Source organism: Bradyrhizobium sp. LB11.1 (assembly GCF_040549385.1).
Taxonomy (GTDB): domain Bacteria; phylum Pseudomonadota; class Alphaproteobacteria; order Rhizobiales; family Xanthobacteraceae; genus Bradyrhizobium.
In genome coordinates, this window is sequence record NZ_JBEPTH010000003.1 from 565,707 (window position 1) to 678,390 (window position 112,684).

Genomic DNA, 112,684 nt, shown 5'->3' on the forward strand with positions numbered 1-112,684 from the left:
TGCCTGGCGACGAGAGGATGGCATGCCAGCGGAGCACCGGCAAGGTGAAAGGGATTGCGACGATGCTGCACAAGGTAGCAGCGATTACGCAGCGTCCGGGCGGCGCGCGTTCTATCTGGCGTCGTTTATGTCACGCGAGACAACTGCTGCTGCGGCGACCTCTTGGCTCAGGCAAGCCCGGCCTCCTTCAAGCTCTTCTTCAGATGGGCGATCCCCTTCCTGGCATAGGTCAGCGGATGCGCCTTCTGCGGATCCTGCTCCGCCTCGACGACAACCCAACCGGAATAGTCCGGCAGCTCGCGGAAGACCGCCGGGTAATCGACCATGCCGTCGCCGGGCACGGTGTAGACACCGAGATCGCTGCCCTGCCCCAGCACCGCATCGAGGAAGCTCCAATCCTCGCGGCGCGCCTGCTCCATCACCGCCAAGCGCACATCCTTGGCGTGGAAATGGCTGATCCGGGTGCGATAACGCCGAGCCAGCGCGGCGGGATCGGCACCGCCCCAAGTGGCGTGACCGGTGTCGAGCAGCAGATGAGAGGCCTCGCCGGTCGCCGCCATGAAGGCGTCGATATCATCAGCGCTTTCCACGATGGTGCCGATGTGATGATGGTAGACCAGCCTGACGCCCTCGGCGAGCGTACGTTCCGCCACCTCTGTGATCCGGCGGCCGAACTCCGCCCAGTCGCTCGCCTTCATCACCGGCCGCTGCGATAGCGGCTTGCTGCGATCGCCATGGATTGCATTCGAAGTCTCGGCGAAGACCAGCACGGTAGATCCCATCGCCTTCAGCAGATCGAGATGCGGGCGCAGATACCGCATCTCCTCGTCGGCATCGCGCCTCAGAAGCTCCGCCGAATACCAGCCGGAGATGCAGGCCATGCCGAACGGCGCGAGCGCGGCCTTTAGCGCCTGCGGCTCGCGCGGAAATTTGTGGCCCAGCTCCATGCCCTCGAAGCCCACCTCGCGCGCTTCGGCCAGGCAGGTCTCGAGCGGCGTCTCGCCGCCAATCTCCTGCAGATCGTCGTTCGACCAGCCGATAGGGTTGGCGCCGATACGGATAAGCATGTCGTCCTCGTTCGATCAGTTATTGCGGCGCGCGAGCGCCTCGACATAATTGTGCCTTGCGGCCTCGACCTCGGCACGATCCGAGACCTCCGGTACCGCCACATCCCACCAATGGCCGCCGGCATCGGTCGAGAGCAGCGGGTCGGTGTCGATTACGACGACGCTGGTCCGATCGTGGCGTCGCGCCTCGTCGAACGCCGCTTCGAGCTCTGTGATGCTTGCAACCTTGCGCGCGATCGCGCCCATCGCGGCGGCGTGGGCTGCGAAGTCGATCGCGGGCAGCGTCTCGTGACGGGCGTCGCGCAGGAGGTTGTTGAAGGAGGCGCCGCCGGTCGCGTTCTGGAGCCGATTGATGCAGCCGAAGCCGCGGTTGTCGAGCACGACGATGACGAGCTTGGCGCCGAGCATCACCGACGTTGCGATCTCGGAATTCATCATCAGGTAGGAACCGTCGCCGACCATCACGACGACCTCGCGCAAGGGATCGGCGAGCTTGACGCCCAGCCCGCCGGCGATCTCGTAGCCCATGCAGGAATAGCCGTATTCCATGTGGTAGCCGCCGGGCGAACCGGGCTGCCAGAGCTTGTGCAATTCGCCGGGCAAGCCGCCGGCGGCGCAGAGCACGACGTCGCTCGGCCGGCTGCGGCGTTGAACCGCGCCGATGACCTGCGCGTCGCTCGGCAAGGTCTCGTTGCCGGCCGCGGTGTAGCGTGTTGCCGTTTCGAGCCAGGCCGTGCGGCCGCTCCTGGCCTGGCCGGTCCAACTGGCAGGCGCGGCCCAGCCCTGAAGTATGGCGCCGAGTTCCGCCAGCCCGACCTTGGCATCGGCGACGAGTGGTTGCGCACGGTGTTTTCCGGCATCGAAGCTCTGGGTATTGAGGCCGACGATCCGGCAAGCGGGATCGGCGAAGAGTGAGCGCGAACCGGTGGTGAAATCTTGCAGCCGGGTGCCGATCGCAAGAACGAGATCGGCCTGCCGTGCCGCATCGTTGGCGGCGCCCGTGCCGGTCACGCCGATCGCCCCGAGATTGAGTGGATGGTCGTGAGGCAGCGCGCTCTTGCCGGCTTGCGTTTCCGCGGCTGGGATACCGTGCGCTGTGCAGAAGGCCGCGAGATCGCCTTCCGCCTCACTGTAGAGGACGCCACCGCCTGCGACGACGAGCGGGCGCCTGGCCGTCTTGATAAGAGCGACGGCTTGCGCCAACTGCGTCTCGTCGGCCCGCGGCCGGCGCGGCTGCCAGACGCGCTCGGCGAAGAACCAGTCGGGATAGTCGAAGGCTTCCGTCTGCACGTCCTGGCAGAGCGCGAGCGTCACGGGGCCGCATTCGGCCGTATCCGTCAGCACCTGCATCGCGCGCTCGAAGGCGGGCATGATTTGCTCGGGCCGGGTGATGCGGTCGAAATAACGCGAGATGGGCCGGAAGCAGTCATTGGCGGAGACGGTCCCGTCGCCGAAATCCTCGACTTGCTGCAGCACCGGGTCAGGACGGCGCCCGGCAAAGACGTCGCCCGGCAGCAGCAACACCGGCAGGCGATTGACGTGGGCGACGGCAGCAGCCGTCACCATATTGGTCGCGCCTGGCCCGATCGAACTCGTCACCGCCATCATGCGCCGGCGGCGCGAGGCCTTGGCGAAGGCGATCGCGGCATGTGCCATCGCCTGCTCATTATGGGCGCGCAAGGTCGGTAGACGGTCGCGCGCGGCATACAGCGCCTCGCCGAGGCCCGCCACATTGCCATGCCCGAAGATCGCCCAGACCCCGGCGAAGAGCGGCAGCTCCTGCCCATCGACCACCGTCTTCTGCGCAGCCATCGCGGCGACGAGCGCCTGCGCCATGGTGAGCCTGATCGTCGCCATCATTTGCTCCCGTTCAACCGCGCCGCCCGGCTTGGACCAGCCCGCCGAAATGTTCCATCATCGCGCTGACCGAGCGCGCGCTCGCGCAACTGAGTCGCGAATGCGTCGTCGTCCGATCTGCCACGATGCTGTGACGCGCTGGGGGACATCGAGAAGGGCACGCTCCGACCTTGACTAGGCGGCGCAGAGAATGGAATGCTTATTCCAATAGTCAAGCAATGATGATGACAATGCGGTTTGGACTTCTTGGCGCCGGAAGGATCGGGTGCATTCACGGGCTCAATGTCGCGGCGCGCGGCGATGCACGGCTCATCGCAGTGGCCGACGCCTCGGCCGAGGCGGCGTCCTCGCTGGCGCAGACTGCAGGCGCGAAAGTGGCCGATGCGAATGCGATCATGGGCGATGCCGGCATCGATGCCATCCTGATCTGCACGCCGACCGACACGCATGCCGACCTGATCGAGGCCGCCGTCTCGGCCGGCAAGGCCGTGTTCTGCGAGAAGCCGGTCGATCTCGATTCAGACCGGATCCGCCGCTGCCTGGCCACGGTCGAGAAGATGGGCAAGCCCCTGATGATCGGCTTCAACCGCCGCTTCGATCCTAACTTTGCGGCGTTGGAGAAGCGGCTGCGCCAGGGCGAGGCCGGCGAGATAGAGATCATCAACATCATCTCGCGTGATCCTGGACCGCCGCCGCTTGACTATGTGAAACGCTCGGGCGGACTCTTCCGCGACATGATGATCCATGATTTCGACATGGCGCGCTTCCTGCTGGCGGAGGAGCCGGTCGAGGTCTTCGCGCTCGGCTCTGCACTGGTGGACAAGGCCATCGGTGAAGCCGGCGACGTCGATACCGCCGCGGTGCTGATGAAGACGGCGAGCGGACGCATCGCGCAGATCTCGAATTCGCGCCGCGCCACTTACGGCTACGACCAGCGCGTGGAAGTGCATGGCTCAAAGGGAATGCTGAGAGCCGGCAACATCCACGAGACAACCGTCGAGATCGCCACCGGCGCGGGCTTCCGCGCCGATCCGGTGCAGAACTTCTTCCTCGAACGCTATGCCGCCGCTTATCGCGCCGAGCTTGCTGCCTTCATCACCGCCTGCGCCGGCAAGGCTGCCCCCTCTCCTACCGGTCTCGACGGGCTGCGCGCCCAGATGCTCGCTGACGCCGCCACCGAATCCGCCCGTACCGGTCGCCCTGTCGCCATCAAGGCCGTCTGACCATGACGCCTGCCGAACTCAGGCTGCGGCGCTACGCGGCCCAGGGCCTCGTCGCCGAGGCGGGGCGCATGGCGCTGGACTATTTCGGCCGCAAGGAAAGCCTCGGCGTCACGATGAAGGGGGCGCAGGATTGGCTCACCGTCGCCGACGGCGCCATCGAGGATTTTTTGCGTGCGCGGCTGGCAGAGCTCTTCCCCGGCGACACGGTGATCGGTGAGGAAGGCGGCGGCGAGGCCAGCGATGCGGTCTGGATCCTCGATCCGATCGACGGCACGTCGAACTTCGCGCGTGGTGATCGCAACTGGTGCACCTCCGTCGGCTTCCTGCTGAACCGCGAGCCGACGATCGGCATCGTCGCCGCACCGGCGCTGGACGAGCTCTATGTCGCGCAACGCGGCCAGGGCGCGACGCTGAACGGGCAGCCGATCGCCGTCTCAGGCGCCGATGACATCCGCCGCGCTTATGTCGAACTGGGTTGGTCGGCCCGTTTACCCTCGCAGCGCTATCTCGATGTGATCGGCCGCGGATATTCTGCCGGCTGCTCGATCAAGCGCTCGGGCTCGGGCACGCTGGGCCTCTGTCATGTCGCGAACGGGCGCACCGACGGCTATGCCGAGCTGCATATCAACGCCTGGGACGTCGCCGCCGGCATTGTGATCGTCGGCGAGGCTGGTGGCTGGGTCAACGACTTCTTCGCCGGTGACGGTATCAGCAAAGGCAATCCGATTCTGTGCTGCACGCCGGCGCTGGCGTCGCAGCTCCGCGTAATCACGGAGATTTCGTAGCCGGCTGGGGAACCTGGATTCGAACCTGCAGTGGATTGGCCCCGCAGCGCTTCGTACAATCGCGGGGCCAACTCATCTACGAAGCGCGCTCATCACTTGCCTGAAACAGCATCGTGAAGCCGCCATAGATCATGCGCTTGCCGTCGAACGGCATGTCGGAGCCCTTGAGACGCGGATCGGCCATCACCTTGGCGTTGACGGCATCGCGGCTCGCTCGATCGCGGTAGACGATCCAGGAGAACACCACGACCTCGTTCTCCGTCGCCATCACCGCACGCGGAAAGGATGTGAGCTCGCCGTAGGGCACGTCATCGCCGATGCACTCGACATAGTCGAGCGCACCATGCTCCATCCACACCGCGCAAGCCGTTCGGGCCAGCGCCTTGTAGGCCTCGATCTTGTCCCTCGCCACTGCCAGCACGAAACCATCGATATAGGGCATCACGGATCTCCTTGGGTTGCACGTCCCAAGGACGATCGGACCCGCGCCGATCCGACCGGCGATGGAGATATGTGGATGAGGCAAACCGCCGCGAACGGCGGCGCGGCAGACGGAAGGGCAGAGGCAATTCAGACCTGTGGGAGGCGCCTTGAATTGGCTGGGGAACTAGGATTCGAACCTAGACAAACAGAGTCAGAGTCTGTTGTGCTACCGTTACACCATTCCCCAACGGAATAGCCGAACAAATTCAATATCTTACTGATCTGTCCGACTGTGGCCGGAAGCGCGGTCTGCGCAAATCACGGCTCAGGCGTGAAGCCTTCTACCTGCTCGGCTATGGGCTGGCAAGCGTTGCGGTGGACGGATCAAGGTGCGCCGGCGAAGGGCACGATCACCGTCACCTACTTCGACGGACTGCCATCCTGCGCGTTCGTCGGCGACATCGCCAGCAGGATTGCCGACGCAACGCCAGGCCACATCGATCTCATCTCGACGCGGCGCGCGTTGAACGGATCCGAGACCACCAGCGGCCGCTTGGCGCCGATCCGCTCGGCGAAGCGCGCTGCGGCGTTGATGGTGCCGTTGCCGAACTCCAGGATGGTGGGACGGAGGATTTCGATGGGCGTGAAGGCGTTGGTCATCGTGGGCTCGATCTCAAGACTTGGATGCGGTGCTGCCTGCGGCCAACCGCTCGGCATAGTCGATGGCCTCGATCAGGCTGTGCTCGTTGGCAATCCCCTTGCCGGCAATGTCGAAGGCAGTGCCGTGATCGACGGAGGTGCGGATGATCGGCAGACCCAGCGTGATGTTGACGCCGGAGAGCTCCTGCCAGCGGCCGGTGGCGGGATCGACCTGGAAGCCGAGCAGCTTGACGGGGATGTGCCCCTGGTCGTGATACATCGCGACCGCGGCATCATACTGGCCGGCGCGTAGCTTGACGAAGATGGTGTCGCCGGGCACGGGACCGACGACGTCGAGGCCGTCGGCGACCGCCTTGGCGATCGTGGGCGCGGACACATCGATATCCTGCCGGCCGAACAAGCCGCCCTCGCCGGCATGCGGGTTGAGTGCGGCGATCGCGATTCTGGGCTTGGCGATCCCGAGCCGCAGCAGCGCATCGTTGGTGAGATCAATCACCATGCGCAATCGCTCCGGCGTCAGACGCTTCGGCACGTCCTCCAGCGCCACATGGGTCGAAACATGGCTGACGCGCATGTTGCCGTGGGCCAGCAGCATCACCGAGCCGCGCACGCCGGTCAGGTGCGCGAGCATTTCGGTATGGCCGGGGAAATGATACCCGGCCTTGTTGAGCGCTTCCTTGTTGAGCGGCGCCGTGACGATCGCGCCGGTCCGGCCCGCCTGCGTCAAGCGCACGCCCTGCTCGATCGCCTTGTAGGCAAAGCGGCCGCCGTCGGCGCTGAGCACGCCGGGCTTGATCGGGTCGCCTTCGACGTCAGCCTGCAGGTAGCAGAGGTTCGGCCATTCGCGATCATCGGCCTTGACTAGCGGGATCGCAACGTCGCTGCCGAGCGCGGCCTTCGCGCCGTCCAGCGCAGCGCCGCTGCCAATGATCAGGAGGCGCAGATCGCCAGTCGCGATCCGCTCCTTCAATCCGACGCAGGCCTTGACGATGATCTCCGGCCCGATCCCGGCGGGATCGCCCATGGTGATGGCAAGATGACGAGAGGTCATGATGGGCTCTCCATGTTGAGCAGATGATTGTCCCGGAGCAGATCGCGCCACAGCTCGCGCGCGCCGAAGGCTCCGGATTTCGAGATGATATCGACGCCGGCCCAGCGGCCGCCTTCGAGCGTCGAGCGCGGCAAGCCGGGCACGATGCATCCCGTGACCTGGAGCGCATGCGCGCCGAGTGCAAGGCATACGGCCTTCAGCGTTTCGCCGCCAGCGACGATCAGGGTTCCGGGCGGATCGAGCGCCGCAGTCAGCGCCGTCAATTCGCGTGCGATGCGTTGTGCCGCCTCGGAACGCGGAAGGCCATCAGGAAGCGCGAACTTCACCAGGGCCACGCCGGCGTCTGCCAGCTTCCGCTGAACACGGCCGCCGCCCTCTCCTTCAGCCAACGTGAGCGTTGCCTCGCCGCAGGCCGCAAGTTGGGAGGCGGTCGTCGCCTGATCGGAGCCGAACAGCCCCAGCACCGGCCGCTTCAATTTCGAAAGCGAGTCTGCGCGGTGGCCACGCGCAAGCGCGCCGGCCAAACCGCCGCTGCCGCACCACAGCACGGGTCCGGGCATCCGCCGCGCCATCTCGACGACGCGATCAAGATCGAGGTCGCTCTCGGCATCGAATATCTGAACGCCGCCTTGCGCCAGCGTGCCGGCGCAGCCACGCTGCGCCTCGATGCCGTCCTGTCTCAACTGATCCAGCAGATTGTCCCCGACGCGATGCCAGTCGCCCTCCACGTTGCGCGCATATTGCTGAGCATCGACAGTGCGGCGTCCCTGATAGTCGAAGGCAGGCGCGACCACGCATGACGCCCAGTGGCCGGTGCTCATGCAGGCGCCGAGCTCGGCCGCCCAAGTGCCACGGAGCAGGCTATCGACCTTCTTGTAGGCGATCGTCCCATCACGCAGCAGCGGCGCCAGCCGTCCGACGATCGCGACGCTTTCGACCTTCGAACGCTCGCGGGTGCCGCTGTCGATCGCCAGACTTGGGAGGCCTGCCCCCGCGGGCGTGTCCGCCCAGATGACGTCGAACGGTCCGCACAGGCCGACAAACTCCGCCGCGGTGTCGAGTGCACCGGTAAGATCGTCAGCAAGCAGGCGAACGCGCGTCATCGTGATGCGGCTCCCGCATCTGCCCTAAGCGGCGGCCGCGAATGCCTCGGCATTCGCGAGCAGCTCCTTCAACTGAGCCACCGGCAAGGTCTCCAGCGGCGGCCGCAGGCGCTGCCAGCCGGCGTGACCGGTTCGCTCAGCCATCAGCGCCTTCAGGGAGGGCATTTGCGCGAAGCGCGAGACCAGCCCGCGCGCCTTGACGATGCGTGCTTGCGCAGCGGCGAGCTTTGCATCGTCGTCGCCGTCGCGGAAATGCTTGAAGACGTAAGCGAGATCGCGCGCGACGAGATTAGAGGTCGCAGTGATGCAGCCCGCGCCGCCCTTGCGCAGCAGCGGCAGCAGCAGCGGATCGGCGCCGGTCAGCACCGAGAAGCCCGGGAAGCGCTCGACCATCGCGGTCATGTTGGCGAAGTCGCCCGAAGAATCCTTGATGCCAACGACGGTCGACGGATAGGCTGTGCGCAACCGCTCGATCAGCGCGTGCGAGATCGGCTGCATCGACATTTGCGGGATGTGATAGAGCACGATCTTGAGGCGCTTGTCGCCGATGCGCTGGATGATCTCGCTATAGGCGGCATAGACGCCGTCATCGCTGACGTTCTTGTAGTAGAACGGCGGCAGCATCACCACGGTATCGACGCCGACCGACAGCGCATGGCGCGTCAACGCGATGGTGTCGGTGAACGCCGCAACGCCGGTGCCCGGCAGCAACTGGTTCGGCTTGATGCCGCCGGCGATCACGGCCTCCAGCAGCGCGGTGCGCTCGGCGACCGAGAACGAGTTCGCCTCGCCCGTGGTGCCAAGCATCGCAATGGCATCACAGCCTTCGTTCAGCAAATAGCGGCAATGCGCGACAAAGCGCGCATGATCGGGCGCGAGCTCGGCGTCGAGCGGCGTCAACGCGGCGGAGAACACGCCATGTGGGTGCAGCGATGGTGTCGACAAAGCTTCCTCCGATCGTCAGATCGATGTAGTTCGGAATGCGGACATTTTAATCTGCCCCGTTGGTAGGATCAGGCCGCCACCCGCGTCAAGAGCTGTGGCTGTCATGGCAGGGCATGCCGCATCCGCAGATCTCGATCGTGGCACGGCGTTCCGGCTGATCCAGGCACTGATCGAACTTGGCTACCTCCAGGCGCTGCCGAAGCTGATACGGCTGACGACCACGGTGCAGGAGATCACCATCAAGTCTGGCCTGTTGAGCTGAGCGCGCCGCCGGCCGAAGCGCGATTCCCTAAGATCGGCTATTCCGGGACGAGTGTCGCGAGTCCGGCTTCGACAATGGTGATTTCCTCGCTCAGCTGCGCGATGGAGTGCTGCGGGTCGACGCCGGTCACGGCCACCAGCTGCCGCAGCAGGTCCTGGCGATGCGCCAAGATATCTTCCAGGGCATCGCGGTCGTTCAGCCTCACATAGCCCTCAACGATCAATTCAACGGAACGAGACATGCTACTCTCAATACAAATCTGATTTCTGATCTCGCGAAATTATCGTGCTGGCGCGCGGCTGCGGGAATGAAGTCGCGTAAACCTTGACAGGTAAGATTAATGGCGGTGCAACGCATGCCTAAACAGAGATACGATCGAAGTCTGCGGCGATCCGAACGCCCGGGAAGATCTTTGCCGCCTCAGTCAGTATCTCGTCGTCCTCATAGCGGCCCGATAAATGCGTGAGCACGAGCTGCCGGACGTTGTTCGTGGCCGCGAACTGAGCCGCCTCCGCCGCGGTGAGATGGCCGTAATCCCGCGCCGTCGGCGCATCCCGATCCAGGAACGTCGCCTCGATCACCAGCAGGTCCGCATCCGCGGCATGTTTCGATAGCCCCTCGGTGGTCTCGGTGTCGCCGATCACGACCAGTTTCTTAGCCCCACTCGGCGGACCCAGGACATCCTCCGGATCGATCGTCCGGCCACCTTCAATCGTGACCTGTCGACCTGCGGCCAATTCGCCGCGCATGGGACCATCGGGCACACCAAGCGCAGCGAGGCGATCAGACAAGAGATGGCGGCGCGCAGGACTTTGGAAAACGAATCCAAAACTATCGGTGTCGCGATGGCGGACCGGAAAGCAGCGGATGGTAAAGACGCCGGCGTCGACGACCTGCCCTTCAGAGAGCGGCGCGAACTGCACGGGAATCGGCGTTCGGCCCTCGCCCCACAGGCCTGCGAGCATGCGGATGACGATATCGAGTGTAGCAGGCCCGCCATGGATGGTCATCACATCGGAGGTCCGCCGCAGCCCCAATGTCGAGAACAGACCGGGGATGCCGAGTACGTGGTCGAGATGCCCGTGCGTCAGCAGAATACGATCGAGCCGCCGAAAGCCAGCGCCGCTTCGCAGCAACTGTCGCTGCGTGCCCTCGCCGCAGTCGATCAGCATGCGCTGGCCCGCGGCCTCCAGGAGAAGCGCCGGATGGTTGCGCTCTGCGGATGGAACGCTGGCCGAGGTCCCAAGAAATGTCAGGGCGAACATTGCTGACTCTTGTGCGAGGTCGCAGGGCTGATCCGCCCTTATAGCTGCTATTGGCTCGCGCACACTCCAGCCGGAAGGTCGAACGTACGATTCTATTGCTTTAGCTGAGCGCCGACCCGTTCTGGCCCCCGTACGCAGGCAGATCTGGTTCCCGTTGCGCCGCCTCCTCATCTCGCTTTCAAAATTGCACGTTCGGTACCCGGATCGGTTTGCCGCCGGAATGGTCCCGACACGGCGACCAGATATAATGGAGTTGATGATGCAACGAGATGCCGCTGACCTGACCTACGGCTCGATCGGCGCGCTGCTGAGCGCCTTGTACGCGCGCAAGATATCTGCGTCGGAATTGCTCGCGCTTACGATCGCGCGGATCGAGGCTCTGGACGGGCCCATCAACGCGATCATCGTCCGGGATTTCGATCGCGCCAGAGAAGCCGCGCGCGCCGCCGACGCCGCGCTTGGCCGCGGCGAGCGGCTGCCATTACTGGGCATCCCGGTGACTCTGAAGGAGCCGTTCAACGTTGCCGGCCTGCCGACGACATGGGGCTTTCCGCATTTCCGGGATTTTCAACCGGCGGACGACGCCGTCGTCGTCCGCCGGTTGAAGGCCGCGGGCGCCATCATCATCGGCAAGACCAACATCCCGATCGGCTTGCGGGACTTCCAGAGCTACAACGAGATCTACGGGACGACGAACAACCCGTGGGACCTCGGCCGGTCACCCGGCGGCTCCTCGGGCGGATGCGGTGCGGCGCTGGCCGCAGGGTTCGGTCCGCTCTCGATCGGCTCGGATATCGGCGGCTCGATTCGAGTACCTGCGCATTTTTGCGGTGTGTTCGGACACAAGCCGAGCCTCGGCCTGGTCCCGCTGCGCGGATACAGCCTGCCGCCGGCACGCCCCGTTCCCGGCCAGGGTGATCTGGCTGTCGTCGGACCGATGGCGCGCACCGCCTCGGACCTCGGATTGTCGCTCGACGTGATTGCCGGCCCCGACGAGACGCGCGACGGCATCGGCTATCGCCTTGCGCTGCCCGCCCCGCGCCATGACCAGCTCAAAAAATTCAATATCCTTGTAATCGACACGCATCCGTTGATGCCGACGGGTGACGCCGTGCGCTCCGCCATCGGGCGCTTGGCCGACCGGCTCGGCAAATCGGACGCGCGGGTCGCACGCTCGAGCGCATCCCTGCCCGATCTCGCCGATTCCGCACGCCTCTATATGAAGCTGCTGAACGGCGCGCGAAGTCCGCGCCTGACAGCGGCCGCCCTCGCGGAAGCGCAAGGACTTGCCGCAGCACTCGCGCCCGACGACCGCAGCCTGCAGGCCGAGCGCGCGCGTGGCTGGGGCATGATTCATCGTGAATGGCTGGCGGCCGACGCGGCCCGCTTGCAGCTGCAACAAAAATGGCAGGAGCTGTTCCGCGAGTTCGACGCGGTGATCTACCCGGCCGCCGCCGTGCCGGCCTTCCCGCATGATCATTCCGAGCCGTTCGACGCGCGGCACCTCGATATCGATGGCAAGCTCACCCCTTACGCCGATGCGTGCTTCATCTGGGCCGACCCTGCCTCGACTTGCGGACTGCCGGCAACCGCCGTTCCGATCGAGCGCACGCCTTCGGGGCTGCCGATCGGCGTCCAGATCATCGGGCCGTATCTGGAGGACCGAACAACGATTGCTCTGGCCGGGCTGATCGAACGCGAGTTCGGCGGCTTCGTGCCGCCGCCGGCGCTGTCCGCAAGGTAGTCCGCGGGCTAACGAAAGCCGACGGCCCGACTACGTTCTGTCGGCCGACTGCGCCTCGACCGCCTGCACCGCCACGATCGCGACCTGCCGCAGCGCTTCGCGATCGGAGCCCGAAGATGCCATCACGCCCATACCGACCGAGACGGCGGACACATAACGCGCGAGCGCGGCAGGATCTGACGTCGGCTTGAGATCGCCTTCCGCCTTGGCGCGAACAAAACGGTCGCGGAGCTGGTCTTCGTTCTGGGAACGACGGGCGGCGAGTTCGAAGGGGACGCTTTCTGAGCCGGTGCCGCAGGCGATGCCGCCTTGCACGAGCAGGCAGCCGGGCGGATTGGCGGGATCGGTCTGCTTTTCGGCGATGCCCATCAGCATCCGCTCGGCGACATCGCGGGCGGTGGGTGCGCAGACCACCTCATTCATCCAGGCGACGCGCAATTTGGTGTAGCGGTCCAGCGCCGCCTTCAGCAGGCCTTCCTTGTTGCCGAAGCAGGCATAAAGGCTGGGCGGGTTGATGCCCATGGCCTCCGTCAGCTGGGCAATCGTGGCGCCCTCATAGCCATGGCGCCAAAACACTTCCATCGCCTGATCCAACGCCACTTCAGCGTCGAATTCGCGGGGGCGTCCCATGCCCATGTGCCTGTCTCCTTGAAATCGGCGTCGTTCCTCAACCTAACGCCTGATCCTATCTATTTGTTCTAGCTTTCTTTTCTCTTCCGCCTTCCAATTCTTGCGGTAAGCAGCTACAATTTTCTTAGTGAACGGTACATAAGTATCTTGCGCTGCGATATCCATCTCCACATCTGTAGTGAACACTACATTTCTGGAGCGCGCAAATGCCCCCGTCCCAAAGTACCTCTCGTCCCGGCCGTATCCGCCGCCTCCTTGGCGGCGCCGCGATCGTAGGCGCCCTCGCCGTAGCCGGCTCGATCGCGACCGGCCACTATTTTCGTGCCGCGCAAGCGACCGCTACGGCATCCGTGGCTGAGCAGGCCGTCTCCGTGACGGTCGCGATGATCGAACCACGACAGACCGTGCTGTGGGACGATTTCTCCGGCCGGCTCGAAGCCATCCAGCGCGTCGAACTGCGGCCGCGCGTTGCCGGCGCGATCCTCTCGACCAAGTTTACCGAAGGCGCGCTGGTGAAGGCCGGTGACGTCCTGTTTAAGATCGATCCCGCTCCTTACGAGGCAGAGGTCGACAAGGCCAACGCGCAGCTCGAGGCCGCGAAGGCGCGCGTGGTCTTCACCCAAAGCGAGCTCGAACGCGGCGCGCAGCTGGTCGGCAATGCCGTCGTCACCCGCCGTGACTACGACCAGCGCGACAACGCCAATCGCGAAGCCATCGCCAACGTGAAGGCAGCCGAAGCGACGCTGCAGACCGCAAAACTCAATCTCGACTACACCCAGGTGCGCGCGCCCGTCGACGGCCGCGTCGGCAAGATCGAGATCACGGTCGGCAATCTCGTTGCGGCAGGCACCGCCTCCCCGGTGCTGACCTCGCTGGTCTCGGTCAATCCGATCTATGCGTCCTTCGATGCCGACGAAGAGGTCGTGCTGCGCGCACTGAACTCGATCGCGGATGCCGCGGGCAAACGCGGCAACCTGGACCAGATCCCGGTCGAGATGGCGACCTCCGGCGGCCTCTCCGCAAAGGGTCACATCCAGCTCATCGACAACCAGGTCAACGGCCAGAGCGGCACCATTCGTGTCCGCGCGGTGTTCCCGAACGAGGACGGGCGTCTCATTCCCGGCCAGTTCGCCCGCGTGCGGATGGGCCAGCCGAAGGAGCAGACGCTGGTCATGATCGACGAGCGCGCGATCGGCACCGACCAGGACAAGAAGTTCGTGATGGCGGTCGGCGACGACAGCCGTGCGGTCTATCGGCCGATCACGCTCGGTGGCTCCGTTGATGGCCTGCGCATCGTCACCGCGGGCCTGAAGCCCGGCGACCGCATCGTCGTCAACGGGCTGCAGCGCGTGCGTCCGGGCGCCCTCCTCAAGACCGAGGTGGCAGCGATGGGTGCGCGCGGGCAGCAGGCCTCCAACCATAGCAACCAGGACGTGGTGCAACGCTAGTTACGATTCCGGGACGCTTCGCGCGGCCCCGGAGTTCAAACTTTTAGACTCCGAAGACATCACTTCCGGATTCCAGGTTAGCGGGCTTCGTCCCGCCCCGGGATAACGGGGAAGCTGTCTCTCGCGCAGGGGCAAAGACCATGAATCTCTCAAAGTTCTTCATCGATCGTCCGATTTTTGCCGGCGTGCTATCGGTCCTGATCTTTCTCGCCGGCCTGATCTCGCTATTTGCGATGCCGATCTCGGAATATCCCGATGTCGTGCCGCCATCGGTGCTGGTGCGCGCGACCTATCCCGGCGCCAATCCGAAGGTGATCGCAGAGACGGTGGCCACGCCAATCGAGGAGCAGATCAACGGCGTCGAAGGCATGCTGTACATGTCGAGCCAGGCCACTACCGACGGCGCCATGACGCTGACGGTGACGTTCCGGCTCGGCACCGACCCTGATAAGGCGACGCAGCTGGTGCAGAACCGTGTCCAGCAGGCCGAGCCGCGCCTGCCGGCCGTGGTGCGCCAGCTCGGCATCATCACCAAGAAGTCGTCGCCCGACCTCACCATGGTCGTGCATCTGTTGTCGCCGAACAACCGCTACGACATGACGTATTTGCGCAACTACGCGGTGCTCAACGTCAAGGACCGGCTGGCGCGGATCGACGGCGTTGGCGACGTCCAGCTCTACGGCGCCGGCGACTACTCGATGCGGGTCTGGGTCGATCCGCAGAAGGCGGCCGAGCATGGCTTGACCGCGAGCGACATCGTCAAGGCGATCCAGGCGCAGAACGTCGAGGCTGCCGCCGGCGTGGTCGGCTCCTCACCGAACGTCAAGGGCATCGACCTGCAAATGTCCGTCAATGCGGAAGGGCGGCTCGCGAACGAGGATCAGTTCGGCGATATCGTGGTCAAGACCGGTACGCATGGCGAGGTGGTGCGGTTGCGCGACGTCGCGCGTATCGAGCTTGGCGCGTCGGAATACGGCCTGCGCTCGCTGCTCGACAACAAGCAGGCGGTGGCGATCCCGATCTTCCAGGCGCCTGGCTCGAATGCACTGGAGATTTCCGACCACGTCCGCGCCACCATGGCCGAGATCAAGAAGAACATGCCGGAGGGCGTGTCCTACCAGATCGTCTATGACCCCACGCAGTTCGTGCGCTCCTCGATCGAAGCCGTCATCCACACCTTGCTCGAGGCGATCGCGCTGGTGGTGCTGGTGGTGATCCTGTTCCTCCAGACCTGGCGCGCCTCGATTATCCCGCTGCTGGCGGTGCCGGTGTCGATCGTCGGCACCTTCGCGGTGATGCACCTGTTCGGCTTCTCCATCAACGCGCTCAGCCTGTTCGGGCTGGTGCTCGCGATCGGCATCGTCGTCGACGACGCCATCGTCGTGGTCGAGAATGTCGAGCGCAACATCGAGGGCGGGCTGTCGCCACGCGACGCCACCTATCAGGCGATGCGCGAGGTGTCCGGCCCGATCATTGCGATCGCCATGGTGCTGATCGCGGTGTTCGTGCCGCTGGCCTTCATCTCCGGCCTCACCGGACAGTTCTACAAGCAGTTCGCGCTGACGATCGCGATCTCGACCGTGATCTCGGCGGTGAATTCGCTGACGCTGTCGCCGGCGCTATCGGCCCTGCTGCTCAAGGGCCATGACGAGCCGAAGGACCGGCTGACGCTGATCCTTGAAAAGGGCCTCGGCTGGTTCTTCCGCGGCTTCAACAAGGCTTTTACGCGCTCCTCGGAGAACTACAGCGGCACCGTCACCAAGGTGATCTCCGGCAAGGCCGCGGTAATGGGACTCTATGTGGTGCTGGTCGGCCTCACCGCCTTCCTGTTCCAGCAGGTGCCGAGCGGCTTTGTGCCGGGCCAGGACAAGCAATATCTGGTCGGCTTCTCTCGGCTGCCTGATGGTGCAGCGCTCGACCGCACCGAAGAGGTTATCCGCAAGATGAGCGACATCGCGCTGACCCAGCCCGGTGTCGAGAGCTCGGTCGCCTTTCCGGGCCTGTCGATCGCCGGTTTCACCAACTCATCCAACGCCGGCATCGTGTTTTCGACGCTGAAACCGTTCGACGAGCGCAAGGGGCCGGCACTGAGCGGGAATGCCATCGCGGCTGATCTCAACAAGAAGTACGCCGGGATTCAGGAAGCCTTCATCGCGATGTTCCCGCCACCGCCGGTCAACGGTCTAGGCACCATCGGCGGCTTCAAGCTCCAGATCGAGGACCGTGCCGGCCTCGGCTACGAAGCGCTGAACGAAGCGACGAAAGCATTCACGGCGGCGATGCAGAAGGCGCCGGAGATTGCCGGCGTGTTCTCGAGCTTCCAGGTCAACGTGCCACAGCTGTTCGCCGACATCGACCGCACCAAGGCGCTTCAGCTTGGCGTGCCCGTGACGGAGGTGTTCAACACACTGCAGATCTACCTGGGCTCCTACTACGTCAACGACTTCAACAAATTTGGCCGCACCTACTCCGTCTACGTCCAGGCCGATGCGCCATTCCGCGCCCGCGCCGACGACATCAGGCAGTTGAAGGTACGCTCATCCTCGGGCGACATGGTGCCGTTGTCGGCGCTGATGACGATCCGCCAGAGCGCGGGCCCGGAACGTGCGATCCGCTACAACGGCTTCCTGTCGTCCGACATCAACGCGGCTGCTGCGCCCGGCTTCTCGTCGGGACAGGCGCAGGAGGTTGCAACGCGGATCGCAGCGGAGACGTTGCCGCCCGGCTTTGCCTTCGAATGGACCGACCTGACCTATCAGGAATTCATCGCCGGAAATTCCGGTCTCTGGGTGTTCCCACTGGCAATCCTGCTGGTGTTCCTGGTGCTGGCCGCGCTCTATGAGAGCCTGACGCTGCCACTCTCGATCATCATGATCGTGCCGATGGGCTTGCTCGCCGCCATGTTCGGCGTCTGGCTCTCCAAGGGCGACAACAACGTCTTCACCCAGATCGGCTTGATTGTGCTGGTCGGCCTGTCCGCCAAGAACGCGATCCTGATCGTCGAATTCGCGCGCGAGCTCGAATTCGCCGGACGCACGCCAATCCGGGCCGCGATCGAGGCGAGCCGGCTGCGGCTACGCCCGATCCTGATGACGTCGATGGCTTTCATCATGGGGGTACTGCCGCTGGTGCTCTCGACCGGCGCCGGCTCGGAGATGCGGCGAGCCATGGGCGTCGCCGTGTTCTCCGGCATGATCGGCGTCACCGTGTTCGGCCTGTTCCTGACGCCGGTGTTCTATGTGCTGCTCCGGACCGTCACCGGCATGAAGCCGCTGGTGCATCACACCAGCGACACCAGCGCGGCGCCCGTGCAAGGCCTCGGGCACTAGATCAGGGAAACCCCTGAGATCAACAACAGAACGAGCACGGTCTTGCGAAAGACCGTCTCGTTGACCCGGTGAAATGCGATGACGCCGAGCGCGGACCCCGCGAACAACGCCGGCAGGCTGACCGCGAGGTCGACGAAGACCTTTGACGACAGATCTTGATGTCCGACCAGCAGGACGATCGCAAAGACCTGCATCGCCGCGATGAACGGCTGCACCAGGCCGCGTTGCTCGCTCTTGGGCATGCCGCGCATGTCGCACCAGATCGTGGGGATCGTGCCGGGCATGGCGGTGAGCCCGCCGACGAGCCCTCCTCCGAATCCGATCAGCGCAACCCAGTGCCTGCCGACGGCCTCGCTCGCCGTCACCAGCGTCGGCCGCAGCAGCATATAGGCGGCATAGAGCGCAACGACGGCGCCAAAGCCGCGCCGGAGCAGATGTGTATCGGTGCTCTGCAACAGCGAGACCGCGATAGGAACGCCGGTCAACCCGCCCATGATCAGGAACAGGCTTCCCTCCCATCGGATGTTGCGCCGGAGTGCCCACAGATTGCTCGCCTGCACGCCGATGCTGCACGCCATCATCAGGGGCACCGCCTCCAGCGGCGGGAATACGCGCAGCAGGATCGCGCCCGCCACGGCAGAGAACGCAAAGCCCGAGAGCCCCGAGACGAAGGCGCCGGCGAATACGGCAACGCTGAGCAGCATCAGGGTCCTGATGTCAGGCATAATCCACCCTCCGCTCAGTCAAAAAGAATCTGCGATACCGGCGCAGCCGCACTTTCCGCGCAAGCCTTGGGCTCGTCCGGAAACTGCACCTGCATCGCATGCGCGTGCGACCGTTCCAGCATGGCGAGGCCCGCCATCTGCAAGGTGACAAGTGCGGCGGTGAGCGCTATCGCGACGATGTCGACGTTACGCGCGCGCGAGGCCGGGGTGTCTGGGCGCGCGCTCGCGCGCATCAGATTGATGGGCATTCTCTGAAAATTCCTCTTCATTGCAGACAGAAATGATCTCATTCAAAAGCAAAATGTCATGCTGCTCTTCCAGCAGGTCGCGATAGCGCTGCAAGACGCGCCGCGCCTCGATGGCACGATGCTGATGCAGCGTCGCGACCACGCGATCGACGACGTCGTGGAACTTCCCAACCAGGCTCCGTGCCGTTGTTCGCATATCGATCTCCTCTCAACCTGAAAGCGAGATTGATGGAATTCACTTCCAGCCACTGTGAGTTGCTTCACACAAGAATCGAACGCGACGAACAACAAGCCGTGTGGGCTCTCGTAGGAGAGAACGCAGCAGATCGCGTCACCCAAACGAATGACGCGCGATAACATTCTGATGATGAAATTGAGAGCGCTGTGCTTCTTCGGCGCTGACGATGCGTCAGTGAACCAGCGGGTTGGAAAATCCTGCCGCGAGCTTGACGAGGTCGGCCTGCCGGCTCGTACCGGTCTTGGCGAAGACACGATGCAGATGCGTCTTCACGGTCGTCTCTGCGATACCGAGCGCGGCGGCCGTCTCAGGCACGCCGCCGATTTCGACGATGGACTGCAGAACCCTAAGCTCGGCAGGCGTCAACTCGAACGCGCGATCGATCAGGCCGGCGCAAGAACGGGCATCAAGTTGCGCCTTCCAGACAAACAGTGCCCCGGTGGCACCACCGGATCCGCCTGCGCTCTCCTCCCGCAGCAGCGACGGCAGCGCGATGACGTGGGCGATATGATGGGATCCGTCATCTGCAGTCAGCTGAATTTTTCGGCCCGTCGCCGCTGCGGTCGCCACCTCCGCTTCATCCCGGAAGATGTTCCGCAAGGCTGCATTTGCGTCAGGTGTTCTTGCCAGCAACCGGCCGCCGACGGACCGCAGGACATCGTCTGCATCCAGGATGCCATCTGCTGCAGGATTGCTATGGACTATATTGCAGGCGGCATCGAGCAGGATCACACCCGCATTGAGGCGATCCACGACATCGGCCAGCGCCATCGACTTCTGTTGCTTCCGTTCGATCGCCCGGTTGATCATCAAGGCGCGGCTCGCATGCGGTGCGATCAGCTGCATCCGTGCACGCATCTTCGCGTCCAGCATCTCCCTGCCCGGGATGACCGTCATCAACATCGGAGGCGACGAGTTGGACTGCTCCAGCACCACATTCGCGACGTCAGCACATCCCTGGGGACGCAGCCATTCCTGATAGAAGCGGCCGCGGCGGTACTCGTCGAAATTGACGAGATCCGGGATGTTGCGTACCTCGCCGTAGCGCGGCAGCCTGGCGAGCGGGTCATGCTGTGCGTATTCATCGGCATAGAGCTGGATGAAATGCGGGTCGACCCCGCAATAATAGTGCGTCGATCCGGACCTGCTGATCTTATCTTTTGAAATCAGCCCGCAGGCCCGGCTGCCGAAGAATCCATTGAGCATGACGACGACACCGGACCACAACTCAGGATTGAGTCCGGCGTCATAGATGCTCTCGATCAACTCGGAGTCTTTTGCGGTCAGCTGCATTGAAATTGCCAATAGTCCGGCGCGCGGATTTGAGACGTTGATGCCCTGCGGCTTTTCTAGGGAGTCGGCCGAGCGACCAAAAAGTTCAACGGTTCCGACGCCAATTGACCAATCAGTTGACAAGCGGATTGGAGAATCCGGCTGCGAGCTTGACGAGGTCAGCCTGACGCGAGACGCCCGTCTTGGCGAACACGCGATGCAGATGGGTCTTCACCGTCGTCTCCGCGATTCCGAGCGCGATGGACGTCTCCGGAACGCCGCCGACCTCGACGATCGACAGGAACACGCGCAGCTCCGCCGGCGTCAGGTCGAAGGTCCGCGCGATCAGCTCGCCGTAGGACTGCCCACCGAGCGTGACCTTGCGCAGCAACAGTGCGCCGACGGCATCGGACGTCCGCTCGCTGCCGTTGCGCAGCACTGAGGACAGCGGCAGGATATGCGCGACGTAGCGTTCGCCCTTGGACGAAAGCAGCGGAATCGCATGCCCGCCAGCGGCAAGCCGTATTACGTCGCCACGGGTCGCGAAGGCCTCGCGCAGCGTCTGATTGGCCGCCGCGCCGCTGGTCACGAGCTGGCCGGCAACGATGCGGACCACGTCGTCAGCTTCGAGCATGGCGGAGCCGCTCGCATTAGCGTGCACCACGTGGCAGCAGGAATCGAGCAGGAAAATACCGGATGACAGATTATCCAGGACGTCAGCGAGCGCCGTGGCCAGCGTCAGCTTCGATCTGATCGCACGGTTGACAAGCAGCGCGCGGCTGGCGTGCGGCACGATCAGCGACATCCGGTGCTTCATCCTCGCGTCGACCATGCGGCGGCCGGAGAGCACTGTCATCATCACCGGGCAGTTCGCGTTCGACTTCTCGAGCACGACGTTGGCCGCGTCGCTGCTGCCCTGCGGCCGCATCCATTCCTGATAGAAGCGCCCGCGGCGATACTCGTCGAAATTGACGAGATCGGGGATGCTCACGATCTGGCCGTGTGGCGGCAGGATCGTCAGCGGATCGAACCTGGAATGGGTCTCCGAATAGAGCTGGATGTAGCGCGGATCGGCCCCGCAGTAATAATGCGTGACGCCGAACTTGCTGATCGAGTCCTTGGAAAACAGCCCGCAGGCCTGGCCGCCGACGAAATCGCGGATGCCCACGACGACGTCGTTCCACAAGGCGGGATCGAGACCGGCGTCGTAGATCCGGTCGACCAAATCGGGCAGCTTCGGCGGTCTGTGCATGGCGACAAAATGGATTTGGATGAACAGTGCCGGGCACCCTAGCACATCGGGAGCGTGCCCCCATCCTCCGATCGGAGGATGGGCGCCGGCCGGGCGGATGGAGCCCGGCCGGCAGGCATCGCGTTCGGACCGCCAGGGCTGATGCCGGCTCAGAACGCGACGCGGAGGCTTCCTTTTGCGGTTCCGCTCAAGTCTCCCAACCTACCCTCTCGACACTCTCAGCCCAGACCGCCGTGCGATAGATTTCACGCCCACCATCGTCCCTGACACGGATCCAGGCATCGCGATCGCGCAGATCATCGCGCCAGACGAAGAGGTGTTTGGCCATCTCGTCGGCGACCACGAACGTCGCCTTCGCGTGCTCGAAGACCATGCCCCCCGGATCAATCTTCACGACATTGCCGACCAGGAGGTCGAAGAAGAATCGATGCATTCAACACTCCGGTCACACACTTACGATCAAGGCTCGCGTGAAAAATTCCCTGCGCCAGATCGAAATCGGCGGGCCGCTCAAATTTTCCGGGATGAGATCACCCCGCCGCGCCGCTCCTGACGTCGCTCGGCGTGGCGCCATAGGCACGCCGGAAAGAGCGGTTGAAATAGGAGAGATCGCCGAAGCCGACGTCATAGGCGATCGAGGAAACCGGACGTTCGGCAAATTCCGGTTCCCGCAACATACGATGGGCGCGCTTCAGACGCTGCTCGATCAGGAAAGAGGAAAACGTCTTGCCGTCGGCCTCAAACAGACGCTGGAGATGGCGCGGCGTGACGCCGAGCTCCTGCGCGACGCCGGCGACCGAGAGGTCCTGCCGCCAGCAATTGTTGGCGATCAGGAATTTGGCCTTGCGCAAGCGGGCGGCTTTCGCGCCACGCCGGCCGGCGCTTTCCCGGACGTCATCGGTGGGACCGAGCACGAGCGCCAGGAGATCGTGCAGATGCCCGACACCCAGGTCACGCAAAGCGGGCGTTGCCAGCGCATTCTCCCGCACCAGCGACGTGGCGTAGTCGACGAGCACCCTGATCTCGGTCTGGCGATCCCGGATGACACGCATCACCGCATCGTCGACGTCCATGATGATCGGTGCGAGAACCTGCCGCGGCACGCGCAGCGAGAAGCAATCTCCAGCCACAAACCGTTCGAAGGTCGTGGCATCATCAGCACTGGTTAGCACGGCCTCTCCGGGACCGAGCAGCAGGTCTCGTCCCCGCCCCGTAACTCCGACGGTTCCGGACCGGTTGAAGACCAGAGCCAGACTGTCGTCGCCGTCGGCGACGAGCTGCCGGGAGCGAACGACCCTGGCGCCGAACAGCGTACCGAGCAGCAGTTGCGCATCCGGCAGCGAATGCGCCGTAAGGCTCGCCACGATAGGCTCGCCATCGCGAATTTCGAGCTCGGCCTTGAGCACGCCGCGGCAGTAGAAATCGCGCAGCATCGTAACGCGCTCGCTGTCCGGAATATCACTCGACGAGATCTTGAGAATGGAAACATCGTCCTTGCCGCTCACCGCAATCCCTCCAACCGACGAGCAGGCTTGACCACGCGCTGTTGTTTCCCCGCACTCGTATCCGGTGCCGCGCATTTGTGGTGGCGCGCATTGCCCTTCTCATTCCTGAAACCGCCTATACGAAAGTGTCAGATGACAAGCGTCATACGTTCGGAGGACAAATGCAGCTTGGACTTCACAATGGATTGAGACCGCGCAATCTCGCAGCGCACGAATTGAATTGGATCACACGGCGTCGTCTGGGCCGGTCGCCTGCACGAACGGCGCGGCAAAGCCCGCCGCAATCTTCACGAGGTCGGCCTGCCTGCCGGCGCCGGTCTTCTCGAACAGGCGACCAAGATGCGTTTTCACTGTCGTCCCGGCAATTCCGAGCTTTGCCGCGATGTCGGGAACTCCACCGAGCTCGACGATGGCCATCAGCACGCGCATTTCAGACGGCGTCAGCCTGAATGCCGCAGCGATCGCGTTCGTTGCGAGTCGAGGCATCATTGAGGCCTTTTGCAGGAACATCACCGTGGCGGCGGCATCGCGTTGCAGGCCATGTTGGCGCGTCAGCGAAAACGCGTGAGCCAGATAGTGCTGGCCGTCGGCCGACGTCATGAGCTCGATCCTGCGGCAGTCGGCCGAGCTGGTTCCGCCTTCGGCGACGATATCGAAGAGGCTGCGGAATATTTTGTCGGCCTGGGTGTTGCGCGCCACGATGCGATCGCCGACGATCGCGAGCAGATCGCCGTCGGCCAGCATTCGCCGACACGATGCGTTGGCGTGAACGACCCGTCCGTCCGCATCGAACAGGCAGATCGCCGTGCTCAAGGCGTCGAGGACTTCCGCAAGGTCAGCCACGGTGTGGGAGCGCGCCCTGATCTGCCGACCCATGACGCGCGAGCGCTGGATGTGCGGTGCGAGTAACCGCATGCGCTCGCGCATAGCGTCATCGACGGTTCCGCGTGACCGGCCGCGCATGACCTGCAAAATCGTGGTGCGCGCATTCGATCGCTCGAGCGTGACGGTCGCGAGGTCGACGGCGCCCTGCGGTTCCACCCACTCGCGATAGAAGCTCGTGGCCACGAAGTCCGAATAGGGCATGACATCGGCCACACCGATTGTCTGTTCAACGGGCAGATCGAGGTGGCGATCGAGCAATGGATCCAGCTCGACATATCGATCCCGATAGAGCTCGCGAAAGCGGGAGTCCGTGCCATAGTGCTGGTGGATTTCGATCGAGAGCCTGGCGGCGTCCCGCGAGAGAATGGTCACGGCCGAGCCGCCGACGAAACCCGCGACCTGCTCCAGGGCAGCGCTTCGTTGTGCCGGATCGACCGCCGCATCGTAGATCTCGCCGACGAGCGAGGAGAATCTGTTCGCCTCGAGGATCGTCATCGGCGAAGCAATGTGATCTGGAGGCTGACGATGAAGAAGGGCCGGCCGATCGTCGTCATTGACGACGAGAAAACGTCGGAGAAGAATGCTGGAATCTCGAACATCGCCCTTGCGTAACGTCAACCGCAGGGGTGCGGCTTGGACGTTTTCGCCAAAGACTAGGATAAATGCGAACAGCGAGGTGGCTGTGTGCCGTGCATCACGCGCCCTCTCGCTGCTTTTTCAATCAATCGCGCCCGAGTGCGGAATCTTATTTCCGGTTCTCCTCGCAGAACTTCAGCGCGGCTAGCGCCTCTCCGGCGCGGGGAATCTGCATCTCGATGCTGTCGTCATCATCGTCCTCGAAATCCAGCGTGAGGCGCTTGGCTTTCGACAGGCGGTCCATCATGGACTGATCGTACTCGAAGATGCCGCGCACTGTGGTCTTGTCCATGACCTCCCACTTCGCCTTGGACATGATGTCGGCGTCGTCGGTGCCGACGTCGGCCTTCAGGATCTCGCCGACCTTGTCCCACTCCCAGCCGTCATAGATCATCACGATCACAATGGCCTTGTCCGAATGGGTGATGACGATGACGTAGTCGCGGTTCTCGTCATCCTTGTCCTTGTAGCCGCGGCTCGCGTTGCAATGGGTGTCCTGGGTGCGCTTCTCGATGGTCCAGTCACCGACCTTGGACTGTTGCGCAACCGCAGGCCCGGCACTTAAGGCGCCCGCGAGCAGGGCGGCGGCAAGAAGAATTCGCTTCATGTCAGCCTCCAGCGTTTTCCCCGGATCAAGCTGACCACCTCTCCCGACGAGCCGCAAGGGCGTCAGCCGCTCCGACTCGCCGATGGTGAAGGGCACCAACGCTTTAGGCGCGCCGCGGCACGATCGCGATCGGGGTGAAGGTGTAAACCTCCTCACCGTTCTGGTTGAACATCGTCCATTTCACGAGAGCGATGCCCTGCGGCTTCGACTTCGACGGCGTCAGGCTCATGACCTCGCCGACCAGATGCAGCCGGTCATTCGGCCGCACCGGGATGGTCCAGCGCAGACCGTCGACGCCGGCGCCGATCAGCGGGTGCGGGCCGAATGGACGGGTCTGGATCGCGAGATTCATGGCGATCGCCGCGGTGTGCCATCCCGACGCAGCCAGGCCATTAAACATGGTCGCCTTGGCGGCCTCGTGATCGAGATGCATCGGCTGCGGATCGAACTCGGCGGCGAACCGCTTGATGTCGGCCTCGGTGACCTCGACCTCCGGGGATTTGAAACGCATACCGACGGTGAGATCATCGAACCAGGCGACCTGTGCCATGATTTTGCCTCGAAATGTGATGCGACGCGCGCGATACGCACGACCAAAGCAGTCGTTTGGTGGCCGGATGTAAAGGTTTGACCGCTCACAGGCCAGCCCCGGTTCCCCGCGAAACCCCTTTCCCAAATCGACGAAACACGCCTGAAACAGATGTCCGGTTATCTGGTTATCAAAATCATACAGGGACGTGCGTCATGCAATTCTTCCTCGACCTGATCAGCGAATATGCCTGCTGCCAGCATCTCGTCGCCCAGCCGCTTGGGGAGGATGAGCTATGATCGAGCTGATCTCTGCCCTCCTCATCCTCTGCAGCGTCGGCGTCTTCGCGGCCCATGCGCTGGATGCCTATCGCACCACGCACTTCTGACCAGCGGTGCCGGCGTACGCCTCGCTAGAACGGCCGCCGGTAAAAGTGCTCCGAATGCGTTGCCGGCGGAAACCGGTTTGCGAGCGCCAGCGCGCCTCTCTCGTCCGTCTCAAGTGCGATCTTCTGCGCCAGCATGACGTCGCCCGGCACGAGGAATCCTGACGGGACGAAGCACCACCCCATGGTCGCATTTCCTGCGTCGTCGACCTCGTGGACATTGGCGGCAGTGCCGTAATGAATGCGATAGCGCTTGCCGCTGTCGCAACCGATGACGTCAAAATGCCGGTGCTGCTCGAATTGTGCGCGCTGCTCCACAGACAGCCATTCGGACAACAGCCGGTTGCCGCGCGCCTCGGGCGTGTTCTCGCCGAAGAAGCGACGGTAGAGTTCGCGGAGCGCGTGCAGGCGCGCTCGCGCGGGCGCGCGGAGCCTGAAGACCGCAATCATGACCCGTTCAGATCAACCGCCAACCAGGCGGGGATAGAACAACGTTTCCCGCGCGGTCGGGTCGAACGATCTGATACGAGTGACTTCGCCGGGCCCGGTCCGGTACGCGGCGGTAAAGCCCGCGCCTGTCAGCTCCCGAAAGCGTTGTTCGGCCCGCGCCAACGCTTCGGCATTTTCGGGATCAAACTCGTGGCGTGTGTCGCCAGTCTGGTCCATCACGATCTGGGAAGCCATGTTGAGTCTCCTCATGCCCAGCCCTGAACTTGATCTAAGCAAACGTCGTGCCGTCGGTTCCTGAAAGCAACAACTTTCTCTGACCCGTGGGGTCACGCCTTGCGGAGCACCTCAGCGCGCGGCGGCCGCCCCACCGCCCTGATCGATCTGCCGGCCCATCAGCGCGATGGCCTTCTGGTAGACGCCGGCCGCATTCCAGGCCTGGATGGCGGCGAAATTCGGCTCACCCGGCTGGTAACCGGCTCCCGCGCGCCAGCCATTGGCTTTCAGGAAGTTCGCAGTCGAGCTCAGCGCGTTGGCGGCGACATCTAAATTGCCGGTGCCATAGGCCAGGATGTTCTTGGGCATAAACTGGGTCTGCCCGACCTCGCCATGCATCGAGCCGCGGGTTGCCCCCGACAGCGTACCGCGGTCGACCAGCTTCAGCGCCGCATAGAGCTGCTCGGTGAAGAATTCGGGGCGACGGCAGTCATAGGCGAGCGTCGCGATCGACGAGAGCATGTTCTGGTTGCCACGCTGGCTGCCGAAACCGGTCTCCATGCCCCAGATCGCGATCAACGGCCCCGGCGGCACGCCGTAGCGCTGCTCGATCGAGGCGAACATCGCCGCTTGCGACCGCTTCAGCGACCGCCCGCGCGCCACAATGGTGGTAGCGCCGCGCTTGGCCAGGAACTGGTCGAGCGACAGTGAAAAACTGTGCTGGCTGCGATCGGCGCCAATGGTCGCGCTGGCATAATTGGTCTGCATCAGCGCCGAGATCGCGGCCTGGCCGATGCCCTTGCCCTGCGCCTCCGCGCTGAACTCGCGTTTCCAGGCCTCGAAGCCGCCCGGCCCGTTGCCGCATTGCGCGGCTTTCGCTGAGGGGGCGAGGGACAACAGCAGCGCAGTCGCGCCGATCATCGCCGTCGCAACGGTTCTGCCCTTGATCATTCCGCGTTCCTTCTCTTGATTGCGCGACCGGCTCGCGCGCGCATAATCCTACGCCGGCCGCGCTCGCTCAAGCCCTGACCGATGCAATCAATGCAGGCAATGCGCTTGACATCAATCAAACACTCACCGTCCGCCATCCGTCCCGAGCAGGAAATCCACCATGATGCCCTGGTGCTGCTGGTACATGTCGGTGCCGGTCGCGGTGATGCACCCGATCTGGCGGGCGGTTGCGATGAACGGCGAAACTTCCGGCTTGGTGATGACGCAGCCGCAATAAGCCGACGGCGCGAGCCTCTTGACGTCGACCGGCAGCGGATCGCCGTCCTTCATCCCGGCAGGGGTGGCATTGGCGACGAAATCGAAGCCGGAGGGATCGGCAGTTCCGACCCGCGCGCGTCCTTTGCCGAGCCTGTTGAGCTGCCCAATCAGCACGTCGCGGCGCTCCTGGGCGCTGTCGTGAACGGCGATCTCGATGACGCCTGCCTCAATCAGGGCAAGCGCGATGGCCGAGCCCGCCCCACCGGCGCCGACGAGAAGCGCCCGCAGGCCTTGGGGGTCGATCCCCTTCGCCCGCGCCGCGCCGACGAAGCCGAGGCCGTCCACCATGTCACCGTGCCACGAACCATCGGCCCGCCGGCGCATCAGGTTCACCGTGCGCAGGAAGTGCGCGCGTTCCGTCGCGCTGGTGCAGGCCTGGTAGCAGGCGAATTTGTGCGGGATGGTCACCACGATCCCGTCGAGGTTCTTCAGCCGGCTCGCCACCGAGAGAAACTCCGGCAGATCGGCGGTCGAGACCTGAACCGGAACGAGAATGCCATCGTGGCCGCGGGCTGCGAACTCGGCCGATACGCCCGCGGGCGAACGCACCTGCGCGATGGGATCGCCGACGATGACGTAAAGCCGCGTTGCGCCTGATGGCGCCGGGATCATGCCGCTCATCTCGGGACCGGGGCGCCGTCGGTCTTCGCGTCCGCTCCATAGGTCAAGTCCAATCCGTCCAGGCTGCCCTCTTTCCGCCACTTGGCAAGCAGCCGGAGGAACGCCATCGGCCCCCGCCAATACTGGCTGTTGCGCGCTGCGATCGGATCGAACACACCTTCATTGTTGTAGTAACCGGGCGTACATTCGGCGAGATAGTTCTGACGGCCGAGCGCGGCTTTCACGACCTCGTCGACCCAGGCGTTCTCGGCGGGAAGCGTCGGCTCCAATGTCCTTGCACCGCGTTTGCGCACCTCCGCAATCACATAGGCGATGTGCTGCGACTGCTCGTCGATGATGTGCGGGAAGTTGGCGCTCTGGCCTGCCTGCACCGTCACGATCAGGAAGCAGTTCGGGAAGCCGCGGCTGTAGAAGCCGTGCATGGTCTTGACGCCATCGCGCCAGCGCTCGGACAGGCTCATGCCGCCGCGGCCATAGACCTCAAATCCCATGCGCCGTGCATAGTCGGTGCCGACCTCGAAACCGCTGGCATAGATCAGACAGTCAAGCTCGTGGGCCTTGCCGTCGACGACGACCGCATTCTCCGTGATGCGCTCGACGCCCCTGCCCCCGGTGTCGACGAGATGCACGTTGGGGCGATTGAACGTGTCCAGATATTCGTCGTGAAAGCACGGTCGCTTGCAGAACGCCTTGTACCAGGGTTTTAGCGCGGCTGCGGCTGCTTCGTCCTTCACCACCGCGTCGACGCGGGCCCGGATCTCCTCCATCTTGCGATAGTCGGCCTGCTCGATCACCTTCAGCGCATCTTCCATCGAGGTCACCGGCTGTGGCTGGCGGCGCGGCGCCAGCAGGATCTCGCCGAGCAGGCCGGTCCAGCCGTCCTGCACCAGATCCCGCTCGAACGGCTCGCCGGAAATCACGGCGGTGAAATTGTCCATGCGCTCGCGCTGCCAGCCAGGCTTCAGGCTTTCCGCCCAGGCATGATCCGTCGGCCGGTCGTCGCGCACGCCGATCGCCGACGGCGTGCGCTGGAACACGTAGAGCTCCTTCGCCGAGCGGCCGAGATGCGGCACGCATTGCACGGCGGTCGCGCCGGTGCCGATGATGCCGACCCGCTTGTCGGCGAGACCGTCGAGACCGCCCTCGGCGCTGCCGCCGGTGTAAGCGTAGTCCCAGCGGCTGGTATGGAAGCTGTGCCCCCTGAAGCTTTCGATGCCGGGAATGCCCGGCAGCTTCGGCCGACTGAGCGGACCTCCGGCCAGAATGACGAAGCGTGCACGGATGCTGTCGCCACGATCAGTCTCAACCAGCCAGCGCCCATCCTGTTCCTGCCACGTCATCCGCGAGATGACGGTCTGAAACAGCGCGCGGTCGTAGAGATCGAAGTGGCGGCCGATGCGGCGCGAATGTTCGTAGATCTCCGGCGCTCGCGCATATTTGCGCACCGGCATGTAGCCGGTCTCTTCCAGCAGCGGCAGATAGATATAGCTCTCGGTATCGCAGGCCGCGCCGGGATAGCGATTCCAGTACCAGGTGCCGCCGAAATCGGCAGCCTTTTCCACGATGCGGAAATCGGTGATGCCGGCCTCGCGCAGACGGGCGCCACAAAGCAAGCCACCGAACCCGCCGCCGACGATCAGCACCTCTGTCTCTTCGTTGATCGGCGCGCGTGTAAAACCGGGAGCGGCCCAGGGATCGTCCAGGTAGCGGGCAAAGCCGCCCGTCGCCTCCACATACTGCGCCTTGCCTTCGGAGCGAAGACGCAGGTCGCGCTCGTCGCGATAGCGCGCGCGCAGGGCTTGAATATCGATGCTAGGCGCGCCGGCTGCACCGGTCTTGTGTCTTTCCGCTGACATCGATCTCCTCCACGACGGCCGCTGCTTCGGCCCGCAGCGTGCGCCAGTTAGCCCTGAAAAAGGGACGCATGCAATCGTATCAGCCGCTTTTTGCGTGTACGCCGCGCGACGTTCCGCTACCTTGCACGCAAGCGCGAATGCGACATGCAACGACATGACTTCAAGAACGACATCGCTATCCGGAGGGGACAATGCAGGGATTGATGATGGACATGCCGCTGCTGATCAGCGGCTTGATCCAGTATGCCGCCGATTATCACGGCGAGGCGGAGATCGTCGCGCGTGAGATCGAAGGCGACATTCATCGCTACACCTATGCCGAGGCCCATCCGCGCATCAAGCGCACGGCGTTGGCCTTGCAACGGCTCGGCATGAAGCGCGGCGACCGCGTCGGCACGCTGGCCTGGAATACGCATCGTCATTTCGAGATGTTTTATGCAGCGCCGGGCATGGGCTACGTGCTGCATACTGTCAATCCGCGGCTATTCCCCGAACAGCTCGTCTACATCATCAACCACGCCGAAGACCGCATCCTGTTCGTCGACCGCGCGACGCTGCCGATTGTCGAGGCGATCGCGCCGCAGCTGAAGACGGTTGAAGCCTATGTGATCATGTCGTCGCGCGAACGCATGCCAGAGACGAAGCTTGCGAACGTGCATTGCTACGAGGAACTCCTGGACAAGGAGAGTGACGCTGATTTCGCCTGGCCGGAGTTCGACGAAAAATCCGCCTCCACCATCTGCTATACTTCGGGCACGACAGGCAATCCGAAGGGCGTGATTTATTCGCACCGCGCCGCGATCCTCCAGACCATGACCTGCTGCAATTTCGATTTCATTCCCGGGCATCGCGAGGGCGTGCGCGAGGTGATGATGCCGATGGCGCCGCTGTTCCACGGTAATGGCTGGAATATGCCGTTCACCGTCCCCTATACCGGCTCGAAGCTGGTGCTGCCCGGCCGCAATTACGAGCCCGACAAGCTCTACGAGCTGCTGGAAGGCGAGAAGGTGACGCTGTCAGCGGGCGTGCCGAGCTTCTGGCTGATCCTGCTCGACTGGCTCGGCCGCACCGGCAACACGTTCACGACGCTGCGCGCAACGCTGTCGTCGGGTTCGGCTCCGCCCCGCGCGATGGTCGAGAAGCTCAAGCGCGACTACGACGTCGACTACATCCAGGCCTGGGGCATGACGGAGGCGCTGGGCTGCTCGATGCCGGGGTTGAGGCCTGGCTCGGAGCATCTCAGCGAAACGGAGATATTCGACCGGCGCCAGGTATCGGGCCGTGCCTGCTTCGGCACCACCTTGCGCATCGTCGACGACGGCGGCACCGAGCTGCCGCGCGACGGCAAGACCGTCGGCCATCTGCGCGCCCGCGGCCCCTGGGTCGCCTCCGGCTACATGAAGTTAGAGGAAGGCCTCGACCGCGACGGCTGGCTCATCACCGGCGACATGGCCGTGATCGACGCCCACGGCCACGTGACGCTGACCGACCGCTCCAAGGACGTGATCAAGTCGGGCGGCGAATGGATCTCCTCCATCCAACTCGAGGACATCGCGCTGTCCCATCCCGACGTGCTGCAGGCGGCCGTCGTCGCGATCGCCCATGAAAAGTGGCAGGAACGTCCCCTGCTCCTTGTCGTCCGCAAGAAGGGAGCGACCGTCGACGGCAAGACCCTGCTCGACCACATGCGGCCGAAAATCGCGAGCTGGTGGATGCCGGACGCGGTCGAATTCCTGGATGAATTCCCGATGACCGGCACCGGCAAGGTGCTCAAATCCGCGCTGCGCGAGAAATTCAGGACGTATCGCGTCGGGTAGTCTCCGCCCTCTCGGTACGCGATCGTCTTCATCTTTTGGTAGATTCGGGGGCGATATATCCGAGGCATCGCTAACCCCTTATCGAGGACATCATGGCGTTTTCCGGATTGGGCCTGCATCTCGGCAATCTGTCGCGCCTGTCGAACGCGCAGACGCGTTCGGTCAGCCCTGAAAATTTCACCGGCGAAAAGGGCAAGGGCGGCATGTCCGTCGACGGGCCTGCGGCGCCCCAGGCCCGCGATCTCGGGCAAGGCTGGAAGATTTCGCCCTATGTCGTGATCGAGCCCGGCGCGACATTCACGCTTGCCGACATCGAGGGACAGGGCGCCATCCAGCAGATCTGGATGACGCTGGCGCGCGGGGGTCTGCGCCATTCAATCCTGCGGGTCTACTGGGACGACCAGGAGCATCCGAGCGTGGAATGCCCAGCCGGCGACTTCTTCGCCTGCGGATGGGAGGAGTTTGCACAGGTGTCGTCGCTGGCGGTCTGCGTCAATCCCGGACGCGCGTTCAACTGCTATTGGGAGATGCCGTTCCGCAAGCGCGCGCGCTTCACGATGGAAAACCGCAGCGAGGAAGCGCTGACGGTGTACTACCAGATCAACTACACCCTGACCGGGGTGCCCGAGGATTGCGCCTATTTCCATGCGCAGTTCCGCCGCACCAATCCGCTTCCTTACAGGGACGTCTACACCATCCTCGATGGCGTCAGCGGGCGCGGCCAATATGTCGGTACCTACATGGCCTGGGGTGTCAACAACAACGGCTGGTGGGGTGAAGGCGAAATCAAGTTCTTCATCGATGGTGACGGCGAATTCCCGACCATCTGCGGCACCGGCACCGAGGATTATTTCTGCGGCGCGTATAATTTCGATCCCTATGTGGCGCATTCCGGCCGAGGCGCCGCGCAGCAATCGCGCTATCAGGAATTCACCACGCCCTATGCCGGCCTGCCGCAGGTGATCCGTCCCGACGGCGTCTACAAATCGCAGCAGCGCTTCGGCATGTATCGCTGGCACATCCCCGATCCCATCCGCTTCCAGAGCGACCTTCGCGTCACCATCCAGGCGCTGGGCTGGCGAACCGGCCTCAAGGAGGCAAAATATCTTCCGCTGCAGGACGACATCGCTTCCGTGGCGTTCTGGTACCAGACGCTGCCGGCCGCGCCGTTCCCCAAGCTGGCCGAGCCGGAATATCTCGAGATCGACTAGCCCGACGCCCGAGGAGGTCCAGCATGCTCTACCCGATGTCGCCAAAAGTCGTCGAGCTCAAGCGCAAGCTCGAAAGTTTCATGGACCGGCACATTTACCCGAACGAGGAGCGATTCTATCGCGAGGCGGAAGAGCTTGGGCCGTGGAAAGTCTATCCAATCGTCGAGGAATTGAAGCCGCTCGCGCGCGCCGAGGGCCTGTGGAATCTGTTCCTGCCGCAGTCCAGCCATGGCGCGGGCCTGACCAATCTCGAATACGCCCCGCTCTGCGAAGTCATGGGCCGCTCGCACTTAGCGCCGGAAGTGTTCAACTGCTCGGCGCCTGATACCGGCAACATGGAGGTGCTGGAGCGCTACGGCACGAAAGAGGACAAGGAGCGCTGGCTGAAGCCGCTGCTCGCGGGCGAAATCCGGTCCTGCTTTGCCATGACCGAGCCTGCGGTCGCCTCATCCGATGCAACCAACATCGAAAGCTCGATCGTGCGTGACGGCGACCATTACGTCATCAACGGGCGCAAATGGTACACGACCAACGCGACCGACCCGCGCTGCAAGATCTGCATCTTCATGGGCAAGACCGATCCTGACAACGCAGATCGCCACAAGCAGCAATCCATGATCCTGGTGCCGATGGACAGGCCAGGCATCGAGGTGAAACGCCCTCTCCCCGTCTTCGGCTTCTACGGCGTGCCCGATCGCGCCTCGGAGGTCATCTTCACCAACGTACGCGTGCCCCGGGAAAGCATCTTGCTCGGCGAAGGCCGCGGTTTTGAGATCGCGCAGGGCCGCCTCGGCCCCGGTCGCATCCATCATTGCATGCGGCTGATTGGCTTGTCCGAACGCACACTGGAAAGGATGTGCCGGCGCGTGCGCAGCCGCGTCGCCTTCGGCAAGCCGGTCTCGGAGCAGACGGTGACCCAGGAGCGCATCGCCGAGGCGCGCATCATGATCGAGCAGGCTCGCCTGCTGACGCTGAATGCCGCCTACGCGATGGACACCGTCGGCAACAAAGTCGCGAGGGCCGAGATCGCGATGATTAAGGTCGCCGTTCCCAACATGGCCTGCCAGGTCATCGACTGGGCCATCCAGGCCCATGGCGGCGGCGGCACCTCAAACGATTTTCGTCTGACGCAGGCCTACGCCACCGCGCGCCTGCTGCGTCTCGCCGACGGGCCGGACGAGGTGCACAGGAACCAGATCGCGCGGTTCGAGCTGAAGAAATATTCGAACGCCTGAAACGCGCCTTTCTTCCTTCTCCCCCTGTGGGAGAAGGTGGCGCGAAGCGCCGGATGAGGGGTCTCTATCCGCGGAGACAGACCCCTCACCCTGGTGAGTATGCATCGACAACCGGCGATGCCCTCTCCCACAAGGGGAGAGGGCGCAACAATGCACAGCGCAAGCCGCGCAACTAGTTCAACACTTCCACCGTCGCCGAGCGGCCCGCAACCAGCGACATTCCGTCGGGCACCGGATCCAGTGCGATGCGCACCGGCACGCGCTGGGCGAGCCGCACCCAGCTGAAGGTCGGGTTGACGTTGGCGAGCAGGCTCGCGCCCTCGGCACGGTCGCGATCCTCGATGCCGGCGGCGATACTCTCGACATGGCCGGTCAGCTTGCCCTTCTCGCCCATCAGGCGAACCTGCACCCTGTCACCGATACGGATGCGCCCGAGTTTCGTCTCTTCAAAATAGCCTTCCACATGCAGCGTATCGCTGTCGACCAGCGCCATCACGCCCTTCCCGGCCGTGACGTAGGCGCCGGGCCGCAGGTCCATATTGGTGATCACGCCGTTCACGGAGGCATGGACCTCGCTGCGGTCGAGATTGAGCTGGGCGACCGCACGGTCGGCAACTGCCGCATCAAAGGCCGCCTTGGCCTGGAGCTGGGTCGCGAGCACTTGCTCCTGCCTCTGTTGCGAGACGGCGTCGGTTGTCAGCGTGCTGTAGCGTTTCAGATCGGCATTTGCCTGATCGAGCGTCGCCTGATGCCCGGCGACCGACGCATCCGCCTGCCGCAGCGCCAGCGCGAACCGCTCGCGATCGATCTTGAACAGCACGTCGCCGCGACGGACCTTCTGGTTGTCCTTGACCAGCACGTCGGTGACGAATCCGGAGACGTCGGGCGCGACCTGCACGACGTCGGCGCGCACACGACCGTCACGAGTCCAAGGGGACTCCATGTAATACACCCACAGCTCGCGGCCGACGCCAATCGCGGCAACGACAGCAAGGACAGTGAGCGCAAGCCGGGCCAGCCACGCGAAATTCCCCTTCATGAGAGATACTCCGAGAGATAGACGACGCCGCCGAGAAGGCAGACGAAAATCGCGAAATCAAACAGCGCACGATGCCAGACCAGGCGATAGAGGTCGAAGCGCTGCATCAGCCGGCGCAGAAGCGCGCTCAGCACATAAGCGACGATGATCCAGAGCAGCAGCGCCGGCACGAGCACGCCGTAGATGTCGATCACGTATCTCATGCCGCGGCACTCTCTGCGCGCGGCCGATAGGCCGGCGCGTCCGGGAACAGGCCGCGACGGATGCCGACGAGGCCGATCAGAGCGTCTTCGCGCGCGCTGTCATTGGGATCCTTCACCGCCTGTGCCAGCGCCCGATCGACGCTGGTCAGGAGCTCGCGCGGCATTCCGCCACCGGCATAGTTCCGGCAGGCGATGGCAAGCTGGTCGAGCATGTCGTCGATAACGGAGATGGTCGATACTGCAAGCCCGTAACGCGCGCGGCGCAAATCGATGATGTTGATCCCGATGCGGAGCTGAACCAGGCTATCGGCATCGCGCCGATCGCTCTTCGACAGGAAGGCGATGCGCTGCACCAGGAGCCCGAGACGGTGCAGCATGAGGCCGGCGAACTCCGCACGGTCGCGCTTCCCCCGCCGCTCAGCCGCGACCGCGATCGTGATCCAGCTCGACAGCACCAGACGATTGGCGATCCACTCCGCGCCCACCCCGCGCGCGATCCGCGTCACCAGCTCGGCGATCAGGACGCCGACGAAGAAGGCGACGGCGGAGTTGGCGTAGGACGCGAAATCCGCAATGTAGGTCGATTGCAGCGCGAGCAGGGTCGCCGTGTTGGCCGCGAGCGCCATGCCGGTGCCCGCCGTTGCCGGCCGCGCGATCAGGAAGCCGTAGAGCAGGAATGTGGGTGCCAGCGCGACGACGAGAACCTCGATATGGGAGATCGCAGGCACCAGCGCGAACAGATAGATCGCGACCACCACGATGGCGACCAGCGACCACATGCCGAAACTGCGGATAAAGCGTGCAGGCTCATCCTGGGCTGCGAAGAACGAGCAGGCCACCGCCGCCATCATCGGCGCCGAGGCGCCGTCGGGCCAGCCCGTGCCGATCCAGAACGCGCAACAGATCAGGATCGCCACGGCCGCGCCGGCTGCCGACCAGAGGGCCATGCCGCGATCGCGGTGGCGCACGGGCGCAGCGCCCGCCTCGGAATGGAAGGCCAGATCGGGGGGCGAGACGTTGCGGCCCTCGGCGATGGCCTCGGTCAGCACGCGGCAATCGCGCGAGAGATCGACGAGCTCGCGCAATCGCGACAGCAGGCTCGTGATAATGATCCGCTCCCAGGACGCGCTGTCATCGAGCACCGCCTGCCGCTCCGCGATCATCGCGCGAATCCGCTCGGCCGGTTGACGCGCGCTGACGTCGCTGACGATCCATTGCGCGATATCATCGAGCAATCGCTTCAGCCCCGGTTGCCGGCGCAGAGCCTCCTCCCCTAACGCAGCCAGCCGGTCCTCCAGCGAGGCGATCACCGGCAGCAACATCAGCATGCGCAGCCGGATTTCACCGAGGCCGCTCACCGCATTGCGATCGGTCAGCCGGTCATAGGCCAGATGGGAGGAGAGCGTGTCGATCTCGACGATGTCGGTCGCGAGCTTGAGGCGCTTGCCGCGGCGGGTTTCGTTGGTGCCCTCACGCAAAAGCACGAGTTGGCTGAGGCGGCGCGCATCCAGGAGCCAGCTGTCGACGCGGCTGGCGACCGCCGGCGCAACGCTGCGGGGAAACACGATAGTGGAGACCAGGCTGGCGCAGATGATGCCAAGCGATATCTCCTCCAGCCGTGCAACCGCAGTGTCGAAGATAGCACCGGGCTCGGACACCGACGGAAAGCCGATCAGCGCGACGGTGTACCCCGCCAGCATGAAGACGTAGCTGCGCGGCGTGCCGTCGAGCAGCGAGAGATACAGGCACAGCCCGACCCAGAGCGCGATGGCGAGGCACAACAGCTCAGGCGCGTTGATGAGGTTCGGCACCAGCGCCACCGTCATGATCGCGCCGACCAGCGTCCCCATGACGCGGAAGAAGGCCTTCGAGCTGGTTGCGCCTGCGAGCGGCTGCGAGGTGATGTAGACGGTCGCCATGGCCCAATAGGGCCGAGGCAGGTCCATGGCGAGCGCAATGACCAGCGCCAGCATCGACGCGGCAAAGGTCTTCAAAGCGAAGATCAGGTCCGCGTGGCGGACCAGGAACGGTTCATCTGCACGCATGGCTACTTCGCCTCTGGACCGATCTTGCCGTGTTGCAGACGACTGGCCCGCTGTTCGATGCGCTGAAGCGTCTCAAAGGTTATCGCAAGTTCGTCCGCGCCGATATCCTTCAGCAGGCTCGCCCGCACCCGCCGGAGCACGCGATTGGTCTCCTCGACCTTGGCGTCGCCCGCTTTCGTCAGATGGAGCGTTTTGGCACGCCGGTCGGTCGGGTCCTCGCGGCGCTCCACCAGGCCCTCGGCCTGCAGCAGGTCGATCAGCCGCACCAGCGACGGCCCTTCGATGCCGAGCTCGTCGGCAAGCACGCCCTGCCGCACGTTGTCGCCTTGGCGCGACAGCACCAGCAGCGGGATCGCGGTCGCATAGGACAGGCCATGATCGGACAGCGCCTGATCCGACTCGCGCCGCCAGATGCGGGCCAAAAGCGTGATGAGCCGGCCGATTTCGCCGTGGATAAAGCCTTGCGAGGGAGCCATGCAAATTAGATAGGACACGAACTATTAGTCTGCAACTATATAATCCCGCATATTCGGATCGATCACGCAAAAGCGAACGAGGACAACGCAATATGGGCCCGGGTTCCGCGGCAGAGGCACCGCAGGCGATCGCGACCGAGAGCGCGCTCTCGCTCGTCCCGACCTTTGTCGTCGTGGCCGTGGATGCCACGGGTATGGGCATCATCCTGCCCCTGCTGCCGTTCTATTCGCAGCGGCTCGGCGCGACGCCATTCCTGATCGGTGCCTTGATCTCGGTCTATGCTGCCTGCCAGCTCATCGCCGGTCCCGTGGTCGGTATCCTCTCCGACCGCTACGGAAGGCGCAAAGTGCTGGTCGTCAGCCAGATCGGAACCCTGATTGGATTTGTTCTGCTCGCGCTGGCCAGCAATCTGACGCTGGTGTTTCTCGCCCGCATCATCGATGGCCTGACGTCAGGCAACATCTCGGTCGCGCATGCCTATGCAGCCGAGCACAGCGCGCCGGCGACGCGCAAGCAGGCGCTAGGCATGACCAGCGGCGCGATTGGAACCGGGCTGTTGCTGGGACCTGCGCTGTCGAGCTTCCTCGTTCATTACGGCCAGACCGCACCGGTATGGGCCGCGGCCGCTCTCTCGCTGGTCAGCATTCTGGCGACCATCGCCCTGCTTCCGCCGGACCATCCAGCGTCCGAGCCGCTCTACCAGCATCGCGTGCCGGAGCCGACGCTGCTGCGCAGCCTGTTCGGCATGCGCTACGCCTGGCGACTGCTCGGTCTGCTGATCGTGTTCTTCTTCGTCAACTCGATGTTCCTGTCGCAGATCGGCCTGTTCCTTTCGGCCCGGTTCTCCTGGGACGGGCATCCCTTCGGCGCGCGTGAGCTCGGCTGGATGTTTGCCTATGCCGGCTTCATCAACATGGTGGTCCAGGGCCTGTTGATCACGCGGGCGAACCTCGTCGCCTCCGACCGCAGCATCGTCATGGCGGCGTTCGCCTGTATGGGCCTTGGATTTGCCGGCCTCGCGGCCGGCAGCAATATCAGCCTGCTCGCGCTCTACCTGACGCTGATCATCGTCGGCACGATGTTCGCCCGCAGCACCCTGACCGCGGAGCTGTCAAGATCGACCGCCATCAACCGCCAGGGCATGATCATGGGGCTCAATCAGTCACTGATGTCGGGTGCGAATATCAGCGCACCGCTGCTGAGCGGCGCGCTGATTGGTCATCGGCTGTTCGTCCCGTGGGCGCTTGCGATGGCAGCTGTTGCGGCTATCGGCGCGGCGCTGGCGGGCCAGTTGCTCGACGCGCCGCGGACGCGCTAGCGCCCTCGCCTCACTTCACCAGATACACGTCGGGATCAGCGCTCGAACTCGGGTTCTTGAAGGCGTTGCGCAAGGCTGTCGACATCGGAACATTGTAGTTGATGCCGTTTGGCGGGGTCGGCGCTTCCAGCCACTTCCTGTAGAGCACCTCGATCTCCGGGCTCGCATAGAGCTCTGCGGTGGCACGATCGGCCAGTGCCTTGAACGGCGCGTCCTCCCGTCGCAGCATGATCCCGAAGGGCTCTGGTTTCGAGAAGGCCTCCTCGCTGATCATGAACAGCGCCGGCTCTTTCGAACGCGCGATGGCGACCGCGAGCTGGACGTCGTCGAGCGCGTAGGCCTGCGCGCGATCGGTCTCGAGCAGCAGGAACGCTTCGGCCTGATCCACGGCCGGCATGATCTTGATGCCGAGATTGCGTTCGGTATTGACCTTGGCGAGCTGGTTCAGATTGACCGAGCCTGCGACCGCGGTGACCGCCTTACCCTTGAGATCGTCGATGGTGTTGATCTTCGCGGCCTTCTTGGCCGCGAACCGCGTCGCGCTGAGGAAGTGCGTGTTGGTAAAGGCGACCTGCTTCTGCCGGTCGGCATTATTGGTGGTCGCCGAGCAATGCAGGTCGAGCGTGCCGTTCACCATCAGCGGAATGCGGTTCGACGAGGTCACGGCGAGATAGTCGACGGCAATGTCGGGCATGCCGAGCTGCTTCTTCACGGCGTCGACGATCTTGAGGCAGATATCCATGGCGAAGCCGACCGGCTTCTGGTTGCCGTCGAGATAGCTGAAGGGCACGGAGGCTTCCTGATAGCCCAGCGTGATCTTCTTGGTCTCCTTGATCTTCTGAAGCGTGCCCGACAGATTATCAGCGGACGCTGCGCCGACAAAACAGGTGACGGCCAAGAGAACGGCGGGTAGACGCATCGGGAGCTCCTGAAAGCGGGCTGCGCCTCCATGCCGGGCGCAATCGAGCGGTTAGTAGCGCAGGCGCGGGCCTGCCGCCAGACCAGCCTGCGTCTATCAGCTATCCCGGCTTTCGATATGGCGGGGGGCCCTTCGTCTCCGCTACATTGCCACGCACCCAAGACCTCGCCGCCTGCCATGAGCTCACGAGCCAGATTCCTGCCATGACCTCCCAGACCGCCTTCGACCTGATCTTCCGCAACGCCCTATTGCGGTCGTCCCCTACGCCCGTCGATATCGGCGTGAAGAGCGGACGGATCGCCGCAATCGAACCCAGGCTGGCCTGCGAGGCGGTCGAGGTCGATCTCGGCGGGCAGCTGGCTCTGCCCGGCTTCGTCGACACCCACATCCATCTCGACAAGGCCTGCCTGCTCGAACGCTGCGGGCACATCCACGGCACGCTGGGTGATGCCATCCGTGCCGTCTCGGTGATGAAGCGGGATTTTCGCGTTGACGACGTCTATGCACGCGGCTCAAAAGTGCTCGAGCGCGCGATCGTCCACGGCACGACGCGGATGCGCACCCATGTCGAGATCGACCCGCGCGTCGGCTTGCGCAGCTTCGAGGCGATCAAGCGGCTCAAGCGCGATTACGCCTGGGCGATCGATCTGTCGATTTGCGTCTTCCCGCAGGAGGGCCTGACCAACGATCCCGGCAGCGAAGAACTGCTGGTCCAGGCCTTGCGCGACGGCGCCGACGCGATCGGCGGCTGCCCCTATACCGACACCGACCCAAACGCGCATCTCGCGCGTATCTTCGACCTCGCACAGCAATTCGACCTCGACGTCGATCTCCATCTCGACTTCGATCTCGATCCCTCCTGGTCGCATCTCGACGAGGTCTGCCGACAGACCGAACAGCGCAACTACGGTGGTCGCGTCGCGATCGGACATGCCACAAAACTCTCGGCCTTGCCGCCGGAACGGCTGAAAGCGGCGACCACGCAACTGGCGAAGGCCGGAATCGCCGTCACCGTGCTACCCGCGACCGATCTCTATTTGATGGGACGCGAGGCCACCCACAACGCTCCACGCGGCCTGACGCTCGCGCACAAACTCGCCGGCGACGGCATCGTCTGCTCGGTCGCGACCAACAATGTGCTCAATCCCTTCACGCCGTTCGGCGATGCCTCGCTGCTGCGGATGGCGAACTTTTACGCCAATGTCGCCCATGCCGCCGTCGGCGACTTCGACACCTGCCTCGATCTCGTCACCGAACTGCCCGCGCGACTGATGAACCTCAGGGATTACGGCATCGCGGTCGGCAAGTCCGCCGATCTCGTCGTGCTCGACACGCAGGACAGCCGCTTCGCCATCGCCGAGCTGCCGGATATCCTGATGGGCTTCAAGAGTGGCCGACAGACCTTTGAGCGGAAGCGAGCGACGCTGCTGAAGCCGTGGAACTGAACCGCTCGCACAACTCCAAATCGACCAACGGAGCAACCGGATGGCCTTCGACAAGATCTTCCTGAACGCCCGCTTCGACGGCGGGGCGTGCCATCACATCGCGGTCAAGGACGGCCGCATCGCCGCACTGCTGCCGGTTGACGCGCCCGAAGGCGGTGCCGAGACGGTCGATCTCGGCAACGCCCTCGTCGTCCCCGGCTTCGTCGAAGGCCACATCCATCTCGACACCAGCTTCTATGGTGACGCCTGGCGTCCCCACAAGCCCTGCACTGACGGATTCAACGTGCATGAGCGGGTGGCCTTCCAGGCCCAGAACATGGCCGCGGCTGCGCCGATGGACGAGCGGGCGCGCAACCAGCTCGATCTCTGCATTGGCCACGGCAGCACGCAGATGCGCAGCCACGTCATGGTCGACGGCTCGGTCGGCCTGAAGTCGCTGGAGACGATTTTGCGCGTGCGCGAGGAATATCGCGGCCTGATCGACATCCAGCTCGTCGCTTTTCCCCAGAGCGGCATTTTGGCGAGCCCGGGCACACCGCAATTGCTCGACGAAGCCATCGGGCTCGGCGCGAACCTCGTCGGCGGACTCGATCCCGCAAGTTTCGACCGCGATGTCGAGAAGCACCTCGATGTGGTGTTTGGCGTCGCCACCAAGCACGGCGTCGACGTCGACATTCATCTGCACGACATGGGCACGCTCGGCGCTTTCGAGATCGAGCAGATCGCAGCGCGCACGCGCGCGCTCGGCATGGAGGGCCATGTCGCCATCAGCCACGCTTACGGGCTTGGCGATATATCCGCAGATCAGCTCAGGACAGCCGCCGACACCCTCGCCCGCTCCGGCGTCGCGATCATGACGAATGCGCCCGGCGCTCGCGCCTTCCCACCGATCCTGGCGCTACGCAATGCCGGCGTCACCGTATTCAGCGGCAACGACAACATCCGCGATTCCTGGTGGCCCTATGGCGACGGCGACATGCTGCGCAGGGCAACGACCCTCGGCTATCGTTCGGGCTTCAACGTCGACGAGGAATTGCGCGTCGCATTCGACGTCGTCACCGAGGCCGGCGCCAAGGCGCTACGGCTCGACGGCTATGGCCTGCGCGTCGGCGCCAAGGCTGATTTCGTGACGTTGAATGCGGAACACGTTCCGGAGGCTGTGGTCGCAGCGCCGCAGGGGCGGGCTGTGTACAAGGCAGGTATGCTCGTCGCGTCTAACGGTACGGTTGTCGGGAAAAATCGCTGATCATCGTACCTTTCCGACCCGATTTTACCGCCAGTCCGAGCCCGGTAGAATCCCGGACCGTAGCCCAACGCATTGCGAGAAAGGCAGCACCAATCATACTGCGACGTGCGCACTGACCGTCTGCGTTCGTTGGGGAAGTTATGGATATGTTCAGCGCATTCAGCAGCATTGATTATCAATCCATCCGGGCCAGCACGCCCGCCGAGACCGCCGTCAAGCGATTGAACGGCATCGGTGAAGTCCTGTCGGGCCTCGATATCTCGGCGATCCATTCGCAGGACGACATGGCCCACGCGCTGTGGACGCTCGATACCGCCGACAAGTGCATTCGCATGATCCTGACCGAGTTTCGCACCGCGCGGACCAAGGACGTCGTCCGCGAGGCCAATAGCCTGATCGTTTTGATCGAGGCCGCCCGCGACGAAATCTCCGGCTATCGCGGCGATGTTAGGATCCTGAGTTGAGCGGACGCGTTCAGCTCTGACGCTTGATCTTCGCCAGAATGCGATCCGCCTCGGTGCGCCAATCCGCGCTGCGGGCGAATTCCTTGGTACCCTTCACCCCGAACAGGCCTTGGTCAGCGAGATCGGCAACCCAGGCCTGACGCTCGGCCGTGCCTTGCGCGGACCACGGCGTCAGCCCGGCCTCACGCACGGTCTCGGCGACCTCGCGCACCTCCTCGGCACGGCGCCGGCCATGCTCGATCACGCGCTGGAAAAAATAGGCGCCCTGCTTCTCCCAATTGATGGATGGAAAGGTCTCAGTGAGCGAGGCCAGCACCGCGTCCTCGACACCATAGGCGCGCGCGGTCGTAAAACTCTCGATGACCATGGCCTCGAGGCCCTTGATCATGATGCTCCTGCACATCTTCACGGCCGAGGACACACCGAGCTTGTCGCTCGCAACCTTCGCCGCAAAGCCGATCACATTCAGCATCGGCTCGAGCTCCTTCGCACCGGGACCGCCGAGCAGTAGCGGCACCTTGATCCGATAAGGCGGCACCGACGTCATCACGGCGCCCTCGACATAGCGCCCCGCCGCCCCGTCGATCAACGCCGCCGCGCGCTGCTTGGCGCCCGGCGAGGCCGAGTTGAAGTCGAGAAACCAGGTGCCCTGGTTGATCGCCGCCGCGCAGGTCTTTGCGACCGAAACGGCCTGGCTCGCGGTGACGGCTGAGATAATAAGATCGGATTTCGCGGTCAGCTCAGAGTGAGACGCCGCGAGCTTCACGCCGAACTTCGTCGCATGCTCCGTCAGCGACGCGCCCTGCTCGCTGCCGAGCTTGATGTCGTAGGCTGCGACCTTGATGTCCTGACGCCGAAGGTCCTCGGCCAGGATCCTGCCGACCTCACCATAGCCAACCAGCCCGATCTGCCAGCGCTTTGGATCTGACATCAATTCAGTCCTCGTGTCGTCGCATCGAAAAGCTCCTCGACCGCATAGCGACGCGGGATCAGCGCCTGCTGGAATGCGTAGTCGACGATCAGCTCCAGCGGTTTTCTGTTCGCCTCAATCCCGAACGGCACGAAGTCGGGCGTTGCCGCCGGTCCTACCTGCGCCTTGTTCCGCTTGAGCAGATCATAAACGCCAGCGACCACATCGGGGCGCGATTTTGCGAGCCGTTCGGTCACGACCACGAGATGATTGACCGGCACGACGCCGCGGCGCGCGTACCATCTGGCGGCCTCCGCAGCCGGATCGGGAAACAGCGATTTCAGCTTGGGATTATCAGAGGTCTCGCCGAGGACGGCATCCACCTCGCCGCCGAGCAGCATCTGCAGGACCTTCTTGTCCTTCGGCGCGCGCTCGGTGGTGTCGACATATTCGGCGACATGCGGATCCTCGAACGTCACCCATCGGATCTTGTCGAGATTGACGCTGTAGTCGTTGGCGAGGATGCCCCTGATCCATGCGCCAGTCGTGGTGGTGAAGGAACGGATGCCGACGCGCTTGCCTTCGAGATCGGAAGGTCCCAGCGTTCCCTTTTCAGGATTGTACAGCGCATAGGAATGCTGGAAGCGGCCCATCATGGTCGCCGGCAGCAGGACCAGCGGCTTGCCGTGCGCCTTCGCCATCAGATAGGTGACGATCGCCATCTCGCAGACGTCAAACGCCTGCTCGCGCACCATCGGCTTGAACGCCGCGTTGGTCGGCGCGTACTCGATGAAGTCGAGATCGAAGAGGTCGGAGCGGAGCTCGCCGCTCTTCACCGCCTTAACGTGCGGGTGACTGCCGAGCACGGCCTTCAGCTTGAGACGATCCATCCGCCCGCTCCGCTTTGCTTTAGACGTCCTCGGGAGTGTCGACGTAGACAAGCCCGGCCTTCGCCAGCGCCTCGCGCATGCTGTACATGTCGAGACCGAGCTCGCCCGAGGCCAGGCGCTTGCGCTTGCCGCCCTCGTCGGCGTTGCGCTTCTTCGCCTTCTCGGCGACCTCGGCGGCGTAACGCTTCGGCACCACCACGACGCCGTCGTCATCGGCGACGACGATGTCACCGGGATCGACGTTGACGCCGGCGCAGACCACGGGAACGTTGACCGAGCCGAGCGTGGCCTTGACCGTGCCCTTGGCCGAGACCGCGCGCGACCACACCGGAAAGTTCATTCCGTGCAGCGCTTTGACGTCGCGGCAGCCGGCATCGATGATCAGCCCCTGCACGCCGCGCGCCTGCAGCGACGTCGCCAGCAGCTCGCCAAACATGCCATCGGTATTGTCGGTGGTGCAGCCGACGACGAGGATGTCGCCCTTCCTGCACTGTTCGACCGCAACATGGATCATCCAGTTGTCGCCGGGCTGCGCCAGCACGGTGACGGCGGGACCGGCAATCGCCGCGCCCGCCCAGACGGGCCGCAGATAAGGCTTCATCAGGCCGACACGGCCATAGGCCTCGTGTACGGTCGAGACGCCGTACTCCGCCATCCCTGCTGGATCAGCACGCTTGATGTTGCGAACGACGACCGGCTTCATGCCAGCACCTCCGCGACCGTCGGGAACAGGCGCTGATAGGCCTCGCCATAGGTCATGGGCACGCCGGTGTTGCGGCTGCCCTGGATGCCGCGGTTGAGCGCGACGCGTTCGTAATAGCCCCAGAGATGCTTTTGCGCAGCGAGGATCTGGAACGCCTCGTACTTTTCCTTCCAGACCTCGTCGATCTTCAGAAGCACGTCCGGCTTGTAATTGCACTGCTCCGGCTGGTGCGGCTCGAACAGGAACACCGGCGGCGCCGAATATTGGTATTGCGCACCGGGCTTGTGGCCCATCGCCTGCGCGACCACGCGGGTCTCCTGCGCGAAATGCGCGGCGTTGGGATGATCGAAATTATAGGGGTCTTCCAGTGCATGCGTCAGCACGAAGCTCGGATTGAGCTCGCGATAGATATCGACCATGCGGTCGAAATGCGCTTCGGTGAGTTTCAGCGGATAGTCGCCGCAATCGAAGAACTCGATCTCGGCGCCGAGCAGCTTTGCTGCCCGCTCCGCCTCGTCCTTGCGGCCGGCCTTGACCGATTCCAGCGTCGCGCCTTTTTCCTTCCAGGCGAACTGGCTCTCACCGCGCTCACCAAAGGACATGCATACGATCTTCATGCGATAGCCCTTCTTCGCATGCAGCGCGATAGCACCACCGGCGCGCCAGACGAAGTCGCCGGGATGGGCGGTGACCACGAGACCTGTTTTCATGGGAGAACTCTCCTCCTTCGTTCGTCAACATCATAGGCTGCCTGCGTCATGCAGGAAGGCACTTCATCAAGCCGCGGTGACCGCAGGTTCCTCGCCGTCGAGCACGCGCCTCAAGCGCTCGTGATCGAGCGCACCTTCCCATTTGGCAATCGCAATGGTCGCTACCGCGTTCCCGATCAGATTGGTCGGCGTCAACCCCTGCGACATCAGGCGATGGATGCCGAGCACCAGCGCGACGCTCGTCACCGGAATCGTGCCAGTGGCCGACAGCGTCGCCGCCAGCACGACGAAGGCGGCACCCGCGATGCCCGCCGCGCCCTTTGACGTCACGAGCAGGATCAGCAGCAGTTCAATCTGCTCGCCGAGCCCGAGCGGCGTGTTGGTCGCCTGCGCCAGGAACACCGAAGCAGCGGCAAGATAAAGACAGGTGCCATCGAGATTGAAGGAATAGCCGGTCGGGATCACGAGTCCGACGACGCTGCGCTCGCAGCCGGCCTTCTCCAGCTTGGTCAGCATCCGCGGCAGCACCGTCTCGGACGATGTCGTGGCGATGCAGATCAGCAGCTCTTCCCAGATGTAGCGGATCAGCTTGAGCAGCGAGAAGCCGCAGAGCCGCGCCACCGGGCCGAGCGCCACGATGATGAAGATGACGCAGGTGAGATAGAACCCGCCGAGCAATTTGCCGAGCGAGGCCAGCGATCCCACGCCGAACTTGCCGACCGTGAAGGCGATGGCGCCGAACGCGCCGATCGGCGCCGCCCACATCACGAAGCCGACCACGGCGAACACCATCTTCGCGGCGATGTCGATCAGATTGACCAGCGGCGCGGCACGCTCGCCGAGCTGCACCAGCGCAAAGCCGCACAGCACCGAAATGAACAGTACCTGGAGGATGTTACCCTCGGCGAAGGCGCCGATGAATGTCGCGGGCACGATGTTCATCAGGAACGGCACGAAGCCGATCACGGCGGTCTGCTTGACGTAAGGCTCGACCGCGCTGGCATTGATGCTGGCGGGGTCGATATTCATGCCGGCGCCGGGCTTGAGCACATTCACCGCGATCAGACCAATGATCAGCGCGATCGTGGTCATGATCTCGAAATAGACGATGGCCTTGACGGCGACGCGCCCGACCCGCGCCATGTCGGCCATGTGCGCGATGCCGTGCACGACGGTGCAGAAGATGATCGGCGCGATCAGCATCCGGATCGCCTTGATGAAGGCATCGCCGAGCGGCTGCATCTTGGCACCCGCCTCGGGATTGATAATGCCAAGCGCAATACCGGCCACCATGGCGATGAGCACCTGGATCCAGAGCTCCTTCCACCAGGCGCGCCCGCGCGGCTTGTCGATCGCCATCGCGGTCATTCGTCGAATCCAAACAGGCGCGCGGGGTTGCGGACCAGGATCTGCTGCTGGAACTCCGGCTCCGGCGCGAACAGCGGGATCAGATCGACGAGATCGCCGTCATTCGGCATGGCCTTGACGTTGGGATGTGGCCAGTCGGTGCCCCAGATGACGCGGTCGGGCGCGGTTTCGATGATTTTTCGCGCGAACGGCACGGCGTCGGTGAAGGGCGGACCAGCGGAGGACACGCGCTCCGAGCCGCAGATCTTGACCCAGCACTTCTCGTCGCGCTGCATCAGCTCGATCAAGATCTTGAAGGGAAGCTGGTCGAGCCCCTCGGAGGCCTTCACCCGTCCCATGTGGTCGATGGTGTAGCTCAGCGGCAGTTTTGCCAGCATGTCGGCATATTCGGGCAGATCGATCGCATCGAAATGCAGATCGATATGCCAGCCGAGCGGCGCCACCATGGCGATGACGCGACTGAACACGCTCTTGTCGGGAACGCCGCCGAGATGGCGGACGAAATTGAAGCGGCAGCCACGGAAGCCGCCATTGTGCAGCACCTGGAGCCCGCGCTCCGTGATGGTGTCGTCGATATTGGCGACCGCGCGATAGGCACCGTTACTCTGCGCGATGGCATCGAGCGCCACCGTGTTGTCGATGCCGTGCACGCTGGCATTGACGATGACGGCGCGCTCGACGCCGAGCTTGGCGTGCAAGACCTTGAAGTCTTCCAGCGGCGCATCCGGCGGCGTGTAGGAGCGGTCCGGCGTATAAGGGTATTTCGCGCCGGGCCCGAAGATGTGGCAATGCGCATCGCAGGACAGTTTTGGCAGCTTGAATTTCGGCGTGCGCGTGTTCGGATCGGGCGGCGGAATGGTCGGCGTGTATATCATATTCATCAGCCGAACTTGAACAGGCGCGCGGGATTATCGACCAACAGCTTCTGCTGGATCGCCTTGTCGGGCGCGTAGAGGGGGATCAGATCGACGAGATCGCCGTCATTCGGCATGATCCTGACGTTGGGATGCGGCCAGTCGGTGCCCCAGATGACACGTTCCGGCGCATTGTCGATCAGCGCCATGGCGAACGGCACGGCATCGTGGAACGGCTTGCCGGCGGCGGAGGCACGTTCGAGGCCGGTAATCTTGATCCAGCACTTCTCATCCTTCTTCTGGAGGTCGAGCAGCGCAGTGAAGCCGGGATCTTCGAGCCCCTTCCCCGCCTGAACCGTCCCCATGTGATCAATCACGTAAGGCGTCGGCAGCGCGGTGAGGATCGGCGCGAATTCGGCGATCGTGCCCGGCTCGAAATAGACGTCGATGTGCCAGCCGAGCTCGGCGACGCGGTGAACGATGCGCTGGAACTTGTTCATGTCGCCGACGCCGCCGAGGCGCTTCAGGAAGGCGAAGCGGCGGCCGCAGATGCCACCCTTGTCGAGCGCCGCCAGCTCCTTCTCGGTCATCTCATCGCTGACATTGGCGATGCCCTTGTAGGCCCCCTCGCTCTGCGCGATCGCATCGGTGACGACGCGATTGTCAGTGCCGTGCACGGTGGCATTGACGATCACACAGCGCTCGACGCCGATCTTCTCATGGACGCTGCGGAACGTCTCCAGCGGCGCATCGGCGGTGTTGTAGGGCCGCTTTTCCGAGAAAGGATAGCGCGACGCCGGCCCAAAAATGTGGGTGTGGCTATCACAGGATTTCGGCGGCAGCTTGAACGATGGGGTCTTGGGCTTTGGATCCGGCGGCGCGATTGTCGGCATAGCCTTCGGTTCGGCCCCTTGCGCGCATGCTTCGCTCGCGAGCGCGGCGCCGGCCAGTCCGGTCAAGAGATGCAAGCACTCTCGCCTGTTCATATCCTCAAGCACCCCGTCACATGTCCGCTTGCGAGCGGAAGCGCTGTTACGCGCCTCCCCTCGGGCGATCTCTTTCAAGTCTTGCTGCTTGCAGCAGTCCGTCGCCGCACCGGCGCCGCCTGATCCAGAGCCGGCGCCTGGAACGCGGCGACGGTGGCCTGCACCAATTGCTCGATCGCACTGGCGGCATCGCTGCCATCCGCCTCGCCGCGCGACAGTCGCGAGACGCGGTCCGGCGTCACCAGCGAATAATAGAGCGCGCCGAGCAGGAAGTGGCTGCGCCAGACGATGTCGGTGCGCGGAACATGCGGCAGGCTGTCGTGGATCGCGTCGATGAAGGCGTGGCTGGTATCGTCAAACGTCTGCGCGATGATCTTTCGCGCGACCTCGTTGCCCTCGGCCGACATGACGGCGCGGAGCCGCGTGAAGCGCGCGCCGCCGCCGGCGAGATCGCTGCCCGAGGTGAAGGCCGGCAGCACATAGGCCCGCACCACCGCTTCCAGCCGGTCCTGGAGATCGCGCACGCGCCTGGCGGCGGCGAGCAACTCCGAGCGGCGGAGGTTCATCGGCCCGCAATGGCGCCGGTAGATCTCCAGCAGCAGACCGTCCTTGGTCTTGAAATGATAGGTGACGCTGCCCGGATTGGCGCCGGCGGCCTGTGCGATATCACGCACCGAGACGGCGTTGAAGCCGTTGGTGGCGAACAGCTCCTCTGCCGCGGCGAGGATCGCCTCGCGCATGTTCGGCTTGCGTGCCGTTTCCTTGCTGGTGGGCTTGCGTACCATGTGATTTGTACTATCGTACAAAAGATCAGGTCTCGTCAACAAAAACCACGGGCAGCGTCCCGAAGCGGCTCGGAAGACCACCGTGCGGACGCGAATGCCCCAGGGAGTGCTGAATAATGCTGGGTTTGAACACGAAGATCGGCGCTTTGATGCTCGGCGCCGGCCTGCTGCTCGCAGGCAGCGTCGGGCAGGCCGCCGACAACTATCCGAGCAAGCCGGTCCACATTCTCGTCCCCTACGCGGCCGGCGGTGCGGTTGACGTACTGGCGCGAACGCTCGGCCAGGCGCTGGCGAAGACCTGGGGCCACCAGCCCGTGGTCGACAACCGGCCCGGCGCGGGCGGCATCGTCGCCTCGCAGGCGCTGACGCAGGCTGCGCCCGACGGCTACACATTGATCCTGGTCGCGAGCGGCCATCCGCTGAACCAGTTCATCTATCCAAGCGTGCCCTATGACACGTTCAAGGACTTTACCGCAATCAGCGAAGTCGCCTCCTCGCCGCTCGCGATCGTGGTGGCGAAAGACAGTCCCTACAAGACGCTCGGCGATCTTCTGGCTGAGGCCAAAAAAGACCCTGACAAACTGTCCTACGGCATGTCCGGCAACGGCACCTCGGCGCATCTCGCCGGCGAGTTGCTCAAGCACATGTCCGGCACCAAGATCGTCCCGATCCCCTACAAGGGCGGCGCGCCGGCGCTGACCGCGGTGATCGCCGGCGAGATTCCGCTCAGCATCAACCCGCTCGCGGAAGCCATCGGCCAGCTCGAAGGCGGCCCGGTGCGCGCACTCGCGGTGACTTCGGCCGAACGCTCCAAGGCGCTGCCCAATGTTCCGACCGTCGCCGAATCCGGGGTATCAGGCTATGACGTCTCGGTCTGGTGGGGCGTGCTCGGGCCGGCAAAAATGCCGCCGGAGATCGTGGCGAAGCTCGAGACTGATCTGAAGGCGGCGCTAAGGGATCCGAACGTAATTTCCACGCTCGGCAAGATCGGCGCGGCCCCCGTCGGCTCCTCCGCCAAGGACTTTGACGCCTACATGCACGCCGAGGCGGCCAAATGGGAGCCGGTGCTGAAGGCTGCCGACATCCGCGCGCAGTGAGGTTTTTCACATGAGGACCTCTTCCGGGTTTCTCTCGCGCACCGCGCTTCCCGCCGTCGCGATCATCGGCCTGCTCAGCGCGCCCGCGCGCGCCGACGGCGAGGCAAAGCTGCTGGCGCCGAGCGGCACGTTGCGCGTCGGCATCTATCCGGGCAGCCCGACCTCGATGGTGACGGATCAGGCCGGCAAGCCGCACGGCCTCGCTTACGATCTCGGCGGCGAGTTGGCAAAACGGCTCGGCGTCGGCATCGACTATGTCAGGTTTCAGCGTGTCGCCGACATCGTCACCGCGATCCACGACGGCCGCGTCGACTTCACCGTGACCAACGCCACACCGGCCCGCGCCAACGACGTCAGCTTCAGCCGGCCCGTGCTGGCGATCGAACTCGGCTATCTCGTTCCCGCGAACTCGCCAATCGGCAAGATCGAGGATATCGACAAACCCGGCGTGAAGATCGGCGTCACCAAAGGCTCGACCTCCGAGCGCACCCTGCCCGCAAAGTTCAAGAACGCCACCATCGTTCCCGCCGAGAGCGTCAAGGTCGCCATCGCCATGTTCGGGAGCAGTGAGATCGATCTCTACGCCACCAACAAGCCGACACTGTTCGAGATGTCCGACCAGATGCCGGACGCAAAAATCCTAGACGGCAATTGGGGCGCGGAGCACATGGCCATCGCGATTCCGAAGGGGCGCGAAGACGCCATTCCCTTACTCAACCGCTTCGTCGCAGAAGAGCAGTCATCCGGTGCGCTGGACACGATCCAGCAGCAGGCGGGCTTGCGCGGCGCGACCAAGGCGACGCGGGAGTAGATCCTCCGCGCCGCGCTTCGCGCAGCGCAATTCGACGGATGGCGATGTAATCGAAGCCGAGTTCGGCTATCATTCATCATGACTCGTCGTACCGGCAGCGCCGATCTTCCACTCCATACCGGGCGGGTTCCGCCGTGGCTGGCGAGCCGCATGGCCTCGCTCGGCGCCATCGTCACGCAGGCGATCGTGCATCATTACGGCCGCGATGCGTTCATGCAGCGGTTGTCGCACCCGTTCTGGTTCCAGTCGTTCGGCGCTGTGATGGGGATGGACTGGCACTCCTCTGGCATCACGACCTCCGTGATCGGCGCGCTAAAGCACGGGCTCGGCCCGCTGCAGGACGAGCTCGGCATCTATGTCTGCGGCGGCCGCGGCCAGCATTCGCGCAAGACACCGGACGAGTTGATGCAGCTCGGCGACCGCGTCGGCTTCGACGGCGTGAGCCTCACGCGCGCCAGCCGTCTGGTGGCGAAGGTCGACAGCGCCGCCGTGCAGGACGGTTTTGACCTCTATCTGCACGGCTTCTTCGTCACCGCCGATGCGAAGTGGACGGTGGTGCAGCAGGGCATGAACGGCGACAAGCGCCAGGCCCGCCGCTATCACTGGCATTCCGAGGCGCTGAAGAGTTTTGTCGATACGCCGCACAGCGCGATCGACGGCCCGCAGCAGGGCGAGATCGTCAATCTCACCGACCATCGCGCCGATGTCTCTCGCAACGTCCAGTTGGAGCTCCTTAGCGATCTCGGCCCCGATCGGATCCTGACCGAATTCGAGCGGCTCACCGGGACTGCGCTCGAACCGGCGCAAGGCATGCTGCCGCATCTGATCATGCCCGCGCATCACGACGTTCGGCCGAAGGACGTGTTCGCGCGCCGCCTGCATGGCACGCTGGCCGCGGCCGCCGAGCGCGGCCCGGTCGACTTCCCCGAGTTGCTGCTGACACCCGGCGTCGGCGCGCGCACCGTGCGTTCGCTCGCGATGGTCGCCGAGGTCGTGCACGGTGCGCCCTATCGTTTCAACGACCCCGCGCGCTTCTCGCTCGCCCATGGCGGCAAGGATCGGCATCCCTACCCCGTTCCGATCAAGGTCTACGACGAGACCATCCGCGTGCTGAAGAGCGCGATCCAAAGCGCCAAGCTCGGACGCGAGGAGGAGATGCAGGCGATCAAGCGGCTCGACGACCAGGCGCGGCGGCTGGAGCGCACCGCAAGCGGGCCGTCGGTCGAGACCTACATCGCGCGCGAACGTGCAGCCTCTCCCGATCTCGACGGCCGCTCCGTGTTCGGCTGGGAGCGCGATATCGTCGCATCGCGCAAATCGACGGGCTGACGTTCGGACGCGATCACCGGCAGTTTCGCAATCGCGCGGATGCCCGGCCGCTTGCGCCAATGGATCTGTGACGGATCGACGGCGAGACTGAGCCGCGGCCAGCGGGTAAACAGCGCCTGGAGCGCGCACGCGCCTTCGATCCGCGCCAGCTGATGGCCGAGACAGAAATGGATTCCCGTGCCGAAGGACATGTGGCGGTTGGGCTTGCGTTCGAGATCGAGCCGCGCCGGTTGCTCGTGCACCGCCGGGTCCATGTTCGCCGCCGCGAGCATGACCATGACGCGATCGCCCTTCTTGAGGCGCACGCCTTCGAGATCGACATCGCGCCGCAAGTAACGCGGCTTGGAGAACTGCACCGGAGAGACGAAGCGCAAAAACTCTTCCACCGCCAGCCCGGCACGGCTCCAATCCTCCTCCAGCCAGTCCCGGAGGCCGGGATTGGCGAGGAGTTCGTAAACCGAGCCGCTGATGAGATGCGTGGTGGTCTCCGAGCCCGCCGCGAGCAGCAGGAACACCATCGAGACCATTTCGTCCGGCGTGATCTCGCCGCCCTCGCGCTCGACCTGGACCAGCTCGGCAATCAGGCCCTCGCCGCCCCGCTCGCGCGCGACCTGCAATTGCTTTTCGAGATAGGCTCGCATCTTGCGGAACGCGAGCAGCAGGCGAAAGAAACTGACGACGTTCGTCAGCGAGGACATCGCATTGGCCCAGGCGATGAAGCGCGGGCGATCGGCCAAGGGCAGACCGAGCAGCTCGGAGATTACCGAGAGCGGCAGGATGCGCGCATAGCTCTCAACGAGATCGGCCGGGCTGCCCTTCGCAAACAGCTCACCGGCCAGACCATCCGCAATGGCACGGATGCGCGGCTCCATCGCAACGATGGCGCGGCGGCGAAAGGCTTCGTCCACGATGCTGCGCAGCCTGGTGTGATCCGGCTCGTCCATCGTCAGCATGTTGTTGGCGATAGTTCTGACCAGCCCCGGCATCCACCAGCGCAGGCCAGCCACGTCGCCATCTTCCTTGCGCAGCGTGAAGGTCGTGCTGTCCTTCAGCACCTGCGCGGTCGCATCGTGGGTTGTGGTGATCCAGACGTCGCCGACAAGCGGAAAGCGCGTCGCGACCACAGGGCCGGCTGCCCGCAGGGCCGCGATAGCCCTGGGCGGATCGCGAAAGAAGGCCTCGCTGGTGAAATCGAGCCGCGGTGCCATGGGATCACCGAACCGGTTGATGGCGCCTCAACGAGATGGTGAGCGACGCCGCCGGCGCAAGGACCGGAACCGGCCCTTCTTGGGCAGCGGGATTAGCCGCGCCCCGGCGAGCGCGGACCGGTCTTGCGTTGCTGCTGGTTGGTATAGGCATCCCAGTGGCCCCAGCTGCCGTTGCTCAGACTTTGCATGTCGGTGCCGAGCGGACGGCGTGTGCGCTTGTCGTGGTCAGCAATCGCACGCTCGGACTGCGCAATCTTGCGCTTGAGGTCCGCGACCGCCTTCTGGGTCTGGCCGTCGCGCTTCGCGGACGCAATCTCGCCCATCGTGAAGCGCGCGGTCTCCAGCGCCTTCAACTCGGCGCGGTTCTTCTTCAACTGGACCCGGTGCCAGGCGATGTTGCTGTCGCTGTCCGCAACCATGTGGGAACTCCGCTGATTCGCTCCCACAGTGTATCGCGCGCCGAATCGGCGCGGCAACGCCCCCGCGGTGGCGAAAATACGGTCTTATGACGCAGAAATTCCGGGCCTAGCGCTCGGCAAAAGCCTTTTCGACCACGAACTGGGCCGGCTCGCCGTGATTGCCTTCCACGAAACCGCGCTCGGCCAGGAGCACGCGGGTGTCGGCGACCAGCGCCGGGCTGCCGCAGATCATGACGCGGTCGTGGGCTGCTTCCAGCCCCGGCAGGCCGATGTCGTCGAACAACTTGCCGGAGGTGATGAGGTCGGTGATGCGGCCGCGGTTGCGGAAGGGATCGCGGGTCACGGTCGGGTAGTAGATCAACTGGTTGCTGATGTACTCGCCGAGCATCTCGTCCTTCGGCAGGTGCTCGTTGATCATCTCGCCATAGGCGAGCTCCTTCACGTGCCGGCAGCCGTGCAGCAGCACCACCTTCTCGAACCGCTCATAGGTCTCGGGGTCCTTGATCACGCTCAGGAACGGCGCGAGGCCGGTACCGGTGCCGATGAGATAGAGGTTGCGCCCCTCCTCCAGATTGTCGATCACCAGCGTGCCGGTGGCCTTGCGGCTGACGATGATCTCGTCGCCTTGCTTCAGATGCTGGAGCCGCGAGGTCAGCGGACCGTCCGGCACCTTGATCGAGAAGAATTCGAGGGTGTCCTCGTAATTGGCGCTGGCGACGCTGTACGCCCGCAGCAGCGGCTTCTCGCCGACCTTGAGCCCGATCATGGTGAATTCGCCGTTGCGGAAACGGAAGGTCGGGCTGCGGGTGGTCTTGAAGGAGAACAGCGTGTCGGTCCAGTGGTGGACGCTCAAAACGCTTTCCTGATTGAAATTGCTCATCTCACCTTCCCTGTCGCTTCCAATGCGGTTCCGAGGCGGGCAGCTATGCGTCGTTTGTATACGATCATTCGTATACTAATGAATAATCCTGCTTGCTCCCGGGGTCAAGGCTGCCCAAGATCGAAAGCGTTGCAGTTAGGAATAAGGAGCCCCTTCCATGGCGCATGACGCACCCCAGGCCACCGGACCCTCGAAGCTCGTGATCCGCAATATCGGCCTGATCCTGTCCGGCGCGATGGAAAAGCCGATCTTGGACGGCGACACCATCGTCGCCGAGAACGGCAAGATCACCGGGATCGGCCGCTTCAAGGACCTCAACACGGACGACGCGACCACGATCGTCGAGGCCAACGGCACCACGGTCGCGCCAGGCCTGATCGACAGCCACGTCCACCCCGTTGCGGGCGACTGGACGCCGCGTCAGAACCAGATCGGCTGGATCGACAGTAATTTGCATGGCGGCGTCACCACGATGATTTCCGCAGGCGAAGTTCACATGCCCGGGCGTCCGCGCGACGTCGTCGGGCTGAAAGCCATGGCGATCTTCGCCCAGCGCGCCTTCTGGAATTTGCGGCCCGGCGGCGTGAAGGTTCACGCCGGTGCGCCCGTGATCGAATGCGAGATGGTCGAGGAGGATTTCAAGGAGCTGGCCGCGGCCGGCGTCAAGCTGCTCGGCGAAGTCGGCCTCGGCGGCGTCAAGGACGGCCCGACCGCGCGCAAGATGGTCGGCTGGGCCCGCAAATACGGCATCCAGAGCACCATCCACACCGGCGGCCCCTCCATCCCCGGCTCCGGGTTGATCGACAAGGACGTGGTGCTGGAGGCCGACACCGACGTGGTCGGCCACATCAACGGCGGCCACACCGCCCTGCCTGACGATCAGATCCGCTGCATCTGCGAGGGCTGCAAGCGCGGCCTCGAGCTCGTGCACAACGGCAATGAGCGCTCGGCCCTGTTCACGCTGCGTATTGCGCGCGAGATGGGCGATCTGCATCGCGTCATCCTCGGCACCGACGCGCCCGCCGGCTCCGGCGTGCAGCCGCTCGGCATTTTGCGCATGGTCTCGATGCTGTCATCGCTCGGCGATTTGCCGGCGGAAATCGCGTTCTGTCTCGCCACCGGCAACACCGCGCGGATGCGCGAGCTCGATTGCGGCCTGATCGAGGTCGGCCGCTCCGCCGATTTCGTCATCATGGACAAGGCGCAGCACTCGCCCGGCAAGACCATTCTGGAGAGCGTGCAGCTCGGCGACCTCCCCGGCATCGGCATGACCATCATCGACGGCATCGTGCGCACCCAACGCAGCCGCAACACGCCGCCGGCCGGCAGGGTGCCGGACGTGGTGACGAAGTAGATCAGGAAAACAGTGCCGTAGGGTGGGCAAAGCGAAGCGTGCCCACCATTCTCCTTGAGCCGCAAAGATCGTGGGCACGGCGCGTTGCGCCTTTGCCCACCCTACGGCACCGATTTTCACCGCATGGACGAGACCGTCGTCACCGCAGCTTGTTCAACAGCGCCATCAGCAGTTCGCGCTCCTTGGCATCAAGCGGCGCCAGCGTCTCGCGGGTGATCGCGATCGCGTTCGGCGCCAGCTTTTCCGACAGCTGCTGACCGGCGCGCGTCAGGCTCACCAGCAGGCGCCGTCCATCCTCGGGATCCTGGCTCGTCTCGGTCAGGCCACGCGCCGTGAGGCGGTCGATCACGCCCTTGATGGTCGCGACATCCATCGACGTCAGCCGCCCAAGCTGGTTCTGCGAGCACGGCCCGGTCTCGACGAGCTTTGACAGCGCAGCCCACTGCGTCGGCGTCAGATTGGTGCCGATGTCGCGCGAGAAGATCGAGCTGTGGCGCTGCCAGACCTGTCGCAGGATGAAGCCGACCTGCTCGTCGAGCACATAAGACGGCTTGTGTAATGATTTGGCCGGCTTCACGCTCTTCTTCGCCGCGACGCTTCTCGCCATTCGCTCGCTGCCCTTCTCTTTGCTCTCACAACGACAAATGTGCGTCGCGGATATCCGGACGCGCGTCGAGCTCGGCCATGGTCCCGCCGAAGCAGATGCGACCACGCTCGATGATATAGGCACGATCGGAAATCAATCGCGCAAAGTGCAAATTCTGCTCGGAGACGACGATACTGACGCCCTCCTTCTTCATGGTCAGGATGGCATCGACCATCTGCTCCACGATTTTTGGCGACAGGCCCTCCGAGGGCTCGTCCAGCAGGACCAGCGACGGATTGCCCATCAGCGTGCGAGCGATGGTGAGCATCTGCTGCTCGCCACCGCTCATGCGGCCGCCGGGACGGTTTTTCATCTCGCCCAGATTGGGAAACAGCGCGAACAGCTTTTCACGATTCCAGTGCGGCGCGTTGGGACGCTTCGGCTGCCGGCCGACTTCGAGATTCTCTTCCACCGTCAAATCGGTGAAGATGCGCCGCTCCTCCGGCACATAGCCGAGCCCCTCGCGCACGATCTCGTGCGTCGGCTTCGCCGAGACATCCTTGCCCTCGAACATGATGCGGCCGGTTCGCTGCGCGACGAGGCCAACGATCGAGCGGAACGTGGTCGACTTGCCGGCACCGTTACGCCCGAGCAGCGCCACCACCTCGCCCTCGCCGACTTCGAAACCGATGTCGAACAGGATATGCGCCGGACCGTAATGGCTGTTGAGGTCTTGCACCGTGAGCTTCATGCTGAGGCTCCCCCGCGATGCCCGGCATCATAGAGCAGGCCCTCGCCGAGGTAGATCGCCTGGACCTGTGGATTGCCGCGTACCTCGGCCGGCGATCCCTCGGCGATCAGCGTTCCCCGATTCAGCACGATGATACGGTCGGCATGCTCGAATACCACGTCCATGTCATGCTCGGTGAAGAGCACGCCGATTGATTTTTCCCTCGCGATTTGAGCCGTGAGCCGCATCAGCTCGACGCGCTCGCGCGGCGCCATGCCGGCAGTCGGCTCGTCCATCAGCAACAGCTTCGGCTCATTGGCCAGCGCCACCGCGAGTTCGAGCCGCTTGAGGTCGCCATAGGCAAGCTCGCCGCAGGGCCGATCGGCGTAGCCGCCCATGCCGACGAGTTCGAGCAGCCGGCCGGCCTCGCCGCGGTCGACATTCGGCGCCGAGCCCCAGAGATTGAACAGCTGCTTGCCATGCGAGATCAACGCGACCTGCACGTTCTCGCGCACGGTCATGGTGGCGAATGTCGCCGTGATCTGGAAGGTGCGCCCGACGCCGAGCCGCCAGATCTCGCGCGGCTTCTTGCCCGTTGTCTCTTCGCCAAGCAGGCGCACGCATCCTGAGTCTGGCCGGTTCTGGCCGTTGAGCATGTCGAAGCAGGTGCTCTTGCCGGCCCCGTTCGGCCCGATCAGCGCCAGAATCTCGCCGGCGCGCAGCGAGAACGAGACGCCGCGCACTGCATGGATGCCACCATAGGATTTGGTCAGGCCTTCGACGGTGAGAAGTGGGGGTGCGACGCTCATTCGGCGGACTCGATCGGCTTGGCCAGCAAGGAGGAGCCCGGTGGCGAGGACTTCCTGCGGCGCTGCGCCAGAATCTCAAGCATGCCGACGATGCCCTTCGGGAAGACGACGACGATCAGTACGATGAAGCCGCCGAGCACGAGCTTCGACAGATCGGTCTGGCTGACCAGCCAGATATTCAAGGCCTTGTAGACGATGGCGCCGATCACTCCGCCCGACACCGTCTCGACGCCGCCAAGCAGCACCATGACCAGCGCATCGACTGAGAGCGAGATGCCGAGATTGTCCGGGAAGACGCTGCCCTTGAGGTAGGCGAACAACGCGCCGCCGATGCCAGCAGTGGTTCCCGCGATCACGAAGGCGGTCCACTGGATGCGCTTGGCATTGATGCCGACCGCCTCGCTGCGCAACAGCGAGTCACGTGTGGCGCGGAGCGCGTAGCCGAACGGCGAGAACACCATGACCCGCAGTGCAATCGTCACGAGCGCTGCGACGCCGAGCGCGAGCCAATAGAAATGCGACGGGCTCGCCGCCCATTTTTCCGGCCAGACGCCCAAAATGCCGTTGTCGCCGCCGGTGACGCTCACCCACTGGAACGCGATCGACCACACGATCTGCGCGAAGGCGAGCGTCAGCATCGCGAAGTAGACGCCGGAAAGCTGCACGGCGAAGAAGCCGAACACGGCAGCGCCCATGCAGCCGAGCAGCGGGCCGAGCAAGAGGCAGACGATCATCGGCAATCCCGCCATTTTGGCGAGAAACGCGACGCCGTAAGCGCCGAGACCAAAATAGGCGGCATGGCCGAAGGATGCGAGCCCACCGACCGACATCAGGAAGTGCAGGCTGACGGCGAAGATCACGAAGATCGCGATCTCCGAGCCGACGGTCAGTGCGTAGTTGCCGGCGAACAGCGGCAGCATCGCCGCGATGACGAGTGCCGCAAGTGCCGCCAGCCGCTCGTTCGACGTCAGCGGCCGCCAGGGATTGACGGTGAGGCCCGGCGTCTTGCGCGCGGCCGCCTCCGGCTTGCCGAACAGGCCCCAGGGCCGCACGATCAGCACCGCGGCCATCACCAGGAAGACCAGGATGATGGAAATCTTTGGGAAGATCAGGATGCCGAAGGCGTTGAGCTCGGAGACCAGCACCGCCGCGACGAAGGCGCCGACGATGCTGCCGAGACCGCCGATCACGACGACGACGAAGACCTCGACGATGATGCGCAAGTCCATGGCGTGATGCACGGCATCGCGCGGGATCTGCAGCGCGCCGCCGAGAGCGGCAAGGAAGACGCCGACCGCGAACACCGACGTGAACAGCCATTTCTGATTGACGCCGAGCGCTGCGACCATATCGCGGTCCTGCGTCGCTGCGCGCACCAGCACGCCCCAGCGCGTGCGCTGGAACAGCAGCCAGAGGATGCCGAGCACGACGGGACTGAGCACGATCAGGAACAGATCATAGCTCGGAATGTTCTGGCCGAAGAAATCGACCGCGCCCTTGAAGCCAGGCGCGCGACGGCCGACGAGATCGTCGGGGCCCCAGATCACCACCACGAGATCCTCGACCATCAAGGTGAGGCCAAACGTGCCGAGCAGCTGGAACAGTTCCGGCACGTGATAGATGCTGCGGAGCAGCACCATCTCGACGAGGACGCCGATCAGCGCGACGGCAAGCGCCGCCATGACCACCCCGCCCCAGAAGCCGAACGCACCGGAGAAGCGCTCGGTCAGCGTGAAGGCGATATAGGCGCCGATCATGTAGAAGGCGCCATGCGCGAAATTCACGATCCGCGTCACGCCAAAGATGATCGACAGGCCCGAGGCCACCAGAAACAGCGACGCTGCGCTGGCGAGACCGGTCAGAAACTGTGCGACGTAAAAGGCCATCGGCGGTCCGGGTTAGGCGTTAGTCTCAGTACGTGGCTTCATCCTTCGAGACGGCGCTACGCGCCTCCTCAGGATGAGGTCCGGGACCCTCATGGTGAGGAGCGCGGCAACGCCGCGCGTCTCGAACCACAAGGCCCCCGGTCTCTCCTTGCATCAATCCTTCGGGCGCAGCTTCTCGACTTCGGCGTCACTCGGCAGATAGTCCGAGCCCTTCTTGTAGGAGAAGTCCACCATCACGCCGTTGCCGTCCTTCTGCGCAGTCTTGCCGACGAAGGCGCCGAGGGTCGACTGGTGATCGATCTTGCGGAACGTGATTTCTCCGAACGGAGACGGCATCGAAAGACCTTCGGCCGCTGCGATCATCTTGTCGGTGTCGGTCGAGCCGGCCTTGGCCAGGATGGCGGCAGCCGCCTTGATGGTCTGGTAGCCGACGATCGAGCCGAGGCGCGGATAGTCGTTGTACTTGGCCTGGTAGGCCTTCAGGAACGCATCGTGCTCGGGCGTCTTGATCGAGTACCAGGGATAGCCGGTGACGATCCAGCCTTCGGGCGTCTCCTCCTTGAGCGGATCGAGATACTCAGGCTCGCCGGTCAGGAACGACACGACCTCGCGTCCCTTGAACAGCCCGCGGGTGTTGCCCTCACGCACGAGCTTGACGAGATCGGGACCGAAGGTGACGTTGAGGATCGCCTCCGGATTGGCCTGCGCCACCGCCTGCACCACCGGACCCGCATCGATCTTACCCTGCGGCGGCCACTGCTCGTCGACCCACTGGATGTCGGGACGCTTCTCCGACATCAGCTTCTTGAACACTGCGACCGCGGACTGGCCGTATTCATAGTTCGGCGCGATCGTCGCCCAGCGCTTGGCCGGCAGCTTGCTGGCGGCTTCCACCAGCATTGCGGCCTGCATGTAGTTGGAGGGCCGCAGGCGGAAGGTGTATTTGTTGCCCTTCGACCAGGTCACGGCGTCAGTCAGCGGCTCGGCCGCGAGGAAGAAAACCTTCTTCTGATTGGCGAAGTCGCTGACCGCGAGTCCGATGTTGGACAGGAACGTGCCCGTCAGCATGGCGACGCCTTCGCTGGAGACGAGCTCGTTGGCCGCGGTCTGTGCATCCGCCGGCTTGCCGCCGTCGTCCTTGGAGATGACGACGAGCTTCTTGCCGTTGATGCCGCCGGCGGCGTTGATCTCCTCGACCGCGAGCTGCCAGCCCTTGCGATAGGGCTCGGTGAAGGACGGCAGCAGCGAATAGCTGTTGATCTCGCCAATCTTGATGTCGTCCGCCAGGGCCGAATGGCCCATGCCGCCGGCCAGAAGCGCAAAGGCCGCGCCGACGAAGTAATTTCTTGCTCGCATCCCAACCTCCAGTTTTGAACTCTTATATCCCACCACAATCTTGCCGGAGAAGCTGTGCCCGCCCCTCCGAACCGTCCCTTATTTCAAACCGTCTTCGCCCTTGATCTCCGCAACCGTCAGCCCACCAACGCGCGGCAGCGGGCGACCGCTGTCGGTGACGGCGACCGCGACCATGATCTCGTTGGCGCGCGGCGCGTCGTTGATCTGCACTTCCATGCCGTCGAAATGACTGCGCACGAAGGCCGCATCCTTGTGGCCCAGCGGAATGTCCAGCGTCGTGCCGGGACCGCTGCGCTTCTTCGACGACGGAATCAGCGCCGCGCCCTTGCTCAGCACCTTGCGCACCGGCGCACCCATCTTGGGATGGAGGATGGCGGCGGCGTGCTCCAGCTCGCCATTCTCACCGACCGCCGCGGCCTTGCCGTAGCTCTGAGCCTTCGCACCGTCGATGCCGAGTGCGGCGACCGCACGCTTCGACAGCAGATCGCCGAGCTCCTCGCCGATCGCGATCAGCGCCGACAGATCCTCGACATATTTTCCGGCGAAGGGATTTTCGATCACGGCGATTGCAGCGGCCCGCCGGGTCGGCGGCGAGACCTGGCGGCCCATCTCCATTTGCGTCTCTTCGACGACGGTGACGATCTTGCGGATGATCGCGCTCATGTTTCGCTTCCCCGTTCAGGCACAAACCGCGTTCTCCAACACAAGCGGGCGCGGTCGTTGCTCTTCTATATCCTTGGTTCCGATGACAAGCATATCACCACAAAGCCGCAGCACGGCACCCTCGATCAGTCCGCGATCGAATAATTGCCGTGCACATTCCGCGCCAGATTCCAGCGCCGTGGCGATCTCGTTCTGCGACAATTCACCGACTTCGCGGGTGACGAGACGCGAGCCGAGATCGCTGTCGGGCTGAAGCTCGTTTGCGGGTTGCCGGACGATGGCGGGATGTCCGGGCAAATCGACGGCATTGGCGATAACAGTCGCAGCCGCGTCGGCTTGCGACGCTGTCGTCGCCAGCACCGTCACTGCATCGGCAATTCCGAGTGAAAAACTGCGGCCGTGGCGACCGCTAGTGGCAATGCCGCGCACAGGATCGTCCGCATAGACCCGCATGGTGCGCATCACCCCCTCGCGGTCCGGCCGATCCATCAGCCCCACCGAAAAATGCTCGTCCCGCCCGAGATGCAGCGCAATGTCGCCGCCATTGTTGATGTAGACCCGGTCGAGCGATGCAGCGTCCAGCATAGCCCCGAGAATCTCTTCCGCCACGCTGCCGGCAACCGCGGCCATTGGCGTGATGAAGCCCTCAGCAGCATAAGGCGCAACAGCCGCGTGCATCCGACGTGCCACCACGCCTTTCAGAGAAGTCAGCTTCTCGGCAGCCGCCCGCAATTCCCTGAGTTCCGCGCAAAGCTCATCGAGAAGCCCGGTGAACCGGCGCGCTGCGGCCTCATAGGCGGCGCGCACCTCGTCCGTGCGCCCCCTCGCCTCCACGATCAGATCAATCGGTCCATCCTGCAAATGCAGCCGCCGGCCATCAGACAGCAATGCGATTTGCGGGACCCGTGTCATGCCCGCCGTCCTGGAAGCGGGTCCTGCCAGGGCAACTGGCGGACATCGTCGCCGCGCCGCACCTCGGACAGCGGCTTCACATGATCCATGTGCCCGCCGAGCGCGGCATAGTCGGTCAATTTCATCGTGAATTCGATCGGCGCCACCAGCGCCGGCGTCGGCACATAGCCGAACGCACCTGCAGGCATCTGGGTCACGTCCACCATGTAGGTGATGCCGCCGCCCGGCCAGACATAGACCGCCGCGCCGCCGCTGGTGACGCGCGTCAGCGCATCCTTGACGGAACGCGTCAGCCGCACCGGATTGTCGGTGACGCCGGCCCGCAGCGAGCCGCCGGCGCCGGCCATGAACAGCACCGTGCACAGCGCGGGCTCGCAGTTTTCCTGGATGCGTTCGACCGAGAATTTCAGGTCGGCCGGCATCTCCGTTTCGATCGGCTTCAAGGCTTCGTCGAGCACGTAGTACGACGAGTGCTCACCGGTCGTGGAGACCATCAGCATCGAGAGGCCCGGCTTGGCTTCCTTGGTATCGAACGGCCCGAGGATTGCCAGCGGATCGGAAATGTTGGTTCCGCCCCAGCCTGTGCCGGGATCGGCGACCTGGAAATAGCGGCCGGGCGTCGAGCGCCGGCCCTTCATCTTGATGCCGGTGTCGGCGATGTCGAGCAGCTTGCCGGCCTGGTGCTCGCTGAGCACGCCGGTGATGTGGTCGTCGACGACCACGACTTCATCGACCTTGCCGTGCCATTGCTTGGCGAACATGCCGATCGTCGCCGAGCCGCAGCCGACACGCATGCGCTCTTCCTTCACGCCGTTAACGATCGGCGGCTGGCCGGCCTGCACCATCACGCTCGCGCCGCCGTCGATGGTGAGCTCCACCGCCTTGCAATTGGCGAGGTCCATCAGCGTGTCGCAGGTAACGCGACCCTCCTTCTTGGAGCCGCCGGTGAGATGATGCACGCCGCCGAGCGACAGCATCTGCGAGCCATATTCACTGGTCGTGACATGGCCGACCGCCTCGCCTTGCGCGCGCACGGTCGCGGTTTCCGGACCGAGATAGCGGTCGGTGTCGATCTTCACCTTGATGCCGCAATAGGAGAAGATGCCCTCGGTGACGACGGTCACCATGTCGACGCCGTCGACCTCGGAGGAGACGATGAAGGGCGCCGGCTTGTAATCCGGATAGGTCGTACCCGCGCCGATCGCGGTCACGAAAGTCGAGGCCTCATGGACGATCTTGCCATCCCAATCTTCGGTTCGGCTGAACGGCACCAGCTTGCCGCCCTGCGACACCGTGCGTTCGAGAATGATGTGCGGATCGACGCGGACGAGCTTGCCGTCGTGGTTGGCATAGCGATCGCAGGCGCCCGCCGCGCCCGGCTTGATGTAGCACATCACCGGACAGGCATCGCAGCGGATCTTGTCGATGGCAGCGCTCGTTGTTTCCATCACCCTGTCAAAGCCAGCAGACACCGTGGTTATCATTCGTATACGAACGATGTTGCGCGCGGTCCCGATAGCTGTCAAGCGGCGCCGCGCGCAAAAACATGGACCTGCCGAATAAAACCTCATTTGCCTGCCCGCTTTGTCCACAAAGCGAGCAATTGCGCTGCACTGCGGCATGGCCGCTTGCACGTTTGTGTACAAACGGTATCGTCGCGACGTAGATTTCAAGCGATCTGGAATTTTTGCGATCGCAGGGTTTGGGAACGAGGATGACGCAGGCACCGATCCGCCTCTCCGTGAACGGTGGGATCCACGACGTCACGGCAGAGCGCCAAACGCCGCTGCTCTATGTGCTGCGCAATGATCTCGGACTCAACGGTCCGAAATATGGTTGCGGCTTAGGGGAATGCGGCACCTGCACTGTCCTGATCGACGGCACGGCTGCGCGCTCTTGCGTGATTCCGATCAGCGGCTGTGCCGGACGCGACATCGTGACGCTCGAAGGCATCGGCACAAGCGACAAGCCGGATGTGGTGCAGCAGGCCTTCATCGACGAGCAGGCCGCACAGTGCGGCTATTGCCTCAACGGCATGATCATGACCACCAAGGCGTTGCTTGCGATCAACCCGGAGCCAACCGAACAGGAAGCGCTCGCGGCGCTGCGCTACAATCTTTGCCGCTGCGGCACGCATGTGGAAATCCTGCGCGCCGTGATGCGTGCGTCGGGCCAGCCTGCCGAGGCCCGTGATTGATGGCGTCCCCTCTCTCGAACGGAGTTGAGCGAGGTTCGCTCGTCGTCGTCCGCACGGTGGACGAGGTCACGTCCGAAACCTTCGTGCGGATCACCGCGGATGGGTCGGTGAGCGCCTATAACGGCCATGTCGATCTCGGCACCGGCATTCGCACCGCGCTCGGCCAGATCGTCGCCGAGGAGTTGGATGTCTCCTTTGCCCGCGTCGTCGTCGTGCTCGGCGACACCGCCATCGTGCCGAACCAGGGCGCAACGATTGCCAGCGAAACCATCCAGATCACCGCTGTGCCCCTGCGCAAGGCCGCAGCCCAGGCGCGCGACTTCCTGATCGCGCGCGCGGCGGAGCGGCTGGAACTGCCGGCCTCTGAGTTGACGATCGAAGACGGCCTCGTCCGCGGTCACGACAATCGCAGTGTCAGCTATGGCGAATTGATCGGCGGCGAGACCATTCGCCTCGAGCTTGCCGATGACGTCGCCGTCAAGGCTGTCGGCGATTACGCCATTGTCGGCCAGTCAATGCCGCGCGTCGATCTTCCGGCCAAGGCCACGGGCGAGCTGACCTTCGTCCACGACGTCCGGCTATCAGGCATGCTGCACGGACGCGTGGTGCGTCCACCCTATTCCGGCGTCGATGCCGGCCCGTTTGTCGGCACCAGCCTGATCGCGATCGATGAATCATCCGTCCGCGACATCCCCGGCCTCGTGGCCGTCGTGCATATCGGTGATTTCGTCGGCGTGGTCGCAGAGCGTGAGGAGAATGCGGTCCGCGCCGCGGAACAACTCGCGGTCCGCTGGAAGCCGACGCCGGCGCTAACCGACCTTTCCGATGTCGAAACCGCGCTGCGCGCCCATCCGTCGACGCCGCGCACGCTGATCGACAAGGGCGATGTCGATGCGGCGATCGCCGGCTCGGCGAAGCCGATGCAGCGCACCTACGTCTGGCCCTATCAGATGCACGCCTCGATCGGCCCGTCCTGTGCGGTTGCGGACTTCCAGGCCGGCAATGTCCGCGTCTGGTCCGGCACGCAAAATCCGCACATGCTGCGCAGCGATCTCGCTCTGCTGATCGAGCGGCCCGAGAGCGAGGTCGAGGTCATCCGGCTCGAGGCCGCCGGCTGCTACGGCCGCAACTGCGCCGATGACGTCACCGCCGACGCGCTGCTGCTCTCGCGCGCGGTCGGCCGGCCCGTACGCGTGCAGTTGACGCGCGAGCAGGAGCACGCCTGGGAGCCGAAGGGCACCGCGCAGCTCATCGACGTCAATGGCGGCCTCGATGCCGAGGGCGGCATCGCTGCTTACGATCTCGCCACGCGCTATCCGTCGAACGCGTCACCGACGCTGGCGCTGCTTCTGACCGGCCGTATCTCGCCTGAACCTGCCGTACTGCAGATGGGCGACCGCACCGCGATCCCGCCCTATGACTACGACAACATGCGCGTCGTCGCGCATGACATGGCGCCGATCGTACGCGCGTCCTGGTTTCGCGGCGTCTCGGCGTTGCCTAACACCTTTGCGCATGAATCCTATATCGACGAGGCCGCGACTGAGGCTGGCGTTGACCCGATCGAATATCGGCTGCGCTATCTGAAAGATCAGCGCGCCGCCGATCTCGTCAATGCGGTGGCCGAGCGCGCGGGCTGGACGCCACGGCCGGTCCGTGAGGAGAAAGACGGCGAGGTCGTGCACGGGCGCGGCTTTGCCTATGCGCTCTATGTCCACAGCAAATTTCCGGGTTATGGCGCGGCGTGGTCGGCCTGGGTTGCCGACGTCGCGGTGAACAAGTCCACCGGCGACGTCAGCGTCACGCGCGTCGTCGCCGGACAGGACTCCGGCCTGATGATCAATCCGGACGGCGTCCGCCACCAGATCCATGGCAACGTCATCCAATCCACCAGCCGCGCGCTGATGGAAGAGGTCTCGTTCGAGCGCGGCGCGGTGGCGGCGCGCGAATGGGGCGCCTATCCGATCATTCCTTTTCCCGACGTGCCGAAAATCGACGTGTTGATGTTGCCGCGGTCGGACCAGCCGCCGCTCGGCGTCGGCGAGTCCGCCTCGGTCCCGAGCGCGGCGGCGATTGCGAATGCGATCTTCGATGCCACCGGCGTGCGCTTCCGCGAGCCGCCGTTCACGCCGGAGCGCATCCTGAGGGGATTGCACGGTGATGCATCGGCGATGCCGCAAGCCCTGCCCGCGCCCGCCGCGACGCCGCCATCTCACATCTGGGAACATCCATTCGCCAGGCGCGCCGGCGTCTTTGCGACGATCGCAGCAGTCTGCACGGCCGCAATCGGGATCGGTGCGGCGCTGCTGCCGGGCCGCGCTATTGCGCCAATCGCGCGGCCCGATGCTTCGGTCTATTCAGCTGCAACGATCGCGCGCGGCGAGCAGCTTGCAGCACTCGGCAATTGCGCGGAGTGCCACACCAGCCTCACGGGCATGCTCAATGCCGGCGGCCGTGCGCTGGAGACACCGTTTGGAACGATCTACGCTACCAACATCACGCCTGACATCGAAACCGGAATTGGCGCCTGGTCCTACCCCGCCTTCGAGCGCGCGATGCGCGACGGCTTGCATCGCGACGGACGGCAACTCTATCCCGCCTTCCCCTATACGCACTTTTCCAAGACCAGCGATGCCGACATGCAGGCGCTCTACGCCTATCTGATGGCGCAGCCTTCGGTGCGCGCGACCGCGCCCGCGAACGCACTCGCTTTCCCCTTCAATCTCCGTCCGCTGCTCGCGGGATGGAATGCGCTATTTCACCGGACGAAAGAGTTCAAGCCCGATCCTGCGAAGTCGGAAGCCTGGAATCGCGGCGCCTATCTCGTCGAGGGCCTCGGCCATTGCAGCGCCTGCCATTCGCCGCGCAACGCGCTCGGCGCCGAGCAGCGCCAGGCCTATCTCGCCGGCGGCTTTGCCGAGGGCTGGGAAGCGCCGCCGCTGACCTCGCTCTCGCACGCGCCGATCCCGTGGAGCGAGGACGAACTTTTTGCTTACTTGCGCATCGGCCATTCGCGCCATCATGGCGTCGCCGCCGGCCCGATGGCGCCTGTTGTCAGAGACCTCAAAGCCCTGCCCGATCCGGACATCCGCGCGATGGCGGTCTATCTCAGCTCGTTCAACGACACCGCCGCTGACGCGCCCGCGCTGGCAGCGAGGCTGGAGAGCGCAACGCAAGTTAACCTCGCTTCGTCCAGCGGCGCGCGGCTCTACCAAGGCGCCTGTGCCGTCTGTCACGAGGTCGGCGGCCTGCCGCTGTTCGGCAGCCGTCCCTCGCTCGCGCTCAACAGCAATCTGCACAGCGCGAATTCGGACAATCTCGTGCAGGTGATTCTGCACGGCATCACCGAGCCCGCATCGAGCGATCTCGGCTACATGCCCGCGTTCAAGAGCAGCATGAGCGACACCCAAGTCGAGGAGCTCGTCAGCTTCCTGCGCACACAGTTCGCGCCGGACAAGCCGGCATGGACCGGCGTGCACGAGACGATCGCACGCGTGCGATCATCCGCCCGGTAAATCAGCCGTGCTTCTTCGCTTCCACCGGCGGCGTGCCGTGGGTGTGGAAGGACTCGATCGTCTTCAATCCCCAGGCCTGGCCCTTCTTGCGCTCTTCTTCCGTCCACACGATCGGCTTCCAGTCCGGCGCGAGGATGAGGCGAGCGCCGGCATTGGCGACTTCGACGCGGTTGCCGCCGGGCTCGTAGACATAGAGGAAGAAAGTCTGCTGGATCGCGTGCTTGTGCGGGCCGGTCTCGATGTGAATGCCGTTTTCCAGGAAAATGTCGGCAGCGCGAAGAATCTCCTCGCGGCTGTCGAGCGCGTAGGTGACGTGGTGGAAGCGGCCGGGCGTGCCGGAATGGTCGAGCGAATAGGCGAAGTCGTAGCTCTTGTTCGACATCGTCAGCCACATCGCGGCTTCCCGGCCGTCATTGAGCACGATCTGCTCGGTGAGCCGGCAGCCGAGATAGGTCTCGAAGAACTCGCGGTTGGCCTTGATGTCGACGGCGAGACAGTTGAGATGGTCGAGGCGGCGGACATTGACGCCGCGCGCGGGAAAGCGCTGCGCCTGGTTCTTCAGCGCGGGCTTCAGGTCCGGTGGCGCCTGATACCATTCGGTCTCGTAATAGAGCTCGACGATGTGACCATCAGGATCGCGACAGCGGAACGTCGGCCCCTGCCCCATGTCGCCGTCGATCCAGCCGATGTCGAAGCCGGAGCCCTTCAGCGCGGCGACGCGCCGCTCCAGCGCCTGCTGACTGCGCGCACGCAGCGCCATGTGTTCCATGCCCGAGGTCTTCGACGCCGTCAGCTTGAGCGAGTAGCGCTCGTAATCGTCCCAGCCGCGCAGATAAACCGACTCGCCCTTCTGCCCGCTCACCGTCATGCCCATGACGTCGACAAAGAATTTCAGGCTCTCGTCGGGCTTGGGCGTCAGCAGTTCCATGTGGCCGAGATGGGCAAGGTCGAGGATCGGTTCGGGCTGCATGGGTTTCCTCCAAAACTTGGCTAGCGAGGCGGGTCGATCCGGTGAGTGGATCGCTCGCGGGGGCGCAATATTGATCGGCGCCACAGGGCGGCGCCGACGGCCACCGGGTTCATTTGTACTAATGTACAAATGATTAGGTCTCGTCAACAAACCAAAGCGTGCCCGTCCGCGATCCACCGCCCTCCCCGCTGCGAACAGCCTGCCCCCGAACGGTGGACGGACTGCCCGAATGGTAAAATCTTCTTTAATTCGTTCTGGACCTCAAGGCCTGGAAAAGCAGCAATTTCCGGCTGATTCCGCCCGCAAGTATGCATTAGGAACAAACCTCTCGACCGAATTGTCGCAGATTTAACAAAGCTCGCGCCCCTGCCGCTTAACCGTTTGTGCAGCCCCGGCTCGCATAGTCAGGGTTAAACTCCTCAGTCTTGCCAGGTTCAATCAGTGACATCCTTTGGACGCGTGATTTCGGTACGCGGATCGCTCGCCCGGGTCGGGCTTCTGGCGGCAAGCCAGATGCCGGTCTCGGAGGTTCGGGCCACCGTCGGCCGCTTCGTCAGCATCCGCTGCGCCAGTTCGGTCATCGTCGCCATGATCACCGAGGTGTCCTGCGAGAATTTGTCGAGCCCCGACTACATTGCCATCGCCTCGGTCGACCTGCTCGGCGAGATCCTCAACGCCGCCGACAAAGCCAAATTCCAGCGCGGCGTCACCAATTATCCGACCATCGGCGATGCGGTCGACCTGATCACCAGCCAGGAGCTGCGCACGATCTACGCACCGACCGGGTCGGACCAGATCAATGTCGGCTTCCTCCAGCAGGACCGTTCCGTCGTCGCCTATGTCGATATCGAGGAAATGCTCTCCAAGCATTTCGCGGTGCTGGGGTCGACCGGCGTCGGCAAATCCACCGGCGTGTCGCTGTTGCTCAACGAGATTCTGAAGGCGCGGCCGAACCTGCGCATCTTCCTGCTCGACGTGCACAACGAGTATGGTCGCTGCTTCGGCGACCGCGCGCTGGTGCTCAACCCGCGAAACCTGAAGCTGCCGTTCTGGCTGTTCAATTTCGAGGAAATCGTCGACGTCCTGTTCGGCGGCCGCGCCGGCGTGCCCGAGGAGCTCGACGTCCTCGCGGAAGTCATCCCGATCGCCAAGGGCATCTACACGCAATACCAGAACACCGATCGCCTCGGTCTGAAGCGCATCGACCCCAAGCAGATCGGCTTCACCGTCGATACGCCGGTGCCGTACCGCCTGGTCGATCTGATGTCGCTGATCGACGAGCGCATGGGCAAGCTCGAGAACCGCTCCTCGCGCATCATCTATCACAAGCTGATCTCGCGCATCGAAGCAGTCCGCAACGACCCGCGCTACGCCTTCATGTTCGACAACGCCAATGTCGGCGGCGATACCATGGCCGAGGTGATCAGCCATCTGTTCCGCTTGCCGGCCAACGGCAAGCCGATGACGGTGATGCAGCTCGCAGGCTTCCCGGCGGAAGTCATCGATTCCGTCGTCTCGGTGCTGTGCCGCATGGCCTTCGATTTCGGCCTGTGGAGCGACGGCGTATCGCCGATGCTGTTCGTCTGCGAGGAAGCCCACCGTTACGCCTCCGCCGACCGCAATGTCGGCTTCGGGCCGACCCGCAAGGCCGTGTCGCGCATCGCCAAGGAAGGCCGCAAATACGGCGTCTATCTCGGCCTCATCACCCAGCGTCCCGCAGAACTCGACGCCACCATCATCTCCCAGTGCAATACGCTGTTCACGATGCGTCTTGCCAACGAACGCGACCAGGCGCTGCTGCGCGCCGCGGTCTCGGATGCGGCCGCGAACTTGCTGTCCTTCGTGCCATCGCTCGGCACCCGCGAGGTGCTGGCGTTCGGCGAAGGCGTCGCACTGCCGACGCGCCTGCGCTTCAAGGAGGTGCCTCCGCATCAACTGCCGCGCGGCGAAGCCACCATCTCGAGCGTTCCCTCGGTCACCTCCGGTCACGACATGCATTTCGTCGGCGCAGTGCTCGAGCGCTGGCGCGGTGCGACCTCGCAGCGCGACGTCCCGAACGACCCGGTGTTCCAGGTGCCGCCGGCCAAGACGCTGGCGCCGGCCGAAACGCCGATGCTGCAGCCCTCGCTGGGCCTCGATCCGGACCGCTTCTCGCTGCTGAAGAAGCCGCTGCGGTAAGGCCACGCTCGCTCTCCGTCCTCGTCATTGCGAGCGCAGCGCAGGGCACGTTGAGCCCACCCCCCGCATCGACTATGGTTGCCGGCCCCAAGCCGGAATCCATGCCCATGACAAAGCCCGCCCAACGCTTCCCCGCACCCGCCCTCGACAAGCTTCCTGACGACATCCGCACGCGTCTCCTCGCCGTGCAGGAGAAGAGCGGCTTCGTGCCCAACGTGTTCCTGACGCTGGCCTACCGGCCCGACGAGTTCCGCGCGTTCTTCGCCTATCACGACGCGCTGATGGAGAAGGACGGCGGCCTCACCAAGGCAGAGCGCGAGATGATCGTGGTGACGACCTCGGCGGCCAACCAGTGCCAATATTGCGTGATCGCCCATGGTGCGATCCTGCGCATTCGCGCCAAGAACCCGCTGATTGCAGACCAGGTCGCGATCAACTACCGCAAAGCCGACATCACGCCGCGCGAGCAGGCGATGCTCGATTTCGCGATGAAGATCTCGGCCGACGCGCAGCGGATTTCGGAGGAGGACTTCGCCGCTCTTGCCCCGCACGGCTTCAGCGATGACGACATCTGGGACATCGCCGCGATCGCAGCCTTCTTCGCGCTGTCGAACCGGCTGGCGAATTTCACCGGCATGCGGCCGAATGACGAATTTTATATGATGGGACGCCTGCCCAAAAAATGACCGAGCTCGACTGGCCCGAGATCCTGCTGCGCCTCGGCGTTGCGACGCTTGCCGGCAGTGCGATCGGGCTCAACCGTGATTTGCGCGGCAAGCCGATCGGGCTGAAGACGCTCGGCATCGTCGGCCTCTCCACCGCGACCGTGGTGCTGCTGGCGCTGCAACTCGCCGAGCCCGGCAAGGTCGCCGATGCGACGAGCCGGGTCATCCAGGGCATTCTCACCGGCATCGGCTTCCTCGGTGCCGGCGTCATCGTCCACGAGAGTGAGCGGTTTCGCGTCCGCGGACTGACCAGCGCCGCCTGCACATTCCTTGCCGCCTGCCTGGGCGTGGTCTGCGGTGCCGGGCAATGGAAGATCGTCGCGGTCGCGCTGGCGCTGGCCTTCGTGCTGCTCACGGTCGGCCGCCGTATCGAGCGCCGGGTGCACCGCGCGCTCGGCGGCAAAGACGAGCCGCACGAGGACCACCGGCAAGCGTAGCTGCCTCGCGCTCGGCGTCGAGGGTCATCTGGATATGCGGTTCAAGGACACCAGCCTCCAACATCCGCCCGAACGAGGTGTTCACCTGCAGTCGTAGCCGATCGACTTCAGCTGAGGCCTGAGCGCTCAGGACGTATGTCCATCGAAGTCGCCCTCCACCGGCGTTTTCTTGGCGCGCTGCGGGGTCATCCGAGCCGGATCCGGTTGGCCGGGAACACCGCGCGGGCCGAGCTGCGCCCGCTGCAGATCATCCTCGGAAAACGCCGGCTCAACCCCATTGGGTTCAGTCCGCCGCGTGGCGTGAATGTCGTCTTTGATGCTCATGGTGTGCTCCTGTCACGTGCTGAGGTCACGTCACTTCGACGGCTTCGCTCCATCGTGGCACTGCGAGGGCCTTTCCATCATCAATCAAAGCCAGCCGCCGGTGTTCCAAATTTGGCGCTGGAGCAAATGGAACCGCGGCATCTGCGCCTCAAAGGGTTGGCGACTGATGGAGGTAACGGCCGTCGAAATCCGCTAGTTCCTGAAATTTCCGCTCGTCGAGTACCGTGACTCGGCCGCGATTGAACTCGACGATCCCCTCCTGCCGTACCTGCTTGATCACGCGATTGGCGTGGACCGAGGTAATTCCCAGCGCTTCGCCGATCTGCTCCTGCGTTAGCGGCATCTCGAAGCTATTGCCGTCCACGGCCCCGATAAGCTTCAGACGTTCGCGCAACTCGATCATGACGTGGGCGAGCCGCGCGGGTGTAGGGCGCTGGCCTACATTGACGATCCATTCGCGAAACATCGCGGCGTCGATCAACGTGTCGCGCCAAAATATCTCGGCGACACCAGGGCTGCGACGATGCAGCTTCTGCAGATTGTCATGGCTTATGAAGCCGAGCGTCGCCGGCGTCAGCGTCGACAGATCGTGGTCCATCACGTGCAGGAACAGGCTCATCAAATCGGGAATCTCACCGGGAATGTGCAGCGAAAGGATCTGCCGCTTGCCGCTCGCGATCGTCTTGGAGCGCGCGCAAAATCCATCCACAATCAGACAGCTATTGGTCGCGCGCTCGCCGTCGCGGACCACCGCCGTCTCGGCGGGGAATTGCCGGACGACGATCGGAAGGGCTTCGATCTCTCTCGCGTCGTCCTCCGAAATACCGGCAGAGACACGCAGGCGCCTGAGGAGTGCCGCGCGCGTCGCGTCGCTGTGCACTTCGGGTAACTCCGGTCGTGGATACGGAACTCACGGCGCGGTGGCGCCGTCGGGATAAAAACCCGCGGTCCGCCAGCCCGGTTCCAACAAAAGTTAAGGACGCCGCTTGTCGGCACATGGTCTGCTTGGCGCTCGAAAGGCAAAGCATGACCAAGAAGCGCAACCGTACGCCACCGGCCCTGTCCCTCCAGGAACGCCTGACCAAGTTCACGCAGGAAGCCCGCGCCGCCGCCAGGAAGCTACCGGCCGGCGCCGAGCGTCACTCACAGTTGCAGAAGGTCCGCGATGGCGAGGCCGCCGCGGAGATGGAGCGTTGGCTCTCCTCGCCCGGCCTGCAAACTCCGGAATGACCGCGCGAAGGATGATGCTGCTAGTGCTTAACCATCAGCGGAAGCGCCGGGGCAAAGCGCTCGGCGAACGTCAGTGTCCTGGCCTGGTAAACTGCGGCAAACGAGGCCGAGATTCCTGCTGAAGCGACTGCGAGCAAGGCAATTACGAAAACCAGACGGCGCATTGCGGCCTCCTGTGTAAGCTCGACTACCTCACACACATGGGGCCGCTTTGTTTCAGGACCACTTCGTCGGCGCGGAAAATGATTTCGCTCAAGCGGCTGTGATGAGATCCCGCTCGCTGGGCCGCATCTCGTCACCAACTAACAATAGTCGCTGTCGTCTTGCCGCAAGCGGTATCAGGAATTTCACACCCGCGATCACGATCCAGGATCGCAAGACGGCCGCGACAGGCAGCATCTGCGTGAGCGCAGCGTCTTCGAGGAAGACTCAAATGAAAATCGTCATCCAAAGGCTCAATGGTCTGTGGCACCTCATCGTTGGGTCGTGTCGGATCCGCACGCCCTTTCTGGAAACCCAGGACCGCGCGCTGGTCGTGAGATACGCAAGGCGTGCTTATCCCGGCGCCAGGATCTTCCAGCGCGACTGAGGTGAGCGTTGCCTAATCGTCGTCTGCCGGCCCGCACCAGCCGGGCAGATAGACCGCATCCTTGCTCTTGGCGGCGGCCAGCGCCTTCTCGAGCGCCTTGTCGAAATTGGCATCGACAGCCTTGCGGGTCAGCTTGCGGCGCAGGAAGTCGGCCCACAGGAATTCCGAGAACGGCGTGGTGTCCTTGGCGAAGCCGCCCATGCGGCGAAGCTCGCCGGCGAGGCTGCGGAACGGATCGTCCTTGAGGTCGACGACCGATTTCGGCAGATCACGAAATGGCCGACGCTCGCCCTTGGCGTCGTAGGGATAGACCCAGCGCTTGTTGTCCATCACACCCCAGAACGCTTCGCGCTCGACCATGCGGAGATCGCCGACGATGGTCACCAGCACCTGTTTGATGCCTTCGTCGTGCAGCGCGCGGCCGAGGTGGTGATGGTCAATCACGTAATAGCGGTCGTCAGGCCCGTGCACGACGGGTATCATGTGCGTGCCGAGCAGGTCGGACTGCTTCTTCCTGCCATGCTCGCGCCAACGCTTGCGCTTCTCCTTGACCTCGCGGATGCCGACCGTGATCTGCGTCGGCCGAAGCGACAGGATCGGCACCGGGTGCACTCTGGGCTCGCGCGCGTTGATGGTCATGATCGAACGGCCTCTCATCTGGTGGCAGTTTGTGGTCCGGGTTCCCGATTATGCCACAGGCCTTGCGGCGGCAACATGCGTTCGGGGCGGGAAGCGCCGGCTTCCGGCTGGTGTTGCAGCGCAACCCGCGTGTCCCTGGCGCCGGGATGACAACCCCTTCCCGAGATCTTTCGCGGCGCCCACAAAAGATCATGCGAATGCGCAATGCGCGTGAGCGTTGAGAAGATTTTCTGCAACCCCTGTGTCGCCTATGCTATCAAAAAACCGCTGCTTCGGAGTAACCGCCGCCCCATGACATCCCAGCGGCCCATAACCTCGGACGACGAGCACCAGGTGCTCCAGTTCAGGCCGCGCGCGACGCCGTCCCCAGTGATCCACCGGGGCAGCGGCATCGTACAGCCGCTGCATGCAGCAGCCCCCGAACCGCTCGATCTGTCCCGCTACGAGCAGCCCCGCGATGAGCCGGACGACTTCCGCCATCGCATGCTCGCCAATATCGCCGCGCTCGCCTTCACCATCGCGCTGACCGCGATCGGGATCTGGCTGGCGGTCAGCATCGCCGATTTGCGCCGGACCCAGGATTGCGTGCTGATGGGCCGGCGGGACTGCGTCAAGATCACGACGCCCCATATCTAGACCCGGTCCCCGCGCCAAGGGCCCCCGACCGCATCCCCAGCCCTATCCTTGGGGCCCGTCCGGCTCCATTGAACTCAGAGCGGCGCTCCGATATACGGGCTTTCGACCCGTCCAGAGGGGGGTGAGGGCGTTATTCGGGGCCCGATGCCCACCCACCGTACCACTCTGGGATATCTGAAGAATACCTGCAATATATCAAAGGCTTAGTGATGTCCTCCACATTCGATCAGGTCGCTACGATCATCGCTGAAACCTGCGACATTCCGCGCGACACGATCACGCCGGATAGCCATGCCATCGATGACCTCGGCATCGACAGCCTCGATTTCCTGGACATCGCGTTCGCGATCGACAAGCAGTTCGGCATCAAGCTGCCGCTGGAAAAGTGGACCCAGGAGGTCAACGACGGCAAGGCGACGACCGAGCAGTATTTCGTCCTGAAGAACCTGTGCGCGCGCATCGACGAACTGGTTGCCGCCAAGGGCGCGAGCGCCTAATCGGGCGGTCATGCAACTCGAATACTTCCACATGATCGATCGCATCGTCGACCTCAACGTCGACGAGAAGAAGATCGTCGTCGAGGCCCAGGTTCCCAAGGAGAGCACCATCTTCGAGGGGCACTTCCCGGGTTATCCCCTCATGCCCGGCGTGCTACTGATCGAATCGATGGCGCAGGCCTCGGGCTTTCTCCTGCTTGGCGTCCTGAAGTTCGAGCGTATGCCGATTCTCGCCGCCGTGAAGGAAGGCAAGGTGCGCGGCTCGGTGTTTCCGGGCGACCTGATGACCCTCGAGGCGAGCGTGGCCCATGAAGGCTCTGGCTATGCGATGACCGAGTCGAAGATCCGGGTCGGCGGCAAGCTGCGCGCCAATTCGACGCTCACCTTCACCCTGATCCCCTTCCCCAATTCGGATATGCGCGGATACATGGACGCGGTCGCAAAACGCGTCGGCTTTCCGCAACAGGCCGTATCGCCATGACTGACACCGCTTCGAAGCCGGGCCAGACGGAAGTCTGGATCACCGGTATTGGTCTTGCCACCTCGCTCGGCGAAGGTCTCGACGCCAACTGGGCCGCGCTCCAGGAGAAGCGCATCAATGTCGACGAGAAGGGCTTTGCGCCCTTCATCGTGCATCCGCTGCTGCCGGTGTCGTTCGACAGCCAGATCCCGAAGAAGGGCGACCAGCGCCAGATGGAAGCCTGGCAGCGCATCGGCGTCTATGCCGCGGGCCTCGCGCTCGACTCGGCCGGCATCAAGGGCAACAAGGACATCCTGTCGAAGATCGACATGGTGGTGGCCGCCGGCGGCGGCGAGCGCGATCTCAACGTCGACACCGGCGTGCTCACCGCCGAGGCCAAGGGCGCCAATGCGCCGGGCTTTCTCAACGAGCGGCTGATGAGCGATCTCCGGCCGACGCTGTTTCTGGCCCAGCTCTCCAATCTCCTCGCCGGCAACATCGCCATCGTCAACGGTCTCGGCGGCACTTCGCGCACCTTCATGGGCGAAGAGGTTGCGGGCGCCGATGCCGCGCGCATCGCGCTGTCACGCATCGCCTCGGGCGAGAGCGACATCGCGTTGGTCGGCGGCTCGCACAATGGCGAGCGCAAGGACCTCATGGTCCTCTACGAATTCGGCGACTTCAACCTGAAGGACAAGTTCGCTCCCGTCTGGGCGCGCAAGGACCACGCCGGCTTCGCGCTCGGCTCGGCCGGCGCCTTCCTGGTGCTGGAATCGAAGGCGCATGCGGAAGCGCGCGGCGCCAAGCCGTACGCAAAGCTGTCGAGCGTGGTGACCGATCTGGCCCGTCGCAAGCAGGGCGGCGACATGGAAGCGACGCTGGAGAAGCTTTGGCACAAGCTGCCGAAGCGCGATGGCAAGGGCGCGATCATCTCGGGCGCAACCGGTGCGGAGCCGGCGACATCGGAGGAGCGCGGCTTCCTGAAGAAGCACGGCGACTTTCCGGTGCGTGCGACCGGCACGATGTTCGGGCACACCATGGAAACGCAATTCCCGCTCGGCATTGCGCTCGCGGCGCTCTCGATCTCGCGCGGCGCGCTGTTTCCGCCGAACGATTCGACCGGGACCGAGGTTGAAATGCAGGGTGCGCCCACCCAGATCGTCGTGGTGGGGGCCGGACACTGGCGCGGCGAAGGCATGGCACTGGTCGAGGCTGTTTAGCTAGCGCGCGTTGCGCTCTGGTAGGTTATTGTTCGAGCATGATCTTTCGGAAAACCGCGTCACACTTTTCCGGATCATGCTCTAGCGGGGGATCGACATGACTGCACCACGCGACAAACTCGGGCGTCCCGTTGTCGTCGTCACCGGCATGGGGATCACGACCTCGCTCGGCGCCGGCAAGGCCGACAATTGGTCGAAGCTCGTTGCGGGCGAATCCGGCATCCGCACCATCACGCGCTTTCCGGTCGACGGCCTGAAGACCACGATGGCCGGCACGGTGGATTTCGTCAGCGTCGATCCGTTTTCCTCCACCGGCCTGTCCGAGCGGATGGCCGAGTTGGTCACGCAGGAAGCGCTGCAGCAGGCCGGCATCGGCGCCAAGGGCGATTTCCCGGGCCCCCTCTTCCTCGCGGTCGCGCCGGTCGAGGTCGAGTGGCCGCAACGGCGCGAGCTTGGCCGCGCCGTCGGCGCGCCCGACTTCACCTATGACGATCTCTTGCGCATCTCCGGCGGCGGCAAGTACAACGCCTATCATCACCGCTTCATGTTCGGCTCGGTTGCCGCCCACCTCGCCGAAACCTTCGGCACCAAGGGCTCACCGATCTCGCTGTCGACGGCGTGCGCGTCCGGAGCCACCTCGATCCAGCTCGGCGTCGAGGCGATCCGCCGCGGCGAGACCGATGCGGCCCTGTGCGTCGCAACCGACGGCACCGTCAATCCGGAAGCGCTGGTGCGCTTCTCGCTGCTCTCGGCGCTGTCGACGCAGAACGATCCGCCGCAGGCGGCCTCCCGCCCCTTCTCCAAGAACCGCGATGGCTTCGTCATGGCCGAAGGCGCAGGCGCCCTTGTGCTGGAGAGCTATGAAGCGGCGACCGCGCGTGGCGCAAAGATACTCGGCGTAATCGCCGGCTGCGGCGAGCTCACCGATTCCTTCCACCGCACCCGCTCGTCGCCCGACGGCAAGCCGATCATCGGCTGCATGAACAAGACGCTGGCCGATGCCGGCATGACGCCGGATCAGATCGACCACATCAACGCGCACGGCACCGCGACGCCCGAAAACGACAAGATGGAATACAACACGACATCGGCCGTGTTCGGCGATCTCCTGCAGAAGATCCCGGTCACCTCCAACAAGTCGATGGTCGGCCACACCATCTCGGCCGCGGGCGCGGTCGAGGCGATCTTCTCGCTGCTGACGCTCGAGCATCAGCGCATTCCGCCGACCATCAACTACGACAATCCGGATCCCACGATCCTGTTCGACGTGGTCGGCAACAAGGCGCGCGATGCCCGCGTCACCGCTGTGATGTCGAACTCGTTCGGTTTCGGCGGCCAGAACGCCTCGCTGATCCTGACCCGCGAACCGGCCTGACCGGACGCATGGCGCTGCTTTCCCTCAGCACGAAGATTCGCGCGCGGAATGCAGCCAAATCGATCGGCGGCGGCCTGATTGGCGCCGCCACCGTCGGTATGCTGCGCACCACGCGCCATTTCGATCCGGTCAAGACCTCGGACTTTTTCGCGCGCGTCACCAAGACGATCGGCCCGCGCCTGCGCGAGCATCGCATCGGCCGCGCCAACCTCACCGCCGCATTTCCGGAGAAATCGCCCGAAGAGATCGAACAGATCCTGATGGGCGTCTGGGACAATCTCGGCCGCGTCGGCGCCGAATTCGCCCATATGGACCATGTCTGGGACTACGACCGCGCGCATCCGGAGAACAGCCGGATCGAACTGCCAAAGCCCAGCATCGAGCGGTTCGATTACATCCGTGACGACGGCAGGCCTGCGCTGATCTTTGCCGCGCATCTCGCCAATTGGGAACTGCCCGCACTCGCCGCCGTCGCGCACGGGCTCGATACCGCGATCCTCTATCGCCGGCCGAACATTGCGTCGGCCGACCGCATCATCCAGGAGATGCGCCAGGTCAATATGGGCACGCTGATCCCCGCCGGCCGCGACGCGCCGCTGCGGCTCGCGCAGGCGCTCAAGGACGGCAAGCACGTCGCCATGCTGGTCGACCAGTATCTGACCAACGGTGTCGAGGTCACCTTCTTCGGCCGCAAGACCCGCGCCAATCCCATGCTGGCGCGCCTGTTGCGCCAGGTCGAATGCCCGATCCACGGCGTCCGCGTCATCCGCAAGCCCGGCTTTCGCTTTGCCACCGAGCTGACTGAGGAGATCCCGCCGGTCCGCGATGCCGAGGGCAAGATCGACATCCAGGGCACGACGCAGGCGATCACCAACGTGGTGGAAGGCTGGGTCCGCGAACATCCGGAGCAGTGGCTGTGGCTGCACCGGCGGTGGCGGTAACGATCCGACCTGTCAGCTCCTCATCCTGAGGAGCGCGGAACGCGCGTCTCGAAGGATGAAGGCCCGGCCAGTGGCCTCGCCCTTCGAGACGCGCGCAAGAGCGCGCTCCTCAGGGTGAGGGTCTGAATTACCCGCCTTCACCGCTCCGGCAATCCCGCATCGACCTCTGCCTGAACGACGCGCTCCCAGGCTGCGATACAAACCGGACTTGCGTTCTTCATCGGCGGCCAGACGCTGAGCCGCGTCGTGCCGGGCCGCAAGCGCAGTCCCTCCGCGATCGCCGCCCTCGCCTCCTCGAACCGGCCCGATCTCTGGTAGGCGGCTGCAAGCAGAAAGTGCGAGCGGCCGGTCCCCGGCGTGATGGCGATCGAACGCTGGATCCACGGCAGCGCCTCGTCGTAGCGCCCCATCAAGACATACGTCATGCCCGCGCCGAGCAGCCAGGTCCAGCGCGAGGCCGGCGGCGTGTCGTAACGGTCGGCCTGCTGGAACGTCGCGAGCGCATCGTCGAAACGGCCGAGATAGACCTGGCCAAGGCCGATCAGATAGAGCGCGGACCCGTTCCACGGATCGAAGCTCAACGCCTTGGCGCAGGTGACGAGACTTTCCACGAAATGATTGGTCGCGCTGAGGAAGCGGCAATGGGCCTCGAGCACCGGAATCGAATTCGGCCTCAATCGCGAGGCGCGCTCGAGCGTCGCATTGGCCTTCGCTTCGACCGTAACGGCCTCGTCCGGGCTGAACCAGACCATCTGGATGCCGCGCATCTGCAGCGATGAGAGCGCGACGGAGAGATCGACATTGTCGGGGTCGTCGGTGAGCGCCTTCTGCAACATCGTCTGTGCCGCGCCAAAACGCTCGCGCGTGGTCTGGTTGATCGAGGCGAGCGCCTGCTCGACCGCCACCTTGTCGCCGCCCGCAGACGCGCCGGCCGTCCTGGAACGCGCTGCACTCGGCTCAAGAATTTCGTTGAGACGGCGTGCAAGCACATGACCGACGCCGGCGACGAGCCGGGACTGCGCGAGCTGCGCGTCGATCTCCTCCGCGGTGACTGAAGCCGCGACGACCGACTGAACCTCGCCAGTGGCCGTCTTGATGATCCGCGCGCGCAGCATCCAGGACTGATCGCCGTGCTGCAATTCGCCACGCAGCTCGTAATCGGATGATGCGGTGGACGCAGCGCTGCTCTCGCCGCCGGCGACCGCCACGCGCGGCGCGACCACGCTGATGTTCTGGACCTTGGCAAAACCATCCGTGAGGCGCGCGGTGACCTCGGCGGCCATCGCCGCGCCGCGCGTGTCGTTGCTGTCGTCAACGATTGGCATCACGACGAGCCGCGGTGGCGTCCGCCTGAACAGGAGGTCCGGCTTCAGCACCGGCCCGGCAACCGCAAGCCCCATGACAACAAGGCAAAGCCCCGCCACGGTGGCGACCATGGCCTGCCGGCTCAAACCGAATAGGGCGCGCGGTGGCCTAGGGGGTACCGCGGCGAGCTCGACCGGCGGCCGGGTCTCGACCTCGCCGGTCGGGTCCGCCCGGGTCCCCTCGGTCTGCTCCGCTACTGCGGGCGCATCCACGACCTCCGTCGCCAGCAGATAGCCGCCGCCGGAGGCGAGCTTGATCAGCTGCCGCCGCTCGTCGCCGAGCGCGGTGCGAAGCTCGCGGATGCATTGAAACAGGCTGTCCTCGCCGACATGGATGTTCGGCCAGACCGCCTCCATCAGCTCCTGCTTGCTCAGCACGCGGCCGCCGCTGGTCGCGAACAACCGCAGCATCTCGAATGTCTTGGGTCGGAGCTTGATTGCAACGCCATCGGCTGAGCGCAGCTCCGCGCGCCGCTGATCCAGCTCGAAGCCGGCGAAACGAAGCAACTTATCCCCCACAGCGTCTCTCTGGTCGGCTCCTATAGGGCAACTGTGTCGAAAAAGCCCGAAAAGTGTCCCTGAAACGGAAATATCAGAAAGTTTCAGAAACAAGCCACCCCCTTATCAGGACACCACCTCTGGCCGATGCGATGAATCCGAGTGAGGACTCGCGACCACGTACCGGGGGAAGTGGTGAGGACGGGGAAAGATTGTTTCAAAGCGACCCGCCGCCTGCGGGCCGCGCTGCTGACATCGTCGGCGCTGGTCGTGGCCTGGATGCTGCCGGCCGCGCCGTCGCGCGGCGCGTCGGATGGCACATGGCTCGCCTCTCCCGGCAGCAACGACTATGGCACCGGCTCCAACTGGGACGGCAGCTTCGTGCCGGCGGGCACGGCCACCTTCGGCAGCTCTGATACCACCACCCTGTCGATTTCGAGCGCCTCGACCGGCGGCTGGACCTTCAATGCCGGCGCCTCGAACTACACTTTTAACGTCAGCGACCAGCTGACTTTCACAGGCGGCATCACCGTCAACAGCGGCAGCGCTACGATCAACTTCAACGGCATCCCGTCGACCGGCATGTTCTATGGCGGCAGCCTCGGCAACGCCACCATCAACAACAACAATGGCGGCCTCCAGTTCTTCAACAGCAGCACCGCCGGCAATGCCGCGCTGAACAACAATGGTGCCGGTCAAATCCTCTTCCTGACGTCGGGTCCTGTCACCGCCGGCTCGATCGCGGGTGACGGGCTATACGACCTTGGCGGCAACCAGTTGACGGTCGGCTCCAACAATCTGTCGACCGTCATAAGCGGCAACATTCTCAACGGTTCGCTGGTCAAGATCGGCACCGGCACGCTGACGCTCGCATACGACCACGCCATGACCGGCGACGTCACGGTCAACGGCGGCACGTTACAGATCGGCTCTTCCGGCGGCCCTTTCGCCAGCCAAGCCATCCAGGGAGCCGTCACTGTCGGCGCCGGCAGCACCTTCAGTGTCGTTAACGCCGACCTTGCCGGCGTCACCAGCGTCTCCAACAGCGGGACCATGACCTTCCACAACGATCCCTTCTTATCCAGCAGCGCCAGCTCGGCCAACATCTCGAACACCGGCACCCTCTCCTTCTACGACGACGGCAACGCCGCGAACGCAACCATCACCACCACCGGCACCGTCGACTTCTACGACCGCAGCACGGCCGGAAACGCCACCATCATCAACAGTCCCACCAATCCCGCCGGCGCTGTCACCTTCCACAACACGAGCTCGGCGGGAACCGCAAACATCACCAACGATATCTACGGCACACTCTATTTTCGCGACGCCAGCACGGCGGCGGGCGCAATCATCAACAACAACTCCAACAGAGCGACGGCGTTCTACAACACCAGCACGGCAGGCCATGCGACCATCAACAACTACGGCGGCTTGATATACTTCTACGGCGCGAGCTCGGCTGGCAGTGCCACCATCACCAACTCCAACTATGGCCAGGTCATCTTCAGCGACTCGAGCACCGCCGCGAACGCCAGCATCGGCGGCGGCAACAATACTTTCGTTGGTTTCTACAATGCGAGCTCGGCCGGCAGCGCCATCATCACCGCCAACTATGCCGGCCAAGTGTCTTTCCGAAACACCAGCACGGCTGGCAGCGCGACCATCACCATTACCAGCGCCGGCTACGCGACGTTTTCCGACACCAGCACGGCTGGCAGCGCCACGATCAACATCAACAATGGCGGCTCGACGACATTTTCCGGCGCCGGCACCGCCGGCAGCGCGACGATCAACAACGACGGAAGCCTCGACTTCAACGGTTCGAGCACAGCTGGAAACGCTGGGATCGCCAGCAACGGCACCTTGAACTTCGGGGGCTCGAGCACCGCGGCCAGCGCAACCATCACCAACAACTTTGCCGCGTCTTTCAACGGCGTCAGCACGGCTGGCAGCGCGGCCATCACCAACACCTATAATCTAATATTCACCGGCACCAGCACGGCCGGCAACGCCGTCATCACCAACAATGCCGGCGGTCCCTTCAACAATACCAGCGGAATGACCTATTTCCGAGACAATGCCACCGCCGGCAATGCGCAGTTGATCAACAACGGGGCCAACACGTTCTTCGATTTCTCCGTCGGCTCCGGCCCGAACGGCGACAACAAGCTCAGCGCCGGCTCGATCGCCGGCAACGGCACCTTCTATCTCGGCGCCAACGCGCTGACGGTCGGCGGCAACAATCTGTCGACCACCGTCAGCGGCGTGATCGCCGACGGCGGCTACAGCGGCGCCGCGGGCGGCTCGCTGGTGAAGACCGGCACCGGCACGCTGACGCTGTCGGGGACGAACACCTATAGCGGCGGCACCACTTTCGCTGGCGGCACGGTCAGCGTCTCGTCAGATGCAAATCTCGGCGACGTCGCGGGGGGCCTCACCTTCAACGGCGGCACCTTGCAGATCACCGGAACGACATTCAACACCACCGCGCGCACCATCAATCTGGGTGCCGGCGGCGGCACATTCGACATCGCGGACGCAGCCAACAATTTTGTCCTGAGCCAGAATCTCGGTGGCGGCGCGCTGACAAAGTCCGGTGCCGGCAAGCTGACCTTGATCGGCGCGGAGAGTTTTTCCGGCGTGACGGTGTCCGGCGGCACGCTGACGTTCAGCGCCAATGCCACGGCCGGCAATGCGGCCATCACCAACAACGCCGAGCTCGTCTTCGACACCAACGCCACGGCCGGCAACGCCACCATCACCAATACCAATCAGTTGACATTCTACGGCAACACCACAGCCGGCAACGCCGTCATCACCAACAGCGGCACCGTGCTGTTCGACGGCGACTCCACACCGGACCAAGCGCAGCTCATCAACGCCGCGTCCACGGCCGTGTTCAACTTCTTCACCCCAGGCCCGAGCAGCGACGGCAAGATCAGCGCCGGCTCAATCGCCGGCAACGGTCGCTTCGACCTCAACGGCGCAGAGCTGACAGTCGGCGGCGACAATCTGTCGACCACCGTCACCGGCGTGCTCACCGGCAACGGGGGCTTCACCGGGACATCGCTGGTCAAGATTGGCACCGGCACGCTGACGCTCTCGGGCATCAACACCTATACCGGCGCAACTGTTATCGACGGCGGCACGCTTGCTGTGAACGGCTCGATCCTGGCCTCAAGTGGCGTCACCGTGGAGAGCGGCGGCACGCTCGGCGGCACCGGCATCGTCGGCAATACGACGATTGCGAGTGGCGGCACGCTGGCACCCGGCAATTCCGTGGGCACCCTGACCGTCAGCGGCAATCTGGCGTTCACCGCCGGCAGCTTCTACAGAGTGGAAGTCTCCGCGTCCGCCGCCGATCGGACCAATGTCTCGGGCACCGCGACGCTCACCGGCGCCACCATGCAGGCGGTGGCAATCCCCGGCAGCTTCCGCAGCCAGACCTACACCATTCTCAATGCGACCGGCGGCTTTGGTGGAACGCAGTTCGCCGGATTGACCGCGATTGGCAGCTTCAGCCCCACGCGCAACCCCCACCTCACTTACGATCTGAACAACGTCTACCTCGTGCTCGATCCAGGCGGGATCGTGCTGCCGGCGGGCACCGGCGCCAACCCGACCAACGTTGCCGACGCCATCAACAGGGCGGTCGCGGGCGGAGCGACACCGCCAGCCGGCTTCGATGCACTGCTCAACATGGGCAACCCGCAGCTCAACCACGCGCTCGGCCAGGTCTCGGGCCAGCCCGGCGCAGCCGGCACGCAGGCGGCGTTCGATGCCACGCAGCAGTTCGTCAACATGCTCGATCCCTTCAATGGCGGCGCGGACGGCGAACGCGGTGCAGCCGGCGGCGATGGCGGGACGCTGGGCTATGCGTCCACCAGCCCACGCGACGCCCGCGTGCGCGAAGCCTATGCCGCGGTGACACCGCGCGAGGCAAGCAGCGAGGCCATCGACCGCCGCTGGGGCGTGTGGGCCTCCGGCTACGGCGGCGCCAGCACCTTGAACGGCAACGCTGCATCAGGCTCAAGCACCACCACCAGCCACATCTACGGTACCGTCGTCGGTGCCGACTATCGCCTCTCGGCGAACACGCTGGTCGGCTTTGCGCTCGGCGGCGCCGGCTACAATTTCGCGCTCTCGGATGCTCTCGGCAGCGGCCGCGCCGATCTGTTCCAGGCCGGCCTCTATGCCCGCCACACCTTTGGTCCGGCCTACATCTCCGCCGCCCTCGCCTATGGCTGGCAGGACGTCACCACCGACCGCACCGTGACCGTGTCAGGCACCGACAAGCTCACCGCGAACTTCAAGGCGAGCACCTTCTCCGGCCGCCTCGAAACCGGCTGGCGCTTCGCGCCGATCCCCGCCTCCTCCTTCGGCGTGACGCCCTACGCAGCGGCGCAGGCCACCACCTTCCATCTGCCCGGCTACGGCGAGACCGCGCTGGTCGGCAGCAACCAGTTCGCACTGTCCTACGCCGCGCAGGACACCACCAACGTCCGCACTGAGCTCGGCGCGCGCGCCGACCAGCGCTTTCTCGTCAGCGACGGCGTGCTCACGTTGCGCGGCCGGCTCGCCTGGGCCCACGATACCAATACCAACCGCTTCGTGAGCGCAGCCTTCCAGACGCTGCCCGGTGCCGCCTTCACGGTCAGCGGCACGCGACCGGCAGCCGACTCCGCGCTCGTCGGCGGCCGCGCCGAGATGAAATGGCGAAACGGTCTGTCGCTGGCTGGAACGGTCGAGGCCGAATTCTCGCGCAACGCGCAGACCTACACAGGCAAGGGCACAGTGCGTTATGCGTGGTAGGCGGCGGGCTCGCCGCTACCAATAAGGCTTCAATGCCTGTCCAGCCTTCATCTCCCACAACACATTGACGATCACCCAGCGGCCATTGATATGTGAGAGGTGCAAATAGTCGATCCACGTCGATGCGATCATCTTGGCGCTGGCGGCGTTCCCGGAAACATCGAACACGACAATCTCCTGCTGACGCTGAGCCGGGGGTGTTGGGCGTTCCGCTTTCTGTCGGGTCAGCTGCGTGAGAGCGAGTGCGCTCATTTCGGCGAGATAGTCCCGGCCCGACTCGGGATCGCGGCGCGCAATGCGTTTGGCCAGTTCGGGATGGAGTGCGCTTTCCATTCGCGCGGCATTGCCTTCGTAAAATCCTTCAATGTAGTCCCGAACAACCTGCTCGATTGCCTTCAGGTCGTCAGATCTCGCCGGATTTACACGATCCATAGGGCGTTCTCCTCAGGTCTTTGAAACGCTGCGCTTCTCGTGTCGCACGATCCGTGGTCCAGCTGGCCCAGCGCTCGGATCTCAATTTGTGATCCTAGCGTCCGTCCTGCAAGATCAGGGGGAGACCGAAGGCCTCGAACAGACGCGGGCTGGAAGGCTTCACGAACAGGGTCAGCCCGGAAATCGCGTCATCGCGCAGCGAGAGCACATGAATCGAATGCGCGGTCCATGGTGCTTTCGCGTCGGAGCGGGCGTAGCCTGCAAAGGCGGGCTGTCCGTTCGCCCCTGTCGGCAACAGACGATAGCCGTCATAATCCCTCCACGCCCATTCGAAGAATTCGCGAATGGATTGACGGCCCGCATACCATTGCGACAGCGGCGGCATCGTATAGATGGCATCCTCTTTCAGGAGCGCGACAAAGCCATCGAGATCCAGTTCCTCCCACGCCTTGACGTAGCGACCAAGAAGCCTCGCCTGCTCTGGATCAGGTCGCGAAACCGCCGCCCCTTCCCCTCCCTGATGTCCTTTTGCGATGGTCGATCGCGCACGCTGGAGGACGCTGTTGATCGAGGTCGTCGTGCCACCCAACAATGTCGCGACTTCTGCGACTTGCCACCCCAGGACATCGCAGAGCAGAAGCGCGGCCCGCTGGCGCGGCGGAAGCTGCTGGATCGCGGCAATGAAGGCAAGCTGCACCGCCTCCCGCGAAGCGTAACGCGCCTCAGGATTGGGCGTGTTGTCGAGAACGCCGTCAAGCTCGGAATCCGGATAGGGATCGATCCACGCAACGTCATCCGCCGGTCTTCCATCCGGCATCCGGTCGCTCGCGGAGAACCGCCGCTCGGGCAGGAAGCGCTGTTGATGAGCGCGGCGCGCGATCGCATCGAGGCAGGCATTCGTTGCGATACGGAGCAGCCAGGCCCGAAACGATCCGCGTTCCTCGAAAGCCTCGAAGTTGCGCCAGGCGCGCAGGAAGGTCTCCTGCACGAGGTCTTCCGCCTCGTGCATGGAGCCCAACATCCTGTAGCAGTGCAATTTGAGTTCGCGACGAAACGGCTCGGCGCGTTGCTCGAATGCGCGGCTTGCCTGCGCAGAGGCCTGGGCATCAACCGGTCGATGCGTCCCCGTCATGACATTCGATTCCCACGGCCGCGGCCCCGCGATAAGCTGATCACGAGGACACAGGTTCGAGCCCCTTGCCTGAGACGATGAACAGGCTCTCCTTCGGGCGATCCCGGGCCGTCACAAGTGCAATGACCGCCGCCGCGGCATCCGACGAGGTCGGCGGCGAAGACATGCTCCGGACGAAGTCGTCTGGAGAGATGCCAAGATAGGTGGAGTAGCCGGCGATTGCACGCCCCCCAAGCTCGGTATCGGTCATGATGCGCGGCGCGATTGCGAGAAATCGCAGGCCGCGACCAAGCCGATCGGATTCCTTCTGGCTGTAATTTGCGATGAAGAGTTGCGTGCGCTTGGAACCGGCATAGCCGCCCGTGAGCGGTGAACCCGCAAGCGCAGCTCCGCTGGAGACGAGCACGATCGTCGTACCCTCGCGTAAGGGCTGGGCCAAAGCTTCCTTGCAGAAATGAAATGCGATCTTGACATCGCTTTCCCAATTGACCGCGAATTGTTGCCAGCTCTGCTCATGCAGAGGCGCCGTGGAAGGATGCGCGCCCGCGCACACGACGAGAATGTCCGGCTCCATGGCGCCAAACACCGTCGAAGGCGCGTCGGCGTCGGCGGCATCAAGTGCCATGGTTTTCACGCCGGGCCTGTCGTAGGCCAGTTTTTGCAGGGCGCCTTCGTGCCGCGCCACCGCGAGCACCTGCGCGCCGTTGTCGTGAGCTTCCTCGACGATACGTCGCCCCGCGCCGCGGCTGCCGCCAACGACGACCATCTTCTTCCCTGTCAACGGATGCATTTCGTTCTCCTCGTGTCGTTAAAGATACGCACCTGCGGATGATGCCCGCTAGGCAGCGGCGGTCGGCACCAGCTTCCTCGATGCCTTCCAGAGCTGGCCGTTGATGAAATCGGGGGCGAGACGGCGCATAAGGGCAAGTTGGTTCGACTGTCCCGGCCGGATCTCGAGCGAACCTTTCTTCAGCGACTTGAACGATTGCTTCACCAACTCCTCGGTGGTGATCAAGGTGATGCCATCGCCCTCGGGAAGGTCTGCCGTCATCTCGGTCTTGACCGCCGGAGGCATGAGTTCGATGACCTCCACGCCGGTGTTCTCCAGCTGGAATCGGAGCGACTGGGTGTAGGAGTGAATGGCCGCTTTCGTCGCGCAATAGATCGGGATACAAGGCAGCGGGACGAACGCCAGCGCGGACGACACGTTGATCAGCGTGCCTTTGTTGGCCTTGAGCATGTCGATGAAGGCGGATGTCATGCGGATCACGCCACCCGCATTGACTTCGAGCTCCCTGGTCAGACCTGCAAGGTCGGCGGCCGGGCCGCTGAGATTCTTGTAGAAGCTGATCCCGGCATTGTTCATCAGCGCGTCCAGCTTGGGAAACTCGGCGCTCATGCGCCCCGCCAGCGCACGAATTTGCTCGGGATCAGCGACGTCGCTCTGGATGGCGTGGATCTGTGGGTATGTCTTCCTGATTTGATCGAGCACGGCCTGCCGCCGGCCCGTGACGATGACCCGGTTGCCGAGTTCGGAGAATTTGAGCGCGAACGTAAGGCCGATGCCCGCCGTGCCTCCGGTGATGAGAATGGTGCGGCCGTTGAGCTTCATGGGCGCTCTCCGCCCAACGCGCCGCCGGCGCAGCAAATGACCGCAACCTTGTCCTTGAAAATCATAGCGAAGTTCCTCGATATGCCGGGCGTTTGCAGCCCACCTAATGTGTAAGACGGGCGGGCCAGGCAAAACTCATCGGTCGAGGCCGGATTTTTTTGGGGCGGGGCGCTGGCGCAACGCCGCAGCCCGGCGCAAGGCGGGGCGCGCTATTTCTAGAATTTGACGAGGGGCACGTCGCAGACAGGGGCGGATGAGCCTGATGGCGACGATGCCAAAATGCCGGTGTTTTGCCCGACGTGTCAAATGACCGGGGCTTGATCGGGTCAGGCTCGCCGACGCTGCAAGTTGACGGCGCTACTGTGCATGGGGTTGTTTTGCGGAAATGGAAATTTGCAGGCCGAACGCGGGCGCTCTACCGTCCCGTCTTCACCTTCGTCCAGAGCCTGTTGATGATCCGCTGCGTGGCCGGATCGCGCGCCGTGATGACGAACAGCTTTGCGAGCGTCGCCTCGTCCGGATAGATGTTCTTGTCGTTCAGGATTTTCGGATCGACCAGTTTCTGACTGGCGAGGTTGCCGTTGGCATACGACAAAAAGTCCGAGTTCTTGGCGGCGACGTCCGGGCGGTAGAGATAGTTGATCAGCTCGTAGGCTTCCTTGACGTTCCTGGCATCCGCGGGGATCGCGAGATTGTCGAAGAACATCTGCGCGCCCTCCTTCGGAATTGCGTATCCGATCTCGATGCCGCTCTTCGCTTCGGCCGCACGCGCGCGGGCCTGCATGATGTCGCCGGACCAGCCGACCACGAAGCAGATCTCGCCGGTCGCAAGCGCGCTGAGATATTCAGACGAGTGGAACTTACGCACGAAGGGACGAACTTTGGCGACGATGTCGGCGGCCTTCTCGAGGTCGGCCTGCTTGGTCGAGTTCGGATCGAGCCCGAGATAGTTCAGCGCCGCCGGAAAGATGTCGTCGGCGGAGTCGAGCATTTGGACGCCGCAGTCTTTGAACTTGGCCAGGTTCTCCGGCTTGAAGACGATATCCCAGCTATCGATCTTCGCGTCGGGCCCGAGGATCTGCCTGGCCTTGGCGATGTTGTAGCCGATGCCCGTCGTGCCCCACATGTAGTTCACGGCAAAATCGTTGCCGGGATCATAGGTCGCCAGATTCCTGGTCACCATGGGCCAGGCGTTGGCCAAGTTCGGCAGCTTCGCCTTGTCGAGCTTCTGGAAGATGTTCGCCTTGATCTGGCGCTGCAGGAAATAGGCGGTGGGCACCACGACGTCGTAGCCGGACTTGCCGGCCATCAGGCGCGTCTCCAGCGTCTCATTGGCATCGAAGGTGTCGTAGACCACCTTGATGCCGGTCTCCCTGGTAAAGGCCTCAAGGACGTCAGGCGCCACGTAGTTCGACCAGTTGTAGAAGTTGACGACCCGCTCCTCCGCTCCGGCGGGAGCGGAGAGCAACGTCAGCGCGGCGATTGCAAAACCAAGGCAAAGCCGGGAGCGGCTGACGTTCGTCATCAACTACCTCTTGCGTCCGCGTATCGCGTCCGACAGCCGCTCCAGTGCGGCGTCGAGCGTCTGGTCCTTCTTGGCAAAGCAGAAGCGCACCACCGAGGTCACCGGGTCCTGCTCGTAGAACGCCGACACCGGGATCGCCGCAACCTTGTAGTCCTTCACAATCCGCCAGCAGAATTCGGCATCGCTCTCGTTGAGCCCGAGCGGCGACAGGTCGACGGTGAGGAAGTAGGTGCCCTGCGACTTCAGCACGGGGAAGCCGAGGCTCTCCAGCCCCTTGGTCAGGCGGTCCCTGCTCCGCACCAGATCCTTGCGCATCGACAGGAAGTACTCGTCAGGCTTGCCGAGGCCGTAGGCGACGGCGGCCTGGAGGTTCGGCGCGGTCGTGAAGGTCAGGAACTGGTGCACCTTGGCGGCGACGCGCAGCAGCGGCGGCGCGGCGCAGACGAAGCCGATCTTCCAGCCGGTCAGCGAGAAGATCTTGCCGGCCGAGCCGACCTTGATGGTGCGGTCGCGCATGCCTGGGATCGTGATCAGCGGGATGTGCTTGTGCTCGTCGAAGGTGACGTGCTCCCAGACCTCGTCGGTGATCGCGATGACGTCGAACTCCTGGCAGTAGCGCGCCAAAAGCTCGAGGTCCTCGCGCGGATAGACCACCGCGGAGGGATTGAGGGGATTGTTGAAGAGCACCGCCTTGGTCTTTGAATTGAAGACGCTTTTCAGCATGTCCTCATTCAGTCGCCAATGCGGAGGCTCGAGCCGCACCAGGCGCGGAATGCCGCCGGCCTGGCGGATGATCGGCAGATAGGAATCATAGACCGGCTGGAAGCAAACGACCTCGTCGCCCGGCTGCACCACCGACAGGATCGCCGAGGTCAGCGCCTCGGTGCCGCCGGAGGTCACCATCACCTCGCTCATCGGATCGAGCTTGAGCCCGTGCCAATGGCCGTAATGGGCAGCGATCGCCTGGCGCAGCTCCGGGATGCCCATCATTGACGGATACTGGTTGTAGCCGTTGAGCGAGGCGTCGGCCGCGGCACGGCGGATGTCCTCGGGGCCCGGATCGTCGGGAAAGCCCTGGCCGAGATTGATGGCGTTGTTGTCGCGCGCAGCCTGCGACATCGCCTCGAAGATGGTGACGGGAAGGTCGGCGAAGACCTTGTTCAGCGAAGAGCTCTTGGTCATCGCGACGTCAGCCACCCACCTTGCTGGGGAGACCCGCCGCCTTCCAGCCGAGCATGCCGCCGGCCAGATGCTTGTCGTAAGGCAGGCCTGCGGCCTGAGCAGCGAGCGAGGCGGTCACAGAGCGCTTGCCCGAGCGGCAGGCGAACACGACCTCCTTACCTTGCGGATCGGGGATCGCCTTGGGATCGAACGTCGAGAGCGGCACGACGACGCCGTAGGGATAGGCCTCGGCCTCGACCTCGTTCGGCTCACGGACGTCGACGAGCAGATAGCGGCCTTCCGCAACACCCTTGGAGACCTCGTCCGGGGTCAGATCCTGTACTTGATTTGCCACATCATCCTCCAACGTCGCGGGCCGCGGCCGGGGCGATCCCGGCCGGCGGCAAACTCGCCTCTCAGGCACCGAAAATCAAGCACTACAAAGGCTTGGGCTGCCTTGCGCAAGTTAAAGCTAAATCGCAGCGACTTGAAGTGCGGCTTTGGTTTGCCGGTCTAGATCGCCACCTGCGTGCCGACCTCGACCACGCGGCCGCTGGGGATCTGGAAATAGTCGGTGGCGTCGTTGGCGGAACGGCTGAGCGAGATGAACAGCCTATCCTGCCAGCGTGGCATCCCGGAATGGGCGGCAGGCTTGAGCGCCCTCCGCGACAGGAAGAACGAGGTCGACATGATGTCGAACTGCCAGCCGAGCTTGCGGGCGATCGCCAGCGCCTTCGGCACGTTCGGCGATTCCATGAAGCCGAACTTCAGCGTCACCTTGGAGAAGGTCGGGCTGATCTGCTCCAGCTTCACCCGCTCGGCCGGATCGATCCGCGGGGTCTGCGCGGTCTCGATGGTGAGAATGACATTCTTCTCGTGAAGCACTTTGTAGTGTTTCAGACTATGCATCAGCGCGGTCGGCGCGCTCAGGGGATCGCTGGTGAGAAAGACGGCGGTGCCGGGCACCCGTTGCGGCGGCCGCTTCTCAAGCATCGCCACCAGATCGGCGAGCGGGAATTCGAGCTTGCGCGACTTCTCGAACAGCAGCCGGCTGCCGCGCCGCCACGTGTACATCATGATGATCATCAGCGAGCCGAGCGCGAGCGGCACCCAGCCGCCTTCGAACACCTTGAGCAGGTTGGCGGCGAGGAAGGTCAGGTCGAGGAACAGGAACGGCGCGATCAGGGCGGCAGCCCAGAGCGGCGACCACTTCCAGGCCTTCCAGATCACGACAAAGCCCATCATCCCGGTGACGACCATCGTGCCGGTCACAGAGATACCGTAGGCGGACGCCAGCGCGCTGGAGGAGCGGAACAGCAGCACCATCATGATCACGGCGACCAGCAGCAGCTGGTTGATGCGCGGGATGAAGATCTGACCGGAATGGGCTTCAGAAGTATGGCGAATTTCGAAACGCGGCAGCAGCCCGAGCTGGATCGCTTGCCGTGTCAGCGAATAGGCGCCGGTGATGACGGCCTGGCTCGCGATGACCGTGGCGGCGGTGGCCAGCACGACCATGCAGCCGCGCATAAAACCTTGCGGGAAGAGCTGGAAGAATGGGCTCTCGATCGCGCCGGGATCGCCGAGGACGAGCGCCCCCTGCCCCAGATAGTTCAGGGCCAGCGACGGCAGCACGATGAACAGCCAGGCGGTCTGGATCGGCCGCTTGCCGAAATGGCCCAGATCAGCATAGAGCGCCTCGGCGCCGGTGACCGCCAGGAACACGGCGCCGAGCGTCACGAAGCCGATGATGCCGTGGTGGAACATGAAGGACACGGCGTAGAACGGATTTAGCGCGAACAACACCTGTGGCTGCGCGATGATCGGATGGATCGCCGCCACGGCGATCACCGCGAACCAGACGCACATCACGGGTCCGAAGAACGCCGCGACGCGGGCGGTGCCGCGCGACTGCATCGCGAACAGGAACACCAGGATCACCACGGTCAGCGGAACGATGTAGGGCTCGAACCGCAGCGTGACGTCCTTCATGCCTTCGAGGGCTGACAGCACCGAGACGGCCGGCGTGATGACGGCGTCGCCGTAGAACAGGGCGCCGGAGATGATGCCGAGCAGGACGATGGTCGACCCGCCGGTGCCGACCGCGCGCTGGGCCAGCGCCATCAGCGCCAGCGTGCCACCCTCGCCGTTGTTGTCGGCGCGGAGCAGAATCACGACGTATTTGAGCGTCACCACGACGATGAGCGCCCACAGGATCAGGGAGACCACGCCAAGAACGGCAGCCGACGTCGGCGCGCCTTCCGCGCCTGAGGCCGCCATCACCGCCTCGCGGAACGCGTAGAGGGGGCTGGTGCCGATATCGCCGTAGACGACGCCGATGCTGCCGAGCGTCAGCGCGCCGAAACCGGCCGTGGTGTGGGCATCGCCATGCCCATTGGCCGCCACCGTTTCCGGGGCGGGGATTGCCACGTCACTTGTCATGGGAGAGCCTGGTGGCCTCTAAAAATGCTTCACTGCACAACGGCGGAAGCGCGCGCGGCTTATAGTCCTGCGCTGCCGGCATAGCCTAGCCCTATTTTGGGGCCTTGGTATGCGAAATCCACATAGGTTCGCCAGAGCGCGCCGATGGGGCCTCAAATGGTGACCTGGGTTCCGACTTCAACCACCCGCCCGGTGGGAATCTGGAAATAGTCGGTGGCATCGTTAGCTGAGCGGCTGAGCGCGATGAACAAGTGGTCCTGCCAAAGCGGCATGCCCGACTGCGCCGAGGCCTTCAGCGAGCGCCGCGACACGAAGAACGACGTCGACATGATGTCGAACTGCCAGCCCTGCTTGCGCGCGATCGCGAGCGCCTTGGGCACGTTCGGCTGCTCCATGAAGCCGAAGCGCAAGCGGACCTTGGAGAACTTCTCGCTGATCTTCTCCATCTTGAAGCGCTCGGAGAGATCGACCCGCGGCGTGTGCGCGGTTTCGATGGTCAGGATCACGTTATGCTCGTGCAGCACCTTGTTGTGCTTGAGATTATGCAACAGTGCGGTCGGCACGAAGGCGGGATCGCTGGTCAAAAACACCGCCGTGCCTTTGACGATGTGCGGCGGCCGCTTCTCCAGGCTGCGGATCAGGTCATCCAGCGGCACCTCGATCCGGCGCGTCTTCTGGATCAGGATCCCCGAACCGCGCCGCCAGGTCCAGATCGTGCCCGCCATCGCTACGCCGAACAGCAACGGCACCCAGGCGCCTTCGAGCAGCTTGAGCAAATTGGCGCTGAAGAAGGTCATATCGACCATGACGAAGGGCAGGATCACGACCGCCGCAGTCGCCGCGCGCCAGTTCCACAATTTCCAGATCACCACGAAGCCCATGATGCCGTCGGCGACCATCGTGGTGGAGACGGCTATGCCGTAGGCCGAAGCCAGATTGCTGGGCGTGTGGAACAACAGCACCAGCAACATCACGCCGATCAGCAGCAGCCGGTTGACGCGCGGCAGATAGATCTGGCCTGCATGCGTCTCGGAGGTGTAGCGCACCTCGAAGCGCGGCAAGAGACCGAGTTGCACCGCTTGATAGACCAGCGAATAGGCGCCGGTGATTACCGCCTGGCTAGCGATGACAGTCGCCGCGGTGGCAAGCCCGACCAGCGGCAACAACAGATGCTCCGGCACCATGCGATAGAAGGAATGCTCGATCGCGCTTGGATCGGACAGCAGCAGCGCGCCCTGCCCGAAATAATTGATCAGCAGCGACGGCAGCACGAAGAACATCCAGGCTGACTGGATCGGCTTGCGGCCGAAATGGCCGAGGTCGGCGTAGAGCGCCTCGCCGCCGGTCACCGCCAGAAAGACGGCGCCGAGCGTCACCAGGCCGATCGTGCCGTGCGACAGCAGGAATTGAAACGCATAATAGGGATTGATCGCCGCCAGCACCGACGGATCGTCGGCGATATGAATGACGCCCAGCACCGCCAGAACGGTGAACCAGACCACCATCACGGGTCCGAAGGCCGAGGCCACCAGCGCGGTCCCCTTGCTCTGGACCGCGAACAGCAGCACCAGAATCATCACGGTGAGCGGCACGACATAGTGCTCGAATGCGGGCGTCGCGAGCTTGAGGCCGTCGACCGCCGACAGCACCGAGATCGCCGGCGTGATCATGGAATCGCCGATGAACATGGAGGCGCCGACCACGCCGAGCGCGAGCAGGAACCAGCTTCGCCGCCCCAGCGCGCGTTGGCCAAGCGCCATCAGCGACAGCGTGCCGCCCTCTCCGTTATTGTCGGCGCGCAGCAGCAACAGGACGTATTTGGCGGTGACGACAATCAGCAGCGCCCACAGGATCAGCGACAGCACGCCGAGCACCATGATCCGCGTCACCTGCTCGCCATGGGCCGCGCCCTTGACCGCCTCGTGGAACGCGTAGAGCGGCGAGGTGCCGATGTCGCCGAAGACGACGCCGATGCTCCCGAGCGTGAGGGACCAAAAGCCTGAGGTGACCGGCCCTTCCTGGGTCTCGGTCGATGTGATGCTCGCCGTCATGTGGGTGGAAAACGCTTCGTCCCTGGAATTGATCCGGCGCCTTTTGACGCTTCCAGCGCGCCTGTCAATCGGCCCCCACCATAACAAGGCGCCACGGCAGATGCTGTGACGGCCCGGCCACGCTCGTCGCTATCGCGACGATAGGTCTCAGGTAAGATAGTAGCGGAAGCGATTTAAGGCTTCAAGTTCGGCGGCAGCGGCGGATCTTCACGCATCAAGGTGATGGTCACGCGGCGGTTTGCGGCGAGCGATGGATCGTCCGGGAACAGCGGCTGGGTGTCCGCCTTACCGGATACGGCGAAGACGTGCGCTGGCGGCAGCCCCTCGCGCTCGAGGATCTGGCGCACGGCGTTGGCGCGGTCGGCCGACAGGTCGAAGGCGCCGTAGTCGCTGCGGGTCGGCACGAAACCGGCAGCGGTGTGGCCGGCGATGGAGACGCGCAGCGGCGTTGCTTTCAGCGGGATCGCGAGCTTCTCGATCAACCGCCGGGTACGGTCGTAGGGTACCTTGGAGCCGTCGGCGAACATCGAGCGGCCGTCCTGGTCGACGATCTCGAGGTTGAGACCCTGCTTGGTCTCCTCGAACATGATGTGCTTGGACATCTCGGTCAGTTCCGGCATGTCCTGCAACGCCTGGCGCAGCGAGGCAGCAGCGAGTGCAAAGTTCCGATCCACCTTGAGCTTGGCCCCCGAGGTGCGGTCGCGATCCTCCTGATCCGGGGTCGGGGTGTTGGAGGACTCCTCAGGCTGGATGTGATCGACGTTCTTCAGCCGCGCGCGCGTCGGCAGGCCGTCCGACTCGACGATGCCGGCGTAGCGCGCTTCGCTCTGAACACCGAAGGCGTCGCGCATGGAGCCCGCGACGATCTTCAACTTGTTGGCGTCCTGGGTGGAGAATGCGACCAGCATCACGAAGAACGCCAGCAGCAAGGCCATCAGATCGGCAAACGTCACGAACCAGCCATGGCCGCCGTGTGCTTCTTCGCGCTTTTTCTTTGCCATGGGTCAGATCCCGGCGTTCGGCGTTACGCCGGAACCGGCTCGCCTTCGGCATGGCGGTGCTTCTCGGGCAGATAGGCCAGCAGCATTTCGCGCACCAGAGTCGGGCTCTTGGAGTCGCGGATCATCAGGATGCCGTCGATGATCAGCGTGCGGTTGGTTTCCTCGTCGATCAGCTTGCCATGTAGCTTGTCGGCGATCGGCAGGCAGAGCAGGTTCGCGACCAGCGCACCGTAGAGAGTTGCCAGCAGTGCGGTCGCCATGAACGGGCCGAGCTTCGATGGATCCGACATGTTCGAAAACATCTGCACCATGCCGATCAGGGTTCCGATCATGCCGAACGCAGGCGCGCAATCGCCCACGGCGCGGTAGATCTTGCTGCCTTCGTTGAGATGCATCAGGAAATTGTCGCGGTCGCGTTCCAAATTGTCCCTGATAAAATCGAGGTCATAGCCGTCGGCGACGTAGCGAATGCCCTTGGCGAGGAACGGCTCGTCGGTCTCGACCTTTTCGAGGCCCACCGGGCCCTGTTTGCGGGCGATCTCGGCGATACGTGCGAGTTCGTCGACCAGATCGTGCGCCGACAGCCGACTCATCGTGAAGGCGAACTTGAGCCCGAGCGGCAGGCCGTGCATCAGCACTGAGAGCGGAAAGCGGATCATGGTCGCCGCGCCCGAGCCGCCGAAGATGATGATCATCGCATGTTCGCTGATGAACATGTGCAGATCGCCACCCAGCAACACCATCGTCGCAACAACGGCCATGCCGGCTACAAGCCCGGCGCCCGTCATGATATCCATCGGAGACTCCAACGCGTATGCGACAACGGCCATCCTGGCCGATGGTGCGGCTCAACCCCGAACCGCGTCGGAAACCCTAGAGCTCCGCCCTTAAAGCCGCGTAAAGGTTAAGTTCAGCCGCTGCGACGGAGCGGCGCGCTGCGCCGAAAGCACGGCGACTTTGCCGTCCTGCGACATGAATCTCAACGCTTTGCTAACCATGACCAAGTCGCGTCAGGACGGCAGTCCTGTCAACTCCAGGCTGAGCGCGCGCAGACGCCTGCGCGCATCGGCATCGTAGGCCTGCGGGTTGGCACGCGCCTCGTTCATGCCGTTGAAAAACAGGCCGCTCTTACCTGCGACATCGTCGCCTTCGACCAAATGCAGGATCGCCGCACCGCCCTGCTCGACGGTCGACATGGGCGTGATGCCGCCCGCGCGCACCATCGTCGTATTCATGTAGGTCGCCGGATGCAGGGAGTTCACGGTCGTGCCAGTGTCCCTGAGCTCTGCGGCGAGATCGATCGTGAACATGATCTGCGATAGCTTGCTCTGCGCATAGGCGCGCGAGCCGCTGTAGCCCTTCGTGATCATGACGTCATCGAAATCGATCGGATGCTGGCCGAGCGAAGCGACATTGACAATGCGTGAGGGCGCGCCAGCCCTCAACAAGGGCAGCAGCAGATGGGCGAGCAGAAAGCCCGAGAGATAGTTCACGGCAAAGCGCAATTCGTGACCGTCGCGGCTCTCCTGTCGCCGCGGACCATCGCTCTGAGAGCCGATGCCGGCATTGCTGACGAAGACATCGAGACGCCCGTGATCCCGCGTCACGGCCGCGGCGAGCTCGCGGGCGCCGGCCATCGACGACAAATCGGCCTGATAGAAGCTCGGCGCGGGATGGTCGGCCTTCACGATCTCGTCGATCAGTGCTTTTGCACGCTCGGCACTCCGGCCATGGATCAGGACGCGCGCGCCTTCGGCGGCAAGGCGGGTTGCAACATAGCGTCCGACACCATCGGTCGAACCCGTGATCAGCACCGTCTTGCCGCGCATGTCCATGGTGTCACTCCGCGCGAGAGCATGATCCGGGAAAGTGTGAAGGGGTTTTCCGACGAGATCATGCTCAAGAGAACAACCTAAAGCGCGATGATCATCGCGCTTAATGAATCTCCGCCGAGCGCTTCAGTGCGGCCTTGAGCTTCTCCAGCGAGAAGTCGGGGCTGCGCGCGATCTCGAGGATCGGCGTCTCGCGGCGGCCGCATAGTTCGGCGGCCTCGGGGAGTTTCGCGGCGATGTCGAGCGGGATGACGATGGCGCCATGCCGGTCGGCATGGATCAGATCGTTCGACTTCACGGTCATGCCGGCGACGCGCACCTCGCCGCCAAAGCTCTCGGCATGCACCCATGCATGCGACGGGCCGATCGAGCCCGCCAATGCCTGGAAACCGGGGGCCCATTGCGGGATGTCACGGATCGAGCCGTCGGTGATGACGCCGAGGCAGCCGAGCGCCTTATGCACGTTGCTCTGCACCTCGCCCCAGAACGCGCCGTAGCCGACGTCGGGGCCGTCGATATCCTGGATCACCGAGATGCGCGGACCATGGCCGGTGCCGACATACTCGTAATAGTCGATGCGGCGCTTCGACTGCTCTTCGGCGGGCAGCGATGACTTCAACACCGACCGGATCGCGACGGTGCGGGCGTAGCCGACGATCGGCGGCAAATCCGGGAACGGGCAGACCAGCTGCTTGGTGGTGTAGCCGATCAGGCGGCGCTCGGGCGCCACGATTTCCATGGCATTGCAGATCGTCGGCGTGTCGTAGCGGCCCAGCGCTTCGAGGACGGAAGCGGGCAGCGGCCCGGTCGCGGTATCAGTCACGGCGTTATCTCCCAGATTGGCGGCCGCTGTTGGCGCGGTGCCGCCGGCACAAGGCGATATAGCCGAGATCGGGTCTCAACCCAACTCAGGCGCTCTCATGGCAGATATCCGCGTGTGACCGCTCAGTGCAGCCGTCCGGGCCGGTCGTCGTCGTGCGGCGGCTCTGATAAATTCGCCAATGTCGGTGCCGACGGCGGCGACGGGACCTCGCCCCCCGCAGGTGCCGCGGCTTCCGTCGCGCGCGCCTGGTCGCGATAGGATTTGTAGCCGAGCGGCAGGCCGAGCAGATACAGCACCGTGCCAATCGACAAAACGTGCCAGGGATAGGCGATCAGCAGCGCGATGAAGACGATCACCGCGACGAACGCCGGCAGCACCAGCTCGGGCGGCACGCGCATGCGCTTGGTCTTGCCGGAGAACACCGGCAGGCGTGAGACCATCAGGAAGGCGATCAGCAGCGTGAAGGCCGCAGTCACCGCCGCGGGCGCGCGGCCGAGATCGAGAAAGGCAACGTAGATCGGCAGCAGCACGGTGATGGCGCCGGCCGGCGCGGGCACGCCGGTAAAGAAATTGGCGGCGAAAGCGGGCTTGTTCGGATCGTCCATGGTGGCGTTGAAGCGCGCCAGCCGCAAGCCGCCGGAGATCGCGAACACCATGGCGGCGATCCAACCGGCATTGCCGAGCTCGTGCAGCTGCCAGAAGTACAGCATCAGGCCCGGAGCGACGCCGAAATTGACGAAGTCTGCGAGGCTGTCGAGCTCGGCACCGAATTTGGACTGTCCCTTGATCAGGCGCGCGACGCGACCGTCGATGCCGTCGAGCGCGGCCGCGAACACGATGGCGTAGACGGCGAGCGACATCCGCCCCTCGATCGACAGCCGGATCGAGGTCAGGCCGGCGCAGATCGCCAGCAGCGTAATGACGTTGGGCACCAGCATCCGCACCGGGATCGGGCGGAACCGCCGGCGGCGAATGTCGGGATCTCTGAAGTCGTAGGGCGTCATTGGCTCGTCCTCACCTGTTGGCGAGATATAGCAAGCCGTGTTCCCCTCCGCCATTGCGGCGGAAAGCCCCCAGGACCGGCTTCTTGGTTAACTGGCGCGATAGGCGCGGCTCGGGTCGTCCCCGGTAAGATCGGCCAGAATTGTCTCGCCGGCGATCGCAGTCTGCCCTTCCGAGACCAGCGCCTTGGTGCCGACCGGCAGGTAAACGTCGAGCCGCGAGCCAAAGCGGATCAGGCCGAACCGCTCACCGGCACCGACCGCCTGCCCTTCCCTAACGAAGCACACGATGCGCTTGGCCACGAGGCCTGCAATCTGGATCACACCGATGCGGCCCTGCGGCGTCGAGATGACCAGCGAATTGCGCTCATTGTCCTCGCTCGCCTTGTCGAGCTCGGCATTGATGAACAGGCCGGGCCGATAGGCGATGCGGTCCACCCGGCCCGCGATCGGGCTCCGGTTCACGTGGCAGTTGAACACGCTCATGAACACCGAGATGCGCGGCAGCGGCCGGTCGCCGAGCCCGAGCTCGGCGGGCGGCAGCGCCATGGTGATCATCGAGACGCGGCCGTCGGCCGGCGACACCACGAGCCCGTCGCGCACTGGCGTCGTACGGACGGGATCGCGGAAGAACAGCGCGCACCACACCGTGAGGATCGTGCCGATCCATCCCAGCGGCGACCACAGCCAGAACAGGACGAGGCTTGCCAGCGCAAAGCCGCCAATGAAGGGATAGCCCTCCTTGTGGATCGGCGGGATCTGACGCTGGATCGAATCGAGAATGGACATCGCTATCTGCCGCTCAGGGGTTGATGGCGCGGGTCATCTCGCGCTCCGGGGTTGTTTAGGCCAGAGTTGGGACCGGAGACAAGCTCACTCCGCGGCCGCCTGCGCCGTGAGGGCGTCCTCGACCGGGGGTGGCTCCCGGTTGGGCGCCTCGCTACTGTCGGCCATCCGGGCCAGTTTCTCGCGTGCGGCCTCGGCCTCGCGCTGCCTGTTCCACATGCTGGCGTAGAGACCGCCCTGCGCGAGCAGGCTGGCATGGGTGCCGCGCTCGGCGATGCGGCCCTGGTCCAGCACGATGATCTCGTCGGCACCGACGATGGTCGAGAGCCGGTGCGCGATCACGAGCGAGGTGCGGTTCTTCGCCACCCGGTCGAGCGCGCCCTGGATCTCGTGCTCGGTGTGGGTGTCGAGCGCCGATGTCGCCTCGTCCAGCACCAGGATCGGCGGCGCCTTCAACACGGTGCGCGCGATCGCGACCCGCTGCTTCTCGCCACCCGACAGTTTCAGGCCGCGCTCGCCGACCTGTGTCTCGTAACCCATCGGCGACAGACGGATGAACTGATCGATCTGCGCCAGCCGTGCCGCCTCCTCGACTTCGGCATCATCAGCATCCCAGCGTCCGTAGCGGATGTTGTAGCGGATGGTATCGTTGAACAGCACCGTGTCCTGCGGCACCATGCCGATCGAGGCGCGCAAGCTCGCCTGCGTAACCTCGCGGATGTCCTGACCGTCGATCAAGATCTTGCCGCCGGAGATGTCGTAGAGGCGAAACAGCAGGCGCGAGATGGTCGACTTGCCGGCGCCGGATGGACCGACGATCGCAACCGTCCTGCCGGCCGGAACCTCGAAGCTGATGCCCTTCAGGATCGGCCGCGTGGTCTCATAGGCAAAGCGTACGTCTTCGAAGCGCACCGTGCCGGCGGAGACGACCAGCGGCTGCGCACCGGGGGCGTCCTCGATCTCGGCCTCGCGGCCGATCACGCCGAACATCTTCTCGATGTCGATGATCGCCTGCTTGATCTCGCGATACACCATGCCCATGAAATTCAGGGGCTGGTAGAGCTGGATCATCATGGCGTTGACCAGCACGAAATCGCCGACCGTGTTGGTGCCGTTGCGCACGCCGATCGCGCACATCAGCATGGTTGCGGTCAGTCCCAGCGTGAAGATCACAGCCTGCCCGGTATTGAGCACCGCAAGCGAAGTATAGGTGTGAACGCTCGCCTCCTCGTAGCGCGCGACCGACTTGTCATAGCGCTGCGCTTCGCGGGCCTCGGCGCTGAAATACTTCACGGTCTCGTAATTGAGCAGCGAGTCGATCGCCTTGGTATTCGCCTCGGTGTCTGAATCGTTCATCTTGCGGCGGATGCCGATCCGCCATTCGGTCGCGATGTAGGTGTAATACATGTAGACCGTGACGGTGATCAGCGTTGCGGCCACGTAACGCCAGTCGAACTGCCAGAGCAGCACGGCCATCAGCAGCGTGACCTCGACGATGGTCGGGATCAGTTGCAGGATCACCATGCGCACGATGACCTCGATGCCCTCGCGGCCGCGTTCGAGCACGCGCGTCAGGCCGCCGGTCTTGCGCTCGAGATGAAAGCGCAGCGACAGCTCGTGCATGTGGACGAAGGTGATGGTGGCGAGCTTGCGCACCGCATGCATCGCCACGCGGGCAAAGATGCCGTCGCGCCATTGCGTCAGCACCGCCATCACGATGCGCATGACGCCGTAGCTCGCGGTCAGGAGCAGCGGCGAAGCAACCACCCAGAGATGCCAATTGCTGGCCTGCAACGGTGCGGTGTTGGCGCCGGTAAGCGCGTCGGTTGCCCATTTGAAGCTGAAAGGCACCGTCAGCGTGATCAGCTTGGCGGCGAGCAGCAGCACCATCGACCAGACCACCCGCATCTTCAGGTCGGCGCGGTCGCCCGGCCAGATATAGGGCCACAGATGCGCCAGCGTGCCCATCAGGGTGGCCCGCTCCAGCGGTCCGCCGGCAGGCTCTGGCACGTCATGGACATCTGGCGAATGAGGTGGGCTCATCAAAAGACCTGAAGGCCCGCCGGATGCGGGCGCAGTGCGATTTGCGATTTTCGCTCGTCATATAGAAGCTTCCTGGGGCAAGCGCACCCCGCCAGATGGCGAATCTTCGATTGTTTCTCGCCATTTACCGGTACATTTCCGGGTGGTCCGAATCACCGATTGGGCTTGACGCCCCTTCGCTGCAATGCATCATGGCGCCAATGAGCACGATCAAAACTGTCTGTGTCTATTGCGGCTCCGGTCCCGGAACCAATCCTCACTTCACCGAAGGCGCCAAGGCGTTCGGCAAGGCGCTCGCCGAGAATAACATCCGGCTGGTTTATGGCGGCGGTTCGCTCGGCCTGATGGGCTCGGTGGCGACCTCCGTGCTCGATCACGGCGGCACCGTTACCGGCATCATTCCCGAATTCCTGCGAAAGCGCGAGAATGCGCTGACCCGCGTGCAGGAAATGATCGTCACACCCGACATGCACGAGCGCAAACGTCTGATGTTCGAACGCTCCGACGCCTTCGTGGCGCTGCCGGGCGGCGTCGGCACGCTGGAGGAGCTGGTCGAGCAATTGACCTGGAAGCAGCTCGGCCGTCACGCCAAGCCGGTGCTGCTCGCCAATTTCGACAATTTCTGGGAGCCGCTGTTCTCGCTGCTGTCGCACATGCGCCAGACCGAGTTCATCCGCGCCGGCCTTTCGGTCGATATCCTCAAGGCCGATCGCGTCGAGGACATCTTGCCGAAGCTGAAGTCGGCCGTGGCCCAGATCGCCGAAGCGGAAAAGCAGCTCGCCCCGGACGTCGCGCGCAAGCTGTAATCATTCCTGCGGAAACGTCACCGCCTCGATCCGGTTTCCGTCGGGATCGACGACGAAGGCCGCATAGTAGCGCACGCGGTCGTGCGGGCGAATGCCCGGCGCACCGTCGGATGCGCCGCCGCTCGCAAGTGCCGCAGCATGGAATGCGTCGACCTCGCCTGTCGTCTTCGCGCGCAGGCAGATATGCACGCCGCTCTCCGGTGTCACGGGCGACATGGCCTCACGCAGATTGATCCAGAATTCGGGATAGGCCTTGCCGAAGCCGACCGTGCGCGGCCGCGTGACTAGGCGCGTGAGCCCGAGGGCGGCGAGCGTGGCCTCGTAGAACTTTGCGGAGCGTTCGAGCTCGCTGACGCCGACGGAAATGTGGTCGATCATTCATCGCTCCCCTCTCTCGTCGTCATTGCGAGCGCAGCGAAGCAATCCAGAATGCCTCTGCAGAAACAGTCTGGATTGCTTCGTCGCTTCGCTCCTGGCAATGACAGTGTCTGTGGCAACACCTACGCGGGCGCGCCCGACTTCACGAGCTTGTAGATCACCGAATCCATCAGCGCCTGGAAGGAGGCGTCGATGATGTTCGGGGACACGCCGACCGTGGTCCAGCGGTCGCCGTTCTCATCCTCGCTCTCGATCAGCACGCGCGTGACCGCACCTGTGCCGCCATTGAGGATACGCACGCGATAGTCGATCAGCGTCAGGCCCTCGATGTACTTCTGGTATTTTCCGAGATCCTTGCGCAGCGCAACGTCGAGCGCGTTGACCGGGCCGTTGCCTTCGGCAGCCGAAATCAGATGCTCGCCGGCGACATCGACCTTCACCACGGCCAAGGCGACCGTGACGCGTTCGCCGTGCGAATTGTAGCGCTGCTCGACATTGACGTCGAACTGCTCGACCGCGAAATAATGCGGCACCTTGCCGAGCGTGCGGCGCGCCAGGAGATCGAACGAAGCATTGGCGGATTCATAGGCGTAGCCGGCAGCCTCGCGCTCTTTCAATTCCTCGACCAGCCGCGTCAGCTTTGGATCGCTTTTCTCGTAGACGATGCCGGCGCGGTCGAGCTCGGCGATGACGTTGGAGCGGCCGGCCTGATCGGACACCAGTACCTTGCGGTGATTGCCGATCGTCTCCGGCAGCACATGCTCATAGGTCTGGGGATCCTTCATCACGGCGGAGGCGTGAATGCCGGTCTTGGTGACGAAGGCGCTCTCGCCGACATAAGCCGCATGCCGGTTCGGCACGCGGTTGAGCATGTCATCGAGCGTGCGCGAGACTTTGACGAGCGTCGCCAGTTTCTCCGGCGTCACACTGATGTCGAAGGCGTCCGAAAACTCCTTCTTCAGTTTCAGCGTCGGGATCAGCGAGCAGAGATTGGCGTTACCACAGCGCTCGCCGAGGCCGTTCAGCGTGCCCTGGATCTGCCGCGCACCGGCGCGCACCGCGGCAAGCGAATTCGCCACTGCCTGCTCGGTGTCGTTATGGGCGTGGATGCCGACGTGATCACCCGGGATGTGCCTGGTCACCTCGGTGACGATGGCCTCGACCTCGTTCGGCATGGTGCCGCCATTGGTGTCGCACAACACCACCCAGCGCGCGCCGGCCTCATAGGCCGCCTTGGCGCAGGCAAGCGCAAAGGTCGAATCTTCCTTGTAGCCATCGAAGAAATGCTCGCAATCGAGCATGACCTCGCGGCCGGCAGCCTTTGCCGCCGCGACGCTATCACGGATCGAGGCGAGGTTTTCTTCCTTCGTCGTCTCCAGCGCAACGCGCACCTGATACGCCGAGGACTTTGCAACGAAGCAGATTGCATCTGCCTTCGCTTCCAGCAGCCCGGCGACGCCGGGATCGTTGGAGACCGAGCGCCCTGCCCGCCGCGTCATGCCGAAGGCGGTGAAGCGCGCATGGTTGAGTTTTGGCCTGGTGCCAAAGAACTCGGTATCGGTCGGATTGGCGCCGGGATAGCCGCCCTCGACATAGTCGATGCCGAGTTCGTCGAGCATCGCCGCGATGACCTGCTTGTCGGTCAGCGTGAAGTCGACGCCGTTAGTCTGCGCGCCGTCGCGCAGGGTGGTGTCGAAGAGATACAGACGCTCCTTGCTCATTGCAGCGCTCCCGATGCGGGTCCGGTGCCGAACGTCTTCTGCATGGTGGTGTTGGCGAGCCACTCGTCGTTGATGGTGATGCTATTGCGCTGCATGGCGACATAACCGCGCTTGGCGAAGAAGCCTTCCGCCGTATCACTGGCGTCCACCGTCAATTTTTCCGCGCCACGGCCGCCGGCGAGCTTTTCCAGCGCGTCGACCAGCATGGTCGCAATGCCCTGCCCTGCCACGGCTGGATGGACGTAGAGCATACGAATGTGATCCTTGCCGCGCAGAGAAGCGAAGCCGACGGGCGAGCCGTCGAGCGTGGCGATCAACGTCAGGTCGGCCGCAAGCCGCTTGCCGAACTCCTCGTCCTCGGCCGCCGCCATCCAGGCTTCCTGCTGCGCCTCGTTGTAGTCGTCGCCGGTCAGCTCCTGGATGCTGGCGGCGAAGATCGCGGCCAGCATCGGAACGTCGGCCGGCAGGAAGGGCCGCAAGCCGGGCTTGGGGTGCGCTTGTGCCATCACGCGAGCTCCCAGGTCGTCACCGGCTTGCCGTCGGCATCCTTGCCGTCCTTGATCACGACGCCCTTGGCCGCGAGCTCGTCACGGATGCGATCTGATTCCTTGAAATCCTTCCGCGCCCGCGCAACTGTGCGCTCCCCAATCAGGCGATCGACCTCGCCAGCGTCAATGCCGCTCGCCTGGCGCTTGCGGCCCTCCCATTGCGCCACGCTCTCGGACAGAAAGCCGAGCAGACGAAGCGACGCCGAAAGGCCGGCCGCATCGGACAAATTGCGCAGCCCATGCAACGCCGCGATCGCCTGCGGCGTGTTGAGGTCGTCGAGCAGCGCATCGGCCACGGATGCCGCCGGCTTTGACGGCGGCACGTCGGCCGCAAAGCGATACCAGTCGTTGAGCGTCTTGGCGCTCTCCTCCAGCGACTTCACGGTCCAGTCGATCGGCGAGGTGTAGTGCGTCTTCAGCATGTTGAGGCGTAATACCTCACCTGGCCAGTCCGCGAGCAGCTCGTGGATGGTGATGAAGTTGCCGAGGCTCTTCGACATCTTCTCGCTCTCGACCTGCAGGAAGCCGTTATGCATCCAGTAATTCGCCATGCGCTGCTGGTGGAAGGCGCAGCAGGTCTGCGCCACCTCGTTCTCATGATGCGGAAACACGAGATCGATGCCGCCGCCATGAATGTCGAATTGCTCGCCGAGATGCTTCCAGGCCATGGCCGAGCACTCGATGTGCCAGCCGGGACGTCCCTGCGCGGCGATGCCGGCCGGCGACGGCCAGGACGGCTCGCCGGGCTTCGACGGCTTCCACAGCACGAAGTCGGTGGCATCGCGCTTGTAGGGCGCGACGTCAACGCGGGCGCCGGCGATCATTTCGTCGAGCGACCGCTTCGACAGCGCGCCGTAGCGCGGCAGCGTGGAATTGGCCGCGTTCATCGCCTGCGGCGAGAACAGTACGTGGTCCTCGGCGGCATAGGCAAAGCCGCCGGCAATGAGCCTTTCGATGATTTCGCGCATCTCGCCGATATGCTCGGTCGCGCGCGGCTCCACGCTCGGCCTGAGCGCGCCGAGAGCATCGACGTCATCGTGAAACTGCTTTCCGGTCTGCTCGGTGACCTTGCGGATCGCCTCGTTCAGCGGCAGGCCCGGAAAATCCCGCGCGGCGCGGTCGTTGATCTTATCGTCGACGTCGGTGATGTTGCGGACATATTTGACGTGCGCTTCGCCGTAGATGTGGCGCAGGAGGCGAAACAGCACGTCAAACACGATCACCGGCCGCGCATTGCCGATATGGGCGAAGTCATAGACGGTCGGTCCGCAGACATACATGCGGACGTTCTTCGCATCGAGCGGCACGAAAGTGCGCTTCTCCCGGCTCATCGTATCGTAAAGACGCAATTCCATATGGACACCCGTCGGCTGTTGGCCGGGCGTCCAGTGCTCTCAATGTGGTTGAGAAAAGACGGCTCCAGCCAGCGAATCGCTAGCTCGTAATCTCGCGGCAAATAATGCAGATGGCGAGGAGACCGTTCATGGCGGAACATATGGGCCACCAAGGGCCCTTGCGTCAAGAGAGCCGCGAAAATGCCGTTTTATCTCCACAAAGCGCAGGCCGCCTGCCATGACGGTTCATTGTCCTTAACCATTTGAGCCCATTCTGGAACTGGCAGTTCCTTCTTTT

107 protein-coding genes and 1 tRNA gene are annotated in these 112,684 nt (G+C 64.1%); 33 read left to right on the plus strand and 75 right to left on the minus strand.

Annotation, left to right across the window (positions count from 1 at the left end; genetic code table 11):
• Positions 1-167 precede the first annotated feature (167 nt).
• Both iolE and iolD read right to left on the minus strand, forming a co-directional pair.
• Positions 168-1,067, minus strand: coding sequence for a myo-inosose-2 dehydratase (gene iolE, locus ABIA96_RS10400; protein ID WP_354136940.1), 900 nt, complete (start codon positions 1,065-1,067; stop codon positions 168-170).
• A gap of 15 nt (positions 1,068-1,082) precedes the next feature.
• Positions 1,083-2,927, minus strand: coding sequence for a 3D-(3,5/4)-trihydroxycyclohexane-1,2-dione acylhydrolase (decyclizing) (iolD, locus tag ABIA96_RS10405; RefSeq protein WP_354136941.1), 1,845 nt, complete (start codon positions 2,925-2,927; stop codon positions 1,083-1,085).
• A 227-nt stretch (positions 2,928-3,154) separates the two neighbouring features.
• Between iolD and iolG the strand changes: the two genes are divergently transcribed.
• Together iolG and ABIA96_RS10415 are read left to right on the plus strand one after the other, a co-directional pair.
• Positions 3,155-4,147, plus strand: coding sequence for an inositol 2-dehydrogenase (gene iolG / locus ABIA96_RS10410; RefSeq protein WP_354136942.1), 993 nt, complete (start codon positions 3,155-3,157; stop codon positions 4,145-4,147).
• A gap of 2 nt (positions 4,148-4,149) precedes the next feature.
• Positions 4,150-4,932 (plus strand): inositol monophosphatase family protein, encoded by a 783-nt coding sequence (locus ABIA96_RS10415; RefSeq protein WP_354136943.1) that lies wholly within the window; start codon positions 4,150-4,152, stop codon positions 4,930-4,932.
• Positions 4,933-5,008: 76 nt separating this feature from the next.
• On the opposite strand, the gene ABIA96_RS10420 is transcribed toward ABIA96_RS10415, so the two are convergent.
• The 6 genes from ABIA96_RS10420 to ABIA96_RS10445 form a co-directional block, all read right to left on the minus strand.
• Positions 5,009-5,374, minus strand: coding sequence for a DUF1428 domain-containing protein (locus tag ABIA96_RS10420; protein ID WP_354136944.1), 366 nt, complete (start codon positions 5,372-5,374; stop codon positions 5,009-5,011).
• Positions 5,375-5,528: 154 nt separating this feature from the next.
• Positions 5,529-5,602 (minus strand) — tRNA-Gln (locus ABIA96_RS10425).
• A 173-nt stretch (positions 5,603-5,775) separates the two neighbouring features.
• Complete coding sequence (locus ABIA96_RS10430; RefSeq protein WP_354136945.1) at positions 5,776-6,015, minus strand: hypothetical protein; 240 nt, start codon at positions 6,013-6,015, stop codon at positions 5,776-5,778.
• A 13-nt stretch (positions 6,016-6,028) separates the two neighbouring features.
• A complete protein-coding gene (gene pdxA / locus ABIA96_RS10435) occupies positions 6,029-7,066 on the minus strand; it encodes a 4-hydroxythreonine-4-phosphate dehydrogenase PdxA (protein ID WP_354136946.1) in 1,038 nt (345 codons plus the stop codon).
• Entirely contained in the window at positions 7,063-8,169 is a 1,107-nt protein-coding gene (locus tag ABIA96_RS10440) for a four-carbon acid sugar kinase family protein (RefSeq protein ID WP_354136947.1), read from the minus strand. Before ABIA96_RS10440 ends, pdxA begins: the two co-directional genes overlap by 4 nt.
• 24 nt (positions 8,170-8,193) lie before the next feature.
• The gene (locus ABIA96_RS10445; RefSeq protein ID WP_354136948.1) at positions 8,194-9,114 is read right to left on the minus strand and encodes a dihydrodipicolinate synthase family protein; all 921 of its coding nucleotides are present in this window, start codon (positions 9,112-9,114) and stop codon (positions 8,194-8,196) included.
• Between the two features lie 103 nt (positions 9,115-9,217).
• Between ABIA96_RS10445 and ABIA96_RS10450 the strand changes: the two genes are divergently transcribed.
• Positions 9,218-9,376, plus strand: a complete 159-nt coding sequence (locus tag ABIA96_RS10450; RefSeq protein ID WP_354136949.1) for a helix-turn-helix domain-containing protein — start codon at positions 9,218-9,220, stop codon at positions 9,374-9,376.
• A 37-nt stretch (positions 9,377-9,413) separates the two neighbouring features.
• Here ABIA96_RS10450 and ABIA96_RS10455 read toward each other — a convergent pair whose 3' ends face one another.
• Both ABIA96_RS10455 and rnz read right to left on the minus strand, forming a co-directional pair.
• The gene (locus tag ABIA96_RS10455; protein ID WP_354136950.1) at positions 9,414-9,617 is read right to left on the minus strand and encodes a hypothetical protein; all 204 of its coding nucleotides are present in this window, start codon (positions 9,615-9,617) and stop codon (positions 9,414-9,416) included.
• A gap of 118 nt (positions 9,618-9,735) precedes the next feature.
• Entirely contained in the window at positions 9,736-10,641 is a 906-nt protein-coding gene (gene rnz / locus ABIA96_RS10460) for a ribonuclease Z (protein ID WP_354136951.1), read from the minus strand.
• A gap of 259 nt (positions 10,642-10,900) precedes the next feature.
• Between rnz and ABIA96_RS10465 the strand changes: the two genes are divergently transcribed.
• Positions 10,901-12,385, plus strand: a complete 1,485-nt coding sequence (locus ABIA96_RS10465) for an amidase (RefSeq protein ID WP_354136952.1) — start codon at positions 10,901-10,903, stop codon at positions 12,383-12,385.
• Positions 12,386-12,415: 30 nt separating this feature from the next.
• On the opposite strand, the gene ABIA96_RS10470 is transcribed toward ABIA96_RS10465, so the two are convergent.
• Positions 12,416-13,021: a TetR/AcrR family transcriptional regulator gene (locus tag ABIA96_RS10470; protein ID WP_354136953.1), complete on the minus strand. Its 606-nt coding sequence runs from the start codon at positions 13,019-13,021 to the stop codon at positions 12,416-12,418.
• A gap of 200 nt (positions 13,022-13,221) precedes the next feature.
• Here ABIA96_RS10470 and ABIA96_RS10475 point away from each other — a divergent pair, with 200 nt between their 5' ends.
• Positions 13,222-14,463, plus strand: coding sequence for an efflux RND transporter periplasmic adaptor subunit (locus ABIA96_RS10475; RefSeq protein ID WP_354136954.1), 1,242 nt, complete (start codon positions 13,222-13,224; stop codon positions 14,461-14,463).
• 140 nt (positions 14,464-14,603) lie between these two features.
• Entirely contained in the window at positions 14,604-17,792 is a 3,189-nt protein-coding gene (locus ABIA96_RS10480) for an efflux RND transporter permease subunit (RefSeq protein ID WP_354136955.1), read from the plus strand.
• Here the strand turns inward: ABIA96_RS10480 and ABIA96_RS10485 are convergent.
• Both ABIA96_RS10485 and ABIA96_RS10490 read right to left on the minus strand, forming a co-directional pair.
• Positions 17,789-18,517, minus strand: a complete 729-nt coding sequence (locus ABIA96_RS10485; protein WP_354136956.1) for a sulfite exporter TauE/SafE family protein — start codon at positions 18,515-18,517, stop codon at positions 17,789-17,791. The two genes, ABIA96_RS10480 and ABIA96_RS10485, sit on opposite strands and share 4 nt — an antisense overlap.
• A 14-nt stretch (positions 18,518-18,531) precedes the next feature.
• Positions 18,532-18,765, minus strand: a complete 234-nt coding sequence (locus ABIA96_RS10490) for a hypothetical protein (protein WP_354136957.1) — start codon at positions 18,763-18,765, stop codon at positions 18,532-18,534.
• 58 nt (positions 18,766-18,823) lie between these two features.
• Here ABIA96_RS10490 and ABIA96_RS10495 point away from each other — a divergent pair, with 58 nt between their 5' ends.
• On the plus strand, positions 18,824-18,982 hold the full coding sequence (locus ABIA96_RS10495; RefSeq protein WP_354136958.1) for a hypothetical protein: 159 nt from the start codon (positions 18,824-18,826) through the stop codon (positions 18,980-18,982).
• Positions 18,983-19,174: 192 nt separating this feature from the next.
• On the opposite strand, the gene ABIA96_RS10500 is transcribed toward ABIA96_RS10495, so the two are convergent.
• The 12 genes from ABIA96_RS10500 to ABIA96_RS10555 form a co-directional block, all read right to left on the minus strand.
• Positions 19,175-20,296, minus strand: a complete 1,122-nt coding sequence (locus ABIA96_RS10500; RefSeq protein WP_354137130.1) for a helix-turn-helix transcriptional regulator — start codon at positions 20,294-20,296, stop codon at positions 19,175-19,177.
• A gap of 112 nt (positions 20,297-20,408) precedes the next feature.
• Positions 20,409-21,527 (minus strand): helix-turn-helix transcriptional regulator, encoded by a 1,119-nt coding sequence (locus tag ABIA96_RS10505; protein ID WP_354136959.1) that lies wholly within the window; start codon positions 21,525-21,527, stop codon positions 20,409-20,411.
• Between the two features lie 187 nt (positions 21,528-21,714).
• Positions 21,715-21,960, minus strand: a complete 246-nt coding sequence (locus tag ABIA96_RS10510) for a DUF6894 family protein (protein WP_354136960.1) — start codon at positions 21,958-21,960, stop codon at positions 21,715-21,717.
• Positions 21,961-22,057: 97 nt separating this feature from the next.
• Positions 22,058-23,032: an AraC family transcriptional regulator gene (locus tag ABIA96_RS10515; protein WP_354136961.1), complete on the minus strand. Its 975-nt coding sequence runs from the start codon at positions 23,030-23,032 to the stop codon at positions 22,058-22,060.
• Positions 23,033-23,257: 225 nt separating this feature from the next.
• Complete coding sequence (locus ABIA96_RS10520) at positions 23,258-24,412, minus strand: helix-turn-helix transcriptional regulator (RefSeq protein ID WP_354136963.1); 1,155 nt, start codon at positions 24,410-24,412, stop codon at positions 23,258-23,260.
• A gap of 250 nt (positions 24,413-24,662) precedes the next feature.
• The gene (locus tag ABIA96_RS10525) at positions 24,663-25,160 is read right to left on the minus strand and encodes a hypothetical protein (RefSeq protein WP_354136964.1); all 498 of its coding nucleotides are present in this window, start codon (positions 25,158-25,160) and stop codon (positions 24,663-24,665) included.
• Between the two features lie 103 nt (positions 25,161-25,263).
• A complete protein-coding gene (locus tag ABIA96_RS10530; protein WP_354136965.1) occupies positions 25,264-25,710 on the minus strand; it encodes a MaoC family dehydratase in 447 nt (148 codons plus the stop codon).
• A 391-nt stretch (positions 25,711-26,101) separates the two neighbouring features.
• On the minus strand, positions 26,102-26,524 hold the full coding sequence (locus ABIA96_RS10535; RefSeq protein WP_354136966.1) for a hypothetical protein: 423 nt from the start codon (positions 26,522-26,524) through the stop codon (positions 26,102-26,104).
• Positions 26,525-26,536: 12 nt separating this feature from the next.
• Complete coding sequence (locus ABIA96_RS10540) at positions 26,537-26,758, minus strand: hypothetical protein (protein WP_354136967.1); 222 nt, start codon at positions 26,756-26,758, stop codon at positions 26,537-26,539.
• A gap of 111 nt (positions 26,759-26,869) precedes the next feature.
• Positions 26,870-27,688, minus strand: coding sequence for a lytic murein transglycosylase (locus tag ABIA96_RS10545; RefSeq protein ID WP_354136968.1), 819 nt, complete (start codon positions 27,686-27,688; stop codon positions 26,870-26,872).
• A 123-nt stretch (positions 27,689-27,811) separates the two neighbouring features.
• On the minus strand, positions 27,812-28,618 hold the full coding sequence (locus tag ABIA96_RS10550; RefSeq protein ID WP_354137131.1) for a shikimate dehydrogenase family protein: 807 nt from the start codon (positions 28,616-28,618) through the stop codon (positions 27,812-27,814).
• Positions 28,619-28,623: 5 nt separating this feature from the next.
• Entirely contained in the window at positions 28,624-30,483 is a 1,860-nt protein-coding gene (locus ABIA96_RS10555) for a flavin-containing monooxygenase (RefSeq protein WP_354136969.1), read from the minus strand.
• Positions 30,484-30,674: 191 nt separating this feature from the next.
• Here ABIA96_RS10555 and ABIA96_RS10560 point away from each other — a divergent pair, with 191 nt between their 5' ends.
• The 3 genes from ABIA96_RS10560 (at position 30,675) to ABIA96_RS10570 (ending at position 34,746) form a co-directional block, all read left to right on the plus strand.
• On the plus strand, positions 30,675-32,300 hold the full coding sequence (locus ABIA96_RS10560) for a long-chain fatty acid--CoA ligase (RefSeq protein WP_354136970.1): 1,626 nt from the start codon (positions 30,675-30,677) through the stop codon (positions 32,298-32,300).
• A gap of 92 nt (positions 32,301-32,392) precedes the next feature.
• The gene (locus ABIA96_RS10565) at positions 32,393-33,511 is read left to right on the plus strand and encodes a glycoside hydrolase family 172 protein (protein ID WP_354136971.1); all 1,119 of its coding nucleotides are present in this window, start codon (positions 32,393-32,395) and stop codon (positions 33,509-33,511) included.
• 23 nt (positions 33,512-33,534) lie between these two features.
• A complete protein-coding gene (locus tag ABIA96_RS10570; RefSeq protein ID WP_354136972.1) occupies positions 33,535-34,746 on the plus strand; it encodes an acyl-CoA dehydrogenase family protein in 1,212 nt (403 codons plus the stop codon).
• 172 nt (positions 34,747-34,918) lie between these two features.
• Here ABIA96_RS10570 and ABIA96_RS10575 read toward each other — a convergent pair whose 3' ends face one another.
• The 4 genes from ABIA96_RS10575 to ABIA96_RS10590 are packed head-to-tail and all read right to left on the minus strand — an operon-like array spanning position 34,919 to position 38,509.
• Positions 34,919-35,785 carry an efflux RND transporter periplasmic adaptor subunit gene (locus ABIA96_RS10575; protein ID WP_354136973.1) on the minus strand — a complete coding sequence of 289 codons (867 nt, stop codon included), beginning with the start codon at positions 35,783-35,785 and terminating at the stop codon, positions 34,919-34,921.
• Entirely contained in the window at positions 35,782-35,988 is a 207-nt protein-coding gene (locus ABIA96_RS10580) for a DUF1656 domain-containing protein (RefSeq protein WP_148749382.1), read from the minus strand. Before ABIA96_RS10580 ends, ABIA96_RS10575 begins: the two co-directional genes overlap by 4 nt.
• Entirely contained in the window at positions 35,985-38,033 is a 2,049-nt protein-coding gene (locus ABIA96_RS10585; protein WP_354136974.1) for an FUSC family protein, read from the minus strand. The genes ABIA96_RS10580 and ABIA96_RS10585 overlap by 4 nt, the downstream gene beginning before the upstream one ends.
• A gap of 2 nt (positions 38,034-38,035) precedes the next feature.
• Complete coding sequence (locus tag ABIA96_RS10590) at positions 38,036-38,509, minus strand: MarR family winged helix-turn-helix transcriptional regulator (RefSeq protein WP_354137132.1); 474 nt, start codon at positions 38,507-38,509, stop codon at positions 38,036-38,038.
• A 92-nt stretch (positions 38,510-38,601) separates the two neighbouring features.
• Here ABIA96_RS10590 and ABIA96_RS10595 point away from each other — a divergent pair, with 92 nt between their 5' ends.
• Positions 38,602-39,828, plus strand: coding sequence for an MFS transporter (locus ABIA96_RS10595; protein WP_354136975.1), 1,227 nt, complete (start codon positions 38,602-38,604; stop codon positions 39,826-39,828).
• A gap of 10 nt (positions 39,829-39,838) precedes the next feature.
• Here ABIA96_RS10595 and ABIA96_RS10600 read toward each other — a convergent pair whose 3' ends face one another.
• Positions 39,839-40,747: an amino acid ABC transporter substrate-binding protein gene (locus ABIA96_RS10600; protein WP_354136976.1), complete on the minus strand. Its 909-nt coding sequence runs from the start codon at positions 40,745-40,747 to the stop codon at positions 39,839-39,841.
• Between the two features lie 203 nt (positions 40,748-40,950).
• On the opposite strand from ABIA96_RS10600, the gene ABIA96_RS10605 reads away from it, so the two are divergent.
• The 3 genes from ABIA96_RS10605 (at position 40,951) to ABIA96_RS10615 (ending at position 43,902) form a co-directional block, all read left to right on the plus strand.
• Entirely contained in the window at positions 40,951-42,192 is a 1,242-nt protein-coding gene (locus ABIA96_RS10605; protein ID WP_354136977.1) for an amidohydrolase family protein, read from the plus strand.
• 40 nt (positions 42,193-42,232) lie between these two features.
• The gene (locus ABIA96_RS10610; protein WP_354136978.1) at positions 42,233-43,438 is read left to right on the plus strand and encodes an amidohydrolase family protein; all 1,206 of its coding nucleotides are present in this window, start codon (positions 42,233-42,235) and stop codon (positions 43,436-43,438) included.
• 146 nt (positions 43,439-43,584) lie between these two features.
• Positions 43,585-43,902: a hypothetical protein gene (locus tag ABIA96_RS10615; RefSeq protein ID WP_354136979.1), complete on the plus strand. Its 318-nt coding sequence runs from the start codon at positions 43,585-43,587 to the stop codon at positions 43,900-43,902.
• Positions 43,903-43,912: 10 nt separating this feature from the next.
• On the opposite strand, the gene ABIA96_RS10620 is transcribed toward ABIA96_RS10615, so the two are convergent.
• From ABIA96_RS10620 to ABIA96_RS10655, 8 genes are all read right to left on the minus strand, one after another.
• Positions 43,913-44,836, minus strand: a complete 924-nt coding sequence (locus ABIA96_RS10620; RefSeq protein WP_354136980.1) for a DUF1932 domain-containing protein — start codon at positions 44,834-44,836, stop codon at positions 43,913-43,915.
• Positions 44,833-45,702: a substrate-binding domain-containing protein gene (locus ABIA96_RS10625; protein WP_354136981.1), complete on the minus strand. Its 870-nt coding sequence runs from the start codon at positions 45,700-45,702 to the stop codon at positions 44,833-44,835. Before ABIA96_RS10625 ends, ABIA96_RS10620 begins: the two co-directional genes overlap by 4 nt.
• A gap of 19 nt (positions 45,703-45,721) precedes the next feature.
• Positions 45,722-46,405, minus strand: coding sequence for a 4-carboxy-4-hydroxy-2-oxoadipate aldolase/oxaloacetate decarboxylase (locus tag ABIA96_RS10630; protein WP_354136982.1), 684 nt, complete (start codon positions 46,403-46,405; stop codon positions 45,722-45,724).
• The gene (locus ABIA96_RS10635) at positions 46,402-47,115 is read right to left on the minus strand and encodes a PIG-L deacetylase family protein (protein ID WP_354136983.1); all 714 of its coding nucleotides are present in this window, start codon (positions 47,113-47,115) and stop codon (positions 46,402-46,404) included. The genes ABIA96_RS10630 and ABIA96_RS10635 overlap by 4 nt, the downstream gene beginning before the upstream one ends.
• A 66-nt stretch (positions 47,116-47,181) precedes the next feature.
• A complete protein-coding gene (dctA, locus tag ABIA96_RS10640; protein WP_354136984.1) occupies positions 47,182-48,483 on the minus strand; it encodes a C4-dicarboxylate transporter DctA in 1,302 nt (433 codons plus the stop codon).
• On the minus strand, positions 48,480-49,364 hold the full coding sequence (locus ABIA96_RS10645; RefSeq protein ID WP_354136985.1) for an amidohydrolase family protein: 885 nt from the start codon (positions 49,362-49,364) through the stop codon (positions 48,480-48,482). The genes dctA and ABIA96_RS10645 overlap by 4 nt, the downstream gene beginning before the upstream one ends.
• Positions 49,364-50,323: an amidohydrolase family protein gene (locus ABIA96_RS10650; RefSeq protein WP_354136986.1), complete on the minus strand. Its 960-nt coding sequence runs from the start codon at positions 50,321-50,323 to the stop codon at positions 49,364-49,366. Before ABIA96_RS10650 ends, ABIA96_RS10645 begins: the two co-directional genes overlap by 1 nt.
• 74 nt (positions 50,324-50,397) lie before the next feature.
• Positions 50,398-51,108 carry a TetR/AcrR family transcriptional regulator gene (locus tag ABIA96_RS10655; protein WP_354136987.1) on the minus strand — a complete coding sequence of 237 codons (711 nt, stop codon included), beginning with the start codon at positions 51,106-51,108 and terminating at the stop codon, positions 50,398-50,400.
• A 116-nt stretch (positions 51,109-51,224) separates the two neighbouring features.
• Between ABIA96_RS10655 and ABIA96_RS10660 the strand changes: the two genes are divergently transcribed.
• The 3 genes from ABIA96_RS10660 (at position 51,225) to ABIA96_RS10670 (ending at position 54,345) form a co-directional block, all read left to right on the plus strand.
• Positions 51,225-52,205: a tripartite tricarboxylate transporter substrate binding protein gene (locus ABIA96_RS10660; RefSeq protein ID WP_354136988.1), complete on the plus strand. Its 981-nt coding sequence runs from the start codon at positions 51,225-51,227 to the stop codon at positions 52,203-52,205.
• 10 nt (positions 52,206-52,215) lie between these two features.
• On the plus strand, positions 52,216-53,016 hold the full coding sequence (locus ABIA96_RS10665) for an ABC transporter substrate-binding protein (protein ID WP_354136989.1): 801 nt from the start codon (positions 52,216-52,218) through the stop codon (positions 53,014-53,016).
• A 78-nt stretch (positions 53,017-53,094) separates the two neighbouring features.
• Complete coding sequence (locus tag ABIA96_RS10670; RefSeq protein ID WP_354136990.1) at positions 53,095-54,345, plus strand: DUF763 domain-containing protein; 1,251 nt, start codon at positions 53,095-53,097, stop codon at positions 54,343-54,345.
• Here the strand turns inward: ABIA96_RS10670 and ABIA96_RS10675 are convergent.
• The 3 genes from ABIA96_RS10675 to ABIA96_RS10685 all read right to left on the minus strand — a co-directional run bounded on the left by ABIA96_RS10675 (position 54,246) and on the right by ABIA96_RS10685 (position 56,852).
• Entirely contained in the window at positions 54,246-55,553 is a 1,308-nt protein-coding gene (locus tag ABIA96_RS10675) for a cytochrome P450 (RefSeq protein WP_354136991.1), read from the minus strand. The genes ABIA96_RS10670 and ABIA96_RS10675 overlap by 100 nt on opposite strands.
• Positions 55,554-55,645: 92 nt before the next feature.
• Positions 55,646-55,972: a hypothetical protein gene (locus tag ABIA96_RS10680; protein WP_354136992.1), complete on the minus strand. Its 327-nt coding sequence runs from the start codon at positions 55,970-55,972 to the stop codon at positions 55,646-55,648.
• Positions 55,973-56,078: 106 nt separating this feature from the next.
• Positions 56,079-56,852, minus strand: a complete 774-nt coding sequence (locus ABIA96_RS10685; protein ID WP_354136993.1) for a ferredoxin--NADP reductase — start codon at positions 56,850-56,852, stop codon at positions 56,079-56,081.
• A gap of 157 nt (positions 56,853-57,009) precedes the next feature.
• On the opposite strand from ABIA96_RS10685, the gene ABIA96_RS10690 reads away from it, so the two are divergent.
• Positions 57,010-58,206 (plus strand): amidohydrolase family protein, encoded by a 1,197-nt coding sequence (locus ABIA96_RS10690; RefSeq protein WP_354136994.1) that lies wholly within the window; start codon positions 57,010-57,012, stop codon positions 58,204-58,206.
• Between the two features lie 139 nt (positions 58,207-58,345).
• On the opposite strand, the gene ABIA96_RS10695 is transcribed toward ABIA96_RS10690, so the two are convergent.
• The 8 genes from ABIA96_RS10695 to ABIA96_RS10730 all read right to left on the minus strand — a co-directional run bounded on the left by ABIA96_RS10695 (position 58,346) and on the right by ABIA96_RS10730 (position 66,596).
• Entirely contained in the window at positions 58,346-58,813 is a 468-nt protein-coding gene (locus ABIA96_RS10695; RefSeq protein ID WP_354136995.1) for a MarR family winged helix-turn-helix transcriptional regulator, read from the minus strand.
• A gap of 25 nt (positions 58,814-58,838) precedes the next feature.
• The gene (locus tag ABIA96_RS10700) at positions 58,839-59,543 is read right to left on the minus strand and encodes an ABC transporter ATP-binding protein (protein ID WP_354136996.1); all 705 of its coding nucleotides are present in this window, start codon (positions 59,541-59,543) and stop codon (positions 58,839-58,841) included.
• Entirely contained in the window at positions 59,540-60,331 is a 792-nt protein-coding gene (locus ABIA96_RS10705; protein WP_354136997.1) for an ABC transporter ATP-binding protein, read from the minus strand. Before ABIA96_RS10705 ends, ABIA96_RS10700 begins: the two co-directional genes overlap by 4 nt.
• On the minus strand, positions 60,328-62,217 hold the full coding sequence (locus ABIA96_RS10710) for an ABC transporter permease (RefSeq protein ID WP_354136998.1): 1,890 nt from the start codon (positions 62,215-62,217) through the stop codon (positions 60,328-60,330). The genes ABIA96_RS10705 and ABIA96_RS10710 overlap by 4 nt, the downstream gene beginning before the upstream one ends.
• A 153-nt stretch (positions 62,218-62,370) precedes the next feature.
• Positions 62,371-63,573, minus strand: a complete 1,203-nt coding sequence (locus tag ABIA96_RS10715; protein WP_354136999.1) for an ABC transporter substrate-binding protein — start codon at positions 63,571-63,573, stop codon at positions 62,371-62,373.
• 78 nt (positions 63,574-63,651) lie between these two features.
• Complete coding sequence (locus ABIA96_RS10720) at positions 63,652-64,236, minus strand: amino acid synthesis family protein (RefSeq protein WP_354137000.1); 585 nt, start codon at positions 64,234-64,236, stop codon at positions 63,652-63,654.
• Positions 64,237-64,251: 15 nt separating this feature from the next.
• The gene (locus tag ABIA96_RS10725; protein ID WP_354137001.1) at positions 64,252-65,148 is read right to left on the minus strand and encodes a UPF0280 family protein; all 897 of its coding nucleotides are present in this window, start codon (positions 65,146-65,148) and stop codon (positions 64,252-64,254) included.
• Complete coding sequence (locus ABIA96_RS10730; RefSeq protein WP_354137002.1) at positions 65,145-66,596, minus strand: 6-hydroxynicotinate reductase; 1,452 nt, start codon at positions 66,594-66,596, stop codon at positions 65,145-65,147. Before ABIA96_RS10730 ends, ABIA96_RS10725 begins: the two co-directional genes overlap by 4 nt.
• A gap of 266 nt (positions 66,597-66,862) precedes the next feature.
• Between ABIA96_RS10730 and ABIA96_RS10735 the strand changes: the two genes are divergently transcribed.
• Both ABIA96_RS10735 and ABIA96_RS10740 read left to right on the plus strand, forming a co-directional pair.
• A complete protein-coding gene (locus ABIA96_RS10735) occupies positions 66,863-67,345 on the plus strand; it encodes a (2Fe-2S)-binding protein (protein ID WP_354137003.1) in 483 nt (160 codons plus the stop codon).
• Entirely contained in the window at positions 67,345-70,860 is a 3,516-nt protein-coding gene (locus ABIA96_RS10740) for a molybdopterin cofactor-binding domain-containing protein (protein WP_354137004.1), read from the plus strand. Before ABIA96_RS10735 ends, ABIA96_RS10740 begins: the two co-directional genes overlap by 1 nt.
• A gap of 1 nt (position 70,861) precedes the next feature.
• Here the strand turns inward: ABIA96_RS10740 and ABIA96_RS10745 are convergent, their stop codons facing one another.
• The gene (locus ABIA96_RS10745) at positions 70,862-71,830 is read right to left on the minus strand and encodes a catechol 2,3-dioxygenase (RefSeq protein WP_354137005.1); all 969 of its coding nucleotides are present in this window, start codon (positions 71,828-71,830) and stop codon (positions 70,862-70,864) included.
• Positions 71,831-72,271: 441 nt separating this feature from the next.
• On the opposite strand from ABIA96_RS10745, the gene ABIA96_RS10750 reads away from it, so the two are divergent.
• From ABIA96_RS10750 to ABIA96_RS10760, 3 genes are all read left to right on the plus strand, one after another.
• Positions 72,272-74,008 carry an ATP-binding protein gene (locus tag ABIA96_RS10750; RefSeq protein WP_354137006.1) on the plus strand — a complete coding sequence of 579 codons (1,737 nt, stop codon included), beginning with the start codon at positions 72,272-72,274 and terminating at the stop codon, positions 74,006-74,008.
• Positions 74,009-74,115: 107 nt separating this feature from the next.
• The gene (locus ABIA96_RS10755) at positions 74,116-74,694 is read left to right on the plus strand and encodes a peroxidase-related enzyme (protein ID WP_354137007.1); all 579 of its coding nucleotides are present in this window, start codon (positions 74,116-74,118) and stop codon (positions 74,692-74,694) included.
• Entirely contained in the window at positions 74,691-75,170 is a 480-nt protein-coding gene (locus tag ABIA96_RS10760; RefSeq protein ID WP_354137008.1) for an MgtC/SapB family protein, read from the plus strand. The genes ABIA96_RS10755 and ABIA96_RS10760 overlap by 4 nt, the downstream gene beginning before the upstream one ends.
• A 126-nt stretch (positions 75,171-75,296) precedes the next feature.
• Here ABIA96_RS10760 and ABIA96_RS10765 read toward each other — a convergent pair whose 3' ends face one another.
• Both ABIA96_RS10765 and ABIA96_RS10770 read right to left on the minus strand, forming a co-directional pair.
• A complete protein-coding gene (locus ABIA96_RS10765; RefSeq protein WP_354137009.1) occupies positions 75,297-75,494 on the minus strand; it encodes a hypothetical protein in 198 nt (65 codons plus the stop codon).
• 148 nt (positions 75,495-75,642) lie between these two features.
• Positions 75,643-76,374: a Crp/Fnr family transcriptional regulator gene (locus ABIA96_RS10770; protein ID WP_354137010.1), complete on the minus strand. Its 732-nt coding sequence runs from the start codon at positions 76,372-76,374 to the stop codon at positions 75,643-75,645.
• A gap of 146 nt (positions 76,375-76,520) precedes the next feature.
• Between ABIA96_RS10770 and ABIA96_RS10775 the strand changes: the two genes are divergently transcribed.
• Complete coding sequence (locus ABIA96_RS10775) at positions 76,521-76,724, plus strand: hypothetical protein (RefSeq protein WP_354137011.1); 204 nt, start codon at positions 76,521-76,523, stop codon at positions 76,722-76,724.
• Positions 76,725-76,744: 20 nt separating this feature from the next.
• Here ABIA96_RS10775 and ABIA96_RS10780 read toward each other — a convergent pair whose 3' ends face one another.
• A complete protein-coding gene (locus tag ABIA96_RS10780) occupies positions 76,745-76,888 on the minus strand; it encodes a hypothetical protein (protein ID WP_354137012.1) in 144 nt (47 codons plus the stop codon).
• Between the two features lie 269 nt (positions 76,889-77,157).
• On the opposite strand from ABIA96_RS10780, the gene ABIA96_RS10785 reads away from it, so the two are divergent.
• Positions 77,158-77,313 carry a hypothetical protein gene (locus ABIA96_RS10785; protein WP_354137014.1) on the plus strand — a complete coding sequence of 52 codons (156 nt, stop codon included), beginning with the start codon at positions 77,158-77,160 and terminating at the stop codon, positions 77,311-77,313.
• A 12-nt stretch (positions 77,314-77,325) separates the two neighbouring features.
• Here ABIA96_RS10785 and ABIA96_RS10790 read toward each other — a convergent pair whose 3' ends face one another.
• A complete protein-coding gene (locus tag ABIA96_RS10790; protein ID WP_354137015.1) occupies positions 77,326-77,952 on the minus strand; it encodes a ParB-like protein in 627 nt (208 codons plus the stop codon).
• Between the two features lie 291 nt (positions 77,953-78,243).
• Here ABIA96_RS10790 and ABIA96_RS10795 point away from each other — a divergent pair, with 291 nt between their 5' ends.
• The 6 genes from ABIA96_RS10795 to ABIA96_RS10820 all read left to right on the plus strand — a co-directional run bounded on the left by ABIA96_RS10795 (position 78,244) and on the right by ABIA96_RS10820 (position 83,081).
• Positions 78,244-78,588 carry a hypothetical protein gene (locus tag ABIA96_RS10795; protein ID WP_354137016.1) on the plus strand — a complete coding sequence of 115 codons (345 nt, stop codon included), beginning with the start codon at positions 78,244-78,246 and terminating at the stop codon, positions 78,586-78,588.
• Between the two features lie 209 nt (positions 78,589-78,797).
• Positions 78,798-79,085: an acyl carrier protein gene (locus tag ABIA96_RS10800; RefSeq protein ID WP_007592476.1), complete on the plus strand. Its 288-nt coding sequence runs from the start codon at positions 78,798-78,800 to the stop codon at positions 79,083-79,085.
• A gap of 10 nt (positions 79,086-79,095) precedes the next feature.
• A complete protein-coding gene (locus ABIA96_RS10805) occupies positions 79,096-79,566 on the plus strand; it encodes a 3-hydroxyacyl-ACP dehydratase FabZ family protein (RefSeq protein ID WP_354137017.1) in 471 nt (156 codons plus the stop codon).
• Positions 79,563-80,765, plus strand: coding sequence for a beta-ketoacyl-ACP synthase (locus tag ABIA96_RS10810; RefSeq protein ID WP_354137018.1), 1,203 nt, complete (start codon positions 79,563-79,565; stop codon positions 80,763-80,765). The genes ABIA96_RS10805 and ABIA96_RS10810 overlap by 4 nt, the downstream gene beginning before the upstream one ends.
• Before the next feature lie 97 nt (positions 80,766-80,862).
• Positions 80,863-82,140, plus strand: coding sequence for a beta-ketoacyl-ACP synthase (locus tag ABIA96_RS10815; RefSeq protein WP_354137019.1), 1,278 nt, complete (start codon positions 80,863-80,865; stop codon positions 82,138-82,140).
• Between the two features lie 8 nt (positions 82,141-82,148).
• Entirely contained in the window at positions 82,149-83,081 is a 933-nt protein-coding gene (locus tag ABIA96_RS10820) for a lipid A biosynthesis lauroyl acyltransferase (RefSeq protein WP_354137020.1), read from the plus strand.
• A gap of 137 nt (positions 83,082-83,218) precedes the next feature.
• Here the strand turns inward: ABIA96_RS10820 and ABIA96_RS10825 are convergent, their stop codons facing one another.
• Complete coding sequence (locus tag ABIA96_RS10825) at positions 83,219-84,952, minus strand: tetratricopeptide repeat protein (protein WP_354137021.1); 1,734 nt, start codon at positions 84,950-84,952, stop codon at positions 83,219-83,221.
• 186 nt (positions 84,953-85,138) lie between these two features.
• On the opposite strand from ABIA96_RS10825, the gene ABIA96_RS10830 reads away from it, so the two are divergent.
• The gene (locus ABIA96_RS10830) at positions 85,139-89,758 is read left to right on the plus strand and encodes an autotransporter domain-containing protein (protein ID WP_354137022.1); all 4,620 of its coding nucleotides are present in this window, start codon (positions 85,139-85,141) and stop codon (positions 89,756-89,758) included.
• Positions 89,759-89,773: 15 nt separating this feature from the next.
• Here ABIA96_RS10830 and ABIA96_RS10835 read toward each other — a convergent pair whose 3' ends face one another.
• The 16 genes from ABIA96_RS10835 to ABIA96_RS10910 form a co-directional block, all read right to left on the minus strand.
• Complete coding sequence (locus tag ABIA96_RS10835; protein ID WP_354137023.1) at positions 89,774-90,190, minus strand: nuclear transport factor 2 family protein; 417 nt, start codon at positions 90,188-90,190, stop codon at positions 89,774-89,776.
• Positions 90,191-90,284: 94 nt separating this feature from the next.
• The gene (locus tag ABIA96_RS10840) at positions 90,285-91,322 is read right to left on the minus strand and encodes a sigma-70 family RNA polymerase sigma factor (protein WP_354137024.1); all 1,038 of its coding nucleotides are present in this window, start codon (positions 91,320-91,322) and stop codon (positions 90,285-90,287) included.
• A gap of 40 nt (positions 91,323-91,362) precedes the next feature.
• Positions 91,363-92,112, minus strand: a complete 750-nt coding sequence (locus ABIA96_RS10845; RefSeq protein WP_354137025.1) for an SDR family NAD(P)-dependent oxidoreductase — start codon at positions 92,110-92,112, stop codon at positions 91,363-91,365.
• Positions 92,113-92,160: 48 nt separating this feature from the next.
• Positions 92,161-92,934, minus strand: a complete 774-nt coding sequence (locus ABIA96_RS10850) for an SDR family oxidoreductase (RefSeq protein WP_354137026.1) — start codon at positions 92,932-92,934, stop codon at positions 92,161-92,163.
• A gap of 415 nt (positions 92,935-93,349) precedes the next feature.
• Positions 93,350-94,459 (minus strand): polyamine ABC transporter substrate-binding protein, encoded by a 1,110-nt coding sequence (locus ABIA96_RS10855; RefSeq protein WP_354137027.1) that lies wholly within the window; start codon positions 94,457-94,459, stop codon positions 93,350-93,352.
• A 3-nt stretch (positions 94,460-94,462) separates the two neighbouring features.
• The gene (locus tag ABIA96_RS10860; protein ID WP_354137028.1) at positions 94,463-95,641 is read right to left on the minus strand and encodes an aminotransferase; all 1,179 of its coding nucleotides are present in this window, start codon (positions 95,639-95,641) and stop codon (positions 94,463-94,465) included.
• A 7-nt stretch (positions 95,642-95,648) separates the two neighbouring features.
• The gene (locus ABIA96_RS10865; protein WP_008139644.1) at positions 95,649-95,975 is read right to left on the minus strand and encodes a rhodanese-like domain-containing protein; all 327 of its coding nucleotides are present in this window, start codon (positions 95,973-95,975) and stop codon (positions 95,649-95,651) included.
• Between the two features lie 158 nt (positions 95,976-96,133).
• Positions 96,134-98,062, minus strand: coding sequence for a potassium transporter Kup (locus ABIA96_RS10870; protein WP_354137029.1), 1,929 nt, complete (start codon positions 98,060-98,062; stop codon positions 96,134-96,136).
• Between the two features lie 152 nt (positions 98,063-98,214).
• Positions 98,215-100,113, minus strand: a complete 1,899-nt coding sequence (locus tag ABIA96_RS10875; protein ID WP_354137030.1) for a potassium transporter Kup — start codon at positions 100,111-100,113, stop codon at positions 98,215-98,217.
• A 173-nt stretch (positions 100,114-100,286) separates the two neighbouring features.
• Positions 100,287-101,114, minus strand: coding sequence for a flagellar motor protein MotB (locus tag ABIA96_RS10880; protein ID WP_354137031.1), 828 nt, complete (start codon positions 101,112-101,114; stop codon positions 100,287-100,289).
• A 23-nt stretch (positions 101,115-101,137) separates the two neighbouring features.
• A complete protein-coding gene (locus ABIA96_RS10885; RefSeq protein WP_354137032.1) occupies positions 101,138-101,911 on the minus strand; it encodes a motility protein A in 774 nt (257 codons plus the stop codon).
• 213 nt (positions 101,912-102,124) lie between these two features.
• Positions 102,125-102,949 carry an SDR family NAD(P)-dependent oxidoreductase gene (locus ABIA96_RS10890; protein ID WP_354137033.1) on the minus strand — a complete coding sequence of 275 codons (825 nt, stop codon included), beginning with the start codon at positions 102,947-102,949 and terminating at the stop codon, positions 102,125-102,127.
• Positions 102,950-103,049: 100 nt separating this feature from the next.
• Entirely contained in the window at positions 103,050-103,769 is a 720-nt protein-coding gene (locus tag ABIA96_RS10895) for an RraA family protein (protein WP_354137034.1), read from the minus strand.
• Between the two features lie 122 nt (positions 103,770-103,891).
• Positions 103,892-104,773: a CDP-alcohol phosphatidyltransferase family protein gene (locus ABIA96_RS10900; protein ID WP_354137035.1), complete on the minus strand. Its 882-nt coding sequence runs from the start codon at positions 104,771-104,773 to the stop codon at positions 103,892-103,894.
• 87 nt (positions 104,774-104,860) lie between these two features.
• Positions 104,861-105,565, minus strand: a complete 705-nt coding sequence (locus ABIA96_RS10905) for a phosphatidylserine decarboxylase (protein ID WP_354137133.1) — start codon at positions 105,563-105,565, stop codon at positions 104,861-104,863.
• Between the two features lie 78 nt (positions 105,566-105,643).
• Positions 105,644-107,599 carry an ABCB family ABC transporter ATP-binding protein/permease gene (locus ABIA96_RS10910; RefSeq protein WP_354137036.1) on the minus strand — a complete coding sequence of 652 codons (1,956 nt, stop codon included), beginning with the start codon at positions 107,597-107,599 and terminating at the stop codon, positions 105,644-105,646.
• Between the two features lie 200 nt (positions 107,600-107,799).
• Here ABIA96_RS10910 and ABIA96_RS10915 point away from each other — a divergent pair, with 200 nt between their 5' ends.
• Positions 107,800-108,405, plus strand: coding sequence for an LOG family protein (locus tag ABIA96_RS10915; protein WP_354137037.1), 606 nt, complete (start codon positions 107,800-107,802; stop codon positions 108,403-108,405).
• Here the strand turns inward: ABIA96_RS10915 and ABIA96_RS10920 are convergent, their stop codons facing one another.
• From ABIA96_RS10920 to cysS, 4 genes are all read right to left on the minus strand, one after another.
• Positions 108,406-108,783, minus strand: coding sequence for a VOC family protein (locus ABIA96_RS10920; protein ID WP_354137038.1), 378 nt, complete (start codon positions 108,781-108,783; stop codon positions 108,406-108,408). It lies immediately after the preceding gene.
• 122 nt (positions 108,784-108,905) lie between these two features.
• Entirely contained in the window at positions 108,906-110,504 is a 1,599-nt protein-coding gene (gene cimA, locus ABIA96_RS10925; RefSeq protein WP_354137039.1) for a citramalate synthase, read from the minus strand.
• Positions 110,501-111,010 carry a GNAT family N-acetyltransferase gene (locus tag ABIA96_RS10930; RefSeq protein ID WP_354137040.1) on the minus strand — a complete coding sequence of 170 codons (510 nt, stop codon included), beginning with the start codon at positions 111,008-111,010 and terminating at the stop codon, positions 110,501-110,503. The genes cimA and ABIA96_RS10930 overlap by 4 nt, the downstream gene beginning before the upstream one ends.
• Positions 111,010-112,407: a cysteine--tRNA ligase gene (gene cysS, locus ABIA96_RS10935; protein ID WP_354137041.1), complete on the minus strand. Its 1,398-nt coding sequence runs from the start codon at positions 112,405-112,407 to the stop codon at positions 111,010-111,012. Before cysS ends, ABIA96_RS10930 begins: the two co-directional genes overlap by 1 nt.
• Positions 112,408-112,684: the final 277 nt, after the last annotated feature.

Bases quoted from the DNA above. Each gene is read 5' to 3' on its own strand.
- ABIA96_RS10480 (WP_354136955.1), top strand. From the start codon at position 14,604: ATGAATCTCTCAAAGTTCTTCATCGATCGTCCGATTTTTGCCGGCGTG.
- ABIA96_RS10915 (WP_354137037.1), top strand. From the start codon at position 107,800: ATGAGCACGATCAAAACTGTCTGTGTCTATTGCGGCTCCGGTCCCGGA.
- ABIA96_RS10635 (WP_354136983.1), bottom strand. From the start codon at position 47,115: ATGAAAACAGGTCTCGTGGTCACCGCCCATCCCGGCGACTTCGTCTGG.
- ABIA96_RS10590 (WP_354137132.1), bottom strand. From the start codon at position 38,509: ATGGCTCCCTCGCAAGGCTTTATCCACGGCGAAATCGGCCGGCTCATC.
- ABIA96_RS10920 (WP_354137038.1), bottom strand. From the start codon at position 108,783: ATGATCGACCACATTTCCGTCGGCGTCAGCGAGCTCGAACGCTCCGCA.
- ABIA96_RS10465 (WP_354136952.1), top strand. From the start codon at position 10,901: ATGCAACGAGATGCCGCTGACCTGACCTACGGCTCGATCGGCGCGCTG.
- ABIA96_RS10820 (WP_354137020.1), top strand. From the start codon at position 82,149: ATGGCGCTGCTTTCCCTCAGCACGAAGATTCGCGCGCGGAATGCAGCC.
- ABIA96_RS10720 (WP_354137000.1), bottom strand. From the start codon at position 64,236: ATGAGCGCGATCATCCGCAAGATCGTCACCGTCGTCGAAGAGACGCAA.
- ABIA96_RS10810 (WP_354137018.1), top strand. From the start codon at position 79,563: ATGACTGACACCGCTTCGAAGCCGGGCCAGACGGAAGTCTGGATCACC.
- ABIA96_RS10575 (WP_354136973.1), bottom strand. From the start codon at position 35,785: ATGAAGGGGAATTTCGCGTGGCTGGCCCGGCTTGCGCTCACTGTCCTT.
- ABIA96_RS10610 (WP_354136978.1), top strand. From the start codon at position 42,233: ATGGCCTTCGACAAGATCTTCCTGAACGCCCGCTTCGACGGCGGGGCG.
- ABIA96_RS10765 (WP_354137009.1), bottom strand. From the start codon at position 75,494: ATGAGCATCAAAGACGACATTCACGCCACGCGGCGGACTGAACCCAAT.
- ABIA96_RS10545 (WP_354136968.1), bottom strand. From the start codon at position 27,688: ATGATCAAGGGCAGAACCGTTGCGACGGCGATGATCGGCGCGACTGCG.
- ABIA96_RS10855 (WP_354137027.1), bottom strand. From the start codon at position 94,459: ATGACGAACGTCAGCCGCTCCCGGCTTTGCCTTGGTTTTGCAATCGCC.
- ABIA96_RS10930 (WP_354137040.1), bottom strand. From the start codon at position 111,010: ATGGCACAAGCGCACCCCAAGCCCGGCTTGCGGCCCTTCCTGCCGGCC.
- dctA (WP_354136984.1), bottom strand. From the start codon at position 48,483: ATGACCGCGATGGCGATCGACAAGCCGCGCGGGCGCGCCTGGTGGAAG.
- ABIA96_RS10565 (WP_354136971.1), top strand. From the start codon at position 32,393: ATGGCGTTTTCCGGATTGGGCCTGCATCTCGGCAATCTGTCGCGCCTG.
- ABIA96_RS10755 (WP_354137007.1), top strand. From the start codon at position 74,116: ATGACAAAGCCCGCCCAACGCTTCCCCGCACCCGCCCTCGACAAGCTT.
- ABIA96_RS10560 (WP_354136970.1), top strand. From the start codon at position 30,675: ATGCAGGGATTGATGATGGACATGCCGCTGCTGATCAGCGGCTTGATC.
- ABIA96_RS10800 (WP_007592476.1), top strand. From the start codon at position 78,798: ATGTCCTCCACATTCGATCAGGTCGCTACGATCATCGCTGAAACCTGC.
- ABIA96_RS10805 (WP_354137017.1), top strand. From the start codon at position 79,096: ATGCAACTCGAATACTTCCACATGATCGATCGCATCGTCGACCTCAAC.
- ABIA96_RS10505 (WP_354136959.1), bottom strand. From the start codon at position 21,527: ATGCACAGACCGCCGAAGCTGCCCGATTTGGTCGACCGGATCTACGAC.
- ABIA96_RS10840 (WP_354137024.1), bottom strand. From the start codon at position 91,322: ATGACGGGGACGCATCGACCGGTTGATGCCCAGGCCTCTGCGCAGGCA.
- ABIA96_RS10520 (WP_354136963.1), bottom strand. From the start codon at position 24,412: ATGACGATCCTCGAGGCGAACAGATTCTCCTCGCTCGTCGGCGAGATC.
- ABIA96_RS10705 (WP_354136997.1), bottom strand. From the start codon at position 60,331: ATGAGCGTCGCACCCCCACTTCTCACCGTCGAAGGCCTGACCAAATCC.
- ABIA96_RS10485 (WP_354136956.1), bottom strand. From the start codon at position 18,517: ATGCCTGACATCAGGACCCTGATGCTGCTCAGCGTTGCCGTATTCGCC.
- ABIA96_RS10585 (WP_354136974.1), bottom strand. From the start codon at position 38,033: ATGCGTGCAGATGAACCGTTCCTGGTCCGCCACGCGGACCTGATCTTC.
- cimA (WP_354137039.1), bottom strand. From the start codon at position 110,504: ATGAGCAAGGAGCGTCTGTATCTCTTCGACACCACCCTGCGCGACGGC.
- ABIA96_RS10775 (WP_354137011.1), top strand. From the start codon at position 76,521: ATGACCAAGAAGCGCAACCGTACGCCACCGGCCCTGTCCCTCCAGGAA.
- ABIA96_RS10490 (WP_354136957.1), bottom strand. From the start codon at position 18,765: ATGCCCATCAATCTGATGCGCGCGAGCGCGCGCCCAGACACCCCGGCC.
- ABIA96_RS10680 (WP_354136992.1), bottom strand. From the start codon at position 55,972: ATGGTTGCGGACAGCGACAGCAACATCGCCTGGCACCGGGTCCAGTTG.
- ABIA96_RS10785 (WP_354137014.1), top strand. From the start codon at position 77,158: ATGAAAATCGTCATCCAAAGGCTCAATGGTCTGTGGCACCTCATCGTT.
- ABIA96_RS10530 (WP_354136965.1), bottom strand. From the start codon at position 25,710: ATGGCACAGGTCGCCTGGTTCGATGATCTCACCGTCGGTATGCGTTTC.
- ABIA96_RS10710 (WP_354136998.1), bottom strand. From the start codon at position 62,217: ATGGCCTTTTACGTCGCACAGTTTCTGACCGGTCTCGCCAGCGCAGCG.
- ABIA96_RS10735 (WP_354137003.1), top strand. From the start codon at position 66,863: ATGACGCAGGCACCGATCCGCCTCTCCGTGAACGGTGGGATCCACGAC.
- ABIA96_RS10455 (WP_354136950.1), bottom strand. From the start codon at position 9,617: ATGTCTCGTTCCGTTGAATTGATCGTTGAGGGCTATGTGAGGCTGAAC.
- ABIA96_RS10780 (WP_354137012.1), bottom strand. From the start codon at position 76,888: ATGCGCCGTCTGGTTTTCGTAATTGCCTTGCTCGCAGTCGCTTCAGCA.
- ABIA96_RS10600 (WP_354136976.1), bottom strand. From the start codon at position 40,747: ATGCGTCTACCCGCCGTTCTCTTGGCCGTCACCTGTTTTGTCGGCGCA.
- iolG (WP_354136942.1), top strand. From the start codon at position 3,155: ATGCGGTTTGGACTTCTTGGCGCCGGAAGGATCGGGTGCATTCACGGG.
- ABIA96_RS10690 (WP_354136994.1), top strand. From the start codon at position 57,010: ATGGCGCATGACGCACCCCAGGCCACCGGACCCTCGAAGCTCGTGATC.
- ABIA96_RS10745 (WP_354137005.1), bottom strand. From the start codon at position 71,830: ATGCAGCCCGAACCGATCCTCGACCTTGCCCATCTCGGCCACATGGAA.
- ABIA96_RS10695 (WP_354136995.1), bottom strand. From the start codon at position 58,813: ATGGCGAGAAGCGTCGCGGCGAAGAAGAGCGTGAAGCCGGCCAAATCA.
- ABIA96_RS10880 (WP_354137031.1), bottom strand. From the start codon at position 101,114: ATGGCAAAGAAAAAGCGCGAAGAAGCACACGGCGGCCATGGCTGGTTC.
- ABIA96_RS10740 (WP_354137004.1), top strand. From the start codon at position 67,345: ATGGCGTCCCCTCTCTCGAACGGAGTTGAGCGAGGTTCGCTCGTCGTC.
- ABIA96_RS10555 (WP_354136969.1), bottom strand. From the start codon at position 30,483: ATGTCAGCGGAAAGACACAAGACCGGTGCAGCCGGCGCGCCTAGCATC.
- ABIA96_RS10715 (WP_354136999.1), bottom strand. From the start codon at position 63,573: ATGCGAGCAAGAAATTACTTCGTCGGCGCGGCCTTTGCGCTTCTGGCC.
- ABIA96_RS10550 (WP_354137131.1), bottom strand. From the start codon at position 28,618: ATGATCCCGGCGCCATCAGGCGCAACGCGGCTTTACGTCATCGTCGGC.
- ABIA96_RS10500 (WP_354137130.1), bottom strand. From the start codon at position 20,296: ATGCAGCTGACCGCAAAAGACTCCGAGTTGATCGAGAGCATCTATGAC.
- ABIA96_RS10835 (WP_354137023.1), bottom strand. From the start codon at position 90,190: ATGGATCGTGTAAATCCGGCGAGATCTGACGACCTGAAGGCAATCGAG.
- ABIA96_RS10655 (WP_354136987.1), bottom strand. From the start codon at position 51,108: ATGGTACGCAAGCCCACCAGCAAGGAAACGGCACGCAAGCCGAACATG.
- ABIA96_RS10535 (WP_354136966.1), bottom strand. From the start codon at position 26,524: ATGATTGCGGTCTTCAGGCTCCGCGCGCCCGCGCGAGCGCGCCTGCAC.
- ABIA96_RS10420 (WP_354136944.1), bottom strand. From the start codon at position 5,374: ATGCCCTATATCGATGGTTTCGTGCTGGCAGTGGCGAGGGACAAGATC.
- ABIA96_RS10450 (WP_354136949.1), top strand. From the start codon at position 9,218: ATGGCAGGGCATGCCGCATCCGCAGATCTCGATCGTGGCACGGCGTTC.
- ABIA96_RS10675 (WP_354136991.1), bottom strand. From the start codon at position 55,553: ATGGCACCGCGGCTCGATTTCACCAGCGAGGCCTTCTTTCGCGATCCG.
- ABIA96_RS10595 (WP_354136975.1), top strand. From the start codon at position 38,602: ATGGGCCCGGGTTCCGCGGCAGAGGCACCGCAGGCGATCGCGACCGAG.
- ABIA96_RS10685 (WP_354136993.1), bottom strand. From the start codon at position 56,852: ATGAGCAATTTCAATCAGGAAAGCGTTTTGAGCGTCCACCACTGGACC.
- ABIA96_RS10430 (WP_354136945.1), bottom strand. From the start codon at position 6,015: ATGACCAACGCCTTCACGCCCATCGAAATCCTCCGTCCCACCATCCTG.
- ABIA96_RS10790 (WP_354137015.1), bottom strand. From the start codon at position 77,952: ATGACCATCAACGCGCGCGAGCCCAGAGTGCACCCGGTGCCGATCCTG.
- ABIA96_RS10580 (WP_148749382.1), bottom strand. From the start codon at position 35,988: ATGAGATACGTGATCGACATCTACGGCGTGCTCGTGCCGGCGCTGCTG.
- ABIA96_RS10630 (WP_354136982.1), bottom strand. From the start codon at position 46,405: ATGAAGCCGGTCGTCGTTCGCAACATCAAGCGTGCTGATCCAGCAGGG.
- iolE (WP_354136940.1), bottom strand. From the start codon at position 1,067: ATGCTTATCCGTATCGGCGCCAACCCTATCGGCTGGTCGAACGACGAT.
- ABIA96_RS10900 (WP_354137035.1), bottom strand. From the start codon at position 104,773: ATGACGCCCTACGACTTCAGAGATCCCGACATTCGCCGCCGGCGGTTC.
- ABIA96_RS10890 (WP_354137033.1), bottom strand. From the start codon at position 102,949: ATGGACATGCGCGGCAAGACGGTGCTGATCACGGGTTCGACCGATGGT.
- ABIA96_RS10795 (WP_354137016.1), top strand. From the start codon at position 78,244: ATGACATCCCAGCGGCCCATAACCTCGGACGACGAGCACCAGGTGCTC.
- ABIA96_RS10605 (WP_354136977.1), top strand. From the start codon at position 40,951: ATGACCTCCCAGACCGCCTTCGACCTGATCTTCCGCAACGCCCTATTG.
- ABIA96_RS10415 (WP_354136943.1), top strand. From the start codon at position 4,150: ATGACGCCTGCCGAACTCAGGCTGCGGCGCTACGCGGCCCAGGGCCTC.
- ABIA96_RS10660 (WP_354136988.1), top strand. From the start codon at position 51,225: ATGCTGGGTTTGAACACGAAGATCGGCGCTTTGATGCTCGGCGCCGGC.
- ABIA96_RS10440 (WP_354136947.1), bottom strand. From the start codon at position 8,169: ATGACGCGCGTTCGCCTGCTTGCTGACGATCTTACCGGTGCACTCGAC.
- ABIA96_RS10730 (WP_354137002.1), bottom strand. From the start codon at position 66,596: ATGGAAACAACGAGCGCTGCCATCGACAAGATCCGCTGCGATGCCTGT.
- ABIA96_RS10700 (WP_354136996.1), bottom strand. From the start codon at position 59,543: ATGAAGCTCACGGTGCAAGACCTCAACAGCCATTACGGTCCGGCGCAT.
- ABIA96_RS10525 (WP_354136964.1), bottom strand. From the start codon at position 25,160: ATGAAGCGAATTCTTCTTGCCGCCGCCCTGCTCGCGGGCGCCTTAAGT.
- ABIA96_RS10495 (WP_354136958.1), top strand. From the start codon at position 18,824: ATGCTGCTCTTCCAGCAGGTCGCGATAGCGCTGCAAGACGCGCCGCGC.
- cysS (WP_354137041.1), bottom strand. From the start codon at position 112,407: ATGGAATTGCGTCTTTACGATACGATGAGCCGGGAGAAGCGCACTTTC.
- ABIA96_RS10670 (WP_354136990.1), top strand. From the start codon at position 53,095: ATGACTCGTCGTACCGGCAGCGCCGATCTTCCACTCCATACCGGGCGG.
- ABIA96_RS10815 (WP_354137019.1), top strand. From the start codon at position 80,863: ATGACTGCACCACGCGACAAACTCGGGCGTCCCGTTGTCGTCGTCACC.
- ABIA96_RS10850 (WP_354137026.1), bottom strand. From the start codon at position 92,934: ATGAAGCTCAACGGCCGCACCATTCTCATCACCGGAGGCACGGCGGGC.
- iolD (WP_354136941.1), bottom strand. From the start codon at position 2,927: ATGATGGCGACGATCAGGCTCACCATGGCGCAGGCGCTCGTCGCCGCG.
- ABIA96_RS10910 (WP_354137036.1), bottom strand. From the start codon at position 107,599: ATGAGCCCACCTCATTCGCCAGATGTCCATGACGTGCCAGAGCCTGCC.
- ABIA96_RS10760 (WP_354137008.1), top strand. From the start codon at position 74,691: ATGACCGAGCTCGACTGGCCCGAGATCCTGCTGCGCCTCGGCGTTGCG.
- ABIA96_RS10475 (WP_354136954.1), top strand. From the start codon at position 13,222: ATGCCCCCGTCCCAAAGTACCTCTCGTCCCGGCCGTATCCGCCGCCTC.
- ABIA96_RS10875 (WP_354137030.1), bottom strand. From the start codon at position 100,113: ATGACGGCGAGCATCACATCGACCGAGACCCAGGAAGGGCCGGTCACC.
- ABIA96_RS10645 (WP_354136985.1), bottom strand. From the start codon at position 49,364: ATGAATATGATATACACGCCGACCATTCCGCCGCCCGATCCGAACACG.
- ABIA96_RS10615 (WP_354136979.1), top strand. From the start codon at position 43,585: ATGTTCAGCGCATTCAGCAGCATTGATTATCAATCCATCCGGGCCAGC.
- ABIA96_RS10510 (WP_354136960.1), bottom strand. From the start codon at position 21,960: ATGCATCGATTCTTCTTCGACCTCCTGGTCGGCAATGTCGTGAAGATT.
- ABIA96_RS10860 (WP_354137028.1), bottom strand. From the start codon at position 95,641: ATGACCAAGAGCTCTTCGCTGAACAAGGTCTTCGCCGACCTTCCCGTC.
- ABIA96_RS10845 (WP_354137025.1), bottom strand. From the start codon at position 92,112: ATGCATCCGTTGACAGGGAAGAAGATGGTCGTCGTTGGCGGCAGCCGC.
- pdxA (WP_354136946.1), bottom strand. From the start codon at position 7,066: ATGACCTCTCGTCATCTTGCCATCACCATGGGCGATCCCGCCGGGATC.
- ABIA96_RS10570 (WP_354136972.1), top strand. From the start codon at position 33,535: ATGCTCTACCCGATGTCGCCAAAAGTCGTCGAGCTCAAGCGCAAGCTC.
- ABIA96_RS10870 (WP_354137029.1), bottom strand. From the start codon at position 98,062: ATGACAAGTGACGTGGCAATCCCCGCCCCGGAAACGGTGGCGGCCAAT.
- ABIA96_RS10885 (WP_354137032.1), bottom strand. From the start codon at position 101,911: ATGGATATCATGACGGGCGCCGGGCTTGTAGCCGGCATGGCCGTTGTT.
- ABIA96_RS10625 (WP_354136981.1), bottom strand. From the start codon at position 45,702: ATGGATCGTCTCAAGCTGAAGGCCGTGCTCGGCAGTCACCCGCACGTT.
- ABIA96_RS10540 (WP_354136967.1), bottom strand. From the start codon at position 26,758: ATGGCTTCCCAGATCGTGATGGACCAGACTGGCGACACACGCCACGAG.
- ABIA96_RS10725 (WP_354137001.1), bottom strand. From the start codon at position 65,148: ATGACACGGGTCCCGCAAATCGCATTGCTGTCTGATGGCCGGCGGCTG.
- ABIA96_RS10650 (WP_354136986.1), bottom strand. From the start codon at position 50,323: ATGAACAGGCGAGAGTGCTTGCATCTCTTGACCGGACTGGCCGGCGCC.
- ABIA96_RS10470 (WP_354136953.1), bottom strand. From the start codon at position 13,021: ATGGGCATGGGACGCCCCCGCGAATTCGACGCTGAAGTGGCGTTGGAT.
- ABIA96_RS10665 (WP_354136989.1), top strand. From the start codon at position 52,216: ATGAGGACCTCTTCCGGGTTTCTCTCGCGCACCGCGCTTCCCGCCGTC.
- rnz (WP_354136951.1), bottom strand. From the start codon at position 10,641: ATGTTCGCCCTGACATTTCTTGGGACCTCGGCCAGCGTTCCATCCGCA.